Here is a 111,865-nt window from a genome sequence, read left to right on the forward strand (position 1 = left end):
CACAACCGCATCCAGACACACCGAACACGGCCCCACCAGAAAGAGGGACAAGCAAGAACAGTAAACGCCGCCGAACAGCGACAAAAACGCCACCAACAAGATCACAGCCCCGTCGGCGACCCGGAGGACACTACACCAGCACCCCACCACCACCAAACTCGGTCGGGATGCTCAGCAGACGCCCCCAGATCGGACACACTGGGTCACGGACTGGGCACAGGCTTTGCGGGGCATCATGGCCTACACCGTGAGGTGGTGCCGTGCCCTCGGTCGCACTGTCGGTGGACAGGAGGTTGCCCATGACCACAGTGACCTCACCCGTGGCCGGCGAGGTGGTGGGGTTGGCGGTCGTACCGGACCCGGTGTTCTCCGACGCCATGGTGGGACCGGGGACGGCCATCGACCCGCGACGGCAAGCCGGCGAGGTGTCGGCCCCCGTGGACGGGCTGGTCGTGACGCTGCACCCACACGCGTTCGTGGTCGTTGACGACGACGGCCACGCGGTACTCACACATCTGGGTATCGACACCGTGCAGCTGAACGGACAGGGGTTCGAGCCCGTGGTGTCCAAGGGTGACCGGGTACACAGAGGCGACCTCGTACTGCGGTGGGACCCCACCGTGGTCGAGGCGGCGGGCAAGTCCCCCCTCTGCCCGGTGATCGCGCTGGACGCCAGCCCGGACGCGGTGACCGAGGTGCGGGAGTCGGGCCCCACGGCCAGTGGGGACGCGCTGTTCCTCTGGCGTTGACGCGACGTACCGGCGCGGCCAAGCCCCGCACAGGAGTTTTCCCGACGGCACCAGGCCGTCACTTTCGGACCGGAGACAGGTGACATGGAGACAAGCCTTCGCGGCGTCGGTGTGAGCCACGGAGTGGCCATCGGAGAGGTGCGGCACATGGGGGCTGCCGTACTCGAACCGCCTCCGCGCGAGACGCGGGAGACGGAGGCCCCTCAGGAACGGGAGCGGGCCCGTCGGGCGATGGACGCCGTGGCCGCCGACCTCAACGCAAGAGGCCAGCTGGCGGGGGGCGACGCCCAGGCCGTGCTGGAGGCGCAGGCGATGATGGCCGAGGACCCCGAGGTACTCGCGGACATGGACCGCCGTATCGACGACGGCAGCACGGCGGAGCGGGCGGTGTACGACGCCTTCTCCGCGTACCGCGCCTTGCTGGCCGGGGCCGGGGACTACTTCGCCGGACGCGTGGCCGACCTGGACGACGTCCGCAACCGGGCCATCGCGCGGTTGACCGGGGTGCCGATGCCGGGGGTGCCGGACAGCGACGAGCCCTTCGTCCTGATCGCGCGTGACCTGGCTCCGGCCGACACCGCGCTGCTCGACCCCACGCTGGTCCTCGGTTTCGTCACCGAGGAGGGCGGGCCCACCAGCCACAGCGCCATCCTGGCCCGCGCCCTGGGGGTGCCGGCGGTGGTCGCGCTGCCCGGGGTGCGGGGCTTGGAGGAGGGCACCATCGTCGCGGTGGACGGGAGTACCGGCGAGATCATCGTCGAGCCCGACGAGGAGGAACGCAGCGCCCTGCGGAAGCTGGCCGAGGAGCGGCGAGCCGCCGCGGCCTCCGCGGTCGGGCCCGGTGCCACCGCGGACGGACACAAGGTGCCCCTGCTCGCCAACATCGGCGGGCCGGGGGATGTCGCGGCGGCCGTGGAGGCGGGCGCTGAGGGTGTGGGGTTGTTCCGTACCGAGTTCCTGTTCCTGGAGGACAGTGCCCGGGTGCCCTCGCTGGAGCGGCAGGTAGAGGTCTACCGGGAGGTGCTGGAGGCCTTCCCCGAGGGGCGGGTGGTCGTACGGGTGCTGGACGCGGGGGCGGACAAGCCGCTGGACTTCCTCAACCCGGTGGAGGAGCCCAACCCCGCGCTGGGTGTGCGGGGGTTGCGGGCGCTGCTGGAGCACCCGGAGGTGCTGTCCGGTCAGCTGACGGCGTTGGCCCGCGCGGCGGAGGGGTTGTCGGTGTACCTGGAGGTGATGGCGCCGATGGTCGCGGACCGGGGTGAGGCCCGGGCCTTCGCCGACGCCTGCCGGGAGGCGGGCCTGCGGGCCAAGTTCGGGGTGATGGTGGAGGTACCGGCGGCGGCGCTGCGGGCCCGGTCGCTGTTGCAGGAGGTGGAGTTCCTGTCGTTGGGCACCAACGACCTGGCGCAGTACACCTTCGCGGCCGACCGGCAGGTGGGGGCCGTATCCCGGCTCCAGGACCCCTGGCAGCCGGCGCTGCTGGACCTGGTGGCGCTGTCGGCGGAGGGGGCGAAGGCCGAGGGCAAGAGCTGCGGGGTGTGCGGGGAGGCCGCGTCCGACCCGACCCTGGCGTGTGTGCTGGCGGGCCTGGGCGTCACCAGCCTGTCCATGGGTCCCTCGGCCATCCCCTACGTACGGTCCACCCTGGCCAAGCACACCCTGGCCCAGTGCGAGCGGGCGGCCTCGGCGGCGCGGGCAGCCGACAGCGCGGAGGGGGCACGGGCCGCCGCCCAGGCGGTGTTGTCCAGCGAGTGACCTGGCGGAACCAGGTGGGATCCCCCAGCTCGGTCCGGTGAGGCTCCGCGTGGGGTGCTCGCTTCGCCGCTCCCAGAAGGGCGAAGCCCCCGGGGTGGCCGCACCCGCTTGTCGCCCGGCCACCGGAGGTGGGATGCCACTCCCCCGCCTCCGGTGGCCGTGGGCTACGGCGGATCGGTCGGGGGTGTGGGGAACCCGTCCGAGGGGTGGAGGGGGTAGGCCGAGACGTACCGCACGCCGTGCTCGGGGGGCAGGGGTTCGCCGGTGTCGGGGTCGGTGCAGTAGGCGGCGAAGATCTCGGCGGCCGTCAGGGGGCGCAGCCCTCCCCGTTCGCCGACCCAGCCGCGTACCCGCTCCCGGCCGTCGGGGCCGGAGCGCAGCATCAGGGCACCGGGCCCACGGCGCAGCAGCACCTGGGCCAGGGCCTCGCACAGGGCGCGGACCTCCTGGTCGTCGTCCGGTGGCGGGGCGTCGTCCTCCACGGTGAGCGCCTCGGCACGGTCGCCCTCGGGTGACTCCACCCAGCAGACCAGGTGGTGCGGGCCGGGGCCGGCGGCCCACAGGGCGGTGGCGAGGAGTTCACCGGCCAGTGCGGTGGCGGCGTGCTTCGCCGTGTCCGGGGTGCCCCGGCGCAGTCGGGCCAGGGCGGTCGGGAGGGTTCCGGTGTAGGGAGCCGTGGCGCCTTCGGTGGCCCGGGCGAGGGTGGACCGCAGGTGGCTGTCGGGGTGGTGGGGTGGCAGTCGGTGCCCCCGGCAGTGGTGGCGGTGGTAGTGGAGGTCGAAGGGGGCGAGGTGGAGGTGGAGCCCCTGTCGGCGCAGGTGGTCGAGTTGGCGGCGCAGGTGGTGGAGGTAGCGGGCGTACCGCCGGGCGGGCTGGTCGGAGGGGCTGGTGCCCTGGAGGGCGGCGAGGCTGGCCGGGTCCAGGGCGACGGCCACCGTGCAGGGGGTGCCGCGCAGCGGGGCGGGCGTCCCCGAGCGCCCTCGCCGGTGGCGGGTGGGTCGCTCGGGGACGTCGGGTGGTTGGGCGTGGTCCATCGGTACCCCCGGGTGCGCGCTGTGCCCAGGACGGTGGCCTGAGCGGCGATCGGTTCCGGGGCCGAACCTAGTGCGGGGGTCTGACAGTCGCCGTGGCGCCGGGGTCACCATAGGTGGTCCGTGGGGCACCGTGGGTGCCTTGGCTCAGGGGCGTCGCTGGGCCAGATCCTCGTAGAAGCGGAGGAGTTCGACGTTGTCGACCGAGCCGGGGTTGACCGCCTTCTCCAGGGAGGTGCCCTGAAGCAGGCGCTTGACCGGGACCTCCAGCCGCTTGCCGGTGAGGGTGTGGGGTACGCCGGCGACCTCGACGACCTCGTCCGGTACGTGGCGGGGCGAGAGGCTGGAGCGGATGGTGGTCTTGATGCGGTCGCGTAGCGCGTCGTCCAGGGTGGCGCCCTCGGCGAGGTGGACGAACAGCGGCATCCAGTAGCCGCCGTCGGGCAGTTCGACGCCGATGACCAGGGACTCCCGGATCTCGGGGAGCCGTTCGACCGCCTCGTAGATGTCGGCGGAGCCCATGCGGACACCCTGGCGGTTGAGGGTGGAGTCGGAGCGGCCGTGGATGACCACGGTGCCCCGGCTGGTGAGGGTGATCCAGTCGCCGTGGCGCCAGGCTCCGGGGAACATCTCGAAGTAGCTGTCGTGGTAGCGGCTGCCGTCGGGGTCGTTCCAGAAGTGGATGGGCATGGACGGCATGGGGTTGGTGACGATCAGTTCGCCGACCTCGTCGACGACCGGGCGGCCCTGGACGTCCCAGGCCTGGAGGTCGACGGCCAGGGCGGGGGCCTGGAGTTCGCCGATGTACACCGGGAGGGTGGGGACGGCTCCGGCGAAGCAGGAGCAGACGTCGGTGCCGCCGCTGACGGAGGCGATCCACATGTCCTCGGCGACCTCGTCGTGGATCCAGCGGAAGCCGTCGGGGGGCAGCGGGGAACCGGTGGTGGCGACGCACTTGACCTGGCTGAGGTCGAAGTCGCGGCCGGGGTGGGCCTCGGCCTTGCGGCAGGCCATGACGTAGGCGGCGGAGGTGCCGAAGACGGTGGCTCCGGTGCGTTCGGCGATCTGCCACTGGGCGTCGACGGCGGGGAAGCCCGGGGAGCCGTCGTAGAGGATGATCGTGGAGCCCACCAGGAGGCCGGAGAGCAGGAAGTTCCACATCATCCAGCCGGTGGAGGTGTACCAGAAGAAGCGGTCGCGGGGGCCGATGTCGCAGTGCAGGCCGAGCTGCTTGAGGTGTTCGACGACGATGCCGCCCTGGGACTGGACCAGGGCCTTGGGCAGTCCGGTGGTGCCGGAGGAGTACAGCACCCACAACGGGTGGTCGAAGGGCACCTGCTCGAAGACCGGCTGTACGTCGTGGCGGGTGAGGGTGTCCCAGTCGAGGGTGTCCGCCGGGGGCTCGTGGCCCAGCAGCGGGATGTTGACCACCGCGCGCAGGGTGGGCAGTTCGCGGCGCAGCTCGGCGACGACCTCGCGGCGGTCGTGCTCCTTGCCGCCGTAGCGGTAGCCGTCGACGGCGAACAGGACGACGGGCTCGACCTGCTGGAAGCGGTCGAGGACGCTACGGGCGCCGAAGTCGGGGGCGCAGGAGGTCCACACCCCGCCCACGGCGGCCGTGGCCAGCAGGGCGACGGCGGCTTCGGTGGTGTTGGGGACGTAGCCGCTGACCCGGTCGCCGGGGCGCACGCCCAGCCGGCGCAGTTCCTGGGCGAGCGAGCCCACCTGGCGGCGCAGCTCGGCCCAGCTCACGGTCTGGGGGCGCTGGTCCTCGTCGATCTGGAGCAGCGCGGGCTGCTGGGCCCGCTGGGGGTCCTCGCCGGCGCGCAGGGCGTGCTGGGCGTAGTTGAGGGTGGCCTGGGTGAACCACTGGGCGCCGGGCATCTCACGGCTGCCGAGCACCCGCTCGTACGGGGTGGTGAAGTCGACGTCGAACCACTCCACGACGGCGGTCCAGAAGTCCGACAGTTCCTCGACCGACCAGCGGTGCAGGTCCCCGTAGGAGCCGTGGGGGTCACCGGGCCGGGGGGCCGGGGCGCCGTGGTGGCGGGCCGCCCAGTCGTGGAAGCGGGTCAGCTGGGTCCCCGCGATCCGGTCGCCGCTGGGCTCCCACAGGGGTTGCGGTCCGTGGCTGGCTTCGGTCATGAAACGGCTCTCCCGGGTGTGCGGTCCTGCTCCTCGGCGACCCGCCCCGTGGGCGCACGGAGACGTGCCGGCTCGGCAGGGACGATGCCATGTGATCGACATCCGCACCAGGGCGGACGCCACACCTTCCTGGTCGTGGGCATGTGGCGGTCGGGGATGGTGGCTGTCGGCGGGGGTGGCGGTCGCCGGGCGTCAGGAGGGCGTCCGATCCGTGAACGGATGCTGAACAACATCCACTTCGCGGTCCAGCGGTGGCAGGCTGAGCAGCATGGATGCCCGGGACCTGGCGCGGTCGACAAGAGTGGTGGGGGTGACCCGCGCGTTGCGCTCGGTGGGGGTGGCGTGGCGTCGGCGGTCGCTGGACGCCCGTGCGGTGTCCTCGGGTGGGGAGCGGGCCAGGACGCCGGGTGAGCTGGTGTCGGTCGAGCCGTTGCCGGGCGGTGGGCTGGTGCGTTTCGCGCGGTCCCGTCTGCGGGTGCGGGTGACGGTCCAGGGCGCGGTGTTCTGTGGCTGGGACGGTGCGGAGCCGGAGCCCTCGTACGCCCTGGTGTGCTGTCCGGCCGCCGACGAGCGGGCTCAGCTGGAGCCGGACATGGACGGGGGCTGGCGGGTGGTGTCCCGCCGGGTGCTGGTGACGGTCTCGCGCCGGGGGGTGGTGGAGGTGTGTACGCCGGGGGGCCGGGTGTTGCGGCGTGAGTGGCCGCCCCGGTGGTGGGAGCGGCCGGACGGGGCGCCGGGGGTGGCGCGCTGGAGTCAGCTGGCGGAACTGCCGGCTGAGGCAAGGGTGTTCGGCCTGGGTGGCAGTGGGGTGGGGCCGGGCCTGCCGTCCGGTGCGTACCGGCTGTGGAACTCCAGTCCGACGCCGTTGCAGCCCGACCTCCAGCGGCGTCCGGTGACCATGCCGGTGCAGTGGGTGGTGTCCGGGGCGGGCGCGCACCTGGTGTTCCACGACAACAGCGCGGAGGGCGGCTGGTCGCTGCGACGGGGCGCGGAGGGGGCGGGGTCGGGGCATGACCAGCCGGCGCGCGGCACCCTGCGGATGTCCGGCGGGCCGGTGCGGTACTGGGTCCTGGTGGGCACCCCGGCACGGGTGGCGAGGTCCTGGGCGCAGTTGACGGGTGGGCCGGCGTTGCCTCCCTCCTGGGCGTTCGGATACCAGCACGGCGCGTGGGGGTTGGGGGACCCCGAGCGGCTGTCGGAGGTGGTGGAGGAGTTCGGGGAGCGGGGGTTGCCGCTGACGGCGGTGCACTTGGACCTGGACCATCTGGAGCCGGGTGGTGGGCGGCCACGGCCCCGACTGTCGGCGGTGACCGGGGAGTTGGCGGACCGGGGGATACGGCTGATGTCGGTGGTGGAGCCGGGGGTGCCGACCCGGGGTGGCGGTGAGCGGTACCGGGAGGGGGTGGCGGCCGGGGCCTTCGTACGGGACGGGCGGGGGCGGCTGGTGCGGGGGCTGGGGTGGTCGGGCGAGGCGGTGTACCCGGACGTGACCGATCCGAGGGTGCGCAAGTGGTGGGGGGAGCTGTGCGCGGAGCGGCTGGCCGACGGGTTCGCGGGGGTGTGGCAGCACCGCGACGAGCCCACCTCCTTCGTGGCCTTCGGCGACCCCACCCTGCCGGGGTCCGCCCGGCATCACGTGGAGGGTCGGGGCGGTGACCACCGCGAGGTGCACAACGTCTACGCCCTCAACCTGGCCCGGGCGGCCTTCGAGGGGCTGCTGCACCAGCGGCCGGACCAGCGGCCGTTCGTACTGTCCCGGTCCGGCTGGGCCGGCTCGCAACGGTACGGCGGGGTGTTCGGGGGCGGGACGGGCAGCGGTTGGGAGGGGTTGCGGGCCTCGGTGTCCTGGACCCTGTCGCTGGGGCTGTGCGGGGTGCCGTACTCCGGGCCGGACGTGGGTGGGGTGTGGGGCGCGGTACCGGCCGAGCTGTATCTGCGCTGGTTCCAACTGGGCGCCTGGCAGCCCCTGTTGCGCACCTACGCGGGCCGGGGCGCGGGCGCCAGGGTGCCGTGGGCCTTCGGCGCGGAGGTGACCGAGGGGGTGCGGGAGGCGTTGCGGCAGCGGGAACGGCTGCTGCCCTTCTGGGAGACGCTGGCCCAGTTGGCGCTGCGGACCGGTGCCCCCTATGTGCGGCCCCTGTGGTGGCGGTATCCCGGGGACCGGGCGCTGTGGGAGGTGGGGGACGCCTTCCTGCTGGGTGACGACCTGTTGGTGGCGCCGGTGTGCGAGCCGGGGGTCCGACGGCGGACGGTACGGCTGCCGAAGGGCCTGTGGTACGACACGGCCACCGGCCTGGCCCACCGGGGGCCGGGCGAGGTGGAGTTGGCGGCCCCGCTGTCCCGGATACCGGTGCTCGCCCGGGCGGGGGCGGTGCTGCCGGTACGGGGCGCGGAGGGGGTGGAGCTGGAGGTGTGGGCTCCCGAACCGGGGCAGCGCGGCGGCGGGTGGTACGCCCCGGTCACCGACGGCACCAGGGAACGCGTCGAGATGGAGCGGTACGTGTCACTGTGGGCACCGGACGGGCGGGGCCCGCTGGTCACCCGGGAGGACGGCTCCCCGGTGCAACGCCCGGTGCGCGCCCGGGGGTTGCCGGAGGAGTGAGGGCACCGGGACGCCCGGGGGTTCCCCTGGCCGGCCCGGCGGTACGGGTGGCGTGTGGCCCCCGGTGGCCGAGGGTGGGTTCGGTGTCGCCGGTTGGGCCCGGCCACTTCCCTCAGCCCGAAAGTGCTGGTAGAGCGTGCACATGCGTTTTCGACTGAGACTGCACCGGGCCGGCGCCGCAGCCGCCGCGCTGACCCTCTCGCTGACCGGGGTACTGATGGGCGCCTCCGGCTCCCAGGCCGCCACCCCGCACAAGGCGCCCAAGGAGAAGGCGCCCAGGGAGTTCGTGTCGCTGCGGTCGGTGGACCCCACGATCCTGCACGAGATCCGCTACCCCACCCCGCACAACTTCGTCGGTGAACCGGTGGACGGGTACCGCGAGCCGCTGTGCATCGTCACCCGCGACACCGCCCGTGCCCTGCACAAGGCACAGCGGTCGTTCCTGCGGAAGGGCTACAGCCTCAAGGTGTACGACTGCTACCGCCCGCAGCGGGCCGTGGACCACTTCGTACGGTGGGCCGAGGATCTGGACGACGAGCGGATGAAGGCCGAGTTCTACCCCAGGGTGGAGAAGAACCGGCTGTTCGAGGACGGTTACATCGCGGAGAAGTCCGGGCACAGCCGGGGTTCCACCGTGGACCTGACCCTGGTGCGGCTGCCCGCCAAGCCCACCCGGCCGTACGTCCCCGGGGAGCCGTTGAAGTCCTGCTTCGCCCCGAAGCACGAGCGCTTCCCGGACAACTCCCTGGACATGGGCACCGGCTTCGACTGCTTCGACACCCTGTCCCACACCCTGGACCCCAGGATCAAGGGCAAGCAGCGGGCGAACCGCCTGCTGTTGAAGAACGGTCTGGAGAGGGTGGGCTTCGGCAACCTGCCGGAGGAGTGGTGGCACTTCACCCTGGAGAAGGAGACCTTCCCCGACACCTACTTCGACTTCCCCGTCAGCCGTCGGTCCCTGAGCCACCACTGACCGGCCACTGACCGGCTGACCGACTCACCGCTGGACGAGACGGCACGGCGCCACCCCCGTCGGCCCCGTGCCGTCTCCCCTGTGGGGACGCGCGGAGGGCCGGTGGCTTTGCGCGCGTGACACGGCTGTGAAGCGCCCGCCGTGGTTTCGGGACACGGGGGGCCGGGGTGACCCGTCGGGTTCAGCTGACCGGGGCGGAGGACCTCTGCTCGTTGGCGGCCAGCATGGCGTGCTCCACCACGGAGATCAGCACGTTCTTGGCGGAGCCCAACTCCCGCGCGTCGCACACCAGCAGAGGGGTCCGCTGGTCCAGGTCCAGGGCCTGGCGCACCGTCTCGGTGGGGTAGTCCTCGGCTCCGTCGAAGCGGTTGACGGCCACCACGAAGGGGATGCCCCGGCGCTCGAAGTAGTCGATGGCGGAGAAGCTGTCCTCCAGCCGACGGGTGTCGACCAGCACCACGGCACCCAGCGCTCCCTGGGCCAACTCGTCCCACAGGAACCAGAAACGGTCCTGCCCGGGGGTGCCGAACAGGTACAGCACCAGGGTCTCGCTGAGGGTGATCCGGCCGAAGTCCATCGCCACCGTGGTGGTGGTCTTGGCCTCCACCCCCTCGGTGTCGTCCACGCTGCGGCTGGCCTCGGTGAGGGTCTCCTCGGTGCGCAGCGGCTTGATCTCGCTGACCGCGCCGACCAGGGTGGTCTTGCCCACCCCGAACCCCCCGGCCACCAGGATCTTCAGGGTGACGGGGTCAGTGGGGGGCTGGTTCGCCCGAGCACGTCGTTCAGAGCGCCCGAAGACCATTGATCACCTCTCGGAGGATGTTCTCGTCCGGCAGTTCGGCCGCCGGTACGGGGCGGCTGACGCGTACCAGTCCGGCGTCGATCAGGTCGCCGATCAGCACCCGTACCACCCCCACCGGCAGGTCGAGGTCGGAGGCCAGTTCAGCCACCGAACGCGGGGTCTCCGCGCACCATCCCAGGATGTCCAGCTGTTCCGGGGACAGTGAGCGGTCGGTGGGTTCCTCCCCCGGCAACGGGGTCCGGGGGGTGGCGATGATCAGCGCTATCAGGTCCAGCACGTGGTCGTCGGCGCTGGCGCGGGTGCGGCCCCGCGTCATGGCGTACGGACGCACCACCGGTCCGGCCGCGTCGTCGAACCATCGCTCGGTCATCGCGCGTCCCGTCAGTGCTGCGGGGCGTCGAGACGTGGTGCGGTGGCCAGGTGGGCGCCGACCCGCTTGACCAGCAGGGTCATCTCGTAGGCGATCTGGCCGACGTCGGCGTCGGACTCGGCGAGCACCGCGAGACAGCTGCCGTCGCCGGCGGCGGTCACGAACAGGAAGGCGTCGTCGAGTTCGACCACCGTCTGCCGGACCGAGCCCGCCTCGAAGTGGCGGCCCACTCCCTTGGCCAGGCTGTGGAAGCCGGAGGCGACCGCCGCCAGGTGTTCGCCGTCCTCCCGGCTCAGCCCCTCGGAGGTGCCCCGGGCGAGGCCGTCCCCGGACAGCACCAGGGCCTTGCGGATGCTGCCGACGCGACCCACCAGCTCGTCCAGCAGCCAGTTGAGGTGGTGTGCGCCCTTGAGATGGCGGCCTGCGTTCGGTGTGGTCATGGACCGTTCCCCTCCGGTGTGGTTCCTGGGTTCCTTGAGGTGTCCTCGCGGGGCGAGGCGTTGTGCTGGCGTCCGCGCTGCCATCCTCGTTGCAGCGCGGCCATACGGTCACGTACCTCTTCGGCGTCCCGCTCGTCCGCACGCTGCTCCTCACCGCTCGTACGCGGGGACGGAGGCCCTTCGGTACGCAGTTGGGGCGCCAGACTGGCCTGACGAACGCGTCGCGGCAAGCCGCCGACCGTGCCTCCCGTCGTGGGAGGTTCGGCGGGGCGGTTCTCCTCCCGGGAGTCGGAGGACTCCTCCCTCGTGGGTGTCGGCACCACGTACGGGCGGGGTGAGGGCACCTGCTGCGGTCGCCGGGGTGCCTCCTCGGAGCGCTCACGCTCCCGGGTCTCCTGCGAACCGTCGCGCTCCGGCTCCACCGGCCGCCCGTGGTCGGACACCAGGGTCGGGGAGCGGTGCGGTCGCCGTCGGGGCAGGGGGGCCGGCCCCTGGTGGCCCGGCGGTGTCGGCGGTTGCTCCACCTCGTGCTGGGCGCGCTGGGGGCCACGGGCCGGCAGGGGCGGGTGCTCGGGGGACGGGCGGAACAGCGAGTCCTCGCGCGGAGCCGGGTCGTTCGCCTCCCGTGGTGGCTCCAGTTCCACCGGTCCGTCCAGGCCGCCGTGCGGGGTGCTGGGGCGGGCGGCGCGGGTACGGCCGGAGCGCCCGGAGAGCAGCGCCCTGGGGCCGGGCGGTGTTTCGCCCGCTTCCAGGACGTCCGACCGGGAGTCGCCCTCGATGCCCGGCGTCTCGGTGAGCAGGGTGCCGGGGATGAGGACCACGGCGGTGGTGCCGCCGTACGGCGAGGGCTGGAGGGAGACCCGTACGCCCTGTCGGTTTGCCAGCCGGGAGACCACGAACAGACCTAGCCGGTCGGTGTCGGACAGCTCGAACTCGGAGGTCTCGGCGAGCCGCAGGTTGGCGTCGAGCAGCATCTCCGGGGGCATCCCCAGGCCCCGGTCGTGGATCTCCAGCAGGTAGCCGTTGGCCACCCGCTCCCCCAGCACCTGTACGGCGGTGTGCGGGGGCGAGAACACCGTGGCGTTCTCCAGCAGTTCGGCGATCAGGTGGGTCAGGTCGCCCACGGCCGGCCCATCGACGGCGAGCCGGGGCAGTCGCCGGACCTCGATGCGCTCGTAGTCCTCCACCTCGGACACGGCCGCGCGCACCACGTCCATCAGCTGGACGGGCTTGCGCCACTGGCGGGAGGGCGCGGCGCCGGAGAGGATCACCAGGCCCTCGGCGTGCCGTCGCATACGGGTGGTGAGGTGGTCCAGGGCGAACAGGTCGGCCAACTCGTCCGGGTTCTCGGTGCGCCGCTCCATGGTGTCCAGCAGGGTCAGCTGACGGTGCAGCAGCACCTGGCTACGTCGGGCGAGGTTGACGAACACCTCGGAGACCCCGCGCCGCATCTCGGCCTGCTTCACGGCGGCTTCCACCGCGGCCCGTTGGAGGGTGTTGAGGGCCTGGCCGACCTGTCCCATCTCGTCGGGGCCGTAGTCCAGGCGGGGCGCCTCGGTCTCGACGTCGACCTCCTCGCCGGCGCCCAGGCGGCGCATCACGCTGGGCAGTCGGACGCCGGCGGACTCGTTGGCCTCCTTGCGGAGGGTGTTGAGGTCGCGCACCAGGCTCCGGCCGATGCGCAGGGAGATGATCACCGACAGCAGTACCGCCAGGAAGCCGAGGACGGTGGCGCCTCCGGCGATCAGGAAGACGTTGCGGCCCTCGGGTTCGGCGCGCTCGCGGAAGCGGTCGTACGCCTGGTGGGTCATCTCCTCCAGGTCGCTGAGCACCGTGGAGGAGGTGGCCTCCCAACGCTTGGCGTTGACCGCCGCGTTGGCCCGTCCGGGGCCGTGGTCGACGATGGCGTCCTCGTAGGAGCGCAGGGTGTGGGCGTCGCCGCTGTTCCAGAACTCGCTGTAGACGCGGCCCTCTTCGGGCGGCAGGGACTGGAAGACGGTGTCGTAGATGTAGGAGCGCTCGGAGATCCGGTCCGCGATGGCGCGGTGGTCGGCCTTGGTCAGGACGCGGTCCGCGAAGGCGGCGGACAGCAGGGCGTTCTCCCGGGCGAGGTACTCCCGGGCCCGGGCGACCTCCACCAGGGCACGGGCGTGCTGCACCAGCCCCTGGTCGGTGAAGCCGTCCAGGGAGGCGAGGAAGTCGAAGGTGGCGTCGGCCACCGCGTTGTACTGCTGGTAGGCGCTGGGGCGGGTGAGGGTGCCGGCGTCGGCCTTGACGCGGGCCTGCACGATGTCCTCGTAGCGCGAGAGCTGTTTGTCCAGCAGTTCGCGGGAGTCCTCCTGGAGTCGGGGGCGCAGCCCGTCGGACTCGGCGTTGTCGCGGACGCGTCGGATGGCCTTGTCGGTGGACTTCCGGGCGGCCAGCATCTTCTGCTCGACGTCGGAGAGCCGGGGGTCGGCGAGGTACACCAGGGTGTACCTGCGTTCCCGCTCGACCGAGTGAAGCGCCAACTCGCTGGGGCTGCCGACCTTCTCGTCGATCTCCACCACGTCGAGCAGGCGCTTGGCGTCGCTGGCCGTGATGTACGTGGCGAAGACCCAGATGGACATGAGGGAAACCAGCGGCACCATCAGCAGCGCCACCATCTTCCGGCGGATCGACTTCCCGCGAAAGCGCATGGTCTTCCCTAGGTCAACCCCCTTGGGGAGGGGCGTGTTTCAACAGCAAACGGCGTTGAGCCTACTACTGACCGCGCCCCAACTCGTAGGTATGTCCGAGCATTCCCGCCAGCCTCACCGGCAACCTCCACCCCACTTGTCCGCCGATGCCCTAACGATGCCGCAACAAGCGATAACGAACCGAGGGGTAGGGCAACAGATCCGGTAGGTCACCGAGGACACTGTGGTGGAGGGAGGGTGGAGAAGTCATGTACAGCAAGCCCAGGTTGGCGGATCCGATACGCACCGCCGCCGTGCGCGCGGTGATCCTCGTCGCGGTCACCCTCGTGCTCCTTCTGGTCGCGGTCCTGTGCTCACTGGCGGAGGTGTGGATCGCCTTCCCGATGGTGCTGGCCACCGTCGGCGGCACCGTGGTCTCCACCTGGGGCGTCCTGGACGTGTGGGTCACCCGTCAGGTGTGGATCCAGCGCCACGGGGTGGAGTCGGTGCCCAGCAGCGTGGCGCGGCCGGGTCGCCGGGGACGCCAGCGAGCCGGCGGTGCCGCCGGGGGCGGCTGAGCGGAACCCCGGTCGGGCGACCCGGTGTCCCGGCTGGCCAAAAAGCGCCGGCCGCCAGGACCTACGCGGGGTGAGCGCCGCTCAGCCCGGGCCGTCCTCCCCCGGGGTGCCCGAGGCGGTGGCCCGCTCGTACTCCACCGACGGCGCCTTCGCGGGGTGCGGCACCGGGGCGGGCTCCTGGGGTCGGCGGAAGACCCGGGTGGCCGTGATCTGGCCGTGGACGGCGGACTCCTCCTCGTCCCGGGGCAGGCCCGGGCGCAGGTGCTCCTCCACGCTGATGTACTTCAGCCCGGCCCTGAGGTCGGCGTCATTGCGCAGCCGGATCACCAGGGGGAACTCCGCCAGCGCGGTGGTGTCGAACAGGCCGGTGGTGTACAGGAGTTGGACCCCCAGGGCGTCGGCCACCGCGCGTTGCAGCTCCAGCAGGTAGGTGGCGTTGGCCCGGCCGATGGGGTTGTCCAGGAACAGGGTGCCGGCGTGCCGGTCCTGGTCCCGTCCCCGGTCGTGGCTGCGCAGCGCGGCCATGGTGCAGTACAGCGCGATGGCCGCGGTCAGCAGTTGGCCCCCGGAGAACACGTCCCCCATCTGTCCCACCGGCACCCGCTCGGCGCGCAGCACCGCGTCCGGCTTGAGGATCTCCACGCTCACGCCCCGGGGGCGCAGGGCGGCGTGCACCCCTCGCAGCAGCAGGGTCATGCCGTCCCTGCGCAGGTCGGAGTTCTTGCGGACCGCCGCCTGGGTGGCCTCGTCGATCACCTCGCCCAGCCGCTCGGTGAGGGTCGCCTGGTCGGGGTCGTCGAAGCGGATACGGAGGAACTCCTGGCCCGACCACTCCCCCAGCCCCTCGGGCAGCCGGGACAGTCGCTGGGCCGAGCGCAGGGTGGCCAGGGACGCCTCCACCAGCCCCCGCAGCCGGTCCACGATGCTGTCCCGGTTGCGCTCCAACTGGTCGAGTTCGTCGGTCAGTACGCGCAGCCGGGGGGCGAACGCCCGGGCCCAGGCGGCGGCGTGCTCCGGCAGGGCGGAGGCCGGAAGCTCCCGGATCTGCTGGCGGGCGGGAGTGGTGACCCGCTCGAAGCGGTTCGAGCCGGCGTGCCGTACCAGCACCTCGCAGGCCTCCCGTACCGCCGCCTCGGCGGCGCCCAGGTCGGTGGCGCAGCCCCGCAGGGAGCGGCGGGACTCGGCCGCGCGCTGGCGCGCCTCCGACGGTGAGCCCGGGTACGGCTCGGCCTCGTCGGGGTCCTCCTCCTGCGCGGGGTCACGCAGCAGGTCGCGCAGTGCGGTGGCGGTCTCGGCGAAGGCCTCGGCCGCGTCCTGGGCGGCGAGGTGGTCCCGACGTACCGCCTGGTCGGCGGCCTGGGCGGTGGTCACCACCTCGGCGCACTCGGCGAGTTCGGCCTCGGCGGCCCGCAGCAGCTCCCGGGCGTGCTCGGTGTCGCGCGGCTCCCTCTCGGGCGGCAGCTCGGTGTGCCGCTCGCCCTGGGTGGGGGCGAGCCGTTCGGCCTCGCCCCGCAGTCGTCCCAGTTCCTCGCTGGCGGTGGAGGCCCGGCCCTCCAGGGTCTGCACCAGGGCCTCGGCGCGGGCGGCGGCGGCCTGGCGGGAGGGGGCGTCGGCCCCGTCGGGGCCCTCCAGCAGTTGCCCGGCGCGGGTGCGTACCCGGTTGGACAGGCGGTCCAGAGCGGCCAGGGCGGCGGTCTCGTCGCCCTCCGCGCGGGCCTGTTCGGCGCGCAGGTCGGCGCCGACGCCAACCCTCTCGTACAGCTGGACGGCGCTGCGGTAGGCCTCGCGCAGTGCCGGCAGGGAGCTGTCGCTGTCCGGGGCGCCGGCCACGTCCTCGTCGGAGACGCCGGCGACCTCGGCGCGCTCCACCCGCAGGGCGCGGGCGGTACGGCGGGCGTCGTCGGCGGCGCGCTGGGCCTCCCGCCGGTCCTGGTCGGCGGCGCGGGCCCGCTCCAGTTCGCGTCCGGCCCGTTCCTCGCAGGTGTCGGCTTCCTGGGCCAGTTCCCGTAGGCGTCCGCGCCAGGCCGGGCGCTGGCGCAGTCGTGCGGCGAGCCCGGTCAGCGCGTCGGCCGCGCGGCGGCTGTGCTGGGCGCGTTCCTGGAGGGCGTCGCGGCTGCGGGCGGCCTCCTCGGAGGCGGTGGTCGCCTCCAGGTGGCCGTCCCGGGCGGTGCGCAGGCGTTCGGCGGCGCGCTCCCGGTGCTGTTCGGCCTCGGTGTGGGCCTGGCGCAGTTCGGCGAACCGGCCCTCGGGGCAGCCGGCGCGCCAGGAGCCGAGTCGGGCGGACAGGGCCCGGTCCTCGTTGAGCCGGGCGGACAGGCGGCGGATCTCGCCGTCCCGGGCCAGGGCGCGCTCGCGCAGGTGGCGCCGTTCCTCGTCGGCCGCGCGCTCGTCGTGCATCGCCGGGTTCGGGGGGACCAGGAAGACCTCGCCGTCCTGGCCGCTGTCGGGGGCCGGCACCGGGGCGGTGAGCGCTCCGGCGGTGCCCACCGCGACGGTGGAGCGGGGCAGCAGCGCGGCGTCGGTGAGCGCCTCCCGGGCCCGGGCGTAGCTGGCGGGGTCGGTGACGACCACTCCGTCGACCAGTTCGGGACGTGCGGCGAGCACCCTGGCGTGGTCGGTGGGGTCCACGGCCTGGGCCAGGTACCGCCAGCCCGGTAGTGCGGGGATGCCGTTCTCGCCCAGGAACTCCACGGTGGACAGCACGTCGGCGCTGGGCGGCAGCAGTCCGCCCTCGCCGAGGGCGCCCAGGATGCGGTTGTCCTCGGCCGCTGCCGTACGCAGGTCGAACAGCCGCCGTTCGGCGGCGGCCACGTTGTCCTCCAGCAGCTGCCGCAACTGCTCGGCGTTGGCGTCGAGTTGGGTGGCGTCCAGGCTGGCCTTGCCGTGCTGGGGGCTTTCGAGTCCGAGGAGTTCGGTGAGGCGTTCCTCGGCGCCCAGGGCTTCGGCGGTGGCGGTCTCGTCCTCGACCCGGGTGCGGGCGCGTTCGGCGGCGTCCTCGGCGCGGGCGGCGGCGAGTTCGGCCTGTGCCAGTTCGGTGGCGGCCCGGTTGGCGGCCTCGGACAGCCGTCGGGCGGTGTCGCGGTGCTCCTCCCAGGAGGTTGCCGCGCGCCTGGCGGCGTCGCTGGCGGCCATCGCCGCGCCCGCCGGGTCGGTGTCGGACTCGGTGATCCAGCCGGCGGCGACGGCCTCGGCGACCTCGTGTTCCACCTCGTCCAGTCGCTGGCGGAGGTGGTCGGCCTCGCTGCGGGCCCGCTGGGCCGCGGTGGCCGCGTCGGTGGCGTGCTGGTGGGCGGTCTCGCTGGTGGTGGTCAACTCCGCGGAGCGGGCCTCCTGTTCGCTGGCCGCCTCCTCCGCCCGGCCGGCCGCCTGGTGCAGGGCGCGTACCAGTTGTACGGCGGCCTGTTCACGGGCTTCCAGGGCGGGTGCCGCGTCGCGTTCGGCCTCCTGGATGGCGGCGCCCACCCGGGCCCGCCGGTCGGCGGCGGCACGGTGCTGGAGCACCGTTTCGGCGGCCTGCCAGGCGCTGTGCAGGGTGCGGGCCTCGGTCAGTTCCCTGCGCTGGGCGGCGGCTCCCTTCTCGGCGCCGGTCAGGGCCAGGGAGGCGTGGCGGTAGGCGAGTTCGGCGGCGACCAGGGCGCAGCGGTCGCGTGCGGTCTGGGCGGCGGTGACGGCTTCGCCGGCCTGGTCGGCGCGTTCGGCGAGTTCGGCCACCCGGCCGCGCTCCTGTCGGGCGCGGGCGGCCAGGGACTGGGCGAGGGAGCGGGTGCGGGACTCGGCGGAGGCGTGGACGGCGCGGGTCTGGTCGCGGTGCTCGGCGGTCTCGCTGACCCTCTGCAGCAGGTCCAGGGAGCCGGCGGTGAAGTCGCGTTCGGCGGTCAGTTCGGCGCGGCGGCCGAGTTTGTGGGCGAAGCCGTGGACCAGGTCGGCGAGGCCGTCGGTGTCCCTGGTGTCGGTGACCGCGCGCAGCAGCAGGTCGGTGAAGTCGGAGTCGTCGCGGACCGCGAAGAGTCCGGCGGCTTCGCCCTCGTCGGCGTTCATCTCCCTCTGGTAGCGGAAGAGTTCGGGGTCCAGGCCGAGCGCGGTGAGGTGTTCGTTCCAGCGTTCGTGGACCTCCTCCCAGGCCACGTCCAGGTTGGGGTAGGCCTTTCCGGTCTCGACGAGGAGGTCGCGGAAGCCCTTCATGGTGCGTCGGCGCCCGGTGGCGGCGGAGGCGCCCTCGGTGGTGGGGCGTACGGCGTTGGACTCGGCGACCGGCAGCGAGTCCAGGCTCATCCCGGGGCCGGGCCGGAAGGAGTACCACGCCTCGGTGAACTTGCGCGGGTCACCGGACACCTGGCGACCGCGCCACTCGCTGACCTTGCCGACCACGATGGTCTCGCCGGTGCGGGTGTGCTGCCACTCCAGGGCGACGTGGCCGCAGTCGTCGGCGAGCAGGAACTTGCGCAGCACCCCGGAGCTGGCGCCGCCGAGGGTGTTGCGGTGGCCGGGGAGCATCACCGAGAAGATCAGTTTCAGCAGGACGGACTTGCCGCCGCCGTTCTCCAGGAAGAGCACGCCGGCGGGGGCGGGGCGTCGGGGTGGTCCGGTGTCCTCCTCCTCGAAGAAGTCCGCCTGCACGGGGGCCGGTTCGGGCACCAGGGCGCCGACTCCGCGCAGGTCCAGCACGGTGTCGGCGTACCGGGCGCCGGCCGGGCCGATGGAGTAGAGGCGGATGCGGGACAGCTCGTACATGGGTGGACTCTCGGGGAAGAGGGGGTGGTTCGGGGGCTGCTGGGGTTCAGGAGTGGAAGGGCAGGCCGGCGTCGGCGACGAGTTCCTCGTCGCTGTCGGTGTTGGCGACCAGGCTCGCCTGGCCGTCGGCGACCGGCACCACGCCGAGGTCGAGGAGTTCGGCCATGGCGGCGTTGCCGGCCATGTCCCGGACCTGGAGCTGGTACCGGGCGGTGGTGCGGTAGGTGCCGCCGCTCTCGTCGGAGGTGCGTTGCAGGAAGCCGGAGTCGGCGAGGAAGGTGACGGCCTTGGCGACGATGCCGGTGGTGGAGCCGGCCAGTCGGCGGGCGTCCTTGGTGGCTCCGGTGGCGCTGCGGCGTTGGTAGACCCGCCAGGCGGCCTCCAGTCCGGGGGCCTCGGAGGTGGGGTCGGTGTTCTCGCCGGCCTCCTCGGCGCGCTCCTCCAGTCGTCGGCAGGCCTGGCGGACGAAGCTCTCCACGCCGTTGACGCTGACCCGGCCGATGTAGCCGTCGTCGGCGAGGTCCTCGGGGCGGGGGAACGCCAGGGCGGCGACGGCCAGGTGGGCCAGGCCGTGCAGGAAGCGGTCGGCGGAGTCGGCGCTGGCCCGACGGGCGTACTCCCCCATACGGACCGCGAACACCGAGTCCTCGGCGGCGGCCAGGGCCATGCCGGCCCGGGTGGAGACCTCCAGCACCACCAGGCCCAGGCCGGTGGCCACGGCGTCGGCGAGCCGGGCGAAGGCGGGGTGCTCGCGGTAGCGGCGCAGGAGTTCGGCGTACTCCGCGTCCCGGGCCGGCTGGAGCTTGGGCTGGAGGCCCAGCGCGACCAGCCGGGCGGCGTCGGCGGTGTCGGCGGGAGTGGGCACCGGCTCGCGTTCGGGGGCCTGCTCCCGGGTGGGGGCGTCGGCTACGGCGGACTGTTCGGGCTCGGTCACCGCTGGGGCTCCTCGGGGTGTCGGTTTCGGTCCGCGTCACTGGCTGGGGTGGGCGCCGCCATGTCAGGCCACCTCCGCCCGTTCGGCCGCCATGCCGACCGCGTCCAGCAGGGCGGTGCCGACGATCAGGTCGGCGCCGCCGAACTCGGGGTCGTCCAGTGCGGTGCCGTCGTCCACGGCGAACAGCAGCTGTTCCTCGCCCTGGCGGTAGGCGGTGCCGACCGGGGGGCTGGCCGAGTGGAAGGCCATCAGGGCCACCAGGTAGGGCAGGTCCGGGTCCTGTCGACGGGCTTCGGTCAGCAGTCCCGACAGTCGGCGGGGCGCGTCCGGTGGGAGGGCCAACAGGGTCTGCGCGGCGGCCAGTTGGTCCTCGCTGAACCGGCTGTCGTCGGGGGTGGCGATCAGGTCGGGTTCCGGCATCTGGGCGCCGAGGTGTTCCCGGGGGGCGGGCGGGGTGAGCAGCAGGTCGACCAGGTCGCCCAGACGTACCGCTCCCGGGTCGCGGGGCCCGGTGCCCCGGGCGAAGTAGGCGTCGGTGACCTGTCGGGCGTCCTCCAGGGGCAGGCCGAGCACCGGGGACAGCAGTTGTCCGTACAGGTCGAGGCCGGGGTGCGAGCTGGGGGCGGTGAACGCCTGGCGGTCCTGTTCGGCGCGGAACAGCGGGCCGGCCTCCAGCAGTCGGGACTGCAACTGGGTGTGGCGGCGGATGCAGTCCTTCACTATGTCCACGAGTTCGGCGGCCCGTCGTTTGTGGTCGGGGCCGCGTTCGGCCGCCGCCTCGTCACGGGCGCGGCGGATGTTGGTGAGGATGGCGTTCTCGTGGCGGTACCGGTCGGCCACGTGGTCGAGGGCCTCGGTGATCATGTCGGGGACGGTGTGCAGCCAGTCGACGGCGCGGATGTCCCGTCGGGTGGCCTCCAGGGTGCGGCGCAGCGCCTCGGCGTACTGGACGGTGCGGTACCGGGCCTGTTCGGCGGCGAGTTGGGCGTCCGCGAGCCGGCCCCGGTTGATCAGCACCTCCAGTTTGACCTCGGCGGCGATCTGGGCGCTGGTGACGTCGGTGTCCAGGGCGCCGACCAGCACGTTGACCGCCTCGTCGGTGGTGCGCAGATACACCCCGCCGCCGGGTCCGGGGACCTCCTCGATCAGCTTGAAGTCGTAGTCGCGGCGGACGTAGCTGCCGTCCGGGTCGAAGGTGCCGTACACCGCGCGGAAGCCACGGTCGACGCTGCCCACGTTGATCAGCGACTCCAGCACCCAGCGGGCCACCCGTCGGTGCTCCTCGGTGGGCCGGTGGGGAGCCTGGGCGGCGATACGGGGGATGAGCCGGGCCACTATCTCGTCGTGGTCGGCACCGGTGTCGAAGTCCATGTGCAGGGTGACCAGGTCGATGGCGGCCAGGGCGACCTCGGCCATGGCGTAACCGCCGTACTCCCCGGCGAGGTTGGCCTTGCGGACGTCCAGGTCGTGCAGCGGCGCGGTGCAGGCGAGCGCGCGCAGCCGCCGGGCCAGACCTTCGTCGGCGGCCGGACCGGGTGCGGGAGTACGGGGGGCGGCGCCCCCTCCGAGCTGGTGCGCAGTCACGACGGACACACTAGGCGCTCACGCCGACAGAGGCGGACGCCGCACGGGGCGGTCCCCCGCACGGGGTGGGATGTCGTGCCGGTACGGGTACCGTCCAACTCCGTGGCCGGGCGGGCGCGTTGCCGCCCCCGTATCTCCGCGTGGGGCGGACCGGGACCCGGTACCGGGTCGTACGGTGGGGGCACCGTCCACGTTCGTGGAGGACGCGCCGAGAAGCGCAGAAAGGTGCCGCCCGTGACGACGCCCCCGGTGATGGATCTCAACGCCGACCTCGGTGAGGGTTTCGGCCGTTGGCGGCTGACCGACGACCGGGCGTTGCTGTCGGTGGTCACCAGCGCCAACGTCGCCTGCGGTTTCCACGCCGGTGACCCCCCGATCATGCGGGAGGTGTGCGAACGGGCGGTGGCCGGCGGGGTGGTGCTGGGGGCACAGGTGTCCTACCGGGACCTGGCCGGTTTCGGTCGCCGTGCCATGGAGGTCCCGCTGGACGAGCTGGCCTGTGAGGTGGCGTACCAGATCGGTGCCCTGGAGGTGTTCGCCCGCGCCGCCGGCGGGGCGGTGCGCTACGTCAAGCCGCACGGGGCGCTGTACCACCGGGCGTGCGCGGACCCCGAGGTGGCCCGGGCCGTGGTGGAGGGCGTCGCCTTGGCCGGCGACTCCCTGAGGGTGCTGGCCCTGCCGGGTTCGGCGCTGACCTGGGCCGCCTCGGCCGCCCGGCTGACCCCGGTGGGCGAGGCCTTCGCCGACCGGGGCTACGCCCCCGACGGGACCCTGGTGCCGCGGGACCGGGCGGGCGCCCTGGTCAGCGATCCGGCGCAGGTGGTGGCCCGCAGCGTCACCCTGGCCCGGGAGGGGGTGGTGGACGCGGTCGACGGGACACGGGTGGAGGTGCGGGCGCGCTCGTTGTGCCTGCACGGGGACACCCCGGACGCCACCATCCTGGCCCGGGCCGTCCGGGACGGGCTGGAGTCGACCGGGGTACGGGTGGAGAGCTTCGCATGAGGGTGCTGCCGGTCGGCGAGCACGCGCTGCTGGTGGAGTGCGCCGACGCCGAGGAGACGGCCGCCTGCCACGCGGAGTTGCTGCGCCGCCGCGCCGTGCGGGAGCTGCCCCCGGTGGCGGAGATCGTGCCGGCGGCCCGCACGGTGCTGCTGGACGGGGTGGCCGATCCGCCCGCACTGGCCCGGGAGTTGGCCGGCTGGCGGCTGCACGGGACGGTGGAGGGGGACCGGCGGACGGTGGAGGTGCCGGTGGTCTACGACGGTCCCGACCTGGAGGTGGTGGCCGCGCACTGGGGTGTGGCGCCCGAGGAGGTCGGCCAGCGGCACGCGGGCTTCGACTACCGGGTGGCCTTCTGCGGTTTCGCCCCCGGCTTCGCCTACCTCAGCGGGCTGGACCCGGCATGGGCGGTGCCCCGCAGGGAGACCCCGCGCACCTCGGTGCCGGCCGGTTCGGTGGGCGTGGCCGGGGAGTACACCGGGGTCTACCCCCGCAGTTCCCCCGGGGGTTGGCGGTTGGTGGGACGTACCGACGCCCCCCTGTGGGACCTCGACCGCGATCCCCCCGCACTGCTGACCCCCGGGGTGCGGGTGCGGTTCGTGCCCCGTGGGGGCGCGCGGTGACCGCCCGCCTGGAGGTGCTGCGACCGGGTGCGCTGACCACCGTGCAGGACCTGGGGCGGCGGGGCTGGGCCCATCTGGGGGTGCCCCGCTCGGGGGCGCTGGACCAGCCGGCGCTCGTGGTGGCGAACCGTCTGGTGGGCAACCCGCCCGGGGCGGCGGGGCTGGAGTCCACCCTCTCCGGCTGCCTGCTGCGGGCCCGTGGCGCGCTGACCGTGGCGGTCACCGGCGCGGCCGGCCCGGTACGGGTGGACGGCCGGCCCGCTCCCTGGGGCGCCCCGGTGCGGGTGCCGGACGGCGCGGAGGTCGAGTGGGGAACGGCCCGTGCCGGGGTGCGCGGCTATCTGGCCGTGGCCGGAGGGCTGGCGGTAGCCGAGGAGTTGGGCAGCCGGTCCACGGACCTGCTGTCCGGGCTGGGGCCGGAACCCCTCAGAGCCGGGGACACCCTGCCCGTGGGCACCGCGCCGGTGGGCCGTACGGGCTCCGCCGGTGCCGCCGACTGGTCCGGGGGCGCGCCACTCCCCCTCCCCGAGGGGGCGGTCACCCTGCGGCTGCGGCTGGGGCCGCGCCACGACTGGTTCACCCCGGAGGCGCTGCGGACCCTGGGCTCGGCCGACTACCGGGTGTCCAGCGCGAGCAACCGGATCGGCCTGCGGACCGAGGGGCCGGCCCTGGAACGGTGCCGGGAAGGGGAGTTGCCCAGCGAGGGCATGGTGTGGGGAGCGGTACAGGTCCCGCCCGACGGCCGGCCCATCGTGTTCCTGGCGGACCACCCCACCACCGGCGGCTACCCGGTGGTGGGAGTGGTGGTCGGCGCCGACCTGCCGTTGGCGGCCCAGGCGGCTCCCGGGGTGACGGTGCGTTTCGCCCCGACCGGGAGCTGAGCGGGCCCGGGGGTACCGGCCGGGTGGGTAACGGGAGCCCGGGCCTCAGCGTCCGCCGTCGGGGCTGAGCCGTTCGCGTACCGCGTCCTGCACCCCGGTCTCCTCGGCGGGGTCGACGGCCAGCCCGCGCAGGCGCTCCATCACCCGTTCGTCGCCGGTGGTGGCGTGCGCGGCCCCCAGTTCGCGGGTGGCCTCCTCGCAGTCCCAGAGGCACTCGATGGCGAAGCCGGAGGGGAAGCGGGGGTCGGTGCAGGCCAGGGCGCGGGCGGCCCGTTCGCGCAGCAAGGAGGAGGCGGTCTCGCGGTAGATGTGGCGGAGCAGGGGGGCGGCGCAGTCGATGCCCAAGCGGCCGGCGCCGTCGACCAGGGCGGTCAGGTCGTCGCTGTGGGGCCCGTCCACGCGGAGGGTCCAGCGCAGGGCCGCCAGCACCGTGGGGCCGTCCTCGGCGGTGCCGTGCCGGGCCAGCATCCGGGCGGCGGCGGTGCCCAGCGCGTCGGTACGGCTGGCCCAGTGCCGCGCCTGTTCCAGGGCGGTCGCGTCCCGCATCCGGGCGAAGGCGGCGACCGCCGTGTCGGCGACCGTGGGTTCGGGGTCGGCGGCGGCCTCCTCGATCAGTGACAGGGCGTGGGTGTCGGCCTGTTCGGCGAGGTAGCGGAGGGCGGCGAGGCGGCTGCCCCCGGCGTCGGGGTCGCCGGCCACAGCCCGCAGGCGGGGGCGGTCGCCGGGGGTGGCCAGGGCCACCAGCAGGCGGGCGGCGGCCGACTCCCGGGCCTGGCTCCCGTGGGTGGACGGGGCGTCCGCCCAGTCCAGCACCTCGCGCAGGCTCCAGCCGGGCCGGGGGCCCGCGCTGTGCAGTTGGCGTTGCCACCGGTCGAAGGACCGGTTCTCGTCGAGCCGTTTCAGTCGCTGGCCCTGTCCGGGGCGGGCGGTGTCCTCGGCCCACAGCCTCCAGGGGCGGGGCTCGAAGGCGTCGCGGGCCGCCGTGGCCAGTTCCCGGTCGCCCTCGGGGGTGTTGGGGAAGCGGGCGAGTACGGCGGGGCCCAGGGGGCGCAGTCCCTCGTCGTCGTCCCGGACGGCCAACTCGTCCAGTGCCCACTGCCAGTTGACGCCGACCGTGGCGTACCGGCGCAGCAGCGTCAGGGCCCGGCGGTCGCCGTAGGAGGTGAGGTGGCCGAGTACGGACAGGGCCAGGCCGGTGCGGGTCTGACACCGCTCGGGGTCGGCCAGGGGGTCCTCGTCGTCCAGCAGGTGGGCCTCGATGGGGGCCAGGTCGGCCCGCAGGTCCCGGTGGAGCCGGGCGTAGTACAGGGAACGGTTCTCCAGTTGCCAGTCCCGTCGGGGATCGTTGAGGACACAGCTGCGGAGCGCGGCGAGGGCTTCCGAACGCGACGCCGCCAGGGCGTGCAGCGTCCCGTCGCCACGACCTCTCTGCAGGAGGCCGAGCAGCGTGCCGCTGGGCGCTATGTCTGGATCGACGGAACTCGCGAACATAAGGTCAGCATCCGGTGAAGGGTCTGGTACTGGCAACGGGATTTCCGTTGCCCGGCTTCTTGCCGAGGAACGCCCTGCTTACTCCTTCTCGTTCACACGTCGACTCGGATCCCGCGCTGGCGGGAGGCCCGGGCGACCGCAGCCTATACGTCTGGATCCGTCGAAGGCCGCCCCCGGGGGTGGCTCCATGGCCACCCCTCACACCCGGGAGCGGAAGTTCCGACTCCGGCCATATGCCAGCAGCACCACCGATATGGGTATCGCAAAGTCCCTTACGCTGCGTCGCCGGCTGTGCGACAGTCGTCACCGAACCCCTGTCGTACGGAGTCACCGATGTCCTCCTTCCTTCCGGCCGACCGCTCCGAGCAGCCCCTCGACTCCGGCCACCTCGACGCCCTGATCACCCAGGCCCATCGTCTGCGCGGCGGCCTGGAGCGGATGCGCCAGCGGATCAGCGCCCAGCCCCAGGACGCCCCCGACGCCGAGGACCGCTGGCGTCGGGCCCTGACCGAGCTGGCCGTCCAGCAGGTGGAGTCCCTCGGCGGGCACCTGCACCGGCTGCGGCACGACGACCAGCCCTCCGTCCCCCTCCCCGGCCCCTCCACCGAGTGGCCCGCCCCCACGGCTCCTCCCTCGGAGCCCGGGGCCGACCGGACCAGGGTGGGCAGCGCGGAGTGGAACCTGCTGACGGACGAGGTGGAGTGGTCCCCGGAGCTGTTCGCCCTGCTGGGGCGCGACCCCCGGGACGGGCCGCTGTCCCTGGACGAGCTGCCCTCCTTCGTGCTGGTGGAGGACCAGCCGCTGCTGACCCGGGCGGTCACCGGCTGCCTGGTGGACGGCCGGCCGGTCGACATGGAGTTCCGGGTCTGGCACACCGACGGCGACGTACGCCACGTGCACATGACGGCCGAGCCCCTGATGGACCAGGACGGCACGGTGGCGGCGATGTGGGCGCTGCTGCGTGACGTCAGCGAGCTGCGAAACAGCGAGCGCGCCCTGTCCGAGAGCGACGAGTCGCTGCGCCGGGAGCGCCATCTGGCCGACGGGGAACGGCGGTTGGCGGTGGAGATGCAGGAGGCGGTGCTGCCACCCTGGCGCGGGCCGGTGCACACCTCCGGGCCCGCGGTGCTGGACCTGGCCGGCCACTACCTTCCCTCGGCGACCGCCGAGCTGATCGGCGGCGACTGGTACGACGCGCTGGAACTCCCCGACGGGCGCTCGCTGTTGACGGTGGGGGCGCTCACCGGGCACGGGGTGGTGGCGACCTCGGGGATGGCGATGCTGCTGGGCGCGATCCGGGGCATGGCGGTGGCCGGGGTGGACCCGGGGCCCCTGATGGGTCACCTCAACGAGTTGCTGGACTCGGCCTCCCAGCCGGCGATGGGCACCGGGATGTGCTGCCGCTTCGACCCCGAGGAGCGCACCCTGACCTGGGCGCAGGCCGGCCATCCGCCGCCCCTGCTGTTCCGGGAGGGGGTGGGCCGGCCCCTGGAGTCCCCCGAGGGTGTGCTGTTGGGCGTGACGGTGGGCAACGAGTACGCCCAGCACACCGAACGGCTGCGGACGGGGGACGTGTTGGTGCTGCACACCGAGGGGCTCTCCCCTCGTTCGGGTTCCTGGGACGGGACGCTCACCGGCCAGGACGGGGACCGTCCCGACGAGGTGCGCCGGCTGCTGGCCCTGGCGCCCCGGTTCGCCCGGGCCCGTACCGCCCGGGAGTGTGCCCGGGCGGTGGTGGAGGAGTTCGAGGACGGGGAGCGCGAGGACGACGCCTGTGTGCTGGTGGCCCGGGTCGGGAACGGGTGACGCGTACGGGTCAGGACCAGGTGCCGCCTCGGCCGTTGGGCCGGGGCAGCGCCAGGTCGATCTCCTCGCGCAGCTCGGCGATCCGGGGGTGGCGGGCGTAGGGCTCGGTGAGCCGCTGGGTGTCGCGCAGTCGGTCCCAGGTGCGGTGTGAGGAGTTCTCGTTGATGGTAAGCAGCGCCAACCGGACGTAGCGATCGGCCTGTTCGGGGTCCTCGGAGATCAGGCAGGCCCCGGCCAGGGACAGGTGGTCGAAGATCTTCGAGCGCTGCCGTCCGCCCGGGCGCAGTTCCAGGGCCCTGCGGGCGTGCCGTTGCGCGGACCTGGCGGCGGACGGTTCGTGTTCGGCGAGGGTACGGAAGGCGAGCGCCTGCATCCCGTACAGGTCCGCCTCGTCGAACAGCTGCATCCAGCTGGGCGTGGGCTCCCCGTACCCCTCCTGCACATAGGCCTCCTCCGCCTCCCCCAGGGCGCGGCGGGTGGGTTCGGCCTGGCCCAGGCTGGCCCTGGCCCAGGCCTCGATGGTGCGCAGCATGGCGCGGGCCTTGGGTGGCAGGGGTCCGCCGGCGCGGTAGGCCAGCCGCATCAGGTCCAAGGCGTCCTCGGGGCGGCCGACGTGCACCATCTGGCGGGCGGCGCGGGACAGGGCCTCGCTGGTGCGCGGGCGGTCGCCGCTCTCCCGGGCGGCGTGGGTGGCGATGACGAAGTACTTCTGGGCGGTGGGCTCCAGCCCGACGTCGTGGGACATCCACCCCGCCAGCACCGCCAGGTTGGCCGCCACCCCCCACAGCCGGCGCTGGAGGCGCTCGGGGTGGCGGTACGAGAGCATCCCGCCGACCTCGTTCAACTGGCCCACCACGGCCTTGCGTTGGAGTCCGCCACCCCGGGAGGCGTCCCAGGCGCGGAAGACCTCCACCGAGTGTTCCAGGGCCTCGATCTCCTGGTAGCCGACCGGGGTGGCCTCCACCCTGCCGTAGCGTGCCTGGTCGGGGCGGAGGGAGACCGGGGACGGCTGGCCCGCGTGGGCGCCGTGCCCCGACTGGGCGGGGAGCGCGGCGGGCGCCGTGAGCCAGTCGCTGAGGCCGTTGCCGATCGCCGAACCGGAGGTCAGCACCGCTCCGGCGCCCATCAGCCCCCGGCGGTTGAGCATCAGGTCCATGCCCGTGAACTCGGTGAGCACCTCGGTGGTCCGCTCGGGAGGCCAGGGCAGGTCGTCCACCGACTGCCGGGCGCCGGAGCGGCCGGCACGGCCGAAGCCCAGGTCCTCGACGGTCACCACCCGCCCCAGCCGCTCGGTGAACAGGTACGCCAACACCTTCGGCACCGGATCGCGGGGGGACTCCCCCATGTCGATCCAGCGCCGCACCCGCGAGGTGTCCGTCGACAGTTGGGTGTGGCCCATGGCCCCCGCCTGTCGGTTCACCAGTCGGGCCAGCTCACCCTTGGACCAGCCGGTGAGCCGGAACAGGTCCGCGAGGTGGGTGTTGGGTCCTTTGGTCACGTCAAGCCCCCAGTTGCTCGGCTGAGTTGACAGTAACCCTCCGAACAGGGGGTAACGCGCATTCGCCAGGCTTCGCCAGGGTTCGCCACATGGTGGGCCACCCTTACGTGGGTGTGCGATCGGTACACGTCACCCGGACGAACGGTCCGCCCCGACAGGGGACCGGTCCGGTCCGGGGACGAGACCATCCGTCGGCACCCGAAGGGATCATGGTCACCGATGACTTCTACGACGTTCCCCGTGTCCTCACCCCACCGGTCGGCCCGCCCCGTGGCCGCTCCACCGTGGGTGAACAGCGGGCCCGGCGCCCCGGCGCCGGCCGTACCCCCGACGGCGCGCCGGGTCCGCCCGGGCACCTCGGGACCGGTGAGCGGGAGGCTCGACCTGACCGGACCCCAGGGCGCTCGGCTGAGGGCGGCGGTGAACGCCGTGCACCGGGTGTGCCCCGACTTCCAGCCGGCGCAACTGCTGCGCGCCAGCGGACGCTCGGTCCTGCTGCTGGGCACCGCGGGGCGGAGCGCGGTGGTGGCCAAGTGCCTGTCCGACTCCTCGCCGGTGTGGACCGAGCAGCTGCGTCAGGAGGTGGCCGCCTACCGCACCTTCGTACGGCACCGGCCCACCGTGCGGGCGCCCCGGCTGGTGGCGGCCGACCCGGACGGCGGGGTGCTGGTGACCGAACGGGTGCCGGGGCGGCCGGCCGCCCTGCGCCGTCACCCGTGGGAGCCGCCGAGCGAGGGGACCGGGCGGGCCGTGGTGGGGGCGGTGCAGCGGCTCAACCAGTGGCTGCCCCCGGCGGACACCTTCGAGCGCCGCATCGACTATCCGGTCCGGCTGGCCCGCTACCACGAGCTGGGGCTGCTGACCGACCGTGACCTGGGAGACCTGCAGAAGCTGTTGGTGGGGATCGCCCAGGCGACCGGGCGCTGCGGGCTGCCGTGGCAGTTCAACCACGGGGACGCCCTGCTGCCCAACGCCCTGCTGGCCCCGGGCGGGGTGGCGATGGTCGACTGGGAGCACGCCGGCTGGTACCTGCCGGGGTACGACCTGGCCACCCTGTGGTCCACCCTCGGGGAGGCGCCCGCCCTCCGACGGCGGATCAGCCAGCTGGCCCAGTGGGGCGGTCCCGCCTTCCAGGACGCGTTCCTGGTCAACCTGATGCTGGTGCTCACCCGCGAGATCCGCACCTGGGAGACGGCGGTACGGCGGACCATGCGGGACCCCGAACCCGCGCCCTCCCGCTCCGACTCGGTCAGCGCCATGGCCCCCGGTGAGCGTCAACGGCTGCTGCTGCGGCGGCTGCACGAGGACTGCGCCACGGTGCGCCGGGCGGTGCGCACCGCCGTCGGCGCCCGCTGAGGAGGGCGGGGGTTCTCGGGGGTGGTGGGAACGGCCTGAGGGCCGCCCCACCACCCCCGAGGTCCTCCACGGATCTTCCGAATGATTGACGTCGGCCCGGCCAACGGATACCCCTTGTGCAGTTCCGGCCCTTGTGCCTCGTACCACTTCAAGGGAGACCGCCTTGAACGGTTCCGACCAACCCATCCGTCAAGACCGCACCGAAAGACCCAGAAGGCAGCGCGCCCTGCTGGCCGGCGCCGCCGTCGTCGCCGCCACCGCGCTGGCCGTGCCGCTGCTGGGCAGCTCCACCTCGGCCGCCTCCGAGGACAAGTCCTCCGACTCCCTCCAGCGGGCGTTCGACGAGGCGGCCAGCGAGTACGACGTACCGCTGAGCGTGCTGCAGGGGGTGTCCTACCTGCAGTCCCGCTGGGACGCCCACGCCGGCCAGCCCAGCGTCACCGGGGGCTACGGCCCCATGCACCTGACCGACGCCGCCCACGCCGTGGCCCAGGACCGGGGCCCGGCCCACTCGCACACCGACGGCGAGGACCCCCGGGGCGACCTGGCCAGGCCGCTGGGTGAGCTGAAGGAGCCCGAGGTGCCCTCGGAGCGGGGCAAGACCCCCGCCCGGCTCCGTACCCTGACCACCGCCGCCGAGCTGACCGGGGAGTCGGCCCAGCGGCTGCGCACCGAGCCCTCGGCCAACATCCGTGGCGGGGCGGCCCTGTTGGCGAAGGCCCAGAAGGACGCCGGCCGGAAGCTGTCGGCCGACCCGGCCGACTGGTTCGGCGCCGTGGCCCGCTACTCGGGCTCCTCGGACCGGGCGGGCGCGGAGGCGTACGCCCGCGAGGTGTTCTCCGTGATCCGCTCCGGCGAACAGCGCACCACCACCGAGGGCCAGCGGGTCCGGCTCGCCGCCCGGCCCCAACTGCGCGCGGACGGCGCCCAGTTGAACGGCCTGGGACTGAAGAGGGCGGCCGGCAGGGCCGACCAGGTGGAGTGCCCCAAGAGCCTGGGCTGTGAGTGGATCCCCGCGCCCTACGAGGAGTTCGAGGACGACGAGGGCGAGCAGACCTACGGCAACCACGACCGGGCGGACCGGCCGAAGAAGCCCGGCATCGACTACATCGTCATCCACGACACCGAGGCCGCCTACGAGGGCACCGTCAACATGGTCCAGGACCCGACGTACGTGTCCTGGCACTACACCCTGCGGGCGGCCGACGGCCACGTGGCCCAGCACGTGCCGCTCAAGCACGTGGCCTGGCACGCCGGCAACTGGCACGTCAACACCCACTCGATCGGCCTGGAGCACGAGGGCTTCCTGGTGGACCCGGACGCCTGGTTCACCGAGGCGATGTACCGCTCCTCCGCCCGCCTGGTGCGCCACCTGGCCGACAAGTACGACGTGCCGCTGGACCGGGAGCACGTGATCGGCCACGACAACGTGCCCGGCACCAGCCCGGCCAACATCCCGGGGATGCACACCGACCCCGGCCCGTACTGGGACTGGGACCACTACTTCCGGCTGCTGGGCAAGCCGCTCAAGCCCAAGCCGGCCAAGAAGGGCCAACTGGTCACCATCAAGCCCGAGTACGACAAGAACAAGCCCACCTACACCGAGTGCGACGACTCGGGCAAGAAGTGCCCGGCCCACGGTTCGGGAGCGGTGCGCCTGCACGCCAAGCCCGACTCCTCGGCGCCGCTGGTGAAGGACATCGGACTCCGTCCGGGCGGTGAGGACTCCACCACCGGCGTCAACGACGTCGGCGCCCGGGCCTCCACCGGCCAGACCTACGCCTACGCCGGACGTGAGGGCGAGTGGACGGCGATCTGGTACCTGGGGCAGAAGGCCTGGTTCCACAACCCCGACAAGCAGCCGACCGCGGTGCGCACCAAGGGGCGGACGCTGGCCCCGAAGAAGGACGACGTCCCGGTGTACGGGGTGGCCTACCCGGAGGAGTCGGCGTACCCGGAGGGCGTGCCGGTCCAGAAGCCGGAGGCCCTGCCGTACAAGCTCAAGGCCGACCAGCGCTACGCGGCCGGCCCCAAGAGCCGGGGCACCTACTTCTACGCCCAGGAGTTCGACCCGGACGGGAAGAAGTACCGGGTGGTCAAGGGCAAGGAGAAGTACTACCAGATCCAGGTCGGACACCGGATCGGCTATGTGAAGGCGTCCGACGTCAGCGTGCGCTGAACGGACACCGGGCAGCCGCCTGGAGGAAACCGAGCCGGCGCTGAGCCGGCACGGAACGTGTCACAGGAGGGGCGTCCCCACCCGGGGGCGCCCCTTCGTCGTACCGAGGCCGCTACTGCTGGAACAGCTCCGCCGGCAGCGGCTTCAGCAGGGCGTACAGGTCGTTGCTGATCGGACGGTCCCAACAGGCGATGGTGACCAGCACCCCGTCACTGCGGTCGAACTGCACGCAGGAGACCCGGTCCTCCGAGCACCTGACCCGGCGGACGATCAGCAGGTTGTCCTCGTGCATCACCGGATCCTCCTCGACGGAGAGGACCTCCACCGGCTCCTCCATCTCCAGGGCGGCGAGCAACTGGGCCACCTCGAAAGGGACCTGGCCCTCCTCCACCTCCCGGGCGGGTGAGCCCTCGGGGAGGTTGCCGATGATCATCGCCGGGCCCCGGCCGCCGAACAGGTCGTACCGCAGGAAGACTCCCTGGCAGCTGCCGTCCGTCGCCGGCAGCAGTCCCGCGCCCAGGTTCCCCGGCCAGTCGGAGGGGTCCATGGCCAGGACATCGAAGTCCGGCCCGGCGGGAACGGCGGCGCTGCGGCGGCGGAGGAAGGACATGGCGCCATGGTACGTGCACGCCCGCCCCTCCTCTCCCGGGCGCCCCAGCCGCTCAGGGGGTGCCGCGCTCCAGCACCGCCATCGCCGCGTTGTGCCCGCCGACGCCGCTGACCCCGCCGCCCCGGACCGTGCCCGCGCCGCACAGCAGCACGTTCGGCCGGTCGGTGGCGACCCCCCAGGGATCGTCCGCCCGCTGCCGGTAGGGGAAGGACAGGTCGCCGTGGAAGATGTTGCCGCCGGGCATCGCCAGTTCCTGTTCCAGGTCCAACGGGCTGCGGGCCTCCAGACAGGGTTCGCCCCTGCCGTCCACGGCCAGCACCTCGCTGATCGGCTCCTGGAGGTGGGCGTCGAGCTGGGCCAGGGCGGAGCGGGTCAGGGCCTCGCGCACCTGCGCGTTGCCGTGCTCGAACAGCGAGGCGGGCGTGTGCAGCCCGAACAGGGTGAGGGTGTGGTACCCCTCGCCGGCCAGCCGCTCGTCCAGGATCGAGGGGTCGGTCAGGGAGTGGCAGTAGATCTCCGAGGGCATCGCCTGGGGCAGCCCGCCCTCGGCCGCCTGCCGGTAGGCGGTCTCCAACTGCTCGTAGCCCTCGGCCACGTGGAAGGTGCCGGCGAACGCCTCCTGGGGGCTGACCGACAGGTCCTTCAGCCGGGGCAGCCTCCGCAGCAGCATGTTGACCTTCAGCTGGGCGCCCTCCGCCCGGACCGGCGGCTCCTCACCCAGCAGCCGGGACAGCACCTCGGGCGCGGCGCCCACCAGGACGGTGCCCGCGCCCACCGCGCCCTCCTCGTCCCGGGTGCGGTAACCCACCTCGGCGGAGCGGCCGTCGGTGTCGATCACGGTCGCCTCGTGTCCGGTGACGATCTCGGCGCCGGCCGACCGTGCCGCCTCCTCCAGTGCGGAGGTCAGCGCCCCCATCCCGCCGACCGGTACGTCCCAGTCCCCGGTGCCGCCGCCGATCACGTGGTAGAGGAAGCAGCGGTTCTGGCGCAGCGAGGGGTCGTGGGCGTGGCTGAAGGTGCCGATCAGGGCGTCGGTGAGCACCACTCCCCGGACCAGGTCGTCCTGGAGCCGCTCCTCGATGGTCTCCCCCAGCGGCCTTTCGAACAGGGCCCGCCAGGCCTCCTCGTCGTCGATCCGTTCGCGCAGCTCCGCCCGGGTGGGCAACGGTTCGGTGAGGGTGGGGAAGACCCGTTCGGCGACCCGGCCGGTCATGGCGTAGAAGCGCCGCCACTCCTCGAACTCCCGCTGGCCGCCGGTGAGTCGGGCGAAGGAGTCGCGGGTGCTGCCGGTGCCGCCGACCAGCAGTCCGGTCGCCCGCCCGTCCCGGACCACCGGGGTGTAGGAGGAGACGTTCCGCTTCCGCAGGGTCAGCCGGAGTCCGAGATCCTCCACGACCGTGCGCGGCAGCAGGCTCACCAGGTACGAGTACCTCGACAGCCGTGCCGGTACGCCCGGGAAGACCGGGGTGGACACGGCCGCGCCGCCCACCTGGTCCAGCCGTTCCATCAACAGCACCCGTCGACCGGCCCGGGCCAGGTAGGCCGCGGCCACGAGTCCGTTGTGACCGCCACCGACGATCACCACGTCATAGGAAGACCTCTGCACAGACATGGCTCTTGGTAACACGAGCCGCCCGTTCCGCACACCCGCACGGGTTCAGCCGGAGGACCCCGAACGCTGCTGGCGCAGCGCGGCCACCCGCCGGTAGACCTCCACCGCCTCCCTGGTGCGGCCCAGCCGCTCCAGGCAGTGGGCGGTGTCGTTCAGGCTGGTGAGCGTCTCGGGGTGGTTGGCCCCCAGCAGTTCCTCCCGGCCCACGGCCACCTGTCGGTAGGCCCCCAGGGCCTCCTCCCAACGGTCCAGCCAGCCCAGGGCGACAGCCACCTCCCGCAGGGACACCAGGGTGTCCTTGGCCCGGGCGCCCAGCGCCCTCGAACGCAGCGTCCACACCGCGCGGTTCTCCGCGAGGGCCTGCTCCCAGTGGCCCAGCCGGCCCAGGTTGACGCCGATGCCGTGGCGGGCGCGCAGGGTGTCGGGGTGCTCGCCCCCCTGGGTGTCCGCCCAGGTCTCGCTGAGGTGGCGGTACAGCTCCAGGGCCTCGCCGCAGCGGCCCAGCCGGCCCAGGCAGATGCCGACCTCGTACCTGGCCGAGAGGGTCTCGGGGTGGCTGCCGCCCAGGGTCCGGGCGCGGGCGCGGGCCAGGTCCTCGAACACCGGCAGCGCCTCCTTCCAGCGCCCCAGCCGGCCGTAGACGAAGCCGACCTCGTGCTGGGTGGCCAGGGTGTCGGTGTGCCCGGCGCCCAGCACCCGGGCCCTGCGGCGGACCGTCTCCACCCCCATCCGCAGGGCCTCGTCCAGCTGGCCGAGCCGGGCCAGGGTGAAGGTGAGGTTGTGCCGGCAGCGCAGGGTGTCGGGGTGGTCCGGGCCCATGGTCTGCTCCCGGATCGCCAGCACCGAGGCGTACAGCTCGCCCGCCTCCTGGCGGCGGCCCAACTCCCCCAGGACGTAGGCCGACTCCTGGCGGGCGGCCAGGGTCTCCGGGTGCGCCGGCCCCAGGATCCGCTCCCGGCGGGCGGCCACCTCGGTGTAGACCCGCAGCGCCTCGGGGTGGCGGCCCATCCGGCCCAGCGCGAAGGCCCGTTCGTGGTCGCTGGCCAGGGTGTCAGGGTGGTCCGGGCCCAGCACCCGACCGCGTTCCTCGGCCACCGTGTGGTGCACCTCGTGTGCCTCCGCCCAGCGGCCCATCCGGCCCAGGCTCAGTCCCGCGCTGTGCCGGCTGTCCAGCACCGCCCGCTCCTGGGGGGAGGCGGACGGGGTGGCGCGCTCGCCGGGCGGGCCGGGTGCCAGCACCGGGGGCGGGTTGACCGGGCCGGTCCACTGGCCGGTCAGCTGGGCCACGGCCTCCGGGGGCCCGGTCACGGTGCCGGCCCGGGGGCCGGCGGAGATGCCCTGGGACCACCGGGGCATCGGCTCGCTGCCCCGGGGGGCGCGCGGCCCGGGGAGGGGCACCGACTCCCGCACCCCGCCCAGCCGTTCGACCAGGGCTGACGCGTGGTGGGGGCGGTCGGCCGGTTCCTTGCCCAGCAGGTCGAGGATCAGCCGGTCCAGGGGCTCGGGCAGGTCGGGGCGGTGGGCGCGCGGGGGCTTGGGCGGGGTGTCGCGGTGCCCCACCAGGATCGACCAGGCGTCCTCCAGGTCGAACGGCGGTGCCCCGGTGCACAGTTCGTAGAGCACACAGCCCAGCGAGTACAGGTCGCTGCGGTGGTCGACCTCCTCCTGGGAGATCTGCTCGGGCGACATGTAGTGCGGGGTGCCCATGGCGAAGCCGGGGCCGGAGAGCTTGTCGGTGAACCCGATCTCGTGGCCGATGCGGGCGATGCCGAAGTCGCAGATCTTGGCGGTGCCGTCCTTGAGCAGCACCACGTTGGCCGGCTTCAGGTCCCGGTGCACCACGCCCTGGTCGTGGGTGTAGGCGAGGGCCTGGGCGACCTGTCGGCCGATGCTGACGATCTCGGGCACCGGCAGCGCCTGGGGGGTCCGCTCCTCCACCAGCTGGCTGAGGTTACGGCCGTCCAGCAGCTCCATCACCAGGTAGAGGATGCCCTCGTGCTCCCCGAAGTCGTGGACCACGGTGATGCCCTGGTGCTGGAGGGAGGCGGCCACCCGGGCCTCGCGTCGGAAGCGTTCCCGCAGGGCCTGGCTGAAGGTGACGTCCTGGGCGTAGTCCCCCTTGGGCTTGAGGCACTTGACCGCCACCCTGCGGTCGAGGGACTCGTCCCTGGCGAGCCACACCTCCCCCATGCCACCCCGGCCGATCATCTCCTGCAGCCGGTAGCGGCCGGAGATCAGCGTGGAGTTGACCATCGTCTACTGCCGCCCCCGTCCGTGCGTCTCACTCCCGCCGTTCGCCCAGTATGCCCCGCCTTGGTGCCGGGCGGTACGCCCACCCTCCTCGCGAGGAGAACCGCGTCCACCCCGTCCCGCCCCACCAGCGGCGATCTCCCGGGCGCCCCTCGACGGGGGTGTGTGCCGTCCCCGTACCGGGGTACCCGGGCGGCGTCACCGGAACCCCCGTACGGCGTCCCGGCGCCGGGGAGGGAGGACCATGCCCGCCGGATCCAACCGAAAGCGTGAACGACAGTACGAGCACATCAAGGAGAGCGTCCGTGAACGTGGGGGCGGCGAACGTCGCGCCGAGGAGATCGCCGCGCGCACGGTGAACAAGGAACGGGCCCGCACCGGGGAGGCGGAGCAAGCCAGCCGTACGTCGGTGGAGGACATCTCCTCCTCCCGCCGGGGCGGGCTGCGATCCCACACCGGTGCGCGGGGGCCCACCAAGGACCAGCTCTACGCCGAGGCCCGGCGCCGGAACCTGCACGGCCGCTCCCAGATGACCAAGGACCAACTGCTGCGGGAGCTGGGCTACTGACCGGCCGCACCCGGAGGCCAGCAGTACGCCCAGCCCGTGAGGAGCGGGCCCGCCCGGGGCACAGTCCGGGCGGACCCGCGTCTGGGGTCCCACCGCTCCCCTCACCGATGGTCACGACAACTCCTCGATGGGTGAGAGGAGTTGGCAGGTGCCCTCGGGGTCGGGATCATGGAGCTGTGGGCACCCCCCACACTACTGAACACGATTTTCACGCTCAAGGTTCCGTCCAGATCGACATCGTCCACATCGGCGTCTTCTGGGCTACCTTCAGAGCCGGGAACGCACGTCAAGGACGACAAGCCACCCAGCCCTCCCGGAGGCCGCGATGAAGATGCTGATCAACGTTCCTGAGACCGTGGTCGCCGACGCCCTCCGGGGCATGGCCGCCGCGCACCCGGAACTGACCGTGGACGTGGAGAACCGGGTGGTGCTGCGCAGGGACGCCCCCGTCGCCGGCAAGGTCGCCCTGGTCTCCGGGGGCGGCTCCGGGCACGAGCCGCTGCACGGCGGGTTCGTCGGCCCCGGAATGCTGGACGCGGCCTGCCCCGGCGAGGTCTTCACCTCCCCGGTGCCCGACCAGATGGTCCGCGCGGCCACCGGAGTGGACAGCGGCGAGGGCGTGCTGTTCATCGTGAAGAACTACACCGGCGACGTGCTCAACTTCGACATGGCCGCCGAACTCGCCGAGGAAGAGGGCGTACGGGTCGCCAAGGTGCTGGTCGACGACGACGTCGCGGTCACCGACAGCACCTTCACCGCCGGACGCCGGGGCACCGGCGCCACCCTGTTCGTGGAGAAGATCGCCGGCGCCGCCGCCCAGGCCGGCGCGCCCCTGGACCGGGTGGAGGCCCTCGCCCGGCAGGTCAACGCCTCCTCCCGCAGCTTCGGTGTGGCGCTCAGCCCGTGCAGCACCCCCGCCAAGGGCGGCCCCACCTTCGAACTCCCCGAAGGGGAACTGGAGTTGGGGGTCGGCATCCACGGCGAACCAGGGCGGGAACGGCGCGCGATGATGACCGCCGGCGAGATCGCCGACGTCGCGCTGGACGCCGTACTGGAGGACCTCAACCCCAAGAACCCGGTGCTCCTCCTGGTCAACGGCATGGGGGCCACCCCCCTGCTGGAGCTGTACGGCTTCCACGCCGAGGTCCAGCGGGTGCTGACCGAACGAGGGGTGTCCGTCGCCCGCGCCCTGGTCGGCAACTACGTCACCTCCCTGGACATGGCCGGCGCCTCGGTCACCCTCTGCCAGACGGACGAGGAACTGCTGCGCCTGTGGGACGAACCCGTCCGCACCCCCGGGCTGCGCTGGGGCCTCTGACCCCCGCCCACCACCCCCGACCCGAGCTGGGAGCCTTGATGACCGAAGGCGCGGACACCTCCGCCCCCACCCCCGCCCTGGACACCGCCTACTTCCAGCGCTGGCTGGAACGGGCCACCGAGGTCGTGGTCGAACAGGCCGACCACCTCACCGAGTTGGACTCACCGATCGGCGACGCGGACCACGGCAGCAACCTGAAGCGGGGCTTCCGCGCCGCCCGGGACGCGGTCGCCGAACAGCGGCCCGCCACCCCCGGAGCGCTGCTGATGCTGGTGGGCCGACAGTTGGTCTCCTCCGTCGGCGGGGCCTCCGGCCCGCTGTACGGCACCCTGCTGCGCCGCACCGGCAAGGCCCTCGGCGACGCCCCGGAGGTGTCGCTCGCCGAGTTGGCCGAGGCCCTGCGGGTGGGTGTGGACGCGGTGTCCCAGCTGGGCGGTGCCGTGGCCGGTGACAAGACCATGTTGGACGCCCTGCTGCCAGCGGTGGAGGCCCTGCCCGGATCGCTGGCCGAGGCCGGCGCCGCGGCGGACCGGGGAGCGGTCGCCACGGTGGAGCTGCGGGCCCGCAAGGGCCGGGCGAGCTACCTGGGCGAGCGCAGCGTCGGTCACCAGGACCCGGGCGCGACCTCGGCGGCCCTGTTGGTGAACGCGCTGGTGGAGGTGGCCGGCGATGAGTGAACGTGCCCGGGTGGGGGTGGTGCTGGTCTCGCACAGCGCCCAACTCGCCGAGGCGCTGGCCGAGTTGGCGCGAGGGATGACCGGTGGGGACCCCACCGCGGTGGTGGCCGCCGGTGGAGGCCCGGACGGTGGGCTGGGCACCGACGCGGAGCGGATCACCGCCTCCGCGCGGGAGGCGGACCAGGGAGCCGGGGTCGCCGTGCTGGTGGACCTGGGCAGTGCCGTACTGACCGTGCGGGCACTGCTGGCGGAGGGGGACGAGCTGCCGGAGGACACCCGGCTGGTGGACGCGCCCCTGGTGGAGGGCGCCATCGCGGCGGTGGTGGCCGCCTCGGCCGGCGCCGACCTGGACACGGTGGAGCGGTCGGCGACCGAGGCCTACGACTACCGCAAGACCTGAGCCGGTTCACAACCGGGCGCACACCGCCTCGGCCACCCCCCGGGTGCCCACGTCCGGGATGCCCCGGGAGTCCAGGCTGACCGCGCCCGAGGCGAAGGCGGACCGTACCGCCTCCCGGACCCTTCGGGCGGGGTCGGTCAGCCCCAGGTGGTCCAGCAGCATCGCGGCCGACAGGATCTGGGAGGTGGGGTTCGCCCGGTCCCGCCCGGCCAGGGTGGGCGCGGAGCCGTGGATGGGCTCGAAGTAGGCGCCGTGGTCGCCGACGTTCCCCGAGGGGCACATGCCCAGTCCGCCGACGGTGGCCGCCCCGACGTCGCTGAGGATGTCGCCGAGGAAGTTCTCCATCACCAGCACGTCGAAGTGGCCGGGGGTCATCACCAGGTCGTGGCCGGCCGCGTCCGCGTAACGGTGGTCCGCCTCGATGTCCGGGTACTCCCGGGCGACCTCGGTGAAGACCTGCCGGAAGAAGGCGTAGCTGCGGATCACGTTGCTCTTGTCCACACAGGTCACCCGGCTCACCCCGTCCTCCGGGGCGCCCGGGCGACGCCGGGCCAGGTCGAAGGCCGCGCGGACCACCCGTTCCACCCCGTGTCGGGTCATCAGCAACTGGTCGGAGTACGCCCGGTCGTTGCCCACCCCCAGTCCACGGGAGAGGTAGAGGCCCTCGGTGTTCTCCCGGACGATCACGTAGTCGATCGGCCCGGACTCGGGGCGCAGGGGGGTGCGCACCCCGGGGATGGCGCTGATCGGACGGATGTTGGCGTAGGCGTCCAGCCCTCCGCGCAGCACCCCGCCGAGGAGGCCGGCCTCGGTGCCGTCGGGGCGGCGTACCCCCGGCAGGCCGACCGGACCCTTGAGGGTGGCCGCGTACCGGGTACGGACGCGTTCCAGGGCGCCCTCGCCGAGCGGTTCGCCGGTGGCGGCGTAGGTGCCGGCACCGCCCTGTTCCTCGTGGTACTCCAGGTCGGCCTCGCCCTCGACCGCGACGTCGAGGACCCTTCGCGCGGCGTCCACCAGTTCGGGGCCGATGCCGTCACCGTGGATGAGGCCGATGTGGTGGGTCATGCGCTCCGTCTCCTGTCCGGGTTCCCGTTCCGCTGGGTGTGCCGGCGCGCTCGGGGGCGCCGGGGTCGCCGGCTCAGCCACCGGCCACCTCGCCCCTGCCCAGTGGGGCGACCTCGGGCCGCGAGCCGGTGGGCCCGGCCGGGGCGAGTCCGGCGTCCCCGGAGTGGGCGGAGGAGTCGGCCACCCACCGCCGTCCGAACACCAGGATGACCGCCAGGGTCACCAGGGCTGCGAACACCAGGTAGGAGGAGAAGAACAGCGAGGTCCCGGTGGTGCTGTTCAGCCAGACCGCGACCAGTGGGGCGGTGCCGCCCAGTCCGGCCTGGGCGATGTTGTACGACAGCCCGCCGGCGGTCACCCGTACCTCGGGCGGGAACAGCTGGCTGACGGCCAGCAGGGAGGGCACAGCCATCACGCCCTTGCACATGCCCAGCACGGAGGCCCCCACGAAGGCCAGGGCCAGTCCGCTGCCGCTGAGCAGGAACCCGGGCACCACCCCGACGGCGACCACCAGGCAGCCGATGATGGTGGCGTTCCGCAGTCCGATGCGGTCGGCGATCGGGCTGAAGGCCAGGACGAAGACCACCACCATCACCGAGCAGACGGTGTTGGCCAGGTAGGCCTGGGTGCTGGTGAGGGCCTCGTTCTTCTTGAGGAAGGTGGCGAGGTAGGAGGTCATGGTGGCGGAGATGATCGCCCAGGTGCCCAGGAAGGCGATGAACAGCAGCAGCCGCTGCCACTGGGTGCGGATCGCCTCCCACACCGGCGAGCGGGGCCGCTCGGCCTTCGCCTCCCGCTCGCGCTGGAGCTGTTGGAACTCCGCGCCCTCCTCGGTGCGGTGGCGCAGGTAGAGTCCCACCACCCCCATCGGCAGCGAGAGCCAGAACAGTGCCCGCCAGCCCCAGGCCTCGTAGGCGCCGTCGGTCAGGGTCGCGGACAGCAGCGTGGCCAGCAGGGAGCCGACCAGGAAGCCGACGAAGGTCATCGAGGTCATGACCCCGACGGCGGTGGCCTTCTTGCCCTTCTCCCCGTGCTCGTAGACGAAGGAGATGGCGCTGGAGTACTCGCCACCGGTGCCGAAGGACTGGATCAGCCGCATCAGCAGCAGGAGCAGGGGAGCCGCGTAGCCGATGGTGGAGTACGTGGGGATGCAGCCGATCAGCGCGGTGGCGGTGCAGGTGATCACGATGGTCACCGACAGCGCCCGACGCCTCCCCAGCCTGTCCCCGATGTGGCCGAAGACCGCGCCGCCCAGCGGGCGGGTGAGGTAGGAGATGGCGAAGACGGCGTAGGCGCTCATCAGGGCCAGGGTCTCGTTCCCCTTGGGGAAGAACTGGTCGGCGATGACGGTGGCGACCACCCCGTAGACGCCCCAGTCGTACCACTCCGCGAAGTTGCCGGCCGAGGCGGCGACGATGGTCCGTCGCCGCTCGGCCCTGTCCTGCCGTCGCTCAGTTGCCGCCATCGTCGCCACTCTCCTCCGTGGGTACCAGGAACGCGGGCAAAGGTGTGGAAAGTCGCATCCGTCGAGCCAGCTCGCGCAGCTCCTCCCGGGTGCGACAGGACAGCTCCAGGCCGGCCCGTTCGGCCCGCCGCCGGTGCTCGGCCTCGATGTCCCCGGGGGCGTGGACCCGCTCCACGCCGGGCGCCGGCTCACTGGCCCGTACGTGGGCGGCGATCCGCCCGGCCCGCTGGCGTACTCCGGTGCCGTCGCCGAAGACCTCGGCGTCGATGACCAGGTAGAGGTTGCCGACGGTGACGTCCACGCCGGTACGTTCGGCCGCTCCCTCGGCTGCCGTGAACCCGGACAGCGCCACGTGCTGGGAGAGGTTCGCCCCGCCCAGCCCGGAGGCGAGCATCTCGACCACCAGGGACAGCCCCGACCCCTTGTGTCCGCCACTGGGCAGCACCCCGCCGGCCAGGGCGGCGCCCGGATCGCGGGTGGGCCGCCCCTCGGCGTCCACCGCCCAGCCCTCGGGCAGGGTCTCCCCCCGGTCGCGGGCCACCTTGATCCGGCCCCGGGAGGCCATCGATTGGGCGATGTCCAGCACCAGTTCCGGCCCCCGCTCCCCCGGCGCCGCGAAGGACAGCGGGCTGTTGCCGATACGGGGGCCGGCGCCCCCGTGGGGTACTACGGAGGGTGAGCTGCTGCTGAGGGCGAGGGCGAGGAAGCCCTGGTCGGCCGCGAGGCGGGTGTAGAAGCCGGCGGCCCCGAAGTGGGCGACGCGGGTGACCGCGGCCAGGGCGATGCCCTGGTGGCGGGCCTTGCCCATGGCGGCCTCCAGGGCGCGGACACCGACCGGGGCGCCGAAGCCACCGTCGGCGTCGACCAGCAGGGCGCCGCCGGTCTCGCTGAGTACCCGTTCCTCGGGGCGGGGGTTGACCTGCCCGGACCGCAGCTGCTCGACGTAGGGGGCGAGTCGGCTGAGGCCGTGGGTGGTCACCCCGCTGGCCTCGGTCTCCACCAGGGAGCGGGCCAGGATGTCGGCGTCCTCGCGGCGCATCCGCGCCTGGACGAGTACCTCGGAGACGAACCGGGTCACCTCTGACCACGGAGCGGTGGACACGGGCCGGCTCATGGCTGCCGCCTCTTGCAGAACAACCGCAGCCCCGCGTCCAGGAGTTGGACGTCGGAGTCGACGAAGTCGGCGTAGTGCACGACCACCGCCTCCTGGGTCTGCGGCACCACGCTGGACAGGGGGGTGTGGGCGAGGACCCCGTGGATCAGCTCCTCGTCGAGTCCCTCCTCGGCCATCCACTGGGCGCCGAGGTATCCGTGCTGGTAGAGGCGTCCGGTGCGGGAGAACCGGGCGCCGGACGGACTGTCGCCACTTGGGTCCGGCGCGAACTCGTGCAGCTTGCACACGTCGTGCAGCAGGGCGATGGCCAGGGTGCGGTCGAGGTCGATGGAGACCCCGTGGAGCGCGGTCTCGACGTCGACCATCCGCTCGGCGATCTGGGTCACCGCCCGGGTGTGGGTGATCAGCGTCCGCCGTTCGGGCAGATCGGGGCTCTTGGGGACGGTGCGCAGGTCGGCCCAGACGCTGGTGCGCCAGGCCCGGGACCAGATCCGCAGGACGGCCTCGGCCAGTTCCCGGTCCTTGATCCACTGGATCTCCGGCAGGTGTTCCCGTACTCGGGCATCCGCCTCGGCCGGTGTCACACTCGGCACCCCAACCTCCAAAGTGTCGCCAGTTTGAAGCATGGGGCGCACGCTAGACCCGCAACAGATGCCACACAAGAGAAAAGTGGCGCCACTTTTGGATTCCCCGTCAGGGCGCGCCGACCCCGGAGAGCCCACGTCCCGGAGGCCTGGCACCGGGAGACCGGTGCCGTTCGGGCCGAACTATGCTGTGGCCGTGGCGGAGACCGAAGATCAGCGAGAGTCCGAGGAGACGTCGACCGACGACCGGGAGGAACGTCCCGGGACCGCCTCCTCGCTGGTCTCCCGGGTGCTGTCCCGCGCCAAGTCGCTGGAGGGGCAGGGCGTTCTGGTCGGTGAGATCGTCACCGAGCTGGCCACCGAGATCATCGAGGGGCGACTCGACGCCGGGTACGACCTCACCTCGGTCAACCTCGGCCGCCGCTTCGGCACCAGCCGCACCCCCGTACACCAGGCACTGGCCGTGCTCCAGCGCGAGGGACTGGTGGAGGTCCCGCCCCGGAAGCGGGCGCGGGTCGCCACGCTCACCCTGGAGGAGATCCGCGACCTCTACCAGATCCGTTCGACCCTCTACTCCCTGATGAGCCAGGAGATCGTGGCGGGCGCCACCGACGAACAGATCGCGCGCCTGGACGAGCCGCTCGCCGCCATGCGCGAGGCCGTCGAGCAGGGCGACACCCTGGGCTACTTCTACCTGACGGTCGACTACCGCCACATCGAGGCCGACATCTGCCCCAACCAGCGCGTGGGCAGCATCATCGAGTCCCTCGGCCTGCGCATCTACCGACTGCGACGGTACGGGCTGTCCCTGCCCAACCGCATGAGGACCTCCAGCGTCGACTACGCGAGGCTCCGGGAGGCCTACGGCGAACGGGACCGTGACCTGGCATCCGCCGTCACCCGCGCCATGATGCGCAAGGCCCTTACCGTGATCGAGGCCAACTGGGAACGGGAACCCGTCCCCCACTCCCCCAACTCCCGCGCCCACAAGGGCTCCTGAGACCCCCTCAGCCTGCTGTCACCACCACACGCCCCTGACCGGCGACCAGTGACGGCCCCTCGTTCCGGGTTGCCGAGCCTGGAGCCGTACCCCCGAGGTTGGGCCGGGGCCGGGAGGAGTCGACGTCGGATCGTGGGTCCGTACGCTCCGGTGCCCCACCCGGTGACGGACACCTCCTCGCCGGCGAACGGACGGGCGAGGACAGGGGATTCCCGCACGATGACCTCCACCTGACCGGCCACTCACCTTCGCCAACGACGCCCGACCTCTCCCCTGAAAACGTCCAGCCCGCCCCTCGGGAGGGGCGGGCTGATCAGGAGTGACCCGGCCGGGTCACCAGGGCACTTCGCCCTCCTCGTCGAACAGCCGCCCCGTGGGGCCGTCGTCGGGCAGGGTGGCCAGCCGGACGGCGATCCGGGCGCCCTCCTGAGGGGTCTGGGTGCCGCTGAAGCCGTTGAGGTCGGTGGCCACGTAGCCGGGGCAGGCGCCGTTGACCAGGACGCCGGTGCCCTGGAGTTCCTTGGCGTACTGGATGGTCACGGCGTTGAGGTGGGTCTTGGTCGGCGCGTAGGCCCCGCTGACGCCTCCCAGGTCCACCCCCGGCGTGGTCTGGAGGGTCAGGGAGGCCACATGGCTGGACTGGTTGACGATCCGGGGGTGGTCCGAGCGGCGCAGCAGGGGGAGCATCGCGTTGGTGACCCGGATGACCCCGATCACGTTGGTCTCCACCAGCCGGCGCACCGTTCCCAGGTCGAGGGTGGAGGGGTCCTCCGGCCAACCGCCGGCGGTTCCGGCGTTGTTGACCAGTACGTCCAGGCGCCCCGCCCGCTCCCGGACCAGCCGCACCGCACCCTCCACGGCGGCGTCGTCCGTCACGTCCAACGGGACGAGGAAGGCGTCCGCGCCCCCGGACCGCAGCTTCGCCACGGCCTCCGTACCCCGCCGTTCGTCCCGGGCGCCGACCCCGACGCTCCATCCCAGGGCGCCCAGCCCGGCTGCGACCTCGTACCCGATTCCCTTGTTCGCACCGGTGACCAGTGCGATGCCCTTCTCACTCATGACAGCGAGCATGGTCCTGCCGTCGCCCACCACCAACACCGTCTCGGTAACGCAGCGATACCCCGGTGGCATGGGTTCCCCGAGGAGCGGGGCTACGGTGGGCGGATGGAGACACGGGAGTTGCGGTACTTCGTCGCCCTCGCCGAGGAACTGCACTTCGGCAAAGCAGCCCAGCGACTGGAGATCGCCCAGCCGCCCCTGTCCCGCGCCATCGCCGGACTCGAACGCCGGCTGGGCGTCACCCTGGTGGAACGCACCAGCCGGAAGGTCGCCCTCACCGAGGCGGGAGCCGTACTGCTGGCCGAGGCCCGCGTGATCCTCAACGCCGTGGCCGCCGCCGAACGGCGCACCCAGGAGGCCGCCCGGGGCGGCCCCCGTCTGGTCCTGGCCGTCAAGGCGGGTACGGCCGGGGAACTGCTGGCCAAGCTCCTCGACGCCTACCGCGCGGAACCCGAGGCGGCCACCGTCGACCTGCTGCTCTGTGAGGCGCACCAACAGCGCGAACTGCTGCGGACCGGGCGGGCCGACGTGGCCCTGCTGCACCTGCCCTTCGACGACCCGACCGGACTGGACACGGAGATCCTGCGTACCGAGGGGCAGGTGGCGGTCCTGCCGGTGTCCCATCCCCTGGCCACCCGGTCGTCACTTCGCACGGCCGAGGTCAACGGGCTGCCCGAACTGCCCATGGCGCGCTGGCCCCGCCCCGACGGCGGCTACCCGGACGGACCGGGGGCCGAGGTGCACAACCTCACCCAACTCTTCCAACTGGTGGCGCTGGGCCGTACCACGGTGGTGGTGCCCGAGTCCGCCGCCGGGGAGCGGCGTCAGGACCTGGCCCTGGTCCCGGTTGCGGACGCCCCACCGGTGACCACGGTGATCGCCTGGCCCCCGCAGAGTCGGCTGCGCACGGTGGCCGACCTGGTCCGGGTGGCCACCCGCCTCTGACCGCCACCCCTCAACCGGCCCGTCTCACCGGCCGGTTCGGCCCTCTGGACGGCCGGTCAGGGCCGGGTGGCGTCCGGCATCCCCACGAAGCGGGTGGGCCCCGGGGTGAGGGCGAGTCGGATACGTTCCCGGGCCCACTCCTGGAGCGGCGGCAGGTCGTCCGGCGTGAACCAGCCGACCTCCAGCGACTCGTCGTCGTTCACCCGGGCCCGGCCCCCGACGGCGCGGAGCTGGAAGCAGATGTCCATGAACTGGCACTGGTCGCCGTTGGGGTAGGTCACCGGCCGCAGGCAGTCGGTGGCCAGAACCCGTTCGGCCACCGCCTCCACCGCCGTCTCCTCGTAGACCTCCCGCACCAGGGCCTCGGCCGGCTGCTCCCCCGGCTCCGGGATGCCTCCGATGATCGACCACTGGCCGTTGTCCGCCCTGCGGTCCAGCAGCACCCGGTCCTGGTCGTCCAGGACGACCCCGCTCACCCCCGGCAGGAACAGCAGTTGGCGGCCCGCCGTGGCACGGATACGGCGGATGAACTCGGGAGTGGCCATGAACGAGAGCCCCCAGGTGGTGACGTGGTTTCAGCTGATGAGCGAGTCGGGGGACAGCAGGGCCCGCCCCTCGGCGTACCGGCCGACCAGTTCCGGCAGCCGCCCCGGCCGACCGCCGTGCAGCACGGTCAACTCTCCCTGGCCACGGCGTTCGGCCGCCTCGGGGGCGATCCGTCGCAGGGCCTGCGCGGTGACCGCCCGGGCGGAACCGTGCAGCGCCACCGGGGGGTGGCCGGGCGTGCGGACGGCGTGCTCGATGCGGGCCCGTACCAACTCGTAGTGGGTGCAGCCGAGTACGACCGCACGCACCCCGGCCGGGGTCAGGGCGGCGGCTGCGGCGATGGCCTGGTCGATGGCCTCTTCGTCGCCCCGCTCGACGGCGTCCGCCAGTCCGTGGCAGGGGACCTCGGTGATCTTCGCCCCGTTGCCGAACTCCTCGATCAGCCGCCGCTGGTAGGGGCTGCCGGTGGTGGCCGGGGTCGCCCAGATGGCGACGGTGCCTCCCCCGGCGGCGGCCGGCTTCACCGCCGGCACGGTGCCGATCACCGGGATTCCGGGCTCCAGTTGGGCGCGCACGGTGGGCAGCCCGTGGACGGAGGCGGTGTTGCAGGCGATGATCAGCGCCTGCGGCTGGTGCTGTGCGGCGGCTCGCGCGCAGGTCAGGGCGCGTTCGGCGATGTCCTGGCTGCCTCGTGGCCCCCAGGGCATACCGTCCGGGTCGTTGGAGAGCACCAGGTCGGCGTCGGGGCGGGCCGCGCGCACCGCGGCGGCGGCGGCCAGCAGTCCCACACCGGAGTCCACGAGCGCGATCTTCATGGGCCCAGGGTACGCGGAGCCGTGACGGCACCCACGACCCGGTGACCGTGCCCGGGGCTCCCTGCCTTCGGGCACGGTCGGGGTGGAGGTGGCCAGGGTGCGTCATGGGGACCGTGAGGGGTGAGCGCCCGCGTCCGGTGTGGTGTGCCGTGGAACCGGGCGCGCGCAGGAGCGATCCGGTGCGCCGCGCCGGCGACCCGACCGCCACGGCGGCAAGGAGACGACGACGCGGCGAGGTACGGCACCAGGACACCCGAGCCTCTCGGCGGTCCCAAAGACGCGCCCTACTTGCGGCCGGGGGTCCAGTTCATGCCCCAGCCGTAGGCGTAGTCCACGGTGCGCTGCGGGCTGACGCCGCGTTCGGGCACCAGGTAGCGGGACTCGCGCTGCACCACCAGTTCCCCGCCGTTGTTGGTGATCAGGGCCAGCGCGCAGACCGGCGAGGGCACCGTGCACTCGTCGAGTGAGAAGTCGATGGGCGCGCCGTGCTGGGGCTGGAGGGTGACCGTGGCGTTGAGGTTGGCGAAGCTGCGGGCGCCCTCGTAGATGGTGACGAAGATCAGCACCCGCCGCAGGTACTGCTGGTGGTCGAGGTTAATGGTGAGGTTCTCGCCGCTCTCCACCGCGCCGGTGCGGTCGTCGCCGTCCAGGTGGATGAACGGCGGCTGGTGGAGCGCCCCGAAGGCGTTGCCCAGGGCCTGCACCACACCCTTCTGGCCGTCGCTCAACTCGAACAGGGCGCACAGGTCCAGGTCGAGGTCGGAGTGCATGGCCATGGCCCGGCCGAGCTTCTGACCCCAGCCCTTGAACTGCTTGTTGACCTGCCAGTTGAGGTTGACCTTCATCACGCCGGAGGTGCCGCCCTGCTTGGTCAGCGACACCGAGGGGGCTTCCTTGGTGAGCGTGACCTTGGTCAGCCGTACCGGGGCGGCGGCCTGGGCGGGAGCCGGCTGCGGCGGGGCCGGGGGCTGCTGCGGCGCGGGCGCGGCCTGGGCGGGAGCCGGAGCCGGCTGGGGTGCGGGCTGGGGCGGGGCGGTCGGAGCGGGGGTGGGCTCGTCGACCGAGATGCCGAAGTCGGTGGCCAGTCCGCCGAGTCCGGTGCTGTAGCCCTGGCCCACCGCCCGGAACTTCCAGGCACCCTGCCGGCGGTACAGCTCGCCGAGTACGTAGGCGGTCTCCACGCTGGCGTCGGTGCTGTCGAAGCGGGCGATCTCGGCGCCGCCGGAGGCGTCCAGCACCCGGATGTGGAGCCCGGGCACCTGGCCGAAGCTGCCGCCGTCGGCGGAGGCGGCCAGCACGATCTTCTCGACGCCCGGTTCCACCTGGGACAGGTTCACCTCAAGAGCGTCCACGGTGCCGGCGCCCTGGGGCGTCTTGCCGAGGTGGCGTACCGAACCGGAGGCGTGCTGGGGCTGGTTGTAGAAGACGAAGTCACTGTCGGAACGGACCTTGCCGCCGGCGTCCAGGAGGAGCGCCGAGGCGTCGACGTCGGGAACGCCCTGTCCCGCGCTCCAGCCCAACTCGACGCGTACCGTCGGCGCCGGAACCGGCACGTTGGTTCCCTTGAGCATGGTCATGACCGTGTCCCCCTTGTGGGCGTCGCCCGGGCCGACGCGTGGGCCCGCTTCTCGGATCGGGAGGGCTTTACCTTCCGCTTGCCGAACAACCTATGTCAGAGACTTCCGAGCGTGAGCACGAAGATGGTCTTCACACGATCTCGACGAGGACACTCGACCGCATTTGTCCGCTTCCACGGCATTGGCGATCGGCGTTTGTGGCGGGCTGCCAAAATGGTCTACTTTCCAGGCTCCCCAAGGGCCGTTTCTGCCCTTAACTTATGAAGCATGACCTCCTCCCCCCGAAGCGGCTACTACTCAGCGTCGTCAGCCGCTGACACCCCCATCTACGACATGCTCGTAGCCGAGCGAGGCACCCCGCAGATCGCCCCGATCCGGGTGCCCTCCCCCTACGAGACGACGGGTTCCCTGCCGGCCCTCCCGGCGCTGCCCGCGGCGCCCACGGTGCCGCAGCAGCACACCCCCTCGTACGGCTACGCCTCCACCCCGCAGCCGGCCCCGCTCCAGCAGGCGCCGCAGCACCTGGCCGCGCAGCAGTACCCGCGCGGATACCAGGAGCAGCAGCGGATGATGCGGCCGGCGGCGGCCCCCAGGCCCCCCGCCCCCCATCCCGCGGCACCGCGTCCGGCCGCGCCGCGTCCGGTGCAGAACGCGTACCCGTACCAGGGGCAGCAGGGCGGCTACCAGGAGCCCTACGGCCGCCCCTACCAGAACCGGGGCTACTGAGTCCTCGACCGTAGGGGACCTCGCGCGCCGCGAACCGCCGTTGAGCGGGGAACGCGTGGCCCCCGAACCGGGTGGACCGTCCACGAAGCGACACCGGGGGAAGTCGCTTCCGCCTGCCCTGACGGGCTCGGCGGACGGGAGTGAGGAGGTGGCAGGATGGGGCATATGACCACGCCTCGTCTCGCCGCCGTTCGTGTCTACCCGGTGAAGTCGCTGGCGGGTCTCAGCCTTCACGCGCGGACGCTGCGCCCCTGGGGGTTGGAGGGGGATCGCCGCTGGCTGGTCGCTGACCGGGACGGCAAGCAGCTGACACAGCGCAAGCTGCCCCGGATGGCACTGGTGACCGTGCAGCCGTACGCCGACGGGGGGCTGAGGCTGACGGCACCGGACATGGAGCCGCTGGACGTCGAGGTGCCGCGCCAGGACGCGGACACCGTGGTGCGGGTCTGGGACTCCAAGGTCGACGCGGTGCCGGCGAGTGAGGAGTCCGGTTCCTGGTTGAGCCGGTTCCTCGACACCGAGGCGCAGCTGGTGTTCATGGACGAGCCGGCCCACCGCCGGGTGATGCACTCCCCCTACGCCCGCCCCGGGGAGACGGTGTCCTTCGCCGACGGGTTCCCCCTGCTGCTCACCACGAGCGCCTCCCTGGACGCGCTCAACTCCCTGATCGCGGACGGCCCGCACGCCCAGGACGGTCCGCTGCAGATGGACCGGTTCCGCCCCAACATCGTGATCGAGGGCACCGAGGCCTGGGACGAGGACCACTGGACCCGGATCAGGGTCGGTCAGACCGTGTTCAGGGTGGTGAAACCCTGCGGTCGCTGTGTGATCACCACCGTGGACCAGTCGTCCGCGCACCGGGGCAGGGAGCCGCTGTTCTCGCTGGCCCGGCACCGCCGCTTCGGTGACCAACTGGTGTTCGGTCAGAACCTGATCCCGGAGCGGGTGGGCGAGCTGACGGTCGGCGACCCGTTCGAGGTACTGGAGCGCTCCCCCTCCTGAGGCGGTGGCGCGCGGTACGGCCTGACCCGCCGTCAACCGCCCCTCGGGCACACGGGAGGTGCGGGGGTGCACCAGGCGGGCGCACGATCCCGACCCGGTCCGGTGCGATCGCCATCGGTCACGAACAGGACACCGACCGATACCAAATACCGGCAAAGCCCTTGCCTCCCTTCGTGCTGGGGAAGCCAAGTGGGAGTCACTGCCATTAGAGTCGGGGCGGCGAGGACGATCACGGCGCGGCCACTGTCACGCGCGCCCTGACACCGGACGGGGCCTCGTCCACGGGCCGCACCGCTCCGGCCTGTCGGTGAAAGGGGGTGAGCGGAGGAATGCGAACGATCACGGGGCTCTGGCGCTGGCGCGGCAATCCGCTCTACCGCCGCGGTCACCGGCTGGAGGCCGCGGTCACCATGACCGCCGTGCTGCTCATCGTCCTGGCCAGCCCGCTGGCGGGCTGGGCCGCCGCCACCACCGCCCGCCACTCCCTGGACGCCACCATCCGCGAGCAGCACCGGCAGCGTGAGCGGGTGTGGGCCACCGTCGACCGTCCGGTGCGCCACCCTCCGGTCGACACCGACCCGGAGACCAGTTCCCGTCGCGACGCCCACCGCCGGGTGTTGGCACAGTGGACCGGCCCCGGCGGAGGTCAGCACAGCGGGGTGGTCGAGGTGGACCGCCGGATGCGCCCCGGCACCAAGTTCTCCCTGTGGGTCGATCGGCGCGGTGAGGTCGCCATGCCTCCCCTGGACCGTCGTACGGCCTCCTCCCACGTCGCCCTGTCCGGTGTGGTGGCCGGGATCGGTACGGCCGGGCTGATAGAGGGCGCCCGACGACTGCTGAACCGGCTGCTGCTGCGTCGCCGGCATGACCGTTGGGAAAAGGAATGGGCCAAGGTCGGGCCGGACTGGGGTCGTATGGGGCGCGCAAGCTGACCGAGCCGCGCGATGATCTCCACGGCGCGCTACGGTGGGTCGCCCAGGTCCGCTGACGGCCAGGCGTGACCAAGTCCGCCTGGCCCGCGCGGCGTTCACACACACGGTGGGGGCACCTCTCTCCATGGCTCAGGGCTCGGTCCAGGTCACACACGGCGGCACGTCACGCTGGAGGCGTCGCACGGGCGAGTACGGCTCGCTGGCCGCCGCCCTCGCCGCCGCCGGCGACGGCGACGTCCTGACCCTGGCGCCCGGCACCTACCGGGAGAACCTGGTGGTGGACCGGCCGGTCACCCTGCGGGGCCCGGAGCGGGCCGGGGCCGGCGCGGTACGCATCGCTCCCCCCGAGGGGGTGCCGCTGACCGTCCGGGCCCAGGCCGTCGTGCGGGACCTGCGGCTGGAGGGTCAGGACGTGTCCGCGCCGGCGCTGCTGGTGGAGGAGGGCACCCCGGAACTGACCGACCTCCGGGTGGTGACCCGTTCCGCCGCCGGCATCGAGGTACGCGGCGGCGCCCGGCCCACCCTGCGGCGCTGCGCGGTGGACAACCCCGCCGGCCTCGGGGTGGCCCTGCTCGGCGGAGCGGGTGGCCTGTTGGAGGAGTGCGAGGTGATCGCGGCGGGGCAGGCCGGCGTCTCGGTGCGTGAGGGTGCCACCCCCCGGTTGGTGTCCTGCCGGGTGCACCAGTGCCAGGACGCCGGGTTGCTGGTGTCCGGCGAGGGCACCTCGGTGGAGGCCGTGGGCTGCGAGCTGTACGAGGTGAAGGGCAGCGGGGTGCGGGTGACCGGGCACGGTTCCGCGCAGCTGACGGACTGTCGGGTGCACCGCACCACCTCGGACGGGATCACCCTGGACACCCACGGGGCGTTGACCCTCACCGACTGCGAGGTCCACGAGATCCCCGAGAACGCGGTGGACCTGCGCTCGGGGGCGACGCTGGCCCTGATCCGTACCGTGGTGCACCGCTTCGGGCGGAACGGGCTGTCGGTGTGGGACCACGGCACCCGGGTGGACGCCGCACACAGCCAGCTGCACGAGAGCACCGGCGACTACCCGGCGGTGTGGATCAGCGACGGCGCGGCGGTGGTGCTGGAGTCCTGCCGGGTGCGGGAGGTGCCCGACGCGCTGTTCGTGCTGGACCGGGGTTCCCGCGCGGACGTGCTGGACAGCGACCTGGCCCAGATACGCGGCACCGCCGTGTCGGTGAGCGACGGGGCCCAGGTGCAGCTGGACGACTGCCGGGTCCACCAGGCGGGCACCGGGGCCTGGTTCCGTGACCCGGGGAGCGGCGGCACCCTCAACCAGTGCACCCTCGACGAGGTGGGGACGGGACTGATCGTCACCAAGGGCGCCGATCCGACGGTGGAGCGCTGTGTCATCTCCAGCCCCCGGGAGGCCGGCGTGTACGTCTCCGCCGGGGGCCGGGGCACCTTCGAGCGCTGTCGGGTGACCGGCTCCGGTGGTTACGGGTTCCATGTGATCGACGGCTGCGCCTCGGTGCTGCGCCGTTGCCGTACCGAGCGCTGTTCGCGCGGCGGCTACCAGTTCGCCCAGGAGGGACCGCAGGTGGAGGACTGCTCCAGCGACGAGAGCGGCACCCTGTCCGCACCCGAGCCGGCGCCGGTGGTGGAGCGCCAGCCCTCCGGCGGGGCGGCGGCGGCCAGCGCGCCCGCGCTCGAGGCGCCGGCGGCGCGGCCGGCTCAGGAGGTGCTGTCCGAACTGGACGCGCTGGTGGGGCTGGAGGGCGTCAAGCGCGAGGTGAAGGCGCTGATCGACCTGATCACGGTCGGTCGGAGACGTCAGCAGGCCGGGCTCAAGGCCCCCTCGGTGCGCCGGCACCTGGTGTTCACCGGTTCCCCGGGCACCGGCAAGACCACGGTGGCACGGCTGTACGGGCAGATCCTGCACTCGTTGGAGGCGTTGGAGCGCGGCCACCTGGTGGAGGTGTCGCGGGTGGACCTGGTGGGCGAGCACATCGGCTCCACCGCCATCCGTACCCAGGAGGCCTTCGAACGGGCCCAGGGCGGGGTGCTGTTCATCGACGAGGCGTACGCTCTGGCTCCACGCGACGCGGGGCGGGACTTCGGCCGGGAGGCGATCGACACCCTGGTGAAGCTGATGGAGGACCAGCGGGACGCGGTGGTGGTGATCGTCGCCGGCTACACCGAGGAGATGCGCCACTTCCTGGCCGCCAACCCCGGTGTGGCCTCCCGGTTCTCCCGCACCATCACCTTCGACGACTACAGCCCCGAGCAGCTGCTGCAGATCGTGGAGGGGCAGGCGGGCGAGCAGGAGTACGCCCTGGCCGAGGGGACCCAGGAGGCGCTGTTGAAGCACTTCGCCCTGCTCCCCAAGGGTCCCTCCTTCGGCAACGGCCGTGCCGCCCGAGGGGTGTTCGAGGCCATGGTGGAACGGCACGCAGGCCGGCTGGCGCAGCTGCCGGAGGCCAGCACCGAGCAGTTGACGCTGCTCTACCCGGAGGACCTGCCCGACCTCGACTGACCCGTCGGCTCGCTCCCGTCCCCCTCCGGCCGCCGGGGCGCGGGCGGTCGCCCGGCCTGGGGGTCCCGGGCCGCCAACCGCCGTAGCAGGGCGGCGCGTTCGCGTTCGAAGGCCGGGTCGGCCTGGTACTCCCCGTGGCCCAGGATCGGTGCCGGCAGCGGCTGTTGGACCGTACGGCCGTAGGTCAGCGGGTCGTGGAAGGGTTCGGCGTCGACCGGGGGGCCGTCCTCCTCCGGCAGCCGCACCGGCCCGCCGATGGGGTCGGTGTGCCGGTAGAGGTTGCGCCAGCAGTCGACCTCCTGGTGCAGCGCCCGCAGTGCGCGCCGTCCGAAGTAGGCGGGGAACCAGCGTCCGTAGAGCCGCTCCAGCGGGGAGCCGTAGGTGAGCAGGGCGACCTTGCGGCGGGTCAGCGGGTCCAGCTGCCAGACGGCCGCCGCGGCCAGCACGCTGCCCTGGGAGTGGCCGGAGATCACCAGCTGCCGTCCCGGCTGGCCGGTCCAGGTGGCCATCCGCCAGGCGAGGTCGGGCACCGCGCGCTCGGCGTAGCAGGGCGGGGCGAAGGGATGGGCGGCGCGCGGCCAGAAGGTGCCCACGTCCCACAGGATGCCGATGGTGCGGCGGGCGGAGGCGTCCCGGTAGGCCCGGCGCCCCCAGGCCAGGAACAGCACCATGGCCAGACCGATCAGCCAGGAGCCCAGGGCCTGAGCGGTCTCGGCGAAGCCGTCGAGTATCGCGGGCGCCCCGTCGGTGGCCCGCCCGGGCACCTCGCCGCTGAACCAGGCGCCCAGCACCGCGACCGCCCCCAGTACGAGGGTGAGCCCGGAGGCCACCAGCACCAACCAGGGGGCACGGTCGGTGAGTCGGGCCCTGGCCAGGGTGCGGGCGATACGGCGGGACCGGGAGGCGTCGGGCAGTACCTCGGGGCCGTACGCGGTGTGGATGTCCGGCTCCAGGCGGTGGGTGTGCCGCCAGGCGCGGTAGAGGTAGCCGAGCAGCATCAGTGCCAGCACCCCCAACAGCACCGGTATGGCTGCGGCGTGCCAGGTCAGCAGGGTGGGTGGGCCGGCGATCAGCCCGTTGTCCCGCCCGGGGGTGCCGGGTCCGTCCAGCCAGTCGGCCACCCGCTGGGCCACGCCCCCGGTGTAGACCGCGCCCAACGAGCAGGCGAGGACCGCCACGGCGGGGCCGCCCTGGCCTCGCAGCACCGTACGGTCGCCGGGCCGGTGCGGGTCGAAGCGGCGGCGCATCAGCCAGACCACGCCGACCATCGCGGCCACCAACAGCCCCTGGGCGACGCTGAGGACGCCGAACACCTCGTTGCCCGGCAGCACCCCGTCCGACCGCCACTCGGGCCGGGACCAGCAGGCGTACACCAGGGCCATCCCCACCAGTCCCAGGGCGCACAGGGGCAGCCCGGAGATGATGAAGCGGTCCAGCGCGTCGTCCGTGCGCCACTCCTTGCGGCCCCGGCGACAGATCACCGCGACCACAAGCGCCCCACCGAGGCTGATCAGCGTGGTCATCGTCCAGCCCACGGCCTCCAACGGTCCGCCGGCGTCCCGGTCGAAGCGGGTGGTGCCCACGGTGAGGGCGGCGGCCACGGTCAGCAGGGCGGCGGCGACGTGGGCCGCCCGCAGTCGGGCCACCAGCCGCTTGCCGTACCAGAAGCCGGGCAGGCACAGGGCGGGCCGGTCGGCGCCCTGGGGGTCGTCCTCGGCGACCGCCGCGCGCAGCGGGGGCTGGGACTCGTAGGCGCTCCAGGTGCGGTGGGACAGCCACCACAGCAGTCCGGTCAGGGCCAGCGGCACCAGGGCGCCGAGGGCGAGCCGTCGTCCGGGCTGGCTCCACCATCCGCCGCCGCCCCGGGCGTCGGGGGCGAGGAAGGCCAGCCAGGAGTGGTCGTCGACACAGGCGACGGTGCCCGCGCACTGCCACACCAGGAGGTCGAGGGCGACCTCGCAGGCAGCGGCGATCAGCAGCACGGTCAGGGTCAGTGCCAGCAGCCGCACCAGGGTGCCGTACAGCCGGACGCTGATGCGGCGGCTGTCGGCGGCCGGCCGCATCCAGTGGGAGAGGTTGGCGACCATGAAGGGCAGCAGGATCAGCCACAGGGCGCGGGCGCCGTTGCCGGAGGTGAGGTTGGACCAGCTGTACGCCTCGGGGACCGGTTCGCCCTCGTACCGTTCGGGGTGCTCCTCGGCGTCCACGTCCTCGGCCCGGCGGTGCACGGCGGCCGTCTCGTCCCCGGTGACCCGCTCGGTACGGGGGTCGCCGAGCATCTCCTGCGGGGTGGTGCCGCCCACCCCGTGGACCAGTAACTCCAGTGCCAGCCTGGGGGGTTGACCGTTCACCGGCTCGCCCTCGGCGTGCGGGGGCACCCCGCCGCCGTCCGGCTTCGCTCCTGGACGGCCGTCGTGCGGTGCGCTCATCAGGCCTTCCCCCGAGATCCGTGTCTGGCCCACCCCCGTGCCCTGGGGTGGGCGGCCACGCTGAGCCTTGCCCCCTGAGGGGGCGCTCAATCCTGTCCCGGGCGGCCTTCCCGGGGGCGTGGGATGATGATCCGGGACCCAGGGAACCGGTGAGGAAGGGGTGGGCCGCGCGGTGGCCGAGAACCAGAACCTGCTGGCCGAGCAGCGGCGGGCGCTGATCGTCGAGGAGGTACGCCGGCGCGGCGGGGCACGGGTCAACGAACTGACCCGCAAGCTGAACGTCTCGGACATGACGGTCCGTCGGGACCTGGACGTGCTGGCCAAGCAGGGCGCGCTGGAGAAGGTGCACGGCGGGGCCGTGCCGGTCGCCGAGGCCAGTACCCACGAGCCGGGCTTCGAGGCCAAGTCCTCCCTGGAGACCTCCGCCAAGGAGGAGATCGCCCGCGCCGCGGCGGCCATGGCGGCACCGGGCAGCGCCATCGCGCTGTCCGGGGGGACCACGACCTTCGCGCTGGCCCAACACCTGCTGGACATACCGGATCTGACGGTGGTCACCAACTCGGTGCGGGTCGCGGAGGTCTTCCACTCGGCCCAGGGCTCGGCCGCCCGGCCGGCCGCCGGCGCGGCCACCGTGGTGCTCACCGGAGGGGTACGCACCCCCTCGGACTCGCTGGTCGGCCCGGTCGCCGACGCCGCGATCACCTCGCTCCACTTCGACCTGCTGTTCCTGGGAGTGCACGGCATCTCGGTGGAGGCCGGGCTGTCCACCCCCAACCTCGCCGAGGGGGAGACCAACCGTCATCTGATGCGGTCCGCGCGCCGGGTGGTGGTGGTCTGCGACCACACCAAGTGGGGGACGGTGGGCCTGAGTTCGTTCGCCTCGCTGGAGGAGGTGGACACCCTGGTCACGGACCGGGGGCTGCCCCCGGAGGCCCGCGCGGAGGTCGAGGAGCACCTGCCCCGGCTGGTGGTCGCCGGGGAGGAGGAGCCGTCCGGCGACGACACGGAGGGCGTGGGCGAGCCGGAGGGGTCCGGGGAGGGCGAGCACGTCGGCTAGCCTGTCGGCCCCACCACCGGACCCGTCGAGTGGGAGGCCTGGATGCGTCAACTTCGTTCCGTGCGGCTGGACTTCACGGACACCGCCCCGACCCGGCTGGTCTCGGTCAGCCGCCTGAACGCCCCGGCGGAGGCGGTGTTCCGGGCGCTGGCCCGGGAGGTGGAGGCCTACCCCGAGTGGTTCCCCGGAGTGCGCGCGGCCCGGGCCGAGGGCGACCACCGGGAGGTGTCGCTGCGGGGCGGCACCCGTTTCGTGGAGACGGTGCTGTGCGCGGAGGAGGCGGAGCGGTACACCTACCGCACGGACAGCACCAACGCCCCCGGGGTGAGCGCCCTGTTGGAGGACTGGCGGCTGCTGCCCGACGGACACGGCGGCACCCGGGTGCGCTGGGTGGTGGCGGCGGACGGGCCACTGCCGGTACGGGGAACACTGCGGCTGTCCCGGGTCGGCGCCGCCTGGGTGCTGCGCAGGGGGCTGCGCCGGTTGGAGCGGCGGCTCGGCGAGGAGTGAGCGGGCGTTCCCCCGGGTGGGGTGGTGGGCGCCGCCGCTCAGCAGGGCCAGCGGCCGGTCTCCAGGAAGGTGTCCAGCGCCCGCCGGTACGGTGCGATGTCCAGCCCCTGTTCGGCGAGCCAGGCGTCGGAGTAGTACTTGTCCAGGTACCGGTCTCCGGGGTCGCACAGCAGGGTCACCACACTGCCGCGCTGCCCCCGGATGACCATCTCCGCCACGATGCGCAGCGCGCTCCACAGTCCGGTGCCGGTGGAGCCGCCGGCCTTCCGTCCCACCGCCTGCTCCAGGGCGCGGACCGCCGCCACGCTGGCGGCGTCGGGGACCTTCATCATCCGGTCGATGGCGTCCGGGACGAAGCTGGGCTCCATCCGGGGCCGGCCGATGCCCTCGATGCGGGAGGCCTGGTCGCTGGTGGCCTCCGCGTCGCGGCGTACCCAGCCGTCAAAGAAGCAGGAGTTCTCCGGGTCGGCGACACAGACGCGGGTGTCGTACTGGAGGTACCGCACATAGCGGCCGATGGTGGCCGTGGTGCCGCCGGTCCCGGCGGTGCCCACGATCCAGGTGGGCTCGGGGTAGCGCTCCAGCCGTAGTTGCTGGTAGATCGACTCGGCGATGTTGTTGTTGCCCCGCCAGTCGGTGGCGCGCTCGGCGTAGGAGAACTGGTCCATGTAGTGGCCCCCGGTCTCCTTCGCCAGGCGTGCGCACACCTCGTACACCGTCCGGGGGTTGTCCACCAGATGGCAGCGGCCACCGTGGAACTCGATGAGCCGGGTCTTCTCCGCACTGGTGGTACGCGGCATCACGGCGATGAAGGGCACCCCGATGAGCGAGGCGAAGTACGCCTCGCTGACGGCGGTCGACCCGCTGGACGCCTCGATGACCGGCTTGCCCGGACGAATCCAGCCGTTGCACAGGCCGTAGAGGAACAGCGAGCGGGCGAGCCGGTGCTTGAGGCTGCCGGTGGGGTGGGTCGACTCGTCCTTGAGGTAGAGGTCGATGCCCCAACTGTCGGGCAGCGGGAAGCGCAGCAGGTGGGTGTCGGCGGTGCGGTTGGCCTCCGCCTGGACCTTGCGTACGGCCTCTTTCAGCCACTCACGGTAGCGGGCGTCACTACGGTCGACGTCCACGGTCGGCTGGGGCGCGCCCCCGCTCTCCGGGGTCGGCGGCTCCCCGGTCACCTGGTGCCCGCCGGGCTGCTCGATCTCACTCACGCCGCGATGATACGGGTGGCCCGACGGGCTCCGGCTGCCGACCGCTGGCCCACCGGCCCCGGTGTGCGCGATGCTGGTCCGGGTACACGTGCTGCGAGGGTCAGGGTGGGAGGCGAAAGACAGTGGGCAATCCCTTGGATGACTCGGTGGGGGCGATCGGGGAGGGCGTTTCCCGGTCCACGTACGAGGTTCGGCCGGAGTTCGACGTGGCGGGCGTGGGCATCGGCAGATGGTTGCAGTCCCTCACGCGCGCCGGACAGGTTCAGGTGCGCGACGGGCGGCTGCAACTGTTGACCAGCTACGGCCGGGAGATCGACAGCGCCCCGCTGGAGGAGGTGCGGTTCTCCGACTGGTACGCGGCGGGCAAGCGGACGCTGGCGAGGGTCGGCGGCACCCGCTATCTGCTGAGGCTGGAGGATCAGCCCCGGCGGGACCTGCGGGAACTGGTGCGGGTCGCCCACGCCAAGGCGGAGGCGGACCGAGGCTCCCTCGGCGACTGAGCCGGGGCGCTCTCCCGGCGCCCGGGACGGGCGTACTCCCGATTTGCGCGGCGGGCGGTACGGGGTGAAGCTGGCGGTGTGGCTCAGGTCACACCTCGGTGCCGGCCGCCGTCTTCAGGGAGTCGCCGTCGTGAGAAGTCGAGCGAACAGGCCCAGCAGGCACTGCGCGGTGGAGTTCCACGCCCTGCCGTCCCGGATCGGACAGGTGCGGAAGATCGTGTCCGCGCAGTTGCGTTACTGGCGTCTGGATCCCCTGGTGGACCTGGCCGCCCTGGGCGTCACCGAACTCCTGGCCAACGTGCACCGGCACGCCGGCCCGGACAAGCACTGCACCGTCGAACTCGCCCTGCTCTACGACCGGTTGAAGATCTCGGTACGGGACCACGATCCCCGCCTGCCCCAGCTGCGCACCGCCCGGACCACCGACACCTGTGGCCGTGGCCTGGCGCTGGTGGCGGCCATCAGCGACACCTGGGGGATGCGGGTGGAGCGGGACGGCTCGGGCAAGGTCATCTGGTTCACCCTGCCGGCACCCTTCGTGACGCCGGCGGTGCCCTCCTCCCCCGCGTCCCTGGGCACCTCCACCCACTTCGCCTCCTACGGCCCCGAGACCCAGAGCCAGCTGAGGGTCTGACGCCCGCCGTGACCTCGTGCGGGCGGGGCCAGGTCAGGACCCGGCTTTCCCGGTCCCGGTCGGAGGCCCGGTCGGAGCTTCGCGCAGCACGGCGAGGCGGCGACGGTACTCCCCCTCGTCGATCTCCCCTGCGGCGTAACGGCGGCCCAGCAGGGCCACCGGGGAGTGCTCCCCGTGTGCGGCGCGGTACCGCCAGGGATTCTGGCCGCCCCGTAGGAAGGCTCGCCGCGCCAGCCAGATCACGGCCGCCAGGACCAGCAGCCACAGCAGGGGGAAGAGCAGGATCCAGGGGCCGGGCCCCGGGCCGTCGGCGGAGAGGTTCGTCAGTGTCGGCACGGCGATCACATCCTCGGTAGGGGTCGTGCTCCCGAGGATCGCGGGGCGGGCCGGCTGTTTCGTCGTCCGCTCAGCGACACCTCCGCTACCCCGCCGGGAGTAGCACGGGCCACCGAGGCGCCGGCCCTCCCGGACCGCCGGGGGGCTCGCCCTAGACGGTGATGGAGATCCCCACGTAGGGCGGATGCCGGCGCCGCAGCAGCCGTCCGAAGCCCTCCACCAGACGGAACTGCCACCCGTACTTGGCGCGCATCGCGCGCCGTACCGGCTCCAACGGCGCGCCCGGACCGACGATTTGGGCCCGCCCCTCGACCGTGACCGCGTCCGGGGCGATGTGGCCCCTGGCGTCGCAGGGCGTCACGGTGACCCGCTCGGTGTGGCGGAGCCGCTTCACCTTGCCGGTCTGGTCGCGGGTCCACACCACCATCCGGTCGGGGTCTCCGCCGGGGTCCGGGGCCACCCACACCGGGGTGGCGACCGGGTCGCCGCTGCGGCGGAAGGTGGTCAGGCTGACGTAGCGGCTGCTGGCGAGCGAAGTGCCGGACATACCGTCAGCCTACGGGCGCGGCGGGTCCTCGCCCAGCGGACGTGCCATGCACTCACGGGGCCAACGGTCCAGTCCCGCCCGCCGTTCCCGGTCCCGGATGGCGGCCAGGTCCACCGTCAGCTCCCGGTCGGGGAGGGTGTGGAAGCCGCAGCGCCGGTAGTACGGGGCGTTCCAGGGGACGTGGCTGAAGGTGGTCAGGGTCAACGCGGCCCTCCCCTGCCGGTGGGCGAGGGTGCCCAGGTGCTCCAGCAGTGCCCGGCCGAGGCCGCGTCGGGCACCGTCGGGGTGCACCGAGAGCTGTTCGACGTGCAGTCCCGCGTCGATCGGCAGCGCCAGGGCGTACGCCAGGACCGGGCCTCCCCGGGGTGCGTGCACCCACAGTTCGCCGGCCCGCTGGTGGAGCAGCAGCTCCGCGACCGTGGGTGGCGGGTCGTCGGCGACCTCGCCCATGCCCCAGTCCCGGAAGACCTCCCCCGCCGCCCGCTCGATGTCACGCAGCCGTTCCAGGTCGGACGGTTCGGCTGGCCGGATGTCCATGGGGCTCATTCCACCAGGGTGCCCAACGGGTCGTCCAACACCGGCTGCCAGGCCAACTCCCCCGCCCCGACGAGGCTGTTGAACTCCAGCTCACTGGGCACCACGTCCACCTGGCCGCTGCGCCCCCACAAGCTGCGTTCGGCGACCACGGCGCGTAGCCGTTCCTCGTCGGTGAGCACCAGCTCCCGGAACAGGGCGGTCAGCACCACCCGGTCGGGGTTGAGGATGTTCACCAGGCCCGCCAGCCCCAGGCCGAGCCGGTCGATCAGTCGTCGAACCGCCTCCCGGACCTCGGGGTCGCTGTCGTACTCCTGGTGGATGAGGTCCCGGGAGACGCTCAGCAGGTTGGCCTCGGGGGCGGCGGGACGGCCGGCGGCCTGGAGGAAGGCCAGCGGGTCGGTCTCCACGTCCAGGCAGCCGCGCGAACCGCAGTGGCAGGGGCGGCCGTCGGGGTCGACGGTGAGGTGTCCGACCTCCATGGCGAGGCCCGAACTGCCGGTGTGCAGCCGCCCGTCGAGGACCAGCGCGCCACCCACGCCACGGTGTCCGGTGCCGACCACCAGCAGGTCGCGGGCGCCCCGGCCGGCGCCGTGGCGGTGTTCGGCGAGCGCGGCGAGGTTGATGTCGTTGGCGGCGTGTGCCGAACGGCCGCCGAAGTGGATGTCCCGGGCGGCCAGTTGGTCGGTGAAGATCTGCCGTACGGGGGCACCGGCCGGCCAGGCCACGTGCAGCGGGTTCAGTGCGGTGCCCTCGGGTTCGGCGACCGAGGAGGGCACGGCCAGTCCGGCGCCCACACAGCGCCGTCCGGTCTCCCGTAGCAGGGCGGCGCCGGCTTCCACCAGCTCCCCCAGCACCTGCGCGGGGTCGCTCTCGACCGTCACCCGGCCCGGGGCGGTGGCCTCGATCCGCCCTCCGAGTCCCACCAGGGCGGCGCGGAAGCCGTCGCTGTGCACCTGGGCCGCCAGTACCACCGGACCCTTCTCGTCGAGGTGCAGCCGGTGGGAGGGACGGCCCTGGGCGCCGGCTCCGGCGACCGGATGCTGGTCCACGGTGATCAGGCCCAGCGCCTCCAGTTCGGCGGCGACCGCGCCGGCGGTGGCGCGGGTGACGCCGAGCCGGGTGGTGAGCTTGGCACGGGTGGGGGCCTGGCCGGTGTGGATCAGTTGCAGCGCGGGGCCGAGCGCGGCGCGGCCTCGGTCGAGGCGGGAGGTACGAGCTGGGGTCACGGCGCCATTCTCCCTTTGTGACCGAGGCGAACAAACTCGACGGTAGCCCGTATCGTTCGCGCGGGCGGGGCCTTCGCCTCTTTTGTGGGGGTGAGCACGGATCCGCGGACGAGACGCGTACCGGGCGGGAGAATCGCGGAATGGACACCACCTGTTTCATCGAGGTCGTACGACGGGAGGGCGGCGGACTGCTGTCCGCCGCCGAGCGCGCGGGCCTGGAAGCCCCGGTCCCCACCTGCCCCGGCTGGACGGTCCGCGAGCTGGTCCACCACCAGGGGAACGTGCACCGTTGGGCCACCGGCTTCGTGCGACAGGGCTACGGCGGCCCCCTGCCCATCCCCGGGGAGACGGTGCCGGACGGCGAGCTGTACGACTGGTTCGAGGCGGGTCACCGGGGGCTGGTGGAGGCGCTGTCCGAGGCGGGCGAGGAGTTGGACTGCTGGACCTTCCTACGTGGCTCCCCTTCTCCCCGCCACTTCTGGGCCCGGCGGCAGGCCCACGAGACGACGGTGCACCGGGTGGACGCCGAGCTGGCCGGGCGGGTCACCCTCGGCGAGGTCGACCGTGCGGTGGCGGTGGACGGCATCGAGGAGTTGCTGTGCGGGTTCCACGGTCGCGGTCGCAGCCGGGTGCGCAGCACCGTCCCCCGTTCGCTGCGGGTGCGCCCGGTGGACTCCCCGAGGAGCAGTTGGACGCTGCGGCTGAGCCCCGAGGTGCCGGCGGTGGTCACCGGCGACCCGGTGGGGCCGGCGGACTGCGAACTGTCGGGGGAGGCCTCCGCGCTGTACCTGGCCCTGTGGAACCGCGTACCGGTGGAGCAGGCGGCACGGATCGAGGGGGACGCCTCGCTGGTGGACCTGTGGCGGGCCAACTCGGCGATCGTCTAGATGCCCCCAGCCCCCAGCCCCAGGGGTCAGTGAACGTGGGCGGCCAGCGGGCGGAGGACGGTCTGTCCGGTGACCCCGTGGTGCCGGTTCGCACGGCGAGGGCTCTGACGCCTCCGGGTACGCCCCCGATGCCGTTCGAGTCCAGGCTGTCCCTCGAAGGTCTCCTTGATCGATTCGGCGGCCTGTCACAGCGACTGGACAGCGGCTGCGGCAGGGCCTCGTCAGACCACCCACCGTCAGGGACGGGCCGCGCGGCAACTGGACTTCGTACTCGCACAGTTCGCGTACGAGTCAACGGCCGAAGCAGTTGCTACCGACCCCTCCCGACCAAGGAGGCGCCGATTCCACCGGGGGCGGTGACAGGAACCGGTTGACGGCTCCCATGAGCCGGCGACCCCGCGCAGGTGGGCACGGGCAAGCCACGTGCCCTGGGCGCGGTGCCGAGGCGAGCGCGCGGGGTGGCGAGGGCGGCTGGTTCGGCATCGCTCGGTCGGGAGCGTGAAGGCGACCGGCGGGATACTGCTTTCGCTCCTGGGCGTTCCCGTCTCCACGGGCGCCCTTGGACCACGTCACCCGGAGGAACCGGTGCCACACCCGCAACCGCCCACCCCTGAAGCGAGGTTGGCCGACGCCAAGAAGCTGCTGCACCTCCCGCGTATGGTCGCGATCTGCGGTTCCACCCGCTTCATGGCCGAGATGATCGAGGCCGATCTGCGGGAGACCAAAGCCGGAAAGATCGTCGTCAAACCAGGCTGTGACCTGAAGTCGCCGCACGCACTCTGGTCCGATGCCGTCGAGGCCGAGGCGTTGAAAGTTCGACTCGATGATCTGCACCGGGCGAAGATCCGGCTCGCTGACGAGGTGTTGGTGGTCGGCGACCACATCGGAGACAGCACCCGAGCCGAAATCGCCTACGCCCGATCGCTGGGCAAGCCCGTGCGGTTCACGCACCCCGAGGTCGACCCTGACGCCTGACCGCCCGCCGTCACCTCGACGACCAGGGCCGGCAGCCCGCCCTCTGACCGTGTCGCGGTGGCTTCGGCCGCCGTTCGCTCCCACCCTCTGCGGGCATCCCCTGGAGTTGATCGTCCAGGGTGGCTGCCCCCTCCCCACGGCATTACCCGCCAGTAATATCCGTGGTAGCTTGAGCCCCATGTCGCGCCTGCTGTCCACCCCCAGCCGCTTCCGCCGCATCGTCTCCTGGTGGCCGCCCTACCGCTTCGCGGGAATCCGGGTCACCCACATCTCCGAGGACTGGTCCCGGGTGCGGGTGAAGCTCAAGCTCGGACGGTTCAACCGCAACCTGTTCGGCACCCAGTTCGGCGGCTCGCTGTACTCGATGACCGACCCCTTCTGGGTCCTGGTCGTCCTCAAACGGCTGGGACAGGGCTACGTGGTGTGGGACAAGGCCGCCGAGATCGACTACGTGGCCCCCGGCCGGGGGGACGTGTACTGCGAGTTCCACCTCACCGAGGAACGGGCGGAGGAGATCCGGGCCGCCACGGCCGACGGCTCCAAGGCGCTGCCCTGGTTCGAGACCCTGGTCACCACCGAGGACGGCACCGTGGTGGCCCGGGTACGCAAGCAGTTGTACGTACGTCCCAAGCGGCGGGAGCCGGAGACGGCCACCACCGCTCAGCCCAGCCAGCCCGGCCGCACCAGCCCCGACTCGTAGGCCATCACCACCAGTTGGGCCCGGTCCCGGGCGCCCAGCTTCACCATGGTCCGGCTGACGTGGGTCTTCGCGGTGAGCGGGGAGACCACCAGGCGGCCGGCGATCTCCTCGTTGGTCAGCCCGATCCCCACCAGAGCCATCACCTCCCGCTCCCGCTCGGTCAGTTCCTCCAGACCGGCCAGTGGCCCCGGCTCCTTGGAACGGGCCGCGAACTCCTCGATCAGCCGACGGGTCACCCCCGGTGACAGCAGGGCGTCCCCCTCCACCACCGAGCGCACCGCACGCACCAGTTCGGCCGGCTCGGTGTCCTTCACCAGGAAGCCCGAGGCCCCGGAGCGCAGCGCCTCGAAGACGTACTCGTCCAGCTCGAAGGTGGTCAGCATCACCACCCGGGTGCCGCTCAGCGCGGGATCCTCGGTGATCCGGCGCGTGGCCGCCAGGCCGTCCAGCTCCGGCATCCTGATGTCCATCAGCACCAGGTGCGGTTCGGTCTGGCGTACCAGTTCCAGCGCCCGCGCCCCGTCGGCCGCCTCGCCCACCACGGTGATGTCCTCCTGGGCGTCCAGCAGCGCCCGAAACCCCGCGCGCACCAGCACCTGGTCGTCCGCGAGCAGTACCCGGATCACCTAACGCTCCTCCCTCCAAACCTCACCCACCGTATCCGTCCGTCGCACCGGCAGCCGGACCCTGACCCGGAACCCCCCGTCCGCACGCGGCCCGGCCTCCACCGTGCCGCCCAGCGCGCTGGCCCGTTCCCGCATCCCCACCAGCCCGTCGCCGCCACCGGACGGGCCCCGCTCCGAGGCGGGGCCGTCATCGTCGACGAGGACCTCCAGGGCGGAGGACTCGTACCGCAGCAGTACCCGGGCCCGGCGGGACGCCGAGTGCCGCAGCACGTTGGTGAGCGCCTCCTGCACCACGCGGAAGACGGCCAGGTCGGCCCCCGGGGGCAGTGCCGTCCGCTCCCCCTCGGAGGTCACCTCCACCCCGAGTCCAGCCCCGGCCGCCTGCCGCACCAGTTCCGGCAGACGGCTCACCCCGGGCGCCGGGGAGCGGGGCGCCCTGGTGTCGCCGTGCCCCCGCAGCCGCTCCAGCACCTGGCGTACCTCGCCGAGGGCCTCCTTGCTGGAGCCCTTGATGGTGGTCAGCGCCGTACGGGCCTGCTCGGGGTCCTGGTCCAGCAGGGCCAGCCCCACCCCGGCCTGCACGTTGATCACCGACAGGCTGTGGGCCAGTACGTCGTGCAGCTCCCGGGCGATCCGCAACCGTTCCTCGTCGGCCCGACGGCGCTCGGCCTCCTGCCGCTCCCTGCGCTCCCGGGCCCACTGCGCCCGTCGGGAACGCACCAGTTCGGAGACGGCCACCACCGCCACCACCCAGCCGGCCAGCACCAGTTCCTGGCCCCAGCCGGCCGGCCCGTCCCCACCGGGCGGCAGCCAGCGGTAGAACACGTGCCCCATCAGCAGGTGCAGGGTCCAGCAGGCGCCCAGCACGCCCCAGACCACCCGGCGGTGCCCGCTCACCAGGGCCTGGAAGCAGGCGAGCACCACGCTGAGGAAGATCGGCCCGTACGGGTACCCCCCGGCGAGGTAGACCATCAGCGCGGCGGCCGTGCCACACAGCGCGAGCCGGGGGTACCGCCGCCGCACCACCAGGAACGCCGGCCCGCACAACAGCAACAACCGGGCGAGCAGGTCGAGTTCGACCCGGTGACCGATCTGGTTCTGGGCCGCGGCGGTGGTGCCCACCTGCTGGATGACGGCCACCACCAGCGAGGACGGCCAGGCCAGCCCGCTGGCGGAACCGGTCCACCACGGGGGTGAGCCACCACGGCCCAGGGCGCGGCGGGGCTCGGTGAGCGGCTGGCCGTCAGTCATGGACTCACGCTATGCCGCCACACCGTCCCCGCACGTCAGCCGTGGGAGGTGCCCGCGCCTACTCCCCCGGGAGCAGCGGCCTCACCGCGCGGCCACCCGTTCCTCCCGGGCTTCCTCGATCCGGTCGAAGCGGTCCAGGGCCCGGCGCGCCACCGGGTGGGTACGGACGATCTCGGCCAGCGAGGTGTGGCCCCGGGTGATCCGGGCGAACGCCCGCCAGGCCGGGCGGAACCCGGTGATCGCCGCGTGCAGCACACCCGGGCGCCGGCTGAACACCGCGTGCATACGCCGGCCCACCCCCATCTCCACGCCCAGCTGGGCCTTGACGGCGAACGCGTAGTTGAGGGCCTGGCGCCGGGCGTCCACCGCGTCCCCGGCCTCGGCGATCCGCACCGCCCACTCCCCCGCCAGCCGGCCGGAACGCAGGGCGAAGGAGATGCCCTCCCGAGTCCAGGGCTCCAGCAGTCCGGCCGCGTCCCCGCAGACCAGCACGCGTCCCCGGGACAGCGGCGAGTCCTCGGCACGGCAACGGGTCAGATGCCCCGAGGACACCGAGGGCTCGAAGCCGGCCAGGCCCAACCGCGCGATGAAGTCCTCCAGGTAGCGCCGGGTGGCCGCGCCCTCGCCCCGGGCGGAAATCACCCCGACGGTGAGGGTGTCCCCCTTGGGGAAGACCCAGCCGTAACTCCCCGGCAGCGGGCCCCAGTCGATCAGCACCCGGCCCGCCCAGTCCTCGGCCACGGTGGGCGGAACCGGTATCTCCGCCTCCAGGCCGAGGTCGACCTGGTGGGTCCGCACTCCCACATGGGCGGCTATCCGGCTGGCGCTGCCGTCGGCGCCCACCACCGCGTGGGCCCGCACCACCCGCTCCGGCTCCCCCGAGCCCTTCGCCAGCACCACCGCGACCGTACGGCGGTCGGACACCAGGGGGCCGTGCTGCTCGACCCGGGAGACGGTGACCCCGGTACGCAGTTGGGCCCCCGCGTCGACGGCCGCGCGCACCAACTGGTGGTCGAACTCGGGCCGGTTGATCAGACCGAACAACATCTGCTTGGAACGGCGGGTACGACTGAGCCTGCCGTCCAGGGAGAAGGTCACCGCGAACACCCGGTCGCGCAGCGGAAGTTCGAAGCCCGGCGGCAGGGCGTCCCGGGAGGGGCCGATGATGCCTCCGCCACAGGTCTTGTAGCGCGGCAACTGGCACTTCTCCAACAGCAGCACCCGCCGGCCGGCCACCGCCGCCGCGTACGCCGCCTGCGCGCCGGCGGGCCCGGCGCCCACCACCACGACGTCCCAGACCTGGTCCGGGTCGCCCTCGAAGGGCTCCGGCCGCTGGGTGGTCTCCTCGTCCTGTCGCCTCGACTGGTCGTCGTGCTCGCTGCTCACCTGTGCTGTCACTTTCCGTTCGGCCGGCATCGCCCGTACGTGTGCGCACCCTAGTGGGAGAGGGGCGCGGAGTCGTCTGTGGGAGGATCAGCGGCGTCCGTGATCGGGACACCCCCGCCCGGGCCTGCGGAGATCCCGTACGCCCAGACAACGCGAGTACCCAGAGGAGCGTTCCCATGGCCCACGACGAACTGGCGCACACCATGTCCTCGCTGATGCCGCAGGCTCAGCGGGAGCTGGCGGAGCTGGTGGCCTTCCGTTCGGTCGCGGACCCGGAGCAGTTCCCCCCGTCCGAGTGCGAGGCCGCCGCGCGCTGGATCGTCGACACGTTGCGCGCCGAGGGGTTCGCCGACGTTCAGGCCCTGGACACCCCCGACGGAACCCAGTCGGTGTACGGGCTGTTGCCCGGTCCGCCCAACGCCCCCACCGTGCTGCTGTACGCGCACTACGACGTACAGCCGCCGCTGGACGAGGACGCCTGGGACTCCCCTCCCTTCGAGCTGACCGAACGTGAGGGCCGGTGGTACGGCCGGGGTGCGGCCGACTGCAAGGGCGGCCTGGTGATGCACCTGCTGGCATTGCGGGCCCTCAAGGCCCACGGCGGGGTACCGGTCACCGTGAAGGTGATCGTCGAGGGCTCCGAGGAGCAGAGCACCAGCGGTCTGGAGCAGTACGCCGAGGCCCACCCCGAGTTGCTGACCGCCGACGCCATCCTCATCGGGGACTGCGGCAACTTCCGGGCCGGACAGCCCACCCTGGTCTCCTGCCTGCGCGGTGCCACCACGGTCCAGGTGCAGGTCGACACCCTGGAGGGCAACCTGCACTCCGGTCTGTTCGGCGGTGTGGCCCCGGACGCCCTGGCCGCGCTGATCCGGGTGCTGGACTCCGTGCGGGGTGAGGACGGTTCCACCACGATCGACGGCCTCCCCGCCGAGGCCAGCTGGGAGGGACTGGAGTACCCGGAGGAGGACTTCGTACGGGACGCCAAGGTGCTCGACGGGGTGGAGCTGATCGGTTCCGGGAGCGTCGGGGACCGGCTGTGGGCCCGGCCCGCGGTGACCGTGCTGGGCATCGACTGCCCGCCGGTCGTGGGCGCCACCCCCTCCGTGCAGGCGAGCGCCCGGGCGTTGGTGAGCCTGCGGGTGCCGCCGGGCATGGACAGCGACACCGCCAACGAGGCCCTCACCCGCCACCTGGAGAGCCACGTGCCCTGGGGAGCGAAGGTGACCGTCCGCAAGGTCGGCGGCGGGCAGCCGTTCCAGGCCGACGTCCACAGCCCCGCCTACGCCTCGATGGCTGAGGCGATGCGTCAGGCCTACGACGGGACCGAGATGGCGGTGGTCGGCATGGGCGGTTCGATCCCGCTCTGCAACACCCTGGCCACCCTGTACCCGAAGGCGGAGATGCTGCTCTTCGGGCTCAGCGAGCCCGAGGCCCAGATCCACGCGGTGAACGAGAGCGTCAGCCCCGACGAACTGGAGCGACTGTCGGTGGCCGAGGCCCTGTTCCTGCGCGAGTACGCCCGGCAGGTCTGACCTCCCGACCTCCCGTTCCCTGTCCGACCCCTGGTCGGCACGCGTACGTCGGCCCCAACCGCCTTCTCCGATCGGACGGTTGGGGTCGCTCGGCCAGGGCCCTTCGTGCGAATCGCCGGGGGCTCGCCTGTCGCGTCCCCTCGCTCCCGCGCTGTCGCTGGCATCACCATCGGTGCTCCGGTGCGGATGGTTCCTCCGCCACCTTGCGGTGCCGCTGTCAGTGGCCGCCGAGCTTGCAGGGCCCCGCACCCTGGTCACCCGTCCCCGGCGCGTCTGCCGGCGTGGTTCCGGTGCGGATCGGGTGGGTCCTCGCCCCGGAACCTGTCAGCTCAGGGGGAGCCCCCGGGGAGGGCCGCCGTCAGACGGACGTCCCGCTCTGGAAGAAGGACAGCAACTCCTTGTTGACCAGCTCGGGTTGTTCCAGGTAGCCGAAGTGGCCGGCATCGGGGATCTCCACGTACCGGGCCCCGGGCACCGCTTCGGCCACCTCGCGGCTGAGGTGGGGCGGCAGCACCAGGTCGTCGGCGAACCCGACGACCAGGCAGGGGGCGGTGATACTCCCATAGTCGGCCAACCGGTCGGGCATCACGTCCAGTTCGAGCTGGGCGCGGTATCCGGGCGTGTGGGCCGCGTCGGCGGACAGCTCCAGGATGTCCAGCCAGTCCCGGATGCCGCGGTCGTCGTCCAGGGTGCGCGGGGACAGGAACTGCATGGCCTGCACCGTGGCGGCGTAGCGGGGCGGCAACCGTACGCCGCTGTCCAGGAGTTGACGTTCGGCCAGCGAGGCCTCCTCACGCATGGCGTCGGTGCGCCCCCGGGTCGCCATGAACACCGCCTGGTGGACCAGGTCAGGGCGGGCCAGGCAGAGTTCCTGGACCACGTGGGCGCCCATGGAGGTGCCCACCAGCCGGCAGCGCTCCAACCCCAGGTACTCGATCAGGCCGACCGTGTCGGCGACCAGGTCATCGACGGTGAACCCACCGGAGCAGTCCGTCGGCGGGATACCCCGGTTGTCGAAGGTCACCGTGCGGTACCCGGCCGCTCGGAGGGCCGGGGTCTGGTGCGCCCGCCAGACTCGTCCCTCCGCCCCGGAGCCCATCACCAGCACGACGGGCTCTCCCTGTCCGTCGTCCTGGTAGGCGAGGTCGATTCCGTTGATGCGCTGCACCGGCATCGTTGCGTTCTCCCGTTGTCGTCACGTCGGCTGGCTCACCGCCGAGTTGGCGGTCCCACTGGGTCCTGCGTGGTCTTGGCTTCGCGTCCTGTCGTAGTTCGTCGTGCGCCGGGGTACCTCACGAACCATGTGGGGGAGGGGCCACCTCACCCTCGCATCCGGCGCCTGGTGGGCGACGAACGGTCGGTTGAGGACGCACACCTGACCGGGGCCGGAACCGCTTTGTTGAGCACTCTTCGTCGAGTGAGGTCAGCCTATGTGGTCGATCCCGCCCGGCCCCGGCCAGGGAGTTCCCGGCCGACCTACCGGGTCCCGCCCCCGGGTCCCGAGCCCGCTGAGGCGGTGCGCACCACTCGCTCAGCGATCTTCGAGCACCGCCCGCCCCTTCTGCGGTGGGGCCAGCGGCTCACTCCCCCGTACGCTCCCGTCTGGCGGATCTCCTGGAGCCAGGTCCCCGCAGGGAGGGCTCGCCCACCGGGACGCCCTGCTCCAGATTGACCGCTCTGCCTTGGAGCTTCGCCCACACCGCCCAGCGCAATCGTTTCGCCTTGGGCTCCGTCAGCAACTGGGCGGCCTCTGGTTCGGTCACGAATCGCCATTCACGCAACTCGGCTGCCGGCAGCAGCAGTTGGTCCATCTCGAAGGGGCTGAGGTCGCCTCCGTCGAACAGGAAGCGCAGGCCCCCGTGGTGGGAGCCCGCAGGGGGTTCCCAGTCGACGACCAGCAAAGGCGGCGGGTTTCTCAGTCGTATCCCCAACTCCTCCCGTACCTCCCGCACACCCCCTCGCGCGGGCGCCTCCCCCGGCTCGACCACTCCGCCGGGAAACTCCCAGCCGGCCTTGTACGTGGGGTCCACCAGCAGCACCCGACGGCGGTCGTCGAAGAACAGCACCCCTGCGGCGATGGTGGGCGAGGAAGGGGACGGGGTACTGACGATGTGGACCAGCCCCTTTCCTCGCTCCAGCCCGCCGGCCAACACCCGGGCCAGTTCACGAGGCGCCCGCCCCGAGGTGTCGAGGGTCCAGGCATCCGCTCCCAGCCACTCGCGGGCCAGCCCATGGCCGTCCCTCCGCTGGCCGTCCCACCGCGTGGGGAGCGCCGTCCGTTCCGCCTGTCCGTCCACTCCGGCCCTCGTGTGGCTCCGCTTCGACCGTTCAGGGGTCGTGTCCCTGTCGTCGTACAGCAACACGTGGTGGAGACGCGCGCCACGGGCCGCCAGGGAGCCGAAGATCTCGTCACGGTCCTCCCTGCGCAGCAGGGTCAGGGGCACGACCACGGGGCCGCTGACCTCTCCGAGCAGGAGGTTGATGGTGTCGATCAGCAGCCGACGCCAGGAGGCCAGTTCCAGAGGATCACTGACCTCCTTCAGTCTGCTCCTGGGCAACACCGCGTCGAGGTTGGCGCCGACCCGCCCGGGATCGAGGAGGGTCGCCTCGGGCAGCAGACCCAGCAACTCTCGTGCCACTGCGGTCTTCCCGACGCCGAAGGCGCCGTTTATCCAGATGATCACGGTTCCCCCCTCTCCGTCACCCCGGTTGGGGTGCCCACTCCACCAGGGCGGCGAAACTCCCTACTCACCGGTGGCTTCCGGGGACCACCAGCCCTTCCTCGTAGGCCAGAATCACCGCCTGGGTACGGTTGATCGCGCCGAGTTTCGACAGCAGGTTGCTCACGTGGGTCTTCACGGTCTCCAGGCTCACCGTGAGGCGCTCGGCGATCTCCGGGTTGGACAGGCCCCGGGCTATCCAGCGCAGGGTTTCCAGTTCTCTCGTGGTCAGCCGCTCCAGGGCCCCACTGTGTCGCACCGGCTCGGGCACATGGGCCGTGACCAGGGAACGCAGGGCATCCGGGAAGAGCAGGGAGTCCGTCGAAGCCAGCAGTCGCACCGCTCGACCCACCTCCTGCACGGGGGCTCGCTTCAGGAGGAACCCGTCAGCTCCCGCGCGCAGCGCGGCGTAGGCATAGTCATCGTTCTCGAACGTGGTCAGGACCAGGACCTTCGGCGGTTCGGCGTGCTCCGCCTTGAGGGCGCGGGTCGCCTCGATGCCATCGACCTGGGGCATCCGCACATCCATCAGTACGACGTCCGGGCAGGCGTCACGGACCACTTGCTGTACGGCCAGGCCGTCGGCGGCCTCCCCCACCACCCGTAGTCCTGGTCGCAGTTCCAGCAGCGTACGAAGGCCGGTTCGGGTGATTTCCTCGTCATCGGCGACGACCACCGTCACGGTCGTCTGGTCGGGCTCGGGAAACGTCACGATGTCGACCGTAGAGGCAGGGTGACCAGCAGCCGCCAGCGGGCGGGGGGCTGCGGGCCCACTTCGGTACGGCCACCCAGGAGTTCGACCCTTTCCCGCAGCCCGGTCATCCCGTGCCCACCACCGTTCCGCTTCCGGCGGGTGCCGGGGGCGACCTCGTTCACCACCTCCACTTCCAACCTCTCCTCCACGATCTCGGTGCGCAGTCGGACGGGTTGACCCTCCGCCCCGTACCTCATCGCGTTGGTCAGCCCCTCCTGAGCCACCCGGTAGGCCTCCCGGGACAGGCTCGCCGGCAGGGGGTCCGCGTTCTGGCCGGACAGCAGGGTCGCGTCCACCCGCACCCCGGCCCCAGTGGCTCCCGCCAGCAGTGCTGGGAGGTCGTCTAGGGTGCGGGTGGGCTCCGTGGACGCCTGGGGATTGTGGGCACGGAGTGCTCCCAGCACGTGGTCGAGGTCCTCCAGGGCTATCCGGCTGGACCGTTCGATGCCGTCCAGCGCCTGTCGTGCGCGTTGCGGGTGGGACTCCATCAGCTCCCGGGCCACCGCCGCCTGGATGGTGGAGGAGGTCAGCGTATGTCCGATGGAGTCGTGCAACTCCCGTGCCAGTCGCCCCTGTTCGGCCAGCTGTCGGACCCTGGCCTCGGTGGCCGCCAATCGCTCGGCCGTGTGGTGTTCGAGGAAGAGAGGGGCGAGACGTCGCAGGGAAGCCCGCCCGACCGCTGCCCACCATCCGGCCAGAAGTACACAGCACAGAGCCGTGGGAAGCGTCCATATACCGGGCAGGCCGGCGTCCACCGTGGCCTGGTAACCGAAGAAGTCCGCGGTGCCACCGCCCCCTCCCCAGACCGCGACCAGCACCGCGGCGGAGAGCAGCAGCAACCACAGTGGCCCGATCATCACCAACGCCAGTACGGCGTGGGTGAACCACCACAGGAGGGTGCGGGGATAGTTCGGCCATCGGGCGGCTGACACCGGCAACGGTTCCGGCAACGCGGTGTCCAGCAAGCGGTTCGCCCACCGCACACTCGCTCTACGTGCGCCGCCGGGCAGGGCGAGGAGGGCGAAACAGGCCGCCGTGCTGACTGCGGATACAGGCAACCGCCAAACCGGTGGCGCCCATGCCGCACTGATCGCAGCGACGGGAAACGCCAGGACCAGAGCCAGCAGTCCCAGGTGTGCGTACAGCAGGGCCTTGTAGGTGTGTGGGCGGCGGAGAGGGGTGACCAAGATCGCCATGCCGGAAATTATGGCACCGCCGCCCGCACTTCCCACTCCCCCTCAGGAGCCAATTATTTCCTCCCTCGCGTGAGGGAGCTAATTTCACGCTCAGCGGGGAGGCGCCACGGGACGACAGCAGCGAGGATTCTCCGAGAAGAAACAGGAACGCACACACAGTCGGGGGATTCGGCGATGAAAGAATCGCAGCAGAGCACGAGGAGCAGGAGCAGCAGTCGCGAGATGGCGGCCTTCTTCGCCGTCACTTTTGGCGCGGCCTGGGCCTATCTGTTCGCGGCTCGGTTGTGGTGGGACCTGTCGCTGGTGAATCCGCTGGTGCAGCTGCCCTACGCCGTGGCTCCGGCCCTGGGCGCCCTGGTGGCTCGACGATGGGTAGGTGGGGACCGCGGTCCAGCGCTGGGGCTTGGCCTACGCCTCAGACAGAGTTGGCCTTTCTACCTGCTCGCCTGGCTTGGACCGTTCGGCGCGGTGGCAGCCACCATGACTCTGGCGTGGGCTCTGGGCCACTGGGACGGAGACCTTTCGGCCGCGAGGGAGCTGTCACCCGGGATACCACTGTGGGGGCTAGTGATGGTCCTGCTGATTCTGGTTCCGCTCCTTTCCCCGATCTACGGTGGAGAGGAGTTCGGCTGGACCAGCTATCTCCGCCCGAGAATGTTTCGCAACCATCCGCGAATAGCCACGTTCGCCACCGGAATAATATGGGCAGCGTGGCACTATCCCTTGGCGTTCCTCGGCTACATCGAATTCCAGAACGTAACCGCCGGGCTGACCGTCTGGACTTTCAGCTTTCTCTGCCAGGAGGTCATCCTCGCCTGGTTTTTCGTACGCAGCGGTTCGGCCTGGGTCACCAGCCTCGCCCACGCCGGCAACAACCTGGTGTTCTCCTTGCTCACCGGAGCCCTGCTGGAGGAGAAGCTGAGTTCCGTCGAAGGGTCCACCCTGCTGTCGGCCGTGCCCCTGGCACTGCTGAGCGCACTGATCCTCCTGGGGCCGTCCGCCCGACGGCACGACCCGGTGCCCAGCAGAGCGGACTCGAAGGCTCACGCATGAGGGCCAGACCGCAGCCCCACGCTCTTCAGCCTCGGCCCCATCGCGCAGCCGCCGCCGCGCCCACCAGGCCAGCCTCGGCACCGAGTTGGGCAGGCACGACCCGCAGATCACGCATGAAGGAGAGGGTGACGTACTGCTTCAGCGCACGCCGCAAAGGGTCGAACAGGGTCTCCCCCGCCTCGCTGACCCCACCACCGACCACCACGACCTGCACCTCCACCAGAGCGGCGGTCGCGGCGACACCAGCCGCCAATGCCTGCGCGGCCCGATCGAAGGAGGCCTGTGCCAGTTGGTCACCCCGCGCGGCGTCCCGGGCGACATCGGCAGCCGTACGACCGGCTCCAGGACTCGGACGCCAACCCCACTCATAGGCGCGACGCGCGATGTTGGGACCGCTGGCGAGCCGTTCCACACAGCCGCGCCCGCCACAGGCGCACAGGTCCCCGTCCAGGTCCACGCTGATGTGGCCGATATGGCCGGCGTTGCCCGTGGGGCCGCCGTAGGGGCGATCGTCCAGCACCAGCCCTCCCCCGACACCGGTGGAGACGACCATGCCGAGCGCGTTGCGGTACCCACGGGCAGCGCCGCGCCAGTGCTCAGCCGCCGCCATGGCCACGCCGTCTCCCACCAGCGTCACGGGCAGCCCCTCCCCCACCGCCTCGCTGACCGCGCGCACCAGGGGGAAGTCACGCCAGGCACCGATGTTGACCGGGCTCACGGTTCCGCTCTTCGCGTCGACCGGGCCCGCGCAGCCGATGCCCACGGCGGCCACCTGGCGCCACTGGTCGTCGACCCGCAGTTCCCCGACCACCTCGGCCAGGGCCTGGCCCACGACCTGGGGGTCACCGCTCCGAGGCGTGGGACGCAGCACCGAGGCCTGGAGGGTGCCATCCTCGGCGATCAACGCACCGGCAATCTTGGTGCCACCTATGTCCAGTGCGGCAACAAGATCGTTTCCCATGCGAGCCCCCCATCGACATGTCACCTGGACCTGTAGGCCCAGGAAGAGTCTGACCCCTTTTGACAACGTTGTCTAGTTCGCTCCACCATCCCGCTCCCCAGCACACCTCACGACTGACCCCGAGGCCACGCTGGCAGAGCGCCGGACGGGGAGACAGGGCCATTGTCCACTACACCCATTTCCCTCCGCTCGGCCGGGGTGCCATCGCCCCAAGCCGCGACCTCACCCCTCCCCCAGCCTCACCGGACTTGACGACGGACGCCCCTCACCGTTCACTCGGACTTCCGGCGACGACGCACAACCGGGTGGCGACCGGCAGGTCAGAGCCCCAGCACCAGTGGAGAGTAGGCCCCCGTTGACTCAGACCCCGGACCACACCACCCCGCGTACGACGCCGACCAGGTCCGTCCCGCGCCCCACCATGAAGGACGTGGCGGCCCATGCGGGCGTCGGGCTCAAGACGGTCTCACGCGTGGTCAACGGGGAGCCGGGCGTCTCCCAGGACACCGAGACCAGGGTCCGGGACTCCATCGTCGCCCTGGGGTTCCGCCGCAACGACAGTGCCCGGTTGCTGCGCAAGGGGCGTACCGCCAGCATCGGCCTGGTACTGGAGGACCTCGCGGACCCCTTCTACGCCCCCCTCAGCCGGGCGGTGGAAGAAGTGGCCCGCGCCTACGACACCCTGCTGATCCACGGTTCCAGCGCCGAAGATCCGGTACGCGAACAGGAGTTGGCCCTGGCGTTGTGCGCCCGAAGGGTAGACGGCCTGGTGATCGTGCCGGCGGGCGAGGACCACCGCTACCTCGCCCCGGAGATAGCGGCGGGCGTCGCCATCGTCTTCGCCGACCGTCCTCCGGGGCTGATCGAGGCGGACGCGGTGCTGTCGGGAAGCTTCACCGGCGCCCACCAGGGAGTGACTCACCTGATCGAGCAGGGGCACCGTCGTATCGGCTTCGTGGGGGACCGTTCGGTGATCCACACCGCCCGGGAGAGGTTGCGGGGATACCACGCCGCGATGGAGGACGCCGGTCTGCCGGTGCACGAGTCCTGGGTGGCCCTCGGTTCCACCGCGCCCGAGCGGGTGCGGGCGAGCACCACGCGACTGTTGGACGGACCGGAGCCGGTGACCGCGCTCTTCACCGGCAACAACCGGGTGACCGTCACCGTGGTGCGGGTGCTGGCCGAACGCGAGGAGCCCGTGGCCCTGGTGGGGTTCGACGACTTCGAGCTGGCCGATCTGCTCTCCCCTCCGGTGACCGTGGTGGCCCAGGATCCGGCTCAACTGGGCCGTACCGCCGCCCAGATGCTGTTCCAGCGGTTGGAGGGAGCCGGTGGGCCGGCCCGCCAGGTCACCCTGCCCACCGAGTTGGTGCCGCGGGGGTCGGGGGAGGTCCCTCCCTCCCGGTAACCGTCACCCGCCCGACCCAGGCGCCTGGTCAATCCCCCCTCGAAGACGGGGAGGCGCCCCGCCGTCCCTTCCCCACGGACTCGAGGTGGGGCGGACCGGCGGGTTCCCCCGACGGAGCAAGGGCCGGGTTCATCCCGGTACCGGCTCCCTTCCCGCGCCCCCTTCGACGGTCACGGTCCATCTCCCGCCACTCCCGCCGCAACCCGGTCAGCCCGGTGGTCGCCGCGTACACCGCTCCGCCCGCCCACAGGACCGGAACCAGCCCCACGAATCCCACGGCGGCCCCGGCCAGGAGCCCGCCGAGGGGCACTCCGGCCCAGGCGATCGAGTCCCCCAGCGCGTTGACCCGCGCCCACATCCGTCGCGGTACCCGCTCAAACGCCAACGAGCCGATGATCGGGTTGAGGAAACCCGCCCCGAAGCCCCCGAGGGCGAACACCGCCAGCACCACCGGCAGCGGTGCGCCCAGGGCGAGCACCACGAACCTCGGTGCTCCGGCCACCAGGAAGCCTCCGAAGAACACCATTCGCCGGGGCAGCCGATGCGCGATCCCGGCGGCCAGCAGACTGCCCGCGATCGCGGCGGCGCCCATCACGCCCCCCACCAGGCCGATCACCGCCGGCCCGTTACCCGAGGACCGGGCCCACAGGGGAATGAGCACCGCGCCGAAGGCCGCGTCCAGCAGGTTGGTGACACCCACCATGACCACCACGGCCCACAGCAGCGTGTCGGTACGCAGAAAGGTGAAGCCCTCCCGAAGGCGCCCCCGGTAGCCGGAACGCTCCTCCGCCGCTGTCGCCGCCTCAGCGCCCTCGACCGTTGCCGCCCCGTCGCGGGGCAGGGTCAGGCGGACGACGAGTGAACCGAGCGCGAAACAACCGGCGTTGACGGTCAGGCTGGCCAGCGGCCCCACCAGCGCCACCAGGGCGCCCCCGGCCGCCAGCCCGACGGTCAGCGCGAGCCGTTCGACCGCGCCGGACAGTCCGGTGGCCCGTTCCAGCGGCAGCCGACCGTACTCGGCCGCCACCGGAACCATCACTTCCTTGGCCACGTCGCCGGGCCCGCGTGCCGCGCCGATCAGGGCGACCAACCCCAACAGGACGGGCAGCGCCAGCAGTTGGGCGAGGTGCAGCAAGGGGATGGCAAGGGCCACCACCGCGCTGACCAGGTCGGCGACCCAGGAGACCCGGCGGGTTCCGATCCGGTCCACGACCGGGCCTGCCAGGAGCTTCACCAGCACGTAGGGGGCCATCTCGCAGAAGGCGACCAGTCCGGTCCAGGCGGCACTGTGGGTGGTGACCAGGACGAACCAGGGCAGCGCGACGGTCGAGACACGGGTGGCGGTCAGGGAGGTCGCCATGGCCACCAGCACCCCGACCATGGGGCGGAGCGTACGCGGCGTCCGGGTGCCCTCGGCTGCCGTCGCCCCTGGGGGGAGGCTCATTCCCCGCTCCGGCCCTCCGACGGCACGGGGGGCACGTCGAGTTCGGGCAACACCTGCACGATCACCGAGACCCGCTCGGCGTCCTCGGGGGCGGGGGTCTCGGGGTGGTCGGCCCGGTAGCGGCCCAGGACCGCCTGCAGTTCCTCGCGCAGCGCGTGGGCCTCGTCGACGGTGAGCCGCAACGCGCGGTCGCTCATGTCCAGGGTGTTCTGCCACGCGGGGGGCATGGCGGGCGCCTCGTCCAGCGCCTGCTGGCAGCGCAGGGTGTAGACGCGGGCCACGGACCGCATGTAGGCGAGGGCGGCCTCGGGTTCACTCTCGACCAGTTCGGGGTCGTCGAACCGGGTCACCCGGTGCGCGGCCCGCCACCAGCGCTCCCGTGCGTTACCCCGCTCGCGGTCCTCCTCCACCAGGCCCACCGCGCCCAGTTGGCGCAGGTGGTAGCTGGCCGAGCCGGTGTTGACGTTCAGCCGCTGGGCGAGCTGGGTGGCCGTGGAGGGGCCGAACTTGCGGAGGAGGCCGACCAGTTGGACCCGGACGGGATGGGCCAGTACGCGGAGGCCCTTGGCGTCGAGTACGGCCGCCTCGGCGTCGGGGGCGCGATGGCCTACGGGGTCCTCGTGGTGTTCTGCCATGCCTCGCACCGTAGACCACAAAGAACTCTTTGCAAAGAACTGTTCGCGAAGAGCCCTTTGTGGTGGAGGCCGGGGATCTCCGCCGTCACCAGGTCCGTCATCCTGGAGAGGGCCTCGCCCCGGCCGATCACCAGCCGCCTCAAGGAGCACCAGAGTTGACTCACACCACGCCCGGGTCGGACAGCTACTACGAACGTCTCGACACCCACCGCTACAAGCCCACCGCACACGCCAGCGGCGCCTGGAGCACCGACGAGCAGCACTTCAGCCCGCTCGGCGGTCTGATCGTCCACGCCATCGACCGGCATCTGGCGGCTCGTCCGGCCCAGGAACTGGTGCTCGCCCGGATCAGCTTCGACATCCTCGGCCGGCTCGCCCTCGACGAGTGCGAGATCCGGGTCGAGACGCTCCGGCCGGGGCGCACCATCGAGCTGCTCGAAGCCACGGTCTCCATCGGGGACCGCGCGGTGGTACGGGCCCGGGCCTGGCTGCTGGCCCGCACCGACACCAGCCGGGTCGCCGGTGGACCGGACGAGGCGCTCACCCCGCCCGACCAGCTGACCCCCTGGCCGATGTCGGATCTCTGGCCCGGGGGCTTCATCGCCTCCCTGGACGTACGGCCGGTCACTCCCCCCAGCCCGGGACGTACCACCGCGTGGGTCTCCACCCCACTGCCCCTGGTGGCCGGTGAGAGCATCAGCCCGCTGGCCACCTACGTGGGCATGGTCGACACCGCCAACGGCATCGCGGTACGGGAGTCCCCCACCGAGTGGATCTTCCCCAATGTCGACCTCACCCTGCACCTCCACCGGCAACCGCGCGGCCCGTGGGTCGGGCTGGACACCAGGGTCACCTTCGGCGACACCGGCCAGGGCACCACCAGCACCGTCCTGCACGACGTCGCGGGGCCGTTGGGGCACGCGGAACAGATCCTCACCGTGCGCCCCCTCCCCCGGGGCTGAGCCCCGACGGCACTCGCGGTTCGCCCGGGCGCTACCTCGGGTCGGGCGCCCTGCCAGCCAGCCGGGCGAGGCCGGCGAGGTCGACCGGCACCTCCGCCTGGACCTCAGCCGGCTCCAGGGCTCCGCACTCCAGCCCCCGCCACAGGAATCCGCTCAGGGCCTTGGCGGTGGCCGGTTCGTCGGTGGAGCCACCCTGACGGGAGTCGAGGTAGCCGGCCAGCCGGGAGACGGCGTGGGGCATTCCCTCGCGGTAGAAGGCGTACACCGCGGCGTACCGGGTGATCAGCTGGCTCGGGTGCATGTCCCAGCCCTGGTGGTACGCGCGGCTCAGGGACCGCCGCACCAGCCGGTAGTGGGTGCGCCAGGCGTGCCGCAGTTCCTCGGGGTCCTCCGAGGAGGGGGCCAGTGTCGAGCCGTCGCTGAGCCACAACCCGCCCACCACGGCGGCCAGTTGCATCACCGCCTTGGCGTGGTCGGCGACCGGGTGGTCCATGGCCTGGTGGGCGGGGGCCACCTGGAGGGAGGCGCTGTAGTCGTAGGTGCCGTAGTGCAGGGCGGTGGCCCGGCCCTGGGCGGCGGAGGCCAGGGCGGCGACCGTGGCGGCACCGTCGGGTCCGAGTACCGCCCGGGGCGTCTCGATCTGGATCTCGAAGCGCAGCACGCCCTCGTCCAGCCCGAGGGCCCGCTCCAACTCGCCGCAGAGCCGGGCGAAGACGGCCACCTGGGTGGGGTGGCTGACCTTGGGCAGGGTGAGGAGCAGCCGTTCGGTGACGGCGCCCCGTTCGGCGAGGGCGGTGACGAACAGGTCGAGGGTGCGCAGGCCCCGGTCGCGTACCGGCGCCTCCAGGCACTTGGCGCGGATGCCCAGGTGGCTGGGCCCGTCGGGGCCCTGGGCGAGGGTGTCCGCGACGTGGTGCGCGGCGCGTACCGCGTCCTGGTCCTCCCGCGAGGGCCCCGGAGTGTAGCCGTCCTCGAAGTCGACGCGCAGGTCCTCGACGGGCTGCTGGTCGAGCTTGGCCACCAGCCGCCGGTGTACGGCCGAGGCCAACGGGGCGTCCAGGCCGAGGAGTTCGGCCAGTCGCTCCGGCTGGTCGAGGTGCCGTTCCAGCAGGGTGCGGGCGGTGGCGCCCCAGTGCCGCGCGGTGTCGGCGTCGAACCGGTCGGCGGGTACGTAGACGGTGTGCACCGGCTGCCGGCCGGACGGTGCCCGGTCCTGGGCCAACTCGCGGTCGAGGGGCGCGAGTTCGCGGGCCACCTCGGCGTAGGTGTCCGGGCCCCAGGTGGTCTCGGGCTGGTCGGACATCGGCCACCTCCACACGGGGTGCTTCAACAGTCTGTTGACCCGCAGCCCACCAGGTGGCCGGCGATCGGTCAAGAACCCCTCCACGCCGCTGGCCCCGGCAGCACCAGGCTGCCGGGGCCAGCGGACTCCGCGACCGTGGAGGGTGTCAGCCCTTGCGGGTCTTGACCTCCTCGGTCAGCTGCGGCACCACCTGGAAGAGGTCGCCGACCACTCCGTAGTCGACCAGCTCGAAGATGGGGGCCTCCGCGTCCTTGTTGATGGCCACGATGGTCTTCGAGGTCTGCATACCGGCCCGGTGCTGGATCGCGCCGGAGATTCCGGCGGCGATGTACAGCTGCGGGGAGACGGTCTTGCCCGTCTGGCCCACCTGGTTGCTGTGCGGGTACCAGCCGGCGTCCACCGCGGCGCGGGAGGCGCCCACGGCGGCACCCAGCGCGTCGGCCAGGCCCTCGATCAGCGGGAAGTTCTCCGCGCCGTTGACGCCACGGCCACCGGAGACCACGATCGCGGCCTCGGTCAGGTCGGGGCGGCCGGTGGACTCGCGCGGGGTGCGCGAGGTGACCTTGGTGCCGGTCGCCAACTCGCCGAAGGACACCGACAGTTGCTCGACGGTGCCGGCGGCCGGGGCGGCCTCGGGCGCGGCCGAGTTCGGCTTGACGGTGACGATCGGGGTGCCCTTGGACACCCGGGACTTGGTGGTGAAGGCGGCGGCGAACACCGACTGGGTGGCCACCGGACCCTCGTCACTGGCCTCCAGGTCCACCGCGTCGGTGATGATGCCGGAGCCGACGCGCACCGCGAGCCGGGCGGCGATCTCCTTGCCCTCGGCGGAGGAGGGCACCAGCACGGCGGCCGGCGAGGTGGCGTCGTAGGCCGCCTGCAAGGCGTCCACCTTGGGGACGACCAGGTAGTCGGCGAACTCGGGGGCGTCGGCGGCCAGCACCTTCACCGCGCCGTACTCGGCCAGGGTGGCGGACGCGTTCTCGGCGCCGGCGCCGAGGAAGACGGCGACCGGGTCGCCGAGACGACGGGCGAGGGTCAGCAGCTCAAGGGTGGGCTTGCGGACGGCGCCGTCCACGTGGTCCACGAGAACGAGGACTTCAGCCATGGGAAGGGTTCTCCTGTCGGAAGTGTGCGGGACGTGGGAGGAGTCGGGCTCGCGTACGCGGCTCAGACGAACTTCTGGCCGGCGAGGAACTCGGCGAGCTGCTTGGCGCCCTCACCCTCGTCCTGCACGACGGTGCCGGCGGTACGGGCCGGACGCTCGGCCGCCTCGTCCACCTTGGTCCAGGCGCCCTCCAGGCCCACCTCGTCCGCCTCGATGTCCAGGTCGTCCAGGTCCAGGGTCTCCACCGGCTTCTTCTTGGCCGCCATGATCCCCTTGAAGGACGGGTAACGGGCCTCGCCGGACTGGTCGGTGACCGAGACCACGGCGGGCAGGGCGGCCTCCAGCTGCTCGCTGGCGACGTCCCCGTCCCGGCGGCCGGTGACCTTTCCGTCCTCGACGGCGACCTCGGTCAACAGGGTCACCTGGGGCACCCGCAGGCGCTCGGCGAGGAGGGCGGGCAACACGCCCATGGTCCCGTCGGTGGAGGCCATACCGCACACCACCAGGTCGTAACCGGTCTTCTCGACGGCCTTCGCCAGCACCAGCGAGGTGCCCAGGGCGTCGGTCCCGTGCAGGTCGTCGTCCTCGACGTGCACCGCCTTGTCGGCGCCCATGGACAGCGCCTTGCGCAGGGCGTCCCGGGCGTCCTCCGGGCCCACGGTCAGCACGGTGATCTCCGCGTCGTCGGCCTCGTCGGCGATCTGCAGAGCCTGCTCCACCGCGTACTCGTCCAGCTCCGAGAGCAGGCCGTCCACCGACTCGCGGTCAGTGGTCAGGTCCTCGGAGAATTGCCGGTCGCCGGTGGCGTCGGGCACGTACTTCACAGGGACAACGATCCTCAAGCTCACGCCGGCTCTCCTACTGCTGCTTGGTCAATGAATGAGCTGCCTAGTGCTGGCAGCATAGGCGGCTGTCGGTACGGGTTCCGGTCGGGGGCGACCGAGCCCTCCCCAGTTTTTATTACTCACCAGTACACTCGGCCTCTGCCCGGTTATCAAGTGCCGAAACCTCCGCCCGCCGTCCCGTTGCCGCAGGTCAGGTACGAGGAGGGACGAGGGGCGAGACGCATTTCACAAGATCCACCCCGGCTGAGTCCCACACCACACCGCGCACCCCTCCATGGCACCCGTCTCACCGGTGTCTCACCGGCTTCCCGGGGGGCCACATCGACCGCCGGGAACCGTCCGGGACTCAGTCCCGTAGACCGGTGAACCGCCCCTGGTGGTAGAGCAGCGGACGCCGCCCCTCCACGGAGTGGGGGCCGGCCAGCGGATCGCCGGAGACCACCTCGGCGACCACCACCCGGTGGTCGCCCGCCGGCACCCGGGCGACGACCCGGCACACCATCCAGGCGAGCACCCCCTCCAGCAACGGCACCCCGGAGGGCCCGGGCCGCCAACGGGTCGGCGGGGCGAAGCGGTCCGCGCCGCTGCGGGCGAAGGTGGCCGCGAGTTCGCGCTGCCCCTCGGCGAGGACGTGCACCCCGACGTGGGTGGCCACGGCGATCGTCGGCCAGCTCGAGGAGGAGTTGCCCACGCCGAAGGAGATCAGCGGGGGTTCGGCGGCGACGGAGGTCAGCGAGGTGGCGGTGAAACCCACCGGGGAGCCGTCCTGGCCGGTGGCGGTGACGACGGCGACCCCGGCCGCGTGCTGCCGGAAGACCGCGCGCAGCAGGTCGGGGCCGGTCAGGGTGTCGTCGGGGACCGCGTTCTTGGACGGGGATACGCTCATCTCGGGGCTCCAGACCGCATAGCGTCACAGTGACGATACGGAGCGAGAGCCGTCAAGTGGGCCCGCTCGTATGGGAGATCGCTCACGCTCGGCCGCCACACGGTTCAGCACACCTCTCCCAGGGCGGCGATCACGTCCGCCTTGCGGGGCTGACCGCTGGCGCGCCGGACCTGCCGGCCCCGGGCGTCCAGCACCAGCACGGTGGGCGTGGCCGTGATCTCCAGGGCCCGTACCAGGGGCAGGTGGGACTCGGCGTCGATCTCCACCCAGGTCACTCCCGGCACCAAGTCGGCCACCTCCGCCAGTACCCGTCGGGTGGCGCGGCAGGGCTGGCAGAAGGCGCTGGAGAACTGCACCAGGGTGGCGCGCTCCCCCAGTCGCCCCAGCCCGAGCAGCTCGGCCGTCAGTCGGGCTTCCGTCACCATCCGTCCCGCCGCCTCCTGGTCCACGTTCCGGGCCTGCGCCCGACCGTCCTCTCGCCACGTGCTCGTCACCCTGTCAGCATCCGGGATACCCAGCTGATTCCCGGAGTCCGCGAGGGCGGGTGAGATGTCATCCGGCATTCACAACCACCGCTTCCCCTCGGGCGGTTGGGGGCGGGCTCCGGGCCGGATGCCGGGGCGTCCACGTGATGAGGATCTCCCCCTCACCCGGTCGCCGGACTGTTCCTTTACGCGTCTTTGGGGGACCATCACTGCCATCCGAAAGTTACGCATCCGTAGGTTTTCCGAAACCCCCGGACCAGCAAGGAGCCACCACACGGTGGAGGAGGCCCCAACCCGTGCCAGAACTCGTGTATCCCCCGGTGATCGGTTTCGCCCGCACCCTGTTCAAGACCTGGGATCTGCGCTTCGACATCGAGGGGGACCGCCACGTACCCCGCCAGGGGGGCGCGGTGCTGGTGAGCAACCACATCAGTTACCTGGACTTCGTCTTCGCCGGGCTGGCCGCGCGGCCGGCCAAACGGCTGGTGCGGTTCATGGCCAAGGAGTCGGTGTTCCGGCACCGGATATCCGGCCCCCTGATGCGGGCGATGAAGCACATCCCGGTGGACCGCTCCCAGGGTGAGCACGCCTACCAGCACGCCCTGAAGGCGCTGCGCTCCGGGGAGGTCATCGGGGTCTTCCCGGAGGCGACCATCTCGGAGTCCTTCACCCTGAAGTCCTTCAAGAGCGGTGCCGCGAGGATGGCGCAGGAGGCCGACGTACCGGTGCTGCCGCTGGCCCTGTGGGGCACCCAACGGCTGTGGACCAAGGGGCACAAGCGGGACTTCGGCCGCAACCACTTCCCGATCGTGATGCGGATGGGCGAGCCGCTGCTGCCCCGGGCCGAGGAGACCGCGACGGCGCTCACCGCCCGGGTCAAGGAACGGGTGCAGGAGTTGCTGGAGGCGGCCCAGCGCGCCTACCCGGGGCGGCCCAAGGGCCCGGACGACACCTGGTGGCTGCCGGCGCACATGGGCGGCACCGCTCCATTGCCGGCCGACTCCCCCTCCCCGTAGGGAGGTTGGCCCGAGGTACGACGTGGAAGAGGGGTTGCCCTCCCGGAATCGGGAGGGCAACCCCTCTTCGGTACGGGTCAGTTCGCCATCTCCGACCGCAGGGCCGCCACGAAGGAGTCGACGTCCTCCTCGGTGGTGTCCCAGGAGCACATCCAGCGCACCGAGCCGGTCGCCTCGTCCCAGAAGTAGAAGCGGTACCGCTTCTGGAGCCGTTCGCTGACCTCACGGGGCAGTTCGGCGAAGACCGCGTTGGCCTGTACGGCGTACAGCACCCGCACTCCGGGGACCTCGCGCACCCCCTCGTAGAGCCGGCGGGCCATGGCGTTGGCGTGGCGGGCGCTGCGCAGCCACAGGTCGCCGCCGAACAGGGCCTCCAACTGCGCCGAGACGAAGCGGGACTTGGAGGCCAGCTGCATCGACAGCTTGCGCAGGTGCTTCATCCGGCCCACGGCCTCGCGGTTGAGGACCACCACGGCCTCGCCGCCCAGCATCCCGTTCTTGGTGCCGCCCAGCGACAGGATGTCGACGCCCACCACGTTGGTGAACGCCCGCAGGGGTACGTCCAGGGTGGCCGCGGCGTTGGCCAGTCGGGCCCCGTCCATGTGCACCACCATGCCGAGCTGGTGGGCGTGTTCACATATCGCCCGCACCTCGTCGGGGGTGTAGACGGTGCCCAGCTCGGTGTTCTGGGTCAGGGACACCACCTGGGGGGTGGCCCGGTGCTCGTCCTCCCAGCCGAAGGCCTCGCGGTCGATCAGTTCCGGGGTCAGCTTGCCGTCGTCGGTGGGCACCGGCAGCAGCTTCAGCCCACCCACCCGTTCCGGTGCGCCGCACTCGTCCACGTGGATGTGGGCGGTGTCCGCGCAGATCACGGCGCCCCAGCGGTCGGTGACCGCCTGGAGGGACACCACGTTGGCGCCGGTACCGCTGAAGACCGGGTACGCCTGGGCCCGGGCGCCGAAGTGGCTGCGGATCACGGTCTGGAGGTGCTCGGTGTAGACGTCCTCGCCGTAGGCGACCTGGTGGCCGCCGTTGGCGAGGGCGACCGCCTCGATCACCTCGGGGTGGGCGCCGGCGTAGTTGTCGCTGGCGAATCCCCGTGACTCGGGGTCATGCCGGCGTCTGACCACGGTGCGGGACCCGGACACGTTCACGGTTGGGGCGTCAGCCACAGGCGGTTTCCGTTCACTTCGGCGGTCGGCTTGCTCCACACCCCGGCGATCCGCTCGGCCAGTTCGGTCACGTCGGTAAAGCCGGCGAACTTGGCGTTCGGCCGCTCCTTCCGCATGGCGTCGTTCACCAGGGCCTTGACCACCAGGATGGCAGCGGCGGCCGGCGGCTGCTCCTCGCCCCCCGCCCTGCGGAAGGCGTCGGCCAGCGACAGCGTCCACGCCTCGGCGGCGGCCTTGGCCGCCCCGTACGCGGCGTTGCCCGCCGAGGGCTTGGCCGCGCCGGCGGCGCTGATGAGCAGGAAGCGTCCGTTACCGCTGCGCTTGAGGGCGCCCTCGAAGGCGAGCGAGGTGTGCTGGACGGTGCGCACCAGCAGGTTGTGCAGCAGTTCCCAGTCCGCCAGGTCGGTGTCGGCGAAGCTGGACGAGCCCCGCCAACCGCCCACCAGGTGCACCAGTCCGTCGACCCGACCGAACTCCTTCTCCGTCTTGTCCGCCCAGGCCCTGGCCTCGTCCAGGTTGAGCAGGTCCACGGTGTCGCCGGTCACGGTCGCCCCGCCGTGTGCGAAGCGGGCGGCGTCCACCGCCTCCGCCAACCGCTGGGGGTCCGAGTCGGCGGCCACCACGGTCGCCCCCGACTCGGCGAGCTGGAGCAGGGTGGCCCGGCCGGCGGGTCCGGCCGCGCCGGCGACGGCCACCACGGCCCCCTCCAGTTGTCCGTCGCCGGTGCCGTTGGTCAAGGTCATCGGTTCACTGCCTCCTGTAGTCCCACGTTGCACTGGTGCGCCTGCCGCGCCGTCGGGGTCCGGCTCACGCCGCCAGGGCGGGTGAGTCCGCGGTGATCCCCTTGGTCGATGCGACCACGGAACGCAGCTTCTTGGCGAGTGCCTCGTAGAACATGCTCAGCGGAAACTCGTCGGGAAGCACCTCGTCGACGAGCTTGCGGGGCGGGAGGCTGAGGTCCAGGGCGTCCGGCCCCTTGGCCCAGGTGGAACCGGGGTGCGGGGAGAGGTAGCGGGAGACCAGCTCGTACGCCTTGAACCAGTGGACGATCTTCGGCCGGTCGATGCCCTCGCGGTAGAGGGTCTCGATCTCCTCGCGGAGGCGCTCGGTGACCTGGCGGGCGAGGTTCCAGTCGATGGTGAGCTTGTTGTCGGTCCAGCGCAGGGCGTCGTGCTGGTGGAGGTAGGCGAACAGCAGCTGACCGCCCAGGCCGTCGTAGTTGCGGTTGCGCTCACCGGTGACGGGGAAGCGGAACAGCCGGTCCAGCAGCATGGTGTACTGCACGTCGCGGCCCTGGGGCACGCCGTCGGCCTCCAGGCGTACGCCCTCGTGGAAGGCGGTCAGGTCACAGCGCAGTTCCTCCAGCCCGTACATCCAGAACGGCTGGCGCTGCTTGATCATGAACGGGTCGAACGGCAGGTCACCGTGGCTGTGGGTCCGGTCGTGGACCATGTCCCACAGTACGAACGCCTCCTGGCAGCGCTGCTGATCGGTGAGCAACCCCTGGGCGTCCTCGGGCAGTTGGAGGCTGGTGATCCGGCAGGCGGAGTCCACCACCCGACGGAAGCGCGCGGCCTCCCGGTCGCAGAAGATGCCGCCCCAGCTGAACCGCTCGGGCGCCTCGCGCACGGCGATGGTCTCCGGGAAGAGCACGGCGGAGTTGGTGTCGTAGCCGGAGGTGAAGTCCTCGAAGGTGATGCCGCAGAAGAGGGGGTTGTCGTAGCGGGTGCGCTCCAGTTCGGCCAGCCAGTCGGGCCAGACCATGCGCAGCACGACCGCTTCGAGGTTGCGGTCGAGGTTGCCGTTCTGGGTGTACATCGGGAAGACGACCAGGTGCTGGAGCCCGTCCTCGCGGTTGGCGGCGGGCTGGAAGGCCAGCAGGGCGTCGAGGAAGTCGGGTACCTGGAAGCCCTCGTCCGCCCAGCGGCGGAGGTCGGCGACGAGTGCCCGGTGGTAGTCGGCGTCATGGGGCAGCAGCGGGGAGAGTTCCTCGACGGAGGCGATCACCCGCTCCAGGTCCCCCCGTACGTGCTGCCGGGAGGGGGCGCCCTCGGCGTCGAAGTCGATCGAGCCGTCCTTGCCCTGGGCGGGGCGGATGGACTCCACCGCCTGCTTCAGCCTCGTCCAGGCAGGGTGGTCCACCACTCTGCCCACGGACGAGTCGCTGCCGCCAACCAGGGTTGGCGAAAGAATTTCCGTCATGATCACTCCTCCACCGGATAACCTCGCGTACGGACACCGTAGTCACGGAAGACCGGACCCTCAAGTGGGCCTTACGGGAAATCATCCGGCGAGAGTCTCGCCACAGTCGAGAATTTCCCGCACACGCCCCGGGAAACCCCGGAAGAACAGTCGTCGACCAGGCGGATCCCCGTCATCTCGATCACCTGCCCCCACCGGCCGCCGACGCTGGTTACGCTGTCGCCGAAAGCCGCTGCGAGCCGTCAACGGCCGCCGAAGTCACCGCGCGGGCCGCTGACGAGGGGCCGCGAGAACACCGACCGCCAGGGAGCGAACGCCGCGTGTCACTACTCACCGTTGGCCACCGAGGCCTGATGGGCGTCGAACCGGAGAACACCCTGCGTTCCTTCCGCCGCGCGGAGCGCGAGGCGGTGGACGTCATCGAACTGGACCTGCACCTGAGCAAGGACGGCGCCCTGGTGGTGATGCACGACGCCGACGTCACGCGGACCACCGACGGCGGCGGGCCCGTCTCGGACTTCACCCTGGACCAGCTGCGTGCCCTCGACGCCGGACAGGGCGAGCGCGTCCCCACCTTCGACGAGGTGGTGGAGGCGACCTCCCTTCCCCTCCAGGCCGAGATCAAGGACCGGGACGCGGCACAGGTCCTGGCCCGCCGCATCCAGGAGCTGGACCTGCACCAGCGGGTGACGGTGATCTCGTTCCACGACGAGGCCCTGCGCGAGACCCGGCGGCTGTTGCCACAGATGCCGCTGGTGCTGGTCGCCGGCAAGTCCTCCCCCACCGCCCCGGACCGCGCCCGGGAGCTGGGCGCGGACATGGTGTCCCTGGAGCTGCGCTGGCTCACCCCCGAGATCGTGGAGCGCGCCCACTCCCTGGGTATCCGGGTCATCAGCTGGACCGTGAACACCCCCGAGGACCTCCAGCGGGTCACCGAACTCGGGCTGGACGGGGTGGTCACCGACATGCCGGCAATCCGTCGGGCCACGGAGAAGCTGGCCGCCTCCTGAGGTCCGGTCGACCCCCGGGTCGGCCCCGACCGGACGGGCCCCGGGCCCCGGTCAGTCGAGGGGCTTGGTCAGCACCGCGAACTCCAGGTCGTCGCGCTGGGGCAGCCCGAACCGTTCGTCGCCGTAGGGGAAGGGGCTGCGCTCCCCGTTGAGGGCGTAGCCCCTGCGCTCGTACCAGGCGATCAGTTCCTCCCGTACCGAGATCACGGTCATCCGCATCTCCCGGGCGCCCCACCGTCGGACGGCCTCCGCCTCGGCGGCGGCCAGCACCTGGCGTCCGACGCCGCCGCCCTGGAGGGCGGGGCGGACCGCGAACATGCCGAAGTAGGCGTACTCCCCCCGGTGTTCCAACTGGCAGCAGGAGACCAGCTCGCCGTCCCGTTCGGCGACCAGCAGCAGGGACCGGGGGTCCTCGACGACCTGGAGGACTCCCTCGGGGTCGGTGCGTTGCCCGCCCAGCAGATCCGCCTCGGTGGTCCACCCGGCCCGGCTGGCGTCGCCCCGGTAGGCGGACTCGATCAGGGCCACCAGAGCCGGAACGTCCGGTGAGCTGGCGGTACGGAAGGACAGCCGGCCGGGGGCGGCGGTCTCGTGACCTTGGACATCGTCGACGTGCATGGGCCCGAGAGTAGCGGCGGCCCGCCTAGGGTCGCCGTATGGTTCACGTACTGAGCAGCCGCTACCTGCTGCGACCGACCGACCCCGAACGGTCCCGGGACTTCTACGGTCGCCAACTGGCCCTTCCCGTCTACCGCGAGTTCGGCACCGGGGTGGAGCGCGGCACCGTCTACTTCCTCGGTGGCGGCTACCTGGAGGTGTCCGGCCGCTCGGACACCCCACCCTCGTCCGCCCCACGGCTGTGGCTCCAGGTCCCCGACGTCACCGCCGCCCACCAGGAGTTGAGGGACCTCGGGGTGCCCGTGGTCCGCGAACCCCGGCGCGAGCCCTGGGGACTGGTGGAGTGCTGGATCCGTGACCCGGACGGGCTGCACCTGTGTCTGGTCCAGGTGCCCGAGGACCACCCCATGCGCTACCGCCCCGGCATCTAGGAACTCCCCCTCCGACTCCGGCGCGGCGGGAACCGGCACGCTCCTCCCCGTGCCCTCGTGCGCTCCCGTACCCCCGCCCCGAGGGGGGCAGGCTTCCGGCGGGCGGGACCACCGGGCCGAGGAGGGGCGCCATGCACCACCTGCCGTCGGGCACCGCCTGGCTGCTGACCGGCCTCTGCGCCTGGACCGGGGTCCTCTGCACCCTGGACCACCTCCGCCGCCGGGCGGCCGGGCACCCTCGCCGGGACGCTGACGGGCCCGGTTCCCCGGGGGCGGAGGCCTGCATGGCCTGGGCGATGGCGCTGATGGCCCTACCTTCCGTGGGGGCGCGGGTGCACCCCCTGGTGTGGGTGGCGATCTTCGCGGGGTGGGGGCTGGCCCGCCTCCCCGGGGTGGCGCGCCACGGGTGGGAGGGGTTGGGGCACCTCGCGGGGGCGCTGGCCATGGTGTACCTGGGCCTGGCCATGAGCGCCCCGGGTTCGGGCACCGGCCACGGGGGCGGGCTGCCCTGGCTGACCGGTGCGCTGCTGCTGTACTACGCCGCCGAGGTGCTGCTGCTCGGGCTGCGGCTGGCGCCGGTCACGGCCGGGGCACCGGTGGAGACCTCCGGCCCTCGGTCCACGGGGCTGCCGGTGGCCTGCCGGATCTGCCTGGGGCTCGCCATGATCGTCATGCTGGCCTCACTGTGACCGTACGGGCACGGTCGGGGCACCAAGAGGTCGCCCGATGGCCGGAGTTGGGGGTGGGTCGGGGTGTGTGACGCGTCACTTCCGCACCCTGGCGACCGCCGCTGACCGGCGGCTTCTCCTACCCTGAGGACATGATGGTCGCGCTGGTCCTGCTGGCCCTTGGAGCACTGACCGCGACGATCGCGCCCCCCTTGCTGATCCGCGCCTCCTGGGTCGACCGTGAACCGGTGCTGGCGCTGTGGGCCTGGCAGTGTGTGGTCGGTGCGGTGCTCCTGTGCTGCCTGCTGGCGATGGCGCTGTCGGCGGCGACCGCCTGGCAGGTGGTGCGCGGCCACGTCTTCGCTCCCGCCCCACACGGGGTGATGGAGGCGTACGGCTTCGGCTCCTGGGACGGGCCCTGGGCGGGGCTGCTCGCGATCGTGCTGGCCGGCGGGGGCGCCTGGACCGGGGCGATGCTGCTGCGGGAGATCCGTGACGCCCGGCTGCGGCACCGGCGACGGCGGGCCGAACTCCGGCTGCGGGCACCGAGCTTGCCCGACGAGCCGACCGACCGGGACGAACGCCTGGTGGTGCTGGAGGGGGAACGGCCCGACGCCTGGTGGCTGCCCGGCCCGAAGCCCCAACTGGTCATCACCACGGCCGCGTTGCGCCGCCTGAAAGGGCGTCAGCTGGACGCGGTGATCGCCCACGAGCAGGGGCACGCGCGGGCCCGGCACGACGTCCTGCTGCACTGTTCCTCGGCGCTGGCCACCGGTTTCCCCCGGGTCCCGGTGTTCGCCGGCTTCCACGAGCAGATGCACCGGCTGGTGGAGCTGGCCGCCGACGACGCCGCCTCACGCCGGTTCGGGGCGCTCACCACCGCCCTGGCACTGGTCGAACTCAACGAGGGACGCGGGGTGTTCGGGCCCTGTCCGCCCGCCCTGGCCCAGATCCCCCAGCGGGTGGACCGGTTGCTGGCGGCACCGCCCCGGTTGTCGGTGGCCCGGCGGATCAGGGTGACCGCGACAGCCTCCTGCGTACCGGTGGTCCCGCTGCTGGTGGCCTTCGTCCCCGGGTTGAGCGCCCTCGGTTAGCCGTCGGGCCCCGTGATGGGCGAGGATCCCCAGATGACCGGGCCCCGTGTACGACCCTCGACTCCCGCCTCCCTGTCCCTGACGGCCGGGCTGCTGGCCGTGGTGGCCACCGTGACCATGCTGCTGGCCGTCAGCGGCTGGGCGCCGTTGATCCGTCTGGACCGGGGCATCGCCACCGGGCTGCACGAGGTCGCCCTGCACCACCCGGGGTGGACCCGGGTACAGCGCTTCCTGTCGGACTGGGTGTGGGACCCCTGGACCGTACGGGCCGTGGTCGCCGTACTGGTGCTGTCGCTGTGGCGGAACGGCGAACGGATGCTGGCGCTGTGGTTCGCGGTGACCCTGCTGGTGGCCAACGTCACGCAGCAGGTGTTGAAGGCCGCGCTGGGTCGGGACCGTCCGCAGTGGGCGCAGCCGGTGGACGAGGCGCACTTCGCCGCGATGCCCTCGGGGCACGCGATGACCGCCGCGGTGGGCCTCGGGCTGCTGTGCTGGTTCACCGAGCGGATGACGGCCTCGTCGGTGCTGCGGATCACGGTGCTGGCCCTGTCGGTGTGCAGTGTGGTGGGCGTGGCCTTCACCCGGCTGTTCCTCGGGGTGCACTGGTTCACCGACACCCTGGTGGGCGTCCTGCTGGGCGTCGCCATGGTGCTGGCGGTACGGGCCCAGTGGCTGCGCAACGCCCCGGACGCCGGCGCCGCGACCTCCTGAGCCCCCGGGCGGGAGCCGGCCCGGGTACGGAGGGCTACGATGCCGTCCATGATCACGCTGAGCTACGCACGGTACCGCGCCGAACTCGCCACCCAGATCGGCCTGTTGCGGTCCGGCGTACGCGGCGCCGACCTGACGGTCCCGGTTCCCGGCTGCCCCGGCTGGAACCTCGCCCAGCTGCTGCGGCACGTCGGCGGCACGCACCACTGGGCCGCCGAGGTGGTCCGCACCCGGGCCACCGAGCCGGTGGCGGAGGACCTGGTCAACGAGGTCGCGGACCACGCCGACGCCGACCCCGGGGAGCTGGACTCCTGGCTCGCCGAGGGCGCGCGCCTGCTCACCGAGGCCCTGGGGGCCGTCCGGCCCGAGGACGCGGTGTGGACCCCCGGCCCCGGGGGCGACGCGCTGTTCTGGGCGCGGCGTATGACCTTCGAGGCGGTGGTGCACCGGGCCGACGCGAGCCAGTCCCTGGGGACGGCGTTCGCGCTGGACGAGGAGGTCGCCCTGGACGGGGTCGAGGAGTGGATGGGGTTCACCACCGTGCCCGAGGTCCTGGCGTCCGGCCCCGGGGAACCGCCGTTGCTGGGCGCCGGGCGCGTCCTGCGCTTCGAGGGGCTGGCCTCCTCGGGGGACGCGACCGGCTGGCTGGTCGACCTCACCGGGGACACCGTGACCTGTGGCCGTACGGACGCCTCCGCCCCGGTGGGGGCGGCGGTGACCGTACGGGCTCCGCTGGCCGACCTGTTGTTGCTGTTCTACCGGCGCCGCACCGCCGGGGACCGGGCCGTGACGGTCGAGGGTGACGCGGCACTGCTGGACCTGTGGCTGGAGCGGTCGGGGTTCTGGCTCCGGGAGTGAACGCCGCCTCCGGCGGGCGGGCGGGGCCCCTTCCGGGTCGGGTCAGGGCACGGCCACGTCGGTGTGTATGGCCAGCTTGAACTGGGCGTGACTGATCGGGGTGGCCACCTTGCGGTCGCCCGAGCCCCGGGCGGTGATCTTCAGGCCGACCGGTACGTCGGGGTGGACGAAGAACTGCCAGACGTAGGTGTGGAACTCCGCTCCCCCGGTGCGGTTGGCGGCGCTGGTGCCGGTGGAGTCGTAGCCGTCACCGAGGGGGTCACGTACGAAACGGGCGCGGTACTCCGAGGGCGTGGAGTCGGCCTCCCAGTGCACCGTGGCCGACAGCACCCCCCAGCCGTCGTGGCTGGGCCATATCAGGCCGGAGCGGGTGTCGGGGAACTTCGAGGGCTCGGAACCGCCCTTGTCGGGGTCGTGCATGTGCCAGGGGTCGTAGGACTCCCCCTCGTAGGGGAAGCGCACCAGGTGGTAGCCGTCGTCGTCGTACGAGACCTTCTGGGAACGCTGTTTGCTGGCCTTGGCGTCCCAGATGAGCGAACAGATCGCGAGAGACATTCCACTCCCCGTTGAAACGGGCCGCCCACGGTGGCGCGCGGACGGCGACGGGCGGGGGCAGTGACAGCCCACCGCTTGGTTCGACCGCGAGAATTCTGGGCGGAGCATACCCACCAACTGCCGCGCTAACAGCGACAGTTGGTGGGTCGCTGGAAGGCCGCGAACAGTGGGTGCGGTCCCCTCTCCCCCTGTGAGAGGGGCCCACGTCGCGGCCCGGTCTCGGGCGATCCCCCGCGTCGCCCGAAACCGCCAGCCGAGGGGGCGTCCACCGGCCAACCGGTGTCGGCGCCTCGCCTCGCGCTGAGTATATTGACTGGGAGCCAGTCAACGCGTGGAGTACAGCATGTCCCCTCGGAGCGCTTCGGTCAATGAAGAGTTGCGCCAGCGCTCACGTGCGCGAATCCTGCAGGCGACCGTGGACCTGGTCAGCGAGCGGGGCTACGAGGCCACCACCCTCGGGGACATCGCGGACCAGGCGGGCACCGCTCGCGGGCTGGTGTCGTACTACTTCGCCGGCAAGCGGCAACTCCTCCAGTCCGCCGTCCACCGCGCCATGCACCTGCGGCTGGGCGCCGCGCTGGACCGCGAGCCCCTGCCCACCGGGCCGGACGCCGGCCGGGAACTGCTGGCCCGGGCGATCGACGCGATACTCAGCCTGGCCGTGGAGCAGCCGGTACTGATGCGCACCCACATGGCCACGATCCTCCAGTACGAGGGCTTCGTGCAGTGCCAGGAGCAGCAGCAACTGGCCACCCTGCTCCGCCGGGCCGTGATCGGCTACGGCTCCAAGGACCCGGACACCGACTACCCCATGCTGCGCGCCCAGTTGATGGGTGCGGTGATAGCCGTCCTGCTGCCCGGCGCCCCGCTGGAGCGGTCCCGGCTGCGCGGCGACCTCTTCGACCGCTACGGGCTGGAGTGGGACATGGGTTCACCGCCCGACACCCCCCGCCCCGAGGACCCCTGAGACGTTCCCCACAGCCGGCTAGCGACTCGTTCCGGTCAGGGGAAGCCTCGTGCGGTTCCGGTCGGGGAAGCGCTCGGTCTCCGGGTCGAGGAAGTCGATCAGGTCCAGCAGGGCGTTCTGGAGGCGCACCAGCCGCCGGTACGCGTCCGGTCCCGATACGGCGGCGAGTCGGCGGACCTCCTCGGCCGGCGGTTCGAACCACTCGGCGAACCACGCGTCCTGCTCCAGACGCCGGCAGAACTCGGCGTAGCCAATACAGCCGTCACCGTCGATGACCAGTTCCCCCAGGGCGCGTTGGGTGCTGCGGAAGATCATCAACGGGGAGTCACGGTCCCGGCTGTCGCTCAGCACGGCACCGACGTCCGTCAGGCGGTTCATCACGGTCCGGTTGTCCTGACGGTTGCCGAGGTCGAGGAACTGGACACGTCGCCTGAGGAGTTCCACCTGCCCGAGGCACTCGGCGAGCACGTGGAGGGTGCTGCGGACCGCGTACCGCCGCTGCCACTCCGTTCCCCGGGCGTAGAACTTGTCGAGGAACCGGTGGCGGACGATGTTGGTCAGGCGCGACTGGAGGTCGTAGGCCGCCCACAGCAGGGGGTCGCGGTGCCGGCCCATCACGTCCTGCCGCTCGGCCTCCTCCCGACGTTCGGTGGCCCGCCGTTCCAACTCGGCCGCCAGAAGGGTCTGTCCACGGGCGGCCCGGACGCTGATCAGCGCACTCACCAACGCCACCGCCCCGGACACGGACGCCACCCATAACTCGGTGTTCATGGGGGCTGACGATACCGAGAGGCGGGTGGGACCCCTGACAGGCAAGCGAGGGCTTGCCTATCGTAGGGGCGTGACCGAGGATGTCTTCAAGGCGCTGGCCGACCCGACCCGTCGACACATCCTGGACGAGTTGGTGGAACGGGACGGCCAGACCCTCTTCGAACTCTGCGCCCGCCTGTGGGACCGGCACGGCGTGGGACTGACCCGCCAGGCGATCAGCCAGCACCTGGCCGTACTGGAGTCCGCGGAGCTGGTCGTCTCACGACGGCAGGGCCGCTACAAGTTCCACGACCTGCGCACCGCACCCCTGGAACGCGCCGTCAACCGGTGGCTCAGGCCCGACTCCCCCAAGGACAGCCCATGAGGATCCACCTCACCAGTGTTTTCGTCGACGACCAGGACAGGGCCCTGCGCTTCTACACCGAGGTGCTCGGCTTCGTGAAGAAGCACGAGGTCCCCCTCGGCGAGGACCGGTGGCTGACCGTGGTCTCCCCCGAGGGCGCCGAACTCCTGCTGGAGCCCGACGGCCATCCCGCCGTCGGGCCGTACCAGCGGGCCCTGGCCGAGGACGGCATCCCCGCCGCCTCCTTCGCGGTGGACGACGTGCCCGAAGAGTTCCGCCGACTGAGCGCACTCGGCGTGCGCTTCACCCAGGAACCGCTGGAGATGGGCGCGGTGACCACGGCCGTGCTGGACGACACCTGCGGCAACCTGATCCAGATCGTCCAGGGCGGCTGAGGCGCGGGCGGTCCCGTACTCGCAGTCCCGTACTCAGGGTGTGCGGGAGGCGTTGAGCGCCGCCACCGCCTCCCGGGCGCTGCCCAGGTTGGCGAAGTCCACGGCCACGAAGTTCACCGGGCTCCCCCGCTCGGCCTCACAGCCACGCGCCCGTTCGACGACGAAGTCCTTGGCGTTGACCTCCCCGGCGTCGATACGACTCCCTCCGCCGTGGGTGACGAAGTGGTTCATCAGGAACAGCCGCTTGTCCCTGCCACCCCGGTTGGGGATGCAGCTCATCTCCTGCGGCGAGGAGAACTCGTACGGGGTCTCCATGCCGTACTTGTAGAAGTTGCGGTACCAGGGGGCCGGGCCATCCGCGCCCTCGGCGAAGACGACCAGCCGCTTGTCGTCCTCCACCATCTCCCCCAACGTCGGCCACCGGGCCCCGGGGTCGGAGTCGGGCGTGAACAGCTTGTCGTTCAGCCCGGCCCGACGGAACGCCGAGGCCGTCTGCTTCCCGCTGATCCCGTCCTGGATGATCAGGGTCACCACCTCGTCCGGGTGGTCGTCCATCCAGGTGCCCACCTTGCGCAGGGTGTCCACCAGCGGGATGGCGCCGCCGCGACAGATCGCGTGGCACAGCCACAGCCCCGGTCGGGCCGGGCTGGCCTTGTCGATGATGCCGCTGATCCGCTGCTGGGTGTCCGGCGCGAACTCGGACAGCTTCAACCGCTGGGCGATCTCGTCACGGCGTTCCCAGGTGTGGGTGTCGATCAGCAGGGCGCGGGCGCCGTGGTCGAGCTGGGTGGTGATGTCCGCGTCCTGGAGGGGGCTGATGAACTTCTCGGCGGTCGAGGACATCGCGTTGTGGGACGCGAGGTAGGCGGCCTGGTCGTAGCGCAGGTCGCACATCTCGGCCGAACCGTTGCAGTAGATCCGCTGGGACCCCTGGGCGGCGGTCGGCAGCAGCGCGGGGCCCAGCACCACCGTGGTGGTGACTACGGCCCCGATGCCGCCCAGGGCCGCCTTGCGGGTACGCGGGGTCAACTTCCGGCCGGTGACCCGCCGTTCCCAGACCACACAGCCGACGAGCAGCGGCAGCCCCACCGCGAACGGGGTGAGCGCGGCCAGCAGCCCGGCACTGCTGAACGAACGGACACCGGCCCGCTCCAGGTCCTCCACCAGGTTCGCCAGGGTGGGCGGCCAGGAACCGGGCGGCGTCCACACCAGGGAATCGCCCTTCCACCGCACCACCAGGAAGACCAGGGCGGTCAGTACACCCCCCACGACGAGCAGCGTCCCGAGGTTGCGCAGCCGCCGGACCCGGCGCCGTGGACCGAAGAACCACAGGAAGGCCACCGCGGCGATACCGATGACCGTTGCGGTGGTCTGCACCACGCCCAGGGTGATGTGGGTGACGTGCCGGGCCGACTCCAGCTTGCGGGTGTCGGCGCCCGCGCTCCGCAGGTCGTCGGCCACGTTCCACTGGCCGCCGTCGGTGATCCTGATCAGGTCCTGTTTCGCCTTGTTGCCACCGTTGCCGGCCGTGGTACCGGGCAGGTGGGGGCCGACGGCGGCCAGCGCGGTCGCCACGTCCCCCACCGCCAACGCCCCCTTCACCTGGGGCCGCAGGTCCTCCCGCTCACTCTTCGGCACCCCGGACAGCAACAGCTGGGTACCCTCCCGTACCGCCTTGTCGCCGAGTTTCACCTTGGGCAGATCCGGCTTGCGGCCGGCCGCGACATCGTCGAGGGCGGTGTCCAGCTTCTTCAGCGCGGTGTGCAGATCGGCCTCGGACCTCGGGTTCTTGGCGGCCACCAGGTCGCCCAGATACATCTCGCCCAGGCCGTTCAGGTTGGCCATCACCGGTGTGAGGTCCACCGACAGGCTCAGGGTGTCGGTGTTCCCGCGCAGGTACCCCAGCAGGGCGGCGATCTGTTCGTCCGTCAGCTTCCGCACCGTCGCCGAGGGCAGCACGGTCTTGAGGTTGGCCGTCACCACCGACTCGGGCACCGGCAGACGCGCCAGCAGGCTACGGGTCACCGGCTGGGCCTGGGGGTCCACCAGCACCTCGTCGTACAGCCGGTCGTACGCCCGCTCGTCGTCCAGCACGCCCTGGTAGAAGCCCCGGTTCAGCAGGGTCGCGCGCAGGGTGCCCGCCCCCGCCAGGACCACCACGCACAGCACGACCAGCACACTGGCGACCACCCGGGCCCGCCTCAGCACACGGGCCTGCCGCCACCCGGGGGGCGGTGCTGCCGGGGCCTCGGAAGGCTTCGAGTCGACCTTCGCATCCGTGCTCCCGCCCACCGTGCCCCCTTCTTCGCTGGTCCAGCCCCTGCCCGGCCAGCGTAGGCCGAATCCATGTGTCGACAAAAACCCGGTACCCACCCCCTTCCGCTCCACCAAGTGCCGGCCCCGGTCGCCGACTTGGCCCCCGGGTGCCCACCCGGAGCCGGGGCCGGCCGGCAGCGGTCAGCCCCGTAGCAGTTCCCGGATGACCTCGGTGATCCTCTCGGGGGCCGCCTCCGCCATGAAGTGGCCGGCGTCGACGGTGTGGTGCGCGAGCCGGGGCGCCCAGGCCCGCCAGCGGGCGGCGCCGTCGAAGCCCAGTCGGGCGCCCCAGTCCTGCTGTACGACGGCGACCGGCATGGTCAGACGGGCCCCGGCCTCCCGGTCCGCCCGGTCATGGGCGACGTCGACCCCGGCCGACGCCCGGTAGTCGGCGACGATCGACGGTACGGCGGCGGCGCTCGCCCGCAGGTAGGCGGCGCGCACCTGGTCCGGGATGACGTCGGGGGTCCCGCCCCAGACGTCCAGGAAGTGCGCGAAGAACGCCTCGGCGCTGTTGCCGATCATGGTCTCGGGCAGGCCGGGAGGCTGGGCCATCAGGTACAGGTGGAAGGCCACCGCCGCCTCGCGCCCACGGAGCACGTCCCACATGTCCAGGGTCGGCAGCACGTCCAGACAGGCCAGGTGCGTGACCGCCCCGGGATGGTCCAGCCCGGCCCGGAAGGCCACGAGGGCACCCCGGTCGTGACCGACGAGGGCGAAACGCGGATGCCCCAACTCGGCGGCCAGGGCCACCACGTCAGCGGCCATGGTGCGCTTGGCGTAGGTGTCCTCACCGGTCACCTCCGGCTTGTCACTGGCGCCGTAGCCCCGCAGGTCGGGGGCGATGACGGTGTGGTCCCGCGCCAGTTCCCCCGCCACGTGCCGCCACATCAGGTGGGTCTGGGGGAAGCCGTGCAACAGCACGACCGGGGAACCCGTACCACCGACGGCCGCCGAGAGGCTCACCCCGGGGGCCACCGGGACGCGCACCACCTCGAAACCGGGGTGGAACGCGGAAGCAAGGGATGCCGGGGGCTCCACGGAGGCCGAACCGGTCGGACGGGACGAGGAAGAGGAGGAGGCAGAGGAACAGAGGGACACCGTGCGCGCCTTTCATGGGGCCGAAGGAGGACACTCCCAACCTGCGCGGTGGGGATGAGCAACGGATGAGCGACAAGGCGCGAGGGCGGAGAATGCCAGGATGCGGGTACGGATCGAGGTGCTGGGCGCGGTACGCGCCGTCGACCCCGAGGGGCGCCCCCTCGGGCTGCGCGGCCCCCGGCACCGCGAGGTCCTGGCCCGCCTCCTGGTAGCGCGCGGCCGGCTGGTCCCCACCGAGGTACTCCTCGACGACCTGTGGGCCGGAGCCCCTCCCGCGGGTGCCCTCACCTCGCTGCGCACCTTCGTCGCCGCGCTCCGCCGCTCCCTGGAACCCGAGCGCCCGCCCCGGACCCCGCCCCGGCTGCTGGTCACCGAGGGGCCCGGCTACGCCCTGCGCCCGGACCGGCTCGACGTGGACGCCCACCACTTCGAACAGGCCCTGGAGTACGCCCGGTCCGCCACCGACCCGGAGGCCGAACCCCGACTGCGGGAAGCCCTCGCCCTCTGGCGCGGCCCCGCCTACGCGGACCTCCCCGAGTCCCCCTGGATCCACGCCGAACGGGCCAGGCTGGAGGAGCTGCGGCTCCAGGCCGTGGAACGGCACACCCTCGCCCGCCTCCACCAGGGCGTCACCGCGCCCCTGATCCCCCTGCTGGAACGCCACCTCGCCGAACACCCCTGGCGTGAACCGGCCTGGGGCCTCCTCGCCCGGACCCTCTACCTGGACGGCCGACAGGGCGAGGCCCTGACCGTACTGGACCGGGTACGCACCCGACTCCGACGCCAACTCGGCGTCGACCCCGGCCCCGCCCTACGCCAACTGGAACTGGACATCCTCCGCCGCTCCCCCACCCTGGAGGTCACCGCACCCCGGGGCGGCACCTGGGAGAGCGCCGTCGCCGCCTACCAGCACGCCCCCGGGGTGGGACCCCGTACCCGGCTGCGCTCCACCGTCGACCTGGTCCGCACCCTGGCCATCGGCGGAGGCGACGGCCTGGTGGCCGCACGGCGACAACGGCTGGAGGCCATCCGTTCCGCCGAGGCCACCGGCGACAGCCGACTGACCGCCCGGGTCATCGGCGCCTACGACGTACCGGCCATCTGGAGCCGCCTCGACGACCCCGCCCAGGCCCACGAGGTGGTCGCCGCCGCCGAACGCGCCCTCACCACCCTCACTGCCGAGGAACACCACGGCGACCAACTCCCCCACGGCACCGAGGCGTTGCGAGCCCGTCTGCTGTCGACCATCGCCGTCGAGTCACGCGGCTCCCACTCCCCCCGAGCGGTACGGGCCGCGTACGAGGCCGAACGCCTCGCCCGCCGACTCGGCGACCCCCACCTGCTGGTCTTCGCACTCAACGGCGTCTTCCTCCAGTCCTTCACCATCCCCGGACACTGGCCCCGACGGGACGCCCTCGGCACCGAACTCGTCGACCTCTCCGCCCGCCACGGTCTGACGGCCCACGAGATCCTCGGCCACCTCGTACGACTCCAGGCCCGCTCGGCCCTGGGAGACCTCCCCGCCGCCGAGGAGCACGCCCGAGCCGCCGAATCCCTCGCCGACGCCCACGAGTCGCCGGCCGTCACCGTACTGACCACCTGGTTCCGGGCCATGCGCCACGCCTCCGAAGGCACACCGGTGTCCACCGTGGAGTCCGCCTACCGCGCGGCCTCGGTCCCCCTGGCCACGGCCGGAATGCCGGGCGTCGCGGACGGCCTGCTGCCCCTGGCCCTCCTGGGACTCCACCTGCTCCACGACCGACCGGCACCCACCGACCCCACCCTGGACTGGGGCCCCTACACCCCCTGGGCCCGCCCCCTGCTCCTCCTCGCCCAGGGCCGATCCCGACAGGCCGCCGACGCGGTACGCCAGGCACCACCGCCAACACCCGACCACCTCCACGAAGCGCTGTGGTGCGCCCTGCGCGTGGCCGCCCTCCGCACCGGCGTCGACGAGGTCGCCGCAGCCGCCCATGAGGCGCTGCGCCCCGCCGCCCGGGAACACGCCGGCGCCGGCAGCGGCCTGCTGACCTTCGGCCCCGTAGCGCGGTACCTCGCCCCCTGACGGGGGCCGCCCTCCGTCAGGGGGCTGGCTTACCGAGGGTGCCCGGGGTCGGACATCTCCGGGGCCTCGGCTCACCTCCGCCCAACGGCCCACCGTTCGGGGACAGTTGGGCGGGCACCCGTCGTGTCCGGGACACCACCCCGGCGCCCAACACGGTACGGCCCCACGGGGTGGGACAGGGGCGCCGGTACGTGTTCGCGGGGGGCACGGTGGGGCCAGCCCGGGCGTGTGTGCGGGAGGGGGCAGGTGCGGCTGGGTCCATCCCCCGCGTGCGCGGGGAGCAGAACGGACGACCGATCGACGCCCGAGGGTGGCTGGGACCACCCCCGCGTGCGCGGGGAGCAGTGCAGCACCCCGTTCACGGCATCTACGGCCGCGGGTCCATCCCCGCGCGTGCGGGGAGCAGCTCACGCACCGCCTTGGGCGCACGCGGTACGGGGGACCATCCCCGCGTACGCGGGGAGCAGTGACCTGCGGTTTTCCGGGGGACGACGTAGGGGGACCATCCCCGCGTACGCGGGGAGCAGGCCTCCCTTGTCCCCGCGTGCGCGGGGAGCAGCAGTTGTTGCAGGCGCTGTCCGGCATCTTGGCGGGTCCATCCCCGCGCGTGCGGGGAGCAGCCTTACCGCCATCCCGCGACGCCGCCGCCGCAGGGTCCATCCCCGCGCGTGCGGGGAGCAGTGCTTGTCCTCCTTGGCGTGGGCGGGTCCGTGGGGTCCATCCCCGCGTGCGCGGGGAGCAGTACATTCCGGTACCGGGCTTGAGCAACCCGCCGGGTCCATCCCCGCGTGCGCGGGGAGCAGTCGACGTTCTGCGTCGGCAGTTCGCCGCCCTGGGGTCCATCCCCGCGCGTGCGGGGAGCAGCCGGTCGGCCAGCAGGCTTGCCCCGAGCACGGGGGTCCATCCCCGCGCGTGCGGGGAGCAGAGGACGGTGAGGGTGACGGACAGGCCGTAGCCGGGTCCATCCCCGCGTGCGCGGGGAGCAGTCCTCGGTGATGTCGCCCGCGCTCGGGTCGACGGGTCCATCCCCGCGTGCGCGGGGAGCAGAGGGGTTCAGGGAACAGGGGCTGATCATCGATGGGTCCATCCCCGCGTGCGCGGGGAGCAGTGGCCGTCCTCCGACCGGAGGTAGTCGCCTCTGGGTCCATCCCCGCGTGCGCGGGGAGCAGGGGACTCCCGGCCCCGCCGGGTGTTGGCAGGCGGGTCCATCCCCGCGTGCGCGGGGAGCGGCTCGGGATGGCGTGGCCGCTCATCCTCGGCGCGGGTCCATCCCCGCGTGCGCGGGGAGCGGGCCAGACGCGGCTTGGCCGGCCGTAGCGGTCGGGGTCCATCCCCGCGTGCGCGGGGAGCGGGCTTGCTGACCTCGGGGTTTACCCGCGAGGGGCGCCGTTCTGAGCAACTTTCAAAGAAACGGACATTTCCCCTCCCCCTGTTCGACGGCACCCACCCACGATACGTGGACGGGACCTCGCCGGGCACCGTCAGCGACCGTCCCAGGCACCGTCCCGGAAGGGTGCCGGACTCGACTGGTCGACCGCTCCTCGTACCCCAACTCCGAGGGCGCCGTCCGAGTAAGTCCCGGTACGCAGTGGGGAGTTGGCGTGGGACACCTGGCAAGTCCCCGTACGGGGTTGCCGTGCGAGACCCGCCGGTACCGAACACCGTGCTGGCTCAGGCGTGTTCGGGGTGCCAGGGGGCGCCGTCTCGGGTGGGGCGGGCGTCGGCGGAGAGGCGGAGGGTGTGGACGGGGTCGCCGGCGAGGGTGGTGTGGCCGAGGTAGTGGTGTCCGGTCATGTGGCACCAGGCGGGCAGGTCCAGCCAGGCGGCGGGGTCGGTGGTGATGACGTGGACGACGGTGCCGGGCGGAGCCTCGGCGATCCGTGCCCGCAGCCTCAGCAGGAGGGTCACGCACAGCAGTCCGGTGCCGTCGACGGTGAGATCGGCGGAGGGCGGGGGCGGGTCGGCGGCGTTCGTCAACGGCGGGCGGTGAGGGCGATGGCGGGCAGGAGGGCGAGGGAGAGGAGCCCGCCGACCAGGGCCAGCACGGGGAACCCGGCTGCGGCGACCACGAGGCCCGAGGTCATGCCCCCGGTGGCGCCGGCCAGAGCGATGGACACGTCGACCGTGCCCTGTGTCTTGGCGCGTACGGCGAGGGGGACGGTGTCGGTGATGATCGCCGTACCGGACACCAGGCCGAAGTTCCAGCCGAGCCCGAGCAGGATCAGGGCGAGCGCGACGAGCGCGACCGACCCGCCCGGGGCGGCGGCGCCGACCACCCCGGCGGCCAGGAGCGTGACGCCGGAGGCGGCGGCGATGGTCATGCGGCCGTAGCGGTCGACGAGCCAGCCGGTGAGGGGGGACGGCAGGTACATGGCCGCCACGTGGAGGGCGATGACGAGGCCGGAGGCGGCGGTTCCGTGGCCGTGGTCGTGCATGTGGACCGGGGTCATCGTCATGATCGCGACCATCACCAGCTGGGTGAGGACCATGACCAGGGCGCCGAGTACCACCCCGCTGCGGCCTTCGCGTACGTCCGAGGGCTCGCCGTTCCTCTCGATGGTGGGGGCCGGGGTGTCCTCCTCGGCGAGTTCGCGGGCCAGCAGGAGGGGGTCGGGGCGGAGCCAGAGGGTGAGGGCCAGGGCGGCGAGGGCGTAGGCGGCCCCGGCGAGGAGGAAGGGGCCGGCCAGGTGGGGCAGGCCGAGGGTTTCGGCGAGGGAGCCGGTGGGGGCGGTGAGGTTGGGGCCCGCGACGCCGCCGAGGGTGGTCGCGACCAGGACGCGGGAGACCGCCCGTCCACGGTGGTCGGGGGTGGCGAGGTCGGCGCCGGCGTAGCGGGCCTGGAGATTGGTGGCGGTACCGGCCCCGTAGACCAGGAGGAAGAAGAAGAGGAGTACGGGTTGGTCCCACGCCGCCGCGACGATGACCCCGGCGGCTCCGAGGGCGCCCGTGAGGTAGCCGATGGCGAGCCCGGGGCGTCGACCGCGAGCCTGCGAGACCCGTCCGACGACGACGGCGGCGAGGGCGGAGCCGGCGGTGAACAGGGCGCTGGGCAGGCCGGCCAGGCTGGTGGAGCCGAGCATGTCCTGGGCCAGCAGCGCGCCGACGGTGATACCGGCCGCGAGACCGGCGCCGCTGAGCACCTGGGAGATGACCAGTACCCGCAGGATCCGGCGTTGCACGGTCGCGGTGTCGGTCGTGGAGGCGGGGCTGTCGGCGGCGGTACTGGTCATGTGTGTTCCGTGGGGTGTCGAGCGGCCCGACAGGGCCGGACGCGGCTGGTGTGTGGTGGCTGGTCGTGACCCGCGAGGGGTAACGCCGGGAGGCTTTCCGGCCGTCGGGGTGGAGGCCGTCGGGTGCGGTCGCCGGTCAGGCGGGGTCGGGACGTGGAGGGCTCGCCGGGGTGGAGGCGCGTACCGCGACCGGGGTGTCCGGCGCCTCCGGGTACGCGGTGGCCGCCCGGACCAGCGCGGTCGCCGCGATCGCGATGTCCTCCTCGGTGGTCCAGCGCCCCAGCGACAACCGGAGCGCCCCGGACGCCCGGTCGTCGGGCAGCCCCATGGCGGTGAGCGCCGGGGACGGGGTACGGGTGCCCTCGTGGCAGGCCGAACCGGTGGAGGCGGCGATCTCGGGGACGGCGTCGAGGAGTTCGTGCCCCAGAACCCCCTCGATGCCGAGGTTGAGGGTGTTGGGCAGCCGCTGCCGAGCGGGGCCGTTCAGCCGGACCCGGCCGGGCAGTCCGGTGTCGAGTCGACGGTGGAGGTCGTCCCGCAGGGCGGTGAGCCGTTCCCAGGAGCCGGCGGCGAGTTCGGTGGCCGCGAGTCGCGCGGCGGTGCCGAGGGCGACCGCCAGGGCGACGTTCTCGGTACCGGCCCGCAGGCCGTTCTCCTGGCCTCCGCCGTAGGTGACCGGTTCCAGTCGTACGCCCTCGCGCACGTACAGCGCGGCCACGCCCTTCGGGGCGTACATCTTGTGGCCCACCACGGTGAGCAGGTCGACCCCGAGCGCCTTCACGTCGATGGGGATCTTGCCCACGGCCTGCGCCGCGTCGCAGTGGAACAGGGCGCCGAACTCGTGGGCCAGGGCGGCGAGTTCGGCGACCGGCTGGAGGGTGCCGGTCTCGTTGTTGGCCGCCATGACCGAGACCAGTACCGTCTCGTGGGTGAGCGCGGCGCCCAACGCGGCCGGGTCCACCAACCCTTCCTCGTCGACGGGCAGTACCGTCACCCGCGCCCCGTGCAGCCGCTCCAGTACGCGGCAACTCTCCAGGATCGCCGGATGTTCGGTGACCTGGGTGACCACGTGCGGCCGGGGGGCGCCGGAGGCGAGGACGGCGCCGCGTGTCGCGAGCAGATCGGCCTCCGAACCCGACGCGGTGAAGACGATCTCGCCCGGCTCGGCCCCGACGAGCACGGCGACCTCCGTACGGGCGCCGGCCAACGCGCGGCGGGGTTCGGCGCCGTAGAGGTGGCCGCTGGAAGGGTTGCCGAAATAGCCGGTCAGATGAGGGAGCATCGCCTCGGTCACCCGGGGGTCAACCGGGGTGGTGGCGTTGTAGTCGAGGTACACCGGCCCGCCGCGCAGGGCCGGATGTATCCGGTGCCCGTCGTCGGCCGCCCCGTTCACGCCGGTTCCGACACGTCGACGGGAAGGTCCGACAGCCGCCACTCCACCATGCCGTCGTTGAGCCGGATCGCCCGGCGGCCGTGGTCGTTCAGCAGCCGTACCGCCTCGTAGGCCATCACGCAGTACTCCCCCCGGCAGTACACGACCACCTCGGCGTCCTCGGACAGTTCACTGATCCGGTCGGCCAGTTCCCGGATCGGGATGGAGACCGCGCCGGGGATGTGGCCGGCGGCGAACTCCTCGGCCGGACGTACGTCCAGCAGTACGACGTCCCCCGCGCCCACGCGTTCCCGCAGCTCTTCCCTCGTCATCGCGGCCGTCCCACCGTCACCGAGGTAGGCGTCACGGGCGGTGGAGACGCCGGCCTGATGGGTCTCGGCCACCTTGCGCAGCAGTACGAACAGCCGGGCCACGTCGTCGCCGGCCAACCGGTAGTGGACCCGCACGCCCTCCCTGCGGGTGGCGACGAAACCGGCCTGCTTCAGAATCTGGAGGTGCGCCGAGGCGGTGGTCAGGTTGAGCCCGGCCGCCTTCGCCAGTACGTCAACGGTCCGCTCCCCCTGAGCCAGCAGGTCGAGCAACTCCAGCCGCTTACCGCTGGCCAGCGCCTTCCCACTGGCGGCGAAAGCCTCGTACAGTCGCGCCTTCGCCTCGCGCGTCGTCTCCATGGATTCCTTCCTCCAGAATTCCATGGATTACCGTACTCCCGCCCACCACCGAACAGCCACCCCCTCCAGCCACGTGCACCCCACCCCCATCCCGGGCGGGACAGCCCGGGGTTGGCGGCCAGCCCACCTCACCTCGCCCCCGGGGCGTGCCGGGGGCGAGGGGCGTCGTGGTGCGGCCTCGGGCACGGCCGGGGCCATCCCCGCGTACGCGGGGAGCAGGCGAGCGGCGTGCCGCTCTACGAGCAGATCGGGGGTCCATCCCCGCGCGTGCGGGGAGCAGCGGCCATCAGAACTCACCCTCCTCGCCGGTTGGGGACCATCCCCGCGCGTGCGGGGAGCAGCCGACATTACCCGAGGCGTTGCACCCCGGGCAGGGACCATCCCCGCGCGTGCGGGGAGCAGGAAGGGCCGCATCACCTGGTGGTGACCGTTCGGAGACCATCCCCGCGCGTGCGGGGAGCAGCGGCCTGAACTCCGTCCGGGACATGCAGTGCTTAGACCATCCCCGCGCGTGCGGGGAGCAGCTTCGGTCGGGGTCGGCTCCCGTCCCCGCCCGGAGACCATCCCCGCGCGTGCGGGGAGCAGTCGACCAAAGGGGCGCAGGGATTGTGTCCGTGGAGACCATCCCCGCGCGTGCGGGGAGCAGACCGCGGCGGCGAGGCCCCCTCCCGCAGTCCAGAGACCATCCCCGCGCGTGCGGGGAGCAGACTTCCGTTGACAGTCAGGTGAGGTGGGCGGCGAGACCATCCCCGCGCGTGCGGGGAGCAGCCGGTCGGCCAGCGGGGTCCACCTGGCCACCGGAGACCATCCCCGCGCGTGCGGGGAGCAGGATCTGGCTCGGGATGCCCTCGCCCACCGTCGGAGACCATCCCCGCGCGTGCGGGGAGCAGTCACTAGGGCCGCGCGGGCTCTGGGGCGGTTCGAGACCATCCCCGCGCGTGCGGGGAGCAGGCCGCAGGTGGCCCGGGGAGTGGTCCTCAATAGAGACCATCCCCGCGCGTGCGGGGAGCAGTGTGGTCGAAGCCTTCTGTGCGCAGGTGGGGGGAGACCATCCCCGCGCGTGCGGGGAGCAGACTTGCTGGCCTGGGGGTTTACCCGCGAGAGGCACCCTCCCGAGCAACTTTCAAAGAAACGGACATTTCCCCTCCCCCCGTTCGACGGCACCCACCCACGATACGTGGACGCCCCCAGCAGTCCCGCCCCTCACGCCCGCCCCCCAGGCCAC

98 protein-coding genes and 2 CRISPR repeat arrays are annotated in these 111,865 nt (G+C 72.5%); of the genes, 43 read left to right on the forward strand and 55 right to left on the reverse strand.

The genetic code is table 11. The annotated features are described in order from the left end of the window. The first annotated feature begins 299 nt into the window (after positions 1-299). Both ABZT14_RS21480 and ptsP read left to right on the forward strand, forming a co-directional pair. Positions 300-749 carry a PTS glucose transporter subunit IIA gene (locus ABZT14_RS21480; protein WP_356305187.1) on the forward strand — a complete coding sequence of 150 codons (450 nt, stop codon included), beginning with the start codon at positions 300-302 and terminating at the stop codon, positions 747-749. 84 nt (positions 750-833) lie between these two features. Next, on the forward strand, positions 834-2,504 hold the full coding sequence (ptsP, locus tag ABZT14_RS21485) for a phosphoenolpyruvate--protein phosphotransferase (protein ID WP_356305189.1): 1,671 nt from the start codon (positions 834-836) through the stop codon (positions 2,502-2,504). A 164-nt stretch (positions 2,505-2,668) separates the two neighbouring features. Here ptsP and ABZT14_RS21490 read toward each other — a convergent pair whose 3' ends face one another. Continuing rightward, positions 2,669-3,538: a hypothetical protein gene (locus ABZT14_RS21490; protein ID WP_356305191.1), complete on the reverse strand. Its 870-nt coding sequence runs from the start codon at positions 3,536-3,538 to the stop codon at positions 2,669-2,671. Positions 3,539-3,682: 144 nt separating this feature from the next. After that, the gene (locus tag ABZT14_RS21495; protein WP_356305193.1) at positions 3,683-5,680 is read right to left on the reverse strand and encodes an acetoacetate--CoA ligase; all 1,998 of its coding nucleotides are present in this window, start codon (positions 5,678-5,680) and stop codon (positions 3,683-3,685) included. 268 nt (positions 5,681-5,948) lie between these two features. On the opposite strand from ABZT14_RS21495, the gene ABZT14_RS21500 reads away from it, so the two are divergent. Continuing rightward, on the forward strand, positions 5,949-8,282 hold the full coding sequence (locus tag ABZT14_RS21500) for a glycoside hydrolase family 31 protein (protein WP_356305195.1): 2,334 nt from the start codon (positions 5,949-5,951) through the stop codon (positions 8,280-8,282). 217 nt (positions 8,283-8,499) lie between these two features. Further along, on the forward strand, positions 8,500-9,255 hold the full coding sequence (locus ABZT14_RS21505) for a M15 family metallopeptidase (protein WP_356305459.1): 756 nt from the start codon (positions 8,500-8,502) through the stop codon (positions 9,253-9,255). A gap of 181 nt (positions 9,256-9,436) precedes the next feature. On the opposite strand, the gene ABZT14_RS21510 is transcribed toward ABZT14_RS21505, so the two are convergent. The 4 genes from ABZT14_RS21510 to ABZT14_RS21525 are packed head-to-tail and all read right to left on the reverse strand — an operon-like array spanning position 9,437 to position 13,545. Further along, entirely contained in the window at positions 9,437-10,057 is a 621-nt protein-coding gene (locus ABZT14_RS21510) for an ATP/GTP-binding protein (protein ID WP_356305197.1), read from the reverse strand. Next, positions 10,038-10,427 carry a DUF742 domain-containing protein gene (locus tag ABZT14_RS21515; protein WP_356305199.1) on the reverse strand — a complete coding sequence of 130 codons (390 nt, stop codon included), beginning with the start codon at positions 10,425-10,427 and terminating at the stop codon, positions 10,038-10,040. The genes ABZT14_RS21510 and ABZT14_RS21515 overlap by 20 nt, the downstream gene beginning before the upstream one ends. 11 nt (positions 10,428-10,438) lie before the next feature. Next, positions 10,439-10,867 carry a roadblock/LC7 domain-containing protein gene (locus ABZT14_RS21520; RefSeq protein ID WP_356305201.1) on the reverse strand — a complete coding sequence of 143 codons (429 nt, stop codon included), beginning with the start codon at positions 10,865-10,867 and terminating at the stop codon, positions 10,439-10,441. Beyond that, entirely contained in the window at positions 10,864-13,545 is a 2,682-nt protein-coding gene (locus ABZT14_RS21525; RefSeq protein WP_356305203.1) for a nitrate- and nitrite sensing domain-containing protein, read from the reverse strand. The genes ABZT14_RS21520 and ABZT14_RS21525 overlap by 4 nt, the downstream gene beginning before the upstream one ends. Positions 13,546-13,793: 248 nt before the next feature. On the opposite strand from ABZT14_RS21525, the gene ABZT14_RS21530 reads away from it, so the two are divergent. Further along, positions 13,794-14,102: a hypothetical protein gene (locus tag ABZT14_RS21530; protein ID WP_356305205.1), complete on the forward strand. Its 309-nt coding sequence runs from the start codon at positions 13,794-13,796 to the stop codon at positions 14,100-14,102. An 81-nt stretch (positions 14,103-14,183) separates the two neighbouring features. On the opposite strand, the gene ABZT14_RS21535 is transcribed toward ABZT14_RS21530, so the two are convergent. From ABZT14_RS21535 to ABZT14_RS21545, 3 genes are all read right to left on the reverse strand, one after another. Next, positions 14,184-18,833: a hypothetical protein gene (locus tag ABZT14_RS21535; RefSeq protein ID WP_356305207.1), complete on the reverse strand. Its 4,650-nt coding sequence runs from the start codon at positions 18,831-18,833 to the stop codon at positions 14,184-14,186. 46 nt (positions 18,834-18,879) lie between these two features. After that, positions 18,880-19,698, reverse strand: a complete 819-nt coding sequence (locus tag ABZT14_RS21540; RefSeq protein WP_356305461.1) for a hypothetical protein — start codon at positions 19,696-19,698, stop codon at positions 18,880-18,882. 132 nt (positions 19,699-19,830) lie between these two features. Next, positions 19,831-21,351 (reverse strand): hypothetical protein, encoded by a 1,521-nt coding sequence (locus ABZT14_RS21545; RefSeq protein ID WP_356305209.1) that lies wholly within the window; start codon positions 21,349-21,351, stop codon positions 19,831-19,833. Positions 21,352-21,603: 252 nt separating this feature from the next. On the opposite strand from ABZT14_RS21545, the gene ABZT14_RS21550 reads away from it, so the two are divergent. From ABZT14_RS21550 to ABZT14_RS21560, 3 genes are read left to right on the forward strand one after another with little or no spacing between them, the layout of a single operon-like run. Then, the gene (locus ABZT14_RS21550; RefSeq protein ID WP_356305463.1) at positions 21,604-22,353 is read left to right on the forward strand and encodes a 5-oxoprolinase subunit PxpA; all 750 of its coding nucleotides are present in this window, start codon (positions 21,604-21,606) and stop codon (positions 22,351-22,353) included. After that, a complete protein-coding gene (gene pxpB, locus ABZT14_RS21555) occupies positions 22,350-22,973 on the forward strand; it encodes a 5-oxoprolinase subunit PxpB (protein ID WP_356305211.1) in 624 nt (207 codons plus the stop codon). The genes ABZT14_RS21550 and pxpB overlap by 4 nt, the downstream gene beginning before the upstream one ends. Continuing rightward, entirely contained in the window at positions 22,970-23,854 is an 885-nt protein-coding gene (locus ABZT14_RS21560; protein ID WP_356305213.1) for a biotin-dependent carboxyltransferase family protein, read from the forward strand. Before pxpB ends, ABZT14_RS21560 begins: the two co-directional genes overlap by 4 nt. Positions 23,855-23,899: 45 nt before the next feature. Here ABZT14_RS21560 and ABZT14_RS21565 read toward each other — a convergent pair whose 3' ends face one another. Continuing rightward, on the reverse strand, positions 23,900-25,345 hold the full coding sequence (locus ABZT14_RS21565) for a HEAT repeat domain-containing protein (RefSeq protein WP_356305215.1): 1,446 nt from the start codon (positions 25,343-25,345) through the stop codon (positions 23,900-23,902). A 333-nt stretch (positions 25,346-25,678) separates the two neighbouring features. Here ABZT14_RS21565 and ABZT14_RS21570 point away from each other — a divergent pair, with 333 nt between their 5' ends. After that, positions 25,679-27,151: a SpoIIE family protein phosphatase gene (locus tag ABZT14_RS21570; RefSeq protein ID WP_356305217.1), complete on the forward strand. Its 1,473-nt coding sequence runs from the start codon at positions 25,679-25,681 to the stop codon at positions 27,149-27,151. 10 nt (positions 27,152-27,161) lie between these two features. On the opposite strand, the gene ABZT14_RS21575 is transcribed toward ABZT14_RS21570, so the two are convergent. Then, on the reverse strand, positions 27,162-28,649 hold the full coding sequence (locus tag ABZT14_RS21575; protein ID WP_356305219.1) for a hypothetical protein: 1,488 nt from the start codon (positions 28,647-28,649) through the stop codon (positions 27,162-27,164). A 219-nt stretch (positions 28,650-28,868) separates the two neighbouring features. On the opposite strand from ABZT14_RS21575, the gene ABZT14_RS21580 reads away from it, so the two are divergent. Both ABZT14_RS21580 and ABZT14_RS21585 read left to right on the forward strand, forming a co-directional pair. After that, on the forward strand, positions 28,869-30,005 hold the full coding sequence (locus ABZT14_RS21580) for an aminoglycoside phosphotransferase family protein (RefSeq protein ID WP_356305221.1): 1,137 nt from the start codon (positions 28,869-28,871) through the stop codon (positions 30,003-30,005). Between the two features lie 226 nt (positions 30,006-30,231). Then, the gene (locus tag ABZT14_RS21585) at positions 30,232-32,184 is read left to right on the forward strand and encodes an N-acetylmuramoyl-L-alanine amidase (RefSeq protein WP_356305465.1); all 1,953 of its coding nucleotides are present in this window, start codon (positions 30,232-30,234) and stop codon (positions 32,182-32,184) included. Positions 32,185-32,296: 112 nt separating this feature from the next. On the opposite strand, the gene ABZT14_RS21590 is transcribed toward ABZT14_RS21585, so the two are convergent. From ABZT14_RS21590 to ABZT14_RS21600, 3 genes are read right to left on the reverse strand one after another with little or no spacing between them, the layout of a single operon-like run. Then, entirely contained in the window at positions 32,297-32,794 is a 498-nt protein-coding gene (locus ABZT14_RS21590) for a hypothetical protein (RefSeq protein WP_356305223.1), read from the reverse strand. A 52-nt stretch (positions 32,795-32,846) separates the two neighbouring features. Then, complete coding sequence (locus tag ABZT14_RS21595; protein ID WP_356305225.1) at positions 32,847-34,406, reverse strand: NAD(P)/FAD-dependent oxidoreductase; 1,560 nt, start codon at positions 34,404-34,406, stop codon at positions 32,847-32,849. 45 nt (positions 34,407-34,451) lie between these two features. Then, complete coding sequence (locus ABZT14_RS21600) at positions 34,452-36,659, reverse strand: serine/threonine-protein kinase (protein WP_356305227.1); 2,208 nt, start codon at positions 36,657-36,659, stop codon at positions 34,452-34,454. 241 nt (positions 36,660-36,900) lie between these two features. On the opposite strand from ABZT14_RS21600, the gene ABZT14_RS21605 reads away from it, so the two are divergent. From ABZT14_RS21605 to dhaM, 4 genes are all read left to right on the forward strand, one after another. After that, positions 36,901-37,224 (forward strand): plasmid stabilization protein, encoded by a 324-nt coding sequence (locus tag ABZT14_RS21605; protein ID WP_356305228.1) that lies wholly within the window; start codon positions 36,901-36,903, stop codon positions 37,222-37,224. 325 nt (positions 37,225-37,549) lie between these two features. Then, positions 37,550-38,542 (forward strand): dihydroxyacetone kinase subunit DhaK, encoded by a 993-nt coding sequence (gene dhaK / locus ABZT14_RS21610; RefSeq protein ID WP_356305230.1) that lies wholly within the window; start codon positions 37,550-37,552, stop codon positions 38,540-38,542. Between the two features lie 38 nt (positions 38,543-38,580). Further along, on the forward strand, positions 38,581-39,219 hold the full coding sequence (dhaL, locus tag ABZT14_RS21615) for a dihydroxyacetone kinase subunit DhaL (protein ID WP_356305232.1): 639 nt from the start codon (positions 38,581-38,583) through the stop codon (positions 39,217-39,219). After that, positions 39,212-39,619, forward strand: coding sequence for a dihydroxyacetone kinase phosphoryl donor subunit DhaM (gene dhaM / locus ABZT14_RS21620; RefSeq protein ID WP_356305234.1), 408 nt, complete (start codon positions 39,212-39,214; stop codon positions 39,617-39,619). Before dhaL ends, dhaM begins: the two co-directional genes overlap by 8 nt. A gap of 6 nt (positions 39,620-39,625) precedes the next feature. Here dhaM and ABZT14_RS21625 read toward each other — a convergent pair whose 3' ends face one another. The 4 genes from ABZT14_RS21625 to ABZT14_RS21640 all read right to left on the reverse strand — a co-directional run bounded on the left by ABZT14_RS21625 (position 39,626) and on the right by ABZT14_RS21640 (position 43,856). Beyond that, positions 39,626-40,684 (reverse strand): isocitrate/isopropylmalate family dehydrogenase, encoded by a 1,059-nt coding sequence (locus ABZT14_RS21625; protein WP_356305237.1) that lies wholly within the window; start codon positions 40,682-40,684, stop codon positions 39,626-39,628. Positions 40,685-40,757: 73 nt separating this feature from the next. After that, entirely contained in the window at positions 40,758-42,149 is a 1,392-nt protein-coding gene (locus ABZT14_RS21630; protein WP_356305239.1) for an MFS transporter, read from the reverse strand. Next, on the reverse strand, positions 42,136-43,251 hold the full coding sequence (locus tag ABZT14_RS21635; RefSeq protein WP_356305241.1) for an Ldh family oxidoreductase: 1,116 nt from the start codon (positions 43,249-43,251) through the stop codon (positions 42,136-42,138). Before ABZT14_RS21635 ends, ABZT14_RS21630 begins: the two co-directional genes overlap by 14 nt. A gap of 8 nt (positions 43,252-43,259) precedes the next feature. After that, positions 43,260-43,856, reverse strand: coding sequence for an HD domain-containing protein (locus tag ABZT14_RS21640; RefSeq protein WP_356305243.1), 597 nt, complete (start codon positions 43,854-43,856; stop codon positions 43,260-43,262). Positions 43,857-44,043: 187 nt separating this feature from the next. Between ABZT14_RS21640 and ABZT14_RS21645 the strand changes: the two genes are divergently transcribed. Further along, positions 44,044-44,847, forward strand: a complete 804-nt coding sequence (locus tag ABZT14_RS21645; RefSeq protein WP_356305245.1) for a GntR family transcriptional regulator — start codon at positions 44,044-44,046, stop codon at positions 44,845-44,847. A gap of 333 nt (positions 44,848-45,180) precedes the next feature. On the opposite strand, the gene ABZT14_RS21650 is transcribed toward ABZT14_RS21645, so the two are convergent. Continuing rightward, positions 45,181-45,918 carry an SDR family oxidoreductase gene (locus ABZT14_RS21650; RefSeq protein WP_356305247.1) on the reverse strand — a complete coding sequence of 246 codons (738 nt, stop codon included), beginning with the start codon at positions 45,916-45,918 and terminating at the stop codon, positions 45,181-45,183. A 93-nt stretch (positions 45,919-46,011) separates the two neighbouring features. Between ABZT14_RS21650 and ABZT14_RS21655 the strand changes: the two genes are divergently transcribed. Next, on the forward strand, positions 46,012-46,851 hold the full coding sequence (locus tag ABZT14_RS21655) for a LysR family transcriptional regulator (protein WP_356305249.1): 840 nt from the start codon (positions 46,012-46,014) through the stop codon (positions 46,849-46,851). Between the two features lie 56 nt (positions 46,852-46,907). Here the strand turns inward: ABZT14_RS21655 and ABZT14_RS21660 are convergent, their stop codons facing one another. The 3 genes from ABZT14_RS21660 to ABZT14_RS21670 all read right to left on the reverse strand — a co-directional run bounded on the left by ABZT14_RS21660 (position 46,908) and on the right by ABZT14_RS21670 (position 49,789). Continuing rightward, positions 46,908-47,396, reverse strand: coding sequence for an NUDIX domain-containing protein (locus tag ABZT14_RS21660; protein WP_356305251.1), 489 nt, complete (start codon positions 47,394-47,396; stop codon positions 46,908-46,910). 30 nt (positions 47,397-47,426) lie between these two features. Further along, positions 47,427-48,212: an aspartate/glutamate racemase family protein gene (locus tag ABZT14_RS21665; protein WP_356305253.1), complete on the reverse strand. Its 786-nt coding sequence runs from the start codon at positions 48,210-48,212 to the stop codon at positions 47,427-47,429. A 284-nt stretch (positions 48,213-48,496) separates the two neighbouring features. Continuing rightward, positions 48,497-49,789 (reverse strand): TerD family protein, encoded by a 1,293-nt coding sequence (locus ABZT14_RS21670; RefSeq protein WP_356305255.1) that lies wholly within the window; start codon positions 49,787-49,789, stop codon positions 48,497-48,499. A 267-nt stretch (positions 49,790-50,056) separates the two neighbouring features. Here ABZT14_RS21670 and ABZT14_RS21675 point away from each other — a divergent pair, with 267 nt between their 5' ends. The 4 genes from ABZT14_RS21675 to ABZT14_RS21690 all read left to right on the forward strand — a co-directional run bounded on the left by ABZT14_RS21675 (position 50,057) and on the right by ABZT14_RS21690 (position 54,949). Continuing rightward, positions 50,057-50,515 (forward strand): DUF6643 family protein, encoded by a 459-nt coding sequence (locus tag ABZT14_RS21675; RefSeq protein ID WP_356305256.1) that lies wholly within the window; start codon positions 50,057-50,059, stop codon positions 50,513-50,515. A gap of 165 nt (positions 50,516-50,680) precedes the next feature. Next, the gene (locus ABZT14_RS21680) at positions 50,681-51,517 is read left to right on the forward strand and encodes an MOSC N-terminal beta barrel domain-containing protein (RefSeq protein WP_356305258.1); all 837 of its coding nucleotides are present in this window, start codon (positions 50,681-50,683) and stop codon (positions 51,515-51,517) included. A gap of 329 nt (positions 51,518-51,846) precedes the next feature. Continuing rightward, a complete protein-coding gene (locus tag ABZT14_RS21685) occupies positions 51,847-52,449 on the forward strand; it encodes a hypothetical protein (RefSeq protein ID WP_356305260.1) in 603 nt (200 codons plus the stop codon). Between the two features lie 124 nt (positions 52,450-52,573). Next, positions 52,574-54,949, forward strand: a complete 2,376-nt coding sequence (locus ABZT14_RS21690) for a right-handed parallel beta-helix repeat-containing protein (RefSeq protein WP_356305262.1) — start codon at positions 52,574-52,576, stop codon at positions 54,947-54,949. Here ABZT14_RS21690 and ABZT14_RS21695 read toward each other — a convergent pair. After that, positions 54,919-57,378, reverse strand: coding sequence for a hypothetical protein (locus tag ABZT14_RS21695; RefSeq protein ID WP_356305264.1), 2,460 nt, complete (start codon positions 57,376-57,378; stop codon positions 54,919-54,921). The genes ABZT14_RS21690 and ABZT14_RS21695 overlap by 31 nt on opposite strands. Before the next feature lie 172 nt (positions 57,379-57,550). On the opposite strand from ABZT14_RS21695, the gene ABZT14_RS21700 reads away from it, so the two are divergent. Then, entirely contained in the window at positions 57,551-58,435 is an 885-nt protein-coding gene (locus tag ABZT14_RS21700; RefSeq protein WP_356305266.1) for a DeoR/GlpR family DNA-binding transcription regulator, read from the forward strand. Between the two features lie 42 nt (positions 58,436-58,477). Continuing rightward, positions 58,478-58,945 (forward strand): SRPBCC family protein, encoded by a 468-nt coding sequence (locus tag ABZT14_RS21705; RefSeq protein WP_356305268.1) that lies wholly within the window; start codon positions 58,478-58,480, stop codon positions 58,943-58,945. Positions 58,946-58,983: 38 nt separating this feature from the next. Here the strand turns inward: ABZT14_RS21705 and ABZT14_RS21710 are convergent, their stop codons facing one another. Continuing rightward, positions 58,984-60,123, reverse strand: coding sequence for a PLP-dependent cysteine synthase family protein (locus tag ABZT14_RS21710; protein ID WP_356305467.1), 1,140 nt, complete (start codon positions 60,121-60,123; stop codon positions 58,984-58,986). A gap of 167 nt (positions 60,124-60,290) precedes the next feature. On the opposite strand from ABZT14_RS21710, the gene ABZT14_RS21715 reads away from it, so the two are divergent. After that, positions 60,291-60,656, forward strand: coding sequence for a hypothetical protein (locus ABZT14_RS21715; RefSeq protein WP_356305270.1), 366 nt, complete (start codon positions 60,291-60,293; stop codon positions 60,654-60,656). A gap of 130 nt (positions 60,657-60,786) precedes the next feature. Then, complete coding sequence (locus ABZT14_RS21720) at positions 60,787-61,290, forward strand: ATP-binding protein (RefSeq protein ID WP_356305272.1); 504 nt, start codon at positions 60,787-60,789, stop codon at positions 61,288-61,290. Between the two features lie 33 nt (positions 61,291-61,323). Here the strand turns inward: ABZT14_RS21720 and ABZT14_RS21725 are convergent, their stop codons facing one another. The 4 genes from ABZT14_RS21725 to ABZT14_RS21740 all read right to left on the reverse strand — a co-directional run bounded on the left by ABZT14_RS21725 (position 61,324) and on the right by ABZT14_RS21740 (position 63,936). Further along, positions 61,324-61,626 (reverse strand): SHOCT domain-containing protein, encoded by a 303-nt coding sequence (locus ABZT14_RS21725; RefSeq protein WP_356305274.1) that lies wholly within the window; start codon positions 61,624-61,626, stop codon positions 61,324-61,326. A gap of 151 nt (positions 61,627-61,777) precedes the next feature. Then, positions 61,778-62,173 carry a PPOX class F420-dependent oxidoreductase gene (locus tag ABZT14_RS21730; protein ID WP_356305276.1) on the reverse strand — a complete coding sequence of 132 codons (396 nt, stop codon included), beginning with the start codon at positions 62,171-62,173 and terminating at the stop codon, positions 61,778-61,780. Positions 62,174-62,182: 9 nt separating this feature from the next. Next, the gene (locus ABZT14_RS21735) at positions 62,183-62,719 is read right to left on the reverse strand and encodes a GNAT family N-acetyltransferase (RefSeq protein ID WP_356305278.1); all 537 of its coding nucleotides are present in this window, start codon (positions 62,717-62,719) and stop codon (positions 62,183-62,185) included. Further along, positions 62,716-63,936 (reverse strand): ROK family transcriptional regulator, encoded by a 1,221-nt coding sequence (locus tag ABZT14_RS21740; protein WP_356305280.1) that lies wholly within the window; start codon positions 63,934-63,936, stop codon positions 62,716-62,718. The genes ABZT14_RS21735 and ABZT14_RS21740 overlap by 4 nt, the downstream gene beginning before the upstream one ends. A gap of 140 nt (positions 63,937-64,076) precedes the next feature. Here ABZT14_RS21740 and ABZT14_RS21745 point away from each other — a divergent pair, with 140 nt between their 5' ends. From ABZT14_RS21745 to ABZT14_RS21755, 3 genes are all read left to right on the forward strand, one after another. Beyond that, positions 64,077-64,823 carry a maleylpyruvate isomerase family mycothiol-dependent enzyme gene (locus ABZT14_RS21745; protein WP_356305282.1) on the forward strand — a complete coding sequence of 249 codons (747 nt, stop codon included), beginning with the start codon at positions 64,077-64,079 and terminating at the stop codon, positions 64,821-64,823. Positions 64,824-65,408: 585 nt separating this feature from the next. After that, complete coding sequence (locus tag ABZT14_RS21750) at positions 65,409-65,798, forward strand: hypothetical protein (protein ID WP_356305469.1); 390 nt, start codon at positions 65,409-65,411, stop codon at positions 65,796-65,798. 178 nt (positions 65,799-65,976) lie between these two features. After that, positions 65,977-66,498: a DUF4442 domain-containing protein gene (locus ABZT14_RS21755; RefSeq protein WP_356305284.1), complete on the forward strand. Its 522-nt coding sequence runs from the start codon at positions 65,977-65,979 to the stop codon at positions 66,496-66,498. On the opposite strand, the gene ABZT14_RS21760 is transcribed toward ABZT14_RS21755, so the two are convergent. The 3 genes from ABZT14_RS21760 to ABZT14_RS21770 form a co-directional block, all read right to left on the reverse strand. Continuing rightward, the gene (locus ABZT14_RS21760; RefSeq protein WP_356305286.1) at positions 66,459-67,124 is read right to left on the reverse strand and encodes a response regulator transcription factor; all 666 of its coding nucleotides are present in this window, start codon (positions 67,122-67,124) and stop codon (positions 66,459-66,461) included. The genes ABZT14_RS21755 and ABZT14_RS21760 overlap by 40 nt on opposite strands. Further along, the gene (locus ABZT14_RS21765) at positions 67,125-68,375 is read right to left on the reverse strand and encodes a sensor histidine kinase (RefSeq protein ID WP_356305288.1); all 1,251 of its coding nucleotides are present in this window, start codon (positions 68,373-68,375) and stop codon (positions 67,125-67,127) included. Between the two features lie 81 nt (positions 68,376-68,456). Continuing rightward, positions 68,457-69,761 carry a geranylgeranyl reductase family protein gene (locus ABZT14_RS21770; protein ID WP_356305290.1) on the reverse strand — a complete coding sequence of 435 codons (1,305 nt, stop codon included), beginning with the start codon at positions 69,759-69,761 and terminating at the stop codon, positions 68,457-68,459. A 176-nt stretch (positions 69,762-69,937) separates the two neighbouring features. On the opposite strand from ABZT14_RS21770, the gene ABZT14_RS21775 reads away from it, so the two are divergent. Continuing rightward, positions 69,938-71,296 carry a dipeptidase gene (locus ABZT14_RS21775; protein WP_356305292.1) on the forward strand — a complete coding sequence of 453 codons (1,359 nt, stop codon included), beginning with the start codon at positions 69,938-69,940 and terminating at the stop codon, positions 71,294-71,296. A gap of 358 nt (positions 71,297-71,654) precedes the next feature. Here ABZT14_RS21775 and ABZT14_RS21780 read toward each other — a convergent pair whose 3' ends face one another. From ABZT14_RS21780 to ABZT14_RS21795, 4 genes are all read right to left on the reverse strand, one after another. Beyond that, entirely contained in the window at positions 71,655-72,470 is an 816-nt protein-coding gene (locus ABZT14_RS21780; RefSeq protein ID WP_356305294.1) for an alpha/beta hydrolase, read from the reverse strand. Positions 72,471-72,876: 406 nt separating this feature from the next. Beyond that, entirely contained in the window at positions 72,877-73,980 is a 1,104-nt protein-coding gene (locus ABZT14_RS21785; RefSeq protein ID WP_356305296.1) for an NUDIX hydrolase, read from the reverse strand. A 64-nt stretch (positions 73,981-74,044) separates the two neighbouring features. Then, complete coding sequence (locus ABZT14_RS21790) at positions 74,045-74,728, reverse strand: response regulator transcription factor (protein ID WP_356305298.1); 684 nt, start codon at positions 74,726-74,728, stop codon at positions 74,045-74,047. After that, positions 74,725-75,966, reverse strand: coding sequence for a histidine kinase (locus tag ABZT14_RS21795; protein ID WP_356305300.1), 1,242 nt, complete (start codon positions 75,964-75,966; stop codon positions 74,725-74,727). Before ABZT14_RS21795 ends, ABZT14_RS21790 begins: the two co-directional genes overlap by 4 nt. A 222-nt stretch (positions 75,967-76,188) precedes the next feature. Between ABZT14_RS21795 and ABZT14_RS21800 the strand changes: the two genes are divergently transcribed. Continuing rightward, complete coding sequence (locus ABZT14_RS21800; RefSeq protein WP_356305302.1) at positions 76,189-77,019, forward strand: type II CAAX endopeptidase family protein; 831 nt, start codon at positions 76,189-76,191, stop codon at positions 77,017-77,019. Between the two features lie 25 nt (positions 77,020-77,044). On the opposite strand, the gene ABZT14_RS21805 is transcribed toward ABZT14_RS21800, so the two are convergent. Next, on the reverse strand, positions 77,045-77,980 hold the full coding sequence (locus ABZT14_RS21805) for an ROK family protein (RefSeq protein WP_356305304.1): 936 nt from the start codon (positions 77,978-77,980) through the stop codon (positions 77,045-77,047). A gap of 421 nt (positions 77,981-78,401) precedes the next feature. On the opposite strand from ABZT14_RS21805, the gene ABZT14_RS21810 reads away from it, so the two are divergent. Continuing rightward, positions 78,402-79,388 carry a LacI family DNA-binding transcriptional regulator gene (locus tag ABZT14_RS21810; protein ID WP_356305471.1) on the forward strand — a complete coding sequence of 329 codons (987 nt, stop codon included), beginning with the start codon at positions 78,402-78,404 and terminating at the stop codon, positions 79,386-79,388. 28 nt (positions 79,389-79,416) lie between these two features. Here ABZT14_RS21810 and ABZT14_RS21815 read toward each other — a convergent pair whose 3' ends face one another. Continuing rightward, a complete protein-coding gene (locus tag ABZT14_RS21815) occupies positions 79,417-80,832 on the reverse strand; it encodes an MFS transporter (RefSeq protein ID WP_356305306.1) in 1,416 nt (471 codons plus the stop codon). Continuing rightward, positions 80,829-81,467, reverse strand: a complete 639-nt coding sequence (locus ABZT14_RS21820; RefSeq protein WP_356305308.1) for a winged helix-turn-helix domain-containing protein — start codon at positions 81,465-81,467, stop codon at positions 80,829-80,831. The genes ABZT14_RS21815 and ABZT14_RS21820 overlap by 4 nt, the downstream gene beginning before the upstream one ends. Positions 81,468-81,622: 155 nt before the next feature. On the opposite strand from ABZT14_RS21820, the gene ABZT14_RS21825 reads away from it, so the two are divergent. Further along, complete coding sequence (locus ABZT14_RS21825; protein ID WP_356305310.1) at positions 81,623-82,429, forward strand: thioesterase family protein; 807 nt, start codon at positions 81,623-81,625, stop codon at positions 82,427-82,429. 31 nt (positions 82,430-82,460) lie between these two features. Here the strand turns inward: ABZT14_RS21825 and ABZT14_RS21830 are convergent, their stop codons facing one another. The 5 genes from ABZT14_RS21830 to ABZT14_RS21850 all read right to left on the reverse strand — a co-directional run bounded on the left by ABZT14_RS21830 (position 82,461) and on the right by ABZT14_RS21850 (position 86,996). Beyond that, positions 82,461-83,732 carry an aldolase gene (locus ABZT14_RS21830; protein WP_356305311.1) on the reverse strand — a complete coding sequence of 424 codons (1,272 nt, stop codon included), beginning with the start codon at positions 83,730-83,732 and terminating at the stop codon, positions 82,461-82,463. Positions 83,733-83,877: 145 nt separating this feature from the next. Further along, positions 83,878-84,840, reverse strand: a complete 963-nt coding sequence (locus tag ABZT14_RS21835; RefSeq protein WP_356305312.1) for an electron transfer flavoprotein subunit alpha/FixB family protein — start codon at positions 84,838-84,840, stop codon at positions 83,878-83,880. Between the two features lie 62 nt (positions 84,841-84,902). Further along, complete coding sequence (locus ABZT14_RS21840) at positions 84,903-85,688, reverse strand: electron transfer flavoprotein subunit beta/FixA family protein (protein ID WP_356305313.1); 786 nt, start codon at positions 85,686-85,688, stop codon at positions 84,903-84,905. A gap of 343 nt (positions 85,689-86,031) precedes the next feature. Further along, positions 86,032-86,571 carry a flavin reductase family protein gene (locus ABZT14_RS21845; protein WP_356305314.1) on the reverse strand — a complete coding sequence of 180 codons (540 nt, stop codon included), beginning with the start codon at positions 86,569-86,571 and terminating at the stop codon, positions 86,032-86,034. Between the two features lie 104 nt (positions 86,572-86,675). After that, the gene (locus tag ABZT14_RS21850) at positions 86,676-86,996 is read right to left on the reverse strand and encodes a thioredoxin family protein (RefSeq protein WP_356305473.1); all 321 of its coding nucleotides are present in this window, start codon (positions 86,994-86,996) and stop codon (positions 86,676-86,678) included. A 356-nt stretch (positions 86,997-87,352) separates the two neighbouring features. On the opposite strand from ABZT14_RS21850, the gene ABZT14_RS21855 reads away from it, so the two are divergent. Continuing rightward, positions 87,353-88,072 (forward strand): lysophospholipid acyltransferase family protein, encoded by a 720-nt coding sequence (locus ABZT14_RS21855; RefSeq protein WP_356305316.1) that lies wholly within the window; start codon positions 87,353-87,355, stop codon positions 88,070-88,072. 77 nt (positions 88,073-88,149) lie between these two features. Here the strand turns inward: ABZT14_RS21855 and ABZT14_RS21860 are convergent, their stop codons facing one another. The 3 genes from ABZT14_RS21860 to ABZT14_RS21870 all read right to left on the reverse strand — a co-directional run bounded on the left by ABZT14_RS21860 (position 88,150) and on the right by ABZT14_RS21870 (position 91,446). Beyond that, positions 88,150-89,220 (reverse strand): low specificity L-threonine aldolase, encoded by a 1,071-nt coding sequence (locus tag ABZT14_RS21860; protein ID WP_356305475.1) that lies wholly within the window; start codon positions 89,218-89,220, stop codon positions 88,150-88,152. Positions 89,221-89,222: 2 nt separating this feature from the next. Next, positions 89,223-89,987 carry an SDR family NAD(P)-dependent oxidoreductase gene (locus tag ABZT14_RS21865; RefSeq protein WP_356305318.1) on the reverse strand — a complete coding sequence of 255 codons (765 nt, stop codon included), beginning with the start codon at positions 89,985-89,987 and terminating at the stop codon, positions 89,223-89,225. Positions 89,988-90,051: 64 nt separating this feature from the next. Next, complete coding sequence (locus ABZT14_RS21870) at positions 90,052-91,446, reverse strand: DUF6421 family protein (RefSeq protein WP_356305320.1); 1,395 nt, start codon at positions 91,444-91,446, stop codon at positions 90,052-90,054. Between the two features lie 320 nt (positions 91,447-91,766). On the opposite strand from ABZT14_RS21870, the gene ABZT14_RS21875 reads away from it, so the two are divergent. After that, positions 91,767-92,456, forward strand: coding sequence for a glycerophosphodiester phosphodiesterase family protein (locus tag ABZT14_RS21875; RefSeq protein ID WP_356305322.1), 690 nt, complete (start codon positions 91,767-91,769; stop codon positions 92,454-92,456). A 51-nt stretch (positions 92,457-92,507) separates the two neighbouring features. On the opposite strand, the gene ABZT14_RS21880 is transcribed toward ABZT14_RS21875, so the two are convergent. Then, entirely contained in the window at positions 92,508-93,074 is a 567-nt protein-coding gene (locus ABZT14_RS21880; RefSeq protein ID WP_356305324.1) for a GNAT family N-acetyltransferase, read from the reverse strand. A gap of 38 nt (positions 93,075-93,112) precedes the next feature. On the opposite strand from ABZT14_RS21880, the gene ABZT14_RS21885 reads away from it, so the two are divergent. The 5 genes from ABZT14_RS21885 to ABZT14_RS21905 all read left to right on the forward strand — a co-directional run bounded on the left by ABZT14_RS21885 (position 93,113) and on the right by ABZT14_RS21905 (position 96,836). Beyond that, positions 93,113-93,505, forward strand: a complete 393-nt coding sequence (locus ABZT14_RS21885) for a VOC family protein (RefSeq protein ID WP_356305326.1) — start codon at positions 93,113-93,115, stop codon at positions 93,503-93,505. Between the two features lie 131 nt (positions 93,506-93,636). Next, a complete protein-coding gene (locus tag ABZT14_RS21890) occupies positions 93,637-94,194 on the forward strand; it encodes a DUF5134 domain-containing protein (protein WP_356305328.1) in 558 nt (185 codons plus the stop codon). A gap of 131 nt (positions 94,195-94,325) precedes the next feature. Continuing rightward, positions 94,326-95,267, forward strand: coding sequence for a M56 family metallopeptidase (locus ABZT14_RS21895; RefSeq protein WP_356305330.1), 942 nt, complete (start codon positions 94,326-94,328; stop codon positions 95,265-95,267). A gap of 33 nt (positions 95,268-95,300) precedes the next feature. Further along, on the forward strand, positions 95,301-95,978 hold the full coding sequence (locus tag ABZT14_RS21900; protein ID WP_356305332.1) for a phosphatase PAP2 family protein: 678 nt from the start codon (positions 95,301-95,303) through the stop codon (positions 95,976-95,978). Between the two features lie 48 nt (positions 95,979-96,026). Next, positions 96,027-96,836, forward strand: a complete 810-nt coding sequence (locus ABZT14_RS21905) for a maleylpyruvate isomerase family mycothiol-dependent enzyme (protein WP_356305334.1) — start codon at positions 96,027-96,029, stop codon at positions 96,834-96,836. Between the two features lie 42 nt (positions 96,837-96,878). On the opposite strand, the gene ABZT14_RS21910 is transcribed toward ABZT14_RS21905, so the two are convergent. Then, positions 96,879-97,391, reverse strand: coding sequence for a hypothetical protein (locus ABZT14_RS21910; protein ID WP_356305336.1), 513 nt, complete (start codon positions 97,389-97,391; stop codon positions 96,879-96,881). A gap of 343 nt (positions 97,392-97,734) precedes the next feature. Between ABZT14_RS21910 and ABZT14_RS21915 the strand changes: the two genes are divergently transcribed. Next, positions 97,735-98,358: a helix-turn-helix domain-containing protein gene (locus tag ABZT14_RS21915; RefSeq protein WP_356305338.1), complete on the forward strand. Its 624-nt coding sequence runs from the start codon at positions 97,735-97,737 to the stop codon at positions 98,356-98,358. 18 nt (positions 98,359-98,376) lie between these two features. Here ABZT14_RS21915 and ABZT14_RS21920 read toward each other — a convergent pair whose 3' ends face one another. Then, on the reverse strand, positions 98,377-99,129 hold the full coding sequence (locus ABZT14_RS21920) for a hypothetical protein (protein ID WP_356305340.1): 753 nt from the start codon (positions 99,127-99,129) through the stop codon (positions 98,377-98,379). 70 nt (positions 99,130-99,199) lie between these two features. On the opposite strand from ABZT14_RS21920, the gene ABZT14_RS21925 reads away from it, so the two are divergent. Beyond that, positions 99,200-99,493: a metalloregulator ArsR/SmtB family transcription factor gene (locus ABZT14_RS21925; RefSeq protein WP_356305342.1), complete on the forward strand. Its 294-nt coding sequence runs from the start codon at positions 99,200-99,202 to the stop codon at positions 99,491-99,493. Beyond that, complete coding sequence (locus tag ABZT14_RS21930) at positions 99,490-99,867, forward strand: VOC family protein (RefSeq protein ID WP_356305344.1); 378 nt, start codon at positions 99,490-99,492, stop codon at positions 99,865-99,867. The genes ABZT14_RS21925 and ABZT14_RS21930 overlap by 4 nt, the downstream gene beginning before the upstream one ends. Positions 99,868-99,900: 33 nt before the next feature. Here the strand turns inward: ABZT14_RS21930 and ABZT14_RS21935 are convergent, their stop codons facing one another. Beyond that, positions 99,901-102,057 (reverse strand): PI-PLC domain-containing protein, encoded by a 2,157-nt coding sequence (locus tag ABZT14_RS21935; protein ID WP_356305346.1) that lies wholly within the window; start codon positions 102,055-102,057, stop codon positions 99,901-99,903. Between the two features lie 267 nt (positions 102,058-102,324). Then, the gene (locus ABZT14_RS21940) at positions 102,325-103,224 is read right to left on the reverse strand and encodes an alpha/beta hydrolase (protein ID WP_356305348.1); all 900 of its coding nucleotides are present in this window, start codon (positions 103,222-103,224) and stop codon (positions 102,325-102,327) included. A gap of 160 nt (positions 103,225-103,384) precedes the next feature. Between ABZT14_RS21940 and ABZT14_RS21945 the strand changes: the two genes are divergently transcribed. Then, on the forward strand, positions 103,385-105,349 hold the full coding sequence (locus ABZT14_RS21945; RefSeq protein ID WP_356305350.1) for a BTAD domain-containing putative transcriptional regulator: 1,965 nt from the start codon (positions 103,385-103,387) through the stop codon (positions 105,347-105,349). 591 nt (positions 105,350-105,940) lie between these two features. Beyond that, positions 105,941-106,701: a CRISPR direct-repeat array (repeat unit 29 nt; unit sequence GGGTCCATCCCCGCGTGCGCGGGGAGCAG). Between the two features lie 319 nt (positions 106,702-107,020). Here the strand turns inward: ABZT14_RS21945 and ABZT14_RS21950 are convergent. The 4 genes from ABZT14_RS21950 to ABZT14_RS21965 form a co-directional block, all read right to left on the reverse strand. Next, a complete protein-coding gene (locus ABZT14_RS21950; RefSeq protein WP_356305352.1) occupies positions 107,021-107,326 on the reverse strand; it encodes a sulfurtransferase TusA family protein in 306 nt (101 codons plus the stop codon). After that, positions 107,323-108,579 (reverse strand): MFS transporter, encoded by a 1,257-nt coding sequence (locus tag ABZT14_RS21955; protein WP_356305354.1) that lies wholly within the window; start codon positions 108,577-108,579, stop codon positions 107,323-107,325. The genes ABZT14_RS21950 and ABZT14_RS21955 overlap by 4 nt, the downstream gene beginning before the upstream one ends. Positions 108,580-108,715: 136 nt before the next feature. Beyond that, positions 108,716-109,972, reverse strand: coding sequence for a cysteine desulfurase family protein (locus ABZT14_RS21960; RefSeq protein ID WP_356305356.1), 1,257 nt, complete (start codon positions 109,970-109,972; stop codon positions 108,716-108,718). Continuing rightward, positions 109,969-110,640: a metalloregulator ArsR/SmtB family transcription factor gene (locus ABZT14_RS21965; protein WP_356305358.1), complete on the reverse strand. Its 672-nt coding sequence runs from the start codon at positions 110,638-110,640 to the stop codon at positions 109,969-109,971. The genes ABZT14_RS21960 and ABZT14_RS21965 overlap by 4 nt, the downstream gene beginning before the upstream one ends. 192 nt (positions 110,641-110,832) lie before the next feature. After that, positions 110,833-111,713: a CRISPR direct-repeat array (repeat unit 27 nt; unit sequence GACCATCCCCGCGCGTGCGGGGAGCAG). The last annotated feature ends 152 nt before the right edge of the window (positions 111,714-111,865 follow it).

This window comes from Streptomyces sp. NPDC005438 (assembly GCF_040606315.1).
Lineage (GTDB): Bacteria > Actinomycetota > Actinomycetes > Streptomycetales > Streptomycetaceae > Streptomyces.

What these genes read in the sequence shown, in the direction of transcription:
- ABZT14_RS21890 (WP_356305328.1), top strand. Translation starts at nt 93,637, where the DNA reads ATGCACCACCTGCCGTCGGGCACCGCCTGGCTGCTGACCGGCCTCTGC.
- ABZT14_RS21510 (WP_356305197.1), bottom strand. Translation starts at nt 10,057, where the DNA reads ATGGTCTTCGGGCGCTCTGAACGACGTGCTCGGGCGAACCAGCCCCCC.
- ABZT14_RS21745 (WP_356305282.1), top strand. Translation starts at nt 64,077, where the DNA reads ATGGACACCACCTGTTTCATCGAGGTCGTACGACGGGAGGGCGGCGGA.
- ABZT14_RS21780 (WP_356305294.1), bottom strand. Translation starts at nt 72,470, where the DNA reads ATGCCGGTGCAGCGCATCAACGGAATCGACCTCGCCTACCAGGACGAC.
- ABZT14_RS21965 (WP_356305358.1), bottom strand. Translation starts at nt 110,640, where the DNA reads ATGGAGACGACGCGCGAGGCGAAGGCGCGACTGTACGAGGCTTTCGCC.
- ABZT14_RS21680 (WP_356305258.1), top strand. Translation starts at nt 50,681, where the DNA reads ATGACCACGCCTCGTCTCGCCGCCGTTCGTGTCTACCCGGTGAAGTCG.
- ABZT14_RS21895 (WP_356305330.1), top strand. Translation starts at nt 94,326, where the DNA reads ATGATGGTCGCGCTGGTCCTGCTGGCCCTTGGAGCACTGACCGCGACG.
- ABZT14_RS21885 (WP_356305326.1), top strand. Translation starts at nt 93,113, where the DNA reads ATGGTTCACGTACTGAGCAGCCGCTACCTGCTGCGACCGACCGACCCC.
- ABZT14_RS21830 (WP_356305311.1), bottom strand. Translation starts at nt 83,732, where the DNA reads ATGTCCGACCAGCCCGAGACCACCTGGGGCCCGGACACCTACGCCGAG.
- dhaK (WP_356305230.1), top strand. Translation starts at nt 37,550, where the DNA reads ATGAAGATGCTGATCAACGTTCCTGAGACCGTGGTCGCCGACGCCCTC.
- pxpB (WP_356305211.1), top strand. Translation starts at nt 22,350, where the DNA reads ATGAGGGTGCTGCCGGTCGGCGAGCACGCGCTGCTGGTGGAGTGCGCC.
- ABZT14_RS21650 (WP_356305247.1), bottom strand. Translation starts at nt 45,918, where the DNA reads ATGCTCGCTGTCATGAGTGAGAAGGGCATCGCACTGGTCACCGGTGCG.
- ABZT14_RS21870 (WP_356305320.1), bottom strand. Translation starts at nt 91,446, where the DNA reads ATGACGGAAATTCTTTCGCCAACCCTGGTTGGCGGCAGCGACTCGTCC.
- ABZT14_RS21810 (WP_356305471.1), top strand. Translation starts at nt 78,402, where the DNA reads ATGAAGGACGTGGCGGCCCATGCGGGCGTCGGGCTCAAGACGGTCTCA.
- ABZT14_RS21495 (WP_356305193.1), bottom strand. Translation starts at nt 5,680, where the DNA reads ATGACCGAAGCCAGCCACGGACCGCAACCCCTGTGGGAGCCCAGCGGC.
- ABZT14_RS21580 (WP_356305221.1), top strand. Translation starts at nt 28,869, where the DNA reads ATGACTTCTACGACGTTCCCCGTGTCCTCACCCCACCGGTCGGCCCGC.
- ABZT14_RS21660 (WP_356305251.1), bottom strand. Translation starts at nt 47,396, where the DNA reads ATGGCCACTCCCGAGTTCATCCGCCGTATCCGTGCCACGGCGGGCCGC.
- ABZT14_RS21565 (WP_356305215.1), bottom strand. Translation starts at nt 25,345, where the DNA reads ATGTTCGCGAGTTCCGTCGATCCAGACATAGCGCCCAGCGGCACGCTG.
- ABZT14_RS21900 (WP_356305332.1), top strand. Translation starts at nt 95,301, where the DNA reads ATGACCGGGCCCCGTGTACGACCCTCGACTCCCGCCTCCCTGTCCCTG.
- dhaM (WP_356305234.1), top strand. Translation starts at nt 39,212, where the DNA reads ATGAGTGAACGTGCCCGGGTGGGGGTGGTGCTGGTCTCGCACAGCGCC.
- ABZT14_RS21705 (WP_356305268.1), top strand. Translation starts at nt 58,478, where the DNA reads ATGCGTCAACTTCGTTCCGTGCGGCTGGACTTCACGGACACCGCCCCG.
- dhaL (WP_356305232.1), top strand. Translation starts at nt 38,581, where the DNA reads ATGACCGAAGGCGCGGACACCTCCGCCCCCACCCCCGCCCTGGACACC.
- ABZT14_RS21570 (WP_356305217.1), top strand. Translation starts at nt 25,679, where the DNA reads ATGTCCTCCTTCCTTCCGGCCGACCGCTCCGAGCAGCCCCTCGACTCC.
- ABZT14_RS21665 (WP_356305253.1), bottom strand. Translation starts at nt 48,212, where the DNA reads ATGAAGATCGCGCTCGTGGACTCCGGTGTGGGACTGCTGGCCGCCGCC.
- ABZT14_RS21595 (WP_356305225.1), bottom strand. Translation starts at nt 34,406, where the DNA reads ATGTCTGTGCAGAGGTCTTCCTATGACGTGGTGATCGTCGGTGGCGGT.
- ABZT14_RS21755 (WP_356305284.1), top strand. Translation starts at nt 65,977, where the DNA reads ATGTCGCGCCTGCTGTCCACCCCCAGCCGCTTCCGCCGCATCGTCTCC.
- ABZT14_RS21910 (WP_356305336.1), bottom strand. Translation starts at nt 97,391, where the DNA reads ATGTCTCTCGCGATCTGTTCGCTCATCTGGGACGCCAAGGCCAGCAAA.
- ABZT14_RS21865 (WP_356305318.1), bottom strand. Translation starts at nt 89,987, where the DNA reads ATGACCTTGACCAACGGCACCGGCGACGGACAACTGGAGGGGGCCGTG.
- ABZT14_RS21500 (WP_356305195.1), top strand. Translation starts at nt 5,949, where the DNA reads ATGGATGCCCGGGACCTGGCGCGGTCGACAAGAGTGGTGGGGGTGACC.
- ABZT14_RS21815 (WP_356305306.1), bottom strand. Translation starts at nt 80,832, where the DNA reads ATGAGCCTCCCCCCAGGGGCGACGGCAGCCGAGGGCACCCGGACGCCG.
- ABZT14_RS21675 (WP_356305256.1), top strand. Translation starts at nt 50,057, where the DNA reads ATGACCTCCTCCCCCCGAAGCGGCTACTACTCAGCGTCGTCAGCCGCT.
- ABZT14_RS21945 (WP_356305350.1), top strand. Translation starts at nt 103,385, where the DNA reads ATGCGGGTACGGATCGAGGTGCTGGGCGCGGTACGCGCCGTCGACCCC.
- ABZT14_RS21600 (WP_356305227.1), bottom strand. Translation starts at nt 36,659, where the DNA reads ATGGTCAACTCCACGCTGATCTCCGGCCGCTACCGGCTGCAGGAGATG.
- ABZT14_RS21735 (WP_356305278.1), bottom strand. Translation starts at nt 62,719, where the DNA reads ATGAGCCCCATGGACATCCGGCCAGCCGAACCGTCCGACCTGGAACGG.
- ABZT14_RS21630 (WP_356305239.1), bottom strand. Translation starts at nt 42,149, where the DNA reads ATGGCGGCAACTGAGCGACGGCAGGACAGGGCCGAGCGGCGACGGACC.
- ABZT14_RS21850 (WP_356305473.1), bottom strand. Translation starts at nt 86,996, where the DNA reads ATGGTGACGGAAGCCCGACTGACGGCCGAGCTGCTCGGGCTGGGGCGA.
- ptsP (WP_356305189.1), top strand. Translation starts at nt 834, where the DNA reads ATGGAGACAAGCCTTCGCGGCGTCGGTGTGAGCCACGGAGTGGCCATC.
- ABZT14_RS21605 (WP_356305228.1), top strand. Translation starts at nt 36,901, where the DNA reads ATGCCCGCCGGATCCAACCGAAAGCGTGAACGACAGTACGAGCACATC.
- ABZT14_RS21515 (WP_356305199.1), bottom strand. Translation starts at nt 10,427, where the DNA reads ATGACCGAGCGATGGTTCGACGACGCGGCCGGACCGGTGGTGCGTCCG.
- ABZT14_RS21685 (WP_356305260.1), top strand. Translation starts at nt 51,847, where the DNA reads ATGCGAACGATCACGGGGCTCTGGCGCTGGCGCGGCAATCCGCTCTAC.
- ABZT14_RS21920 (WP_356305340.1), bottom strand. Translation starts at nt 99,129, where the DNA reads ATGAACACCGAGTTATGGGTGGCGTCCGTGTCCGGGGCGGTGGCGTTG.
- ABZT14_RS21905 (WP_356305334.1), top strand. Translation starts at nt 96,027, where the DNA reads ATGATCACGCTGAGCTACGCACGGTACCGCGCCGAACTCGCCACCCAG.
- ABZT14_RS21695 (WP_356305264.1), bottom strand. Translation starts at nt 57,378, where the DNA reads ATGAGCGCACCGCACGACGGCCGTCCAGGAGCGAAGCCGGACGGCGGC.
- ABZT14_RS21525 (WP_356305203.1), bottom strand. Translation starts at nt 13,545, where the DNA reads ATGCGCTTTCGCGGGAAGTCGATCCGCCGGAAGATGGTGGCGCTGCTG.
- ABZT14_RS21520 (WP_356305201.1), bottom strand. Translation starts at nt 10,867, where the DNA reads ATGACCACACCGAACGCAGGCCGCCATCTCAAGGGCGCACACCACCTC.
- ABZT14_RS21765 (WP_356305288.1), bottom strand. Translation starts at nt 68,375, where the DNA reads ATGACTGACGGCCAGCCGCTCACCGAGCCCCGCCGCGCCCTGGGCCGT.
- ABZT14_RS21795 (WP_356305300.1), bottom strand. Translation starts at nt 75,966, where the DNA reads ATGGCGATCTTGGTCACCCCTCTCCGCCGCCCACACACCTACAAGGCC.
- ABZT14_RS21530 (WP_356305205.1), top strand. Translation starts at nt 13,794, where the DNA reads ATGTACAGCAAGCCCAGGTTGGCGGATCCGATACGCACCGCCGCCGTG.
- ABZT14_RS21550 (WP_356305463.1), top strand. Translation starts at nt 21,604, where the DNA reads ATGGATCTCAACGCCGACCTCGGTGAGGGTTTCGGCCGTTGGCGGCTG.
- ABZT14_RS21955 (WP_356305354.1), bottom strand. Translation starts at nt 108,579, where the DNA reads ATGACCAGTACCGCCGCCGACAGCCCCGCCTCCACGACCGACACCGCG.
- ABZT14_RS21505 (WP_356305459.1), top strand. Translation starts at nt 8,500, where the DNA reads ATGGGCGCCTCCGGCTCCCAGGCCGCCACCCCGCACAAGGCGCCCAAG.
- ABZT14_RS21625 (WP_356305237.1), bottom strand. Translation starts at nt 40,684, where the DNA reads ATGACCCACCACATCGGCCTCATCCACGGTGACGGCATCGGCCCCGAA.
- ABZT14_RS21490 (WP_356305191.1), bottom strand. Translation starts at nt 3,538, where the DNA reads ATGGACCACGCCCAACCACCCGACGTCCCCGAGCGACCCACCCGCCAC.
- ABZT14_RS21775 (WP_356305292.1), top strand. Translation starts at nt 69,938, where the DNA reads ATGGCCCACGACGAACTGGCGCACACCATGTCCTCGCTGATGCCGCAG.
- ABZT14_RS21915 (WP_356305338.1), top strand. Translation starts at nt 97,735, where the DNA reads ATGTCCCCTCGGAGCGCTTCGGTCAATGAAGAGTTGCGCCAGCGCTCA.
- ABZT14_RS21690 (WP_356305262.1), top strand. Translation starts at nt 52,574, where the DNA reads ATGGCTCAGGGCTCGGTCCAGGTCACACACGGCGGCACGTCACGCTGG.
- ABZT14_RS21655 (WP_356305249.1), top strand. Translation starts at nt 46,012, where the DNA reads ATGGAGACACGGGAGTTGCGGTACTTCGTCGCCCTCGCCGAGGAACTG.
- ABZT14_RS21730 (WP_356305276.1), bottom strand. Translation starts at nt 62,173, where the DNA reads ATGTCCGGCACTTCGCTCGCCAGCAGCCGCTACGTCAGCCTGACCACC.
- ABZT14_RS21820 (WP_356305308.1), bottom strand. Translation starts at nt 81,467, where the DNA reads ATGGCAGAACACCACGAGGACCCCGTAGGCCATCGCGCCCCCGACGCC.
- ABZT14_RS21480 (WP_356305187.1), top strand. Translation starts at nt 300, where the DNA reads ATGACCACAGTGACCTCACCCGTGGCCGGCGAGGTGGTGGGGTTGGCG.
- ABZT14_RS21805 (WP_356305304.1), bottom strand. Translation starts at nt 77,980, where the DNA reads ATGGGAAACGATCTTGTTGCCGCACTGGACATAGGTGGCACCAAGATT.
- ABZT14_RS21535 (WP_356305207.1), bottom strand. Translation starts at nt 18,833, where the DNA reads ATGTACGAGCTGTCCCGCATCCGCCTCTACTCCATCGGCCCGGCCGGC.
- ABZT14_RS21800 (WP_356305302.1), top strand. Translation starts at nt 76,189, where the DNA reads ATGGCGGCCTTCTTCGCCGTCACTTTTGGCGCGGCCTGGGCCTATCTG.
- ABZT14_RS21670 (WP_356305255.1), bottom strand. Translation starts at nt 49,789, where the DNA reads ATGACCATGCTCAAGGGAACCAACGTGCCGGTTCCGGCGCCGACGGTA.
- ABZT14_RS21845 (WP_356305314.1), bottom strand. Translation starts at nt 86,571, where the DNA reads ATGAGCGTATCCCCGTCCAAGAACGCGGTCCCCGACGACACCCTGACC.
- ABZT14_RS21880 (WP_356305324.1), bottom strand. Translation starts at nt 93,074, where the DNA reads ATGCACGTCGACGATGTCCAAGGTCACGAGACCGCCGCCCCCGGCCGG.
- ABZT14_RS21835 (WP_356305312.1), bottom strand. Translation starts at nt 84,840, where the DNA reads ATGGCTGAAGTCCTCGTTCTCGTGGACCACGTGGACGGCGCCGTCCGC.
- ABZT14_RS21590 (WP_356305223.1), bottom strand. Translation starts at nt 32,794, where the DNA reads ATGTCCTTCCTCCGCCGCCGCAGCGCCGCCGTTCCCGCCGGGCCGGAC.
- ABZT14_RS21930 (WP_356305344.1), top strand. Translation starts at nt 99,490, where the DNA reads ATGAGGATCCACCTCACCAGTGTTTTCGTCGACGACCAGGACAGGGCC.